110 protein-coding genes and 1 tRNA gene (2 of these 111 cut by a window edge) are annotated in these 115,343 nt (G+C 35.0%); 94 read left to right on the forward strand and 17 right to left on the reverse strand.

All coding sequences use genetic code 11. From position 1 onward, the window contains the following. On the reverse strand, positions 1 to 365 hold the 5' end (the start) of the coding sequence (locus tag G508_RS0115760; RefSeq protein ID WP_026706210.1) for a hypothetical protein. Its footprint begins 1,036 nt before the window's first position; only the first 365 of its 1,401 coding nucleotides appear in the window; the start codon lies at positions 363 to 365; the stop codon falls past the left edge of the window. A 142-nt stretch (positions 366 to 507) separates the two neighbouring features. On the opposite strand from G508_RS0115760, the gene idi reads away from it, so the two are divergent. From idi to G508_RS0115790, 5 genes are all read left to right on the forward strand, one after another. Further along, positions 508 to 1,035, forward strand: coding sequence for an isopentenyl-diphosphate Delta-isomerase (gene idi, locus G508_RS0115765; protein ID WP_026706211.1), 528 nt, complete (start codon positions 508 to 510; stop codon positions 1,033 to 1,035). A 36-nt stretch (positions 1,036 to 1,071) separates the two neighbouring features. Beyond that, positions 1,072 to 1,482 (forward strand): 6-pyruvoyl trahydropterin synthase family protein, encoded by a 411-nt coding sequence (locus tag G508_RS0115770; protein WP_026706212.1) that lies wholly within the window; start codon positions 1,072 to 1,074, stop codon positions 1,480 to 1,482. 234 nt (positions 1,483 to 1,716) lie between these two features. Next, the gene (locus G508_RS0115780; RefSeq protein ID WP_026706213.1) at positions 1,717 to 2,685 is read left to right on the forward strand and encodes a type I phosphomannose isomerase catalytic subunit; all 969 of its coding nucleotides are present in this window, start codon (positions 1,717 to 1,719) and stop codon (positions 2,683 to 2,685) included. 57 nt (positions 2,686 to 2,742) lie between these two features. Continuing rightward, on the forward strand, positions 2,743 to 3,009 hold the full coding sequence (locus G508_RS0115785) for a hypothetical protein (RefSeq protein WP_026706214.1): 267 nt from the start codon (positions 2,743 to 2,745) through the stop codon (positions 3,007 to 3,009). A 79-nt stretch (positions 3,010 to 3,088) separates the two neighbouring features. After that, positions 3,089 to 3,162: transfer RNA gene (locus G508_RS0115790), tRNA-Thr, on the forward strand. A gap of 155 nt (positions 3,163 to 3,317) precedes the next feature. On the opposite strand, the gene G508_RS0115795 is transcribed toward G508_RS0115790, so the two are convergent. The 3 genes from G508_RS0115795 to G508_RS0115810 all read right to left on the reverse strand — a co-directional run bounded on the left by G508_RS0115795 (position 3,318) and on the right by G508_RS0115810 (position 8,535). Further along, positions 3,318 to 4,031, reverse strand: a complete 714-nt coding sequence (locus G508_RS0115795; protein ID WP_026706215.1) for a DUF4369 domain-containing protein — start codon at positions 4,029 to 4,031, stop codon at positions 3,318 to 3,320. Between the two features lie 222 nt (positions 4,032 to 4,253). Continuing rightward, entirely contained in the window at positions 4,254 to 6,059 is a 1,806-nt protein-coding gene (locus tag G508_RS0115800; protein ID WP_157486068.1) for a M61 family metallopeptidase, read from the reverse strand. Between the two features lie 403 nt (positions 6,060 to 6,462). Next, complete coding sequence (locus G508_RS0115810; RefSeq protein ID WP_035695019.1) at positions 6,463 to 8,535, reverse strand: TonB-dependent receptor; 2,073 nt, start codon at positions 8,533 to 8,535, stop codon at positions 6,463 to 6,465. A gap of 333 nt (positions 8,536 to 8,868) precedes the next feature. Here G508_RS0115810 and hpt point away from each other — a divergent pair, with 333 nt between their 5' ends. The 6 genes from hpt (at position 8,869) to G508_RS0115840 (ending at position 15,357) form a co-directional block, all read left to right on the forward strand. Continuing rightward, positions 8,869 to 9,399: a hypoxanthine phosphoribosyltransferase gene (hpt, locus tag G508_RS0115815; RefSeq protein WP_035695021.1), complete on the forward strand. Its 531-nt coding sequence runs from the start codon at positions 8,869 to 8,871 to the stop codon at positions 9,397 to 9,399. 49 nt (positions 9,400 to 9,448) lie between these two features. Then, on the forward strand, positions 9,449 to 10,021 hold the full coding sequence (locus G508_RS0115820) for an adenylate kinase (RefSeq protein WP_026706220.1): 573 nt from the start codon (positions 9,449 to 9,451) through the stop codon (positions 10,019 to 10,021). A 38-nt stretch (positions 10,022 to 10,059) separates the two neighbouring features. After that, the gene (locus G508_RS0115825; RefSeq protein ID WP_084626006.1) at positions 10,060 to 11,334 is read left to right on the forward strand and encodes a hemolysin family protein; all 1,275 of its coding nucleotides are present in this window, start codon (positions 10,060 to 10,062) and stop codon (positions 11,332 to 11,334) included. A 143-nt stretch (positions 11,335 to 11,477) separates the two neighbouring features. Next, positions 11,478 to 12,491 carry a GTPase ObgE gene (obgE, locus tag G508_RS0115830; RefSeq protein ID WP_026706222.1) on the forward strand — a complete coding sequence of 338 codons (1,014 nt, stop codon included), beginning with the start codon at positions 11,478 to 11,480 and terminating at the stop codon, positions 12,489 to 12,491. Between the two features lies 1 nt (position 12,492). Then, positions 12,493 to 12,861 (forward strand): hypothetical protein, encoded by a 369-nt coding sequence (locus tag G508_RS0115835; protein WP_157486070.1) that lies wholly within the window; start codon positions 12,493 to 12,495, stop codon positions 12,859 to 12,861. A gap of 345 nt (positions 12,862 to 13,206) precedes the next feature. Further along, complete coding sequence (locus G508_RS0115840) at positions 13,207 to 15,357, forward strand: S46 family peptidase (protein WP_026706224.1); 2,151 nt, start codon at positions 13,207 to 13,209, stop codon at positions 15,355 to 15,357. A 57-nt stretch (positions 15,358 to 15,414) separates the two neighbouring features. Here the strand turns inward: G508_RS0115840 and G508_RS19670 are convergent, their stop codons facing one another. Further along, positions 15,415 to 21,984: an alpha-2-macroglobulin family protein gene (locus G508_RS19670; RefSeq protein WP_169628046.1), complete on the reverse strand. Its 6,570-nt coding sequence runs from the start codon at positions 21,982 to 21,984 to the stop codon at positions 15,415 to 15,417. 121 nt (positions 21,985 to 22,105) lie between these two features. Here G508_RS19670 and G508_RS0115850 point away from each other — a divergent pair, with 121 nt between their 5' ends. Next, positions 22,106 to 22,789: a tetratricopeptide repeat protein gene (locus G508_RS0115850; RefSeq protein ID WP_026706226.1), complete on the forward strand. Its 684-nt coding sequence runs from the start codon at positions 22,106 to 22,108 to the stop codon at positions 22,787 to 22,789. A 69-nt stretch (positions 22,790 to 22,858) separates the two neighbouring features. Continuing rightward, positions 22,859 to 24,217: a UDP-N-acetylmuramate--L-alanine ligase gene (locus G508_RS0115855; RefSeq protein WP_026706227.1), complete on the forward strand. Its 1,359-nt coding sequence runs from the start codon at positions 22,859 to 22,861 to the stop codon at positions 24,215 to 24,217. A 139-nt stretch (positions 24,218 to 24,356) separates the two neighbouring features. On the opposite strand, the gene G508_RS0115860 is transcribed toward G508_RS0115855, so the two are convergent. Then, positions 24,357 to 24,938 (reverse strand): DUF1287 domain-containing protein, encoded by a 582-nt coding sequence (locus tag G508_RS0115860; RefSeq protein WP_026706228.1) that lies wholly within the window; start codon positions 24,936 to 24,938, stop codon positions 24,357 to 24,359. A 90-nt stretch (positions 24,939 to 25,028) separates the two neighbouring features. On the opposite strand from G508_RS0115860, the gene radC reads away from it, so the two are divergent. The 6 genes from radC (at position 25,029) to G508_RS0115890 (ending at position 29,850) form a co-directional block, all read left to right on the forward strand. After that, positions 25,029 to 25,721, forward strand: coding sequence for a RadC family protein (radC, locus tag G508_RS0115865; RefSeq protein ID WP_026706229.1), 693 nt, complete (start codon positions 25,029 to 25,031; stop codon positions 25,719 to 25,721). Between the two features lie 81 nt (positions 25,722 to 25,802). Continuing rightward, complete coding sequence (locus G508_RS0115870; protein ID WP_026706230.1) at positions 25,803 to 26,429, forward strand: ABC transporter ATP-binding protein; 627 nt, start codon at positions 25,803 to 25,805, stop codon at positions 26,427 to 26,429. Next, on the forward strand, positions 26,426 to 27,766 hold the full coding sequence (locus G508_RS0115875) for an ABC transporter permease (RefSeq protein ID WP_051197707.1): 1,341 nt from the start codon (positions 26,426 to 26,428) through the stop codon (positions 27,764 to 27,766). Before G508_RS0115870 ends, G508_RS0115875 begins: the two co-directional genes overlap by 4 nt. Continuing rightward, a complete protein-coding gene (locus tag G508_RS19195; RefSeq protein ID WP_245569885.1) occupies positions 27,759 to 28,307 on the forward strand; it encodes a hypothetical protein in 549 nt (182 codons plus the stop codon). Before G508_RS0115875 ends, G508_RS19195 begins: the two co-directional genes overlap by 8 nt. Before the next feature lie 2 nt (positions 28,308 to 28,309). Next, on the forward strand, positions 28,310 to 28,996 hold the full coding sequence (locus tag G508_RS0115885; RefSeq protein ID WP_026706232.1) for a YjjG family noncanonical pyrimidine nucleotidase: 687 nt from the start codon (positions 28,310 to 28,312) through the stop codon (positions 28,994 to 28,996). A 119-nt stretch (positions 28,997 to 29,115) separates the two neighbouring features. After that, positions 29,116 to 29,850 carry a hypothetical protein gene (locus G508_RS0115890; protein WP_026706233.1) on the forward strand — a complete coding sequence of 245 codons (735 nt, stop codon included), beginning with the start codon at positions 29,116 to 29,118 and terminating at the stop codon, positions 29,848 to 29,850. A 7-nt stretch (positions 29,851 to 29,857) separates the two neighbouring features. Here the strand turns inward: G508_RS0115890 and G508_RS0115895 are convergent, their stop codons facing one another. After that, positions 29,858 to 31,135, reverse strand: coding sequence for a replication-associated recombination protein A (locus tag G508_RS0115895; protein ID WP_026706234.1), 1,278 nt, complete (start codon positions 31,133 to 31,135; stop codon positions 29,858 to 29,860). Between the two features lie 192 nt (positions 31,136 to 31,327). Here G508_RS0115895 and G508_RS0115900 point away from each other — a divergent pair, with 192 nt between their 5' ends. Next, positions 31,328 to 32,125 carry a rhomboid family intramembrane serine protease gene (locus tag G508_RS0115900; protein ID WP_026706235.1) on the forward strand — a complete coding sequence of 266 codons (798 nt, stop codon included), beginning with the start codon at positions 31,328 to 31,330 and terminating at the stop codon, positions 32,123 to 32,125. A 142-nt stretch (positions 32,126 to 32,267) separates the two neighbouring features. On the opposite strand, the gene rlmB is transcribed toward G508_RS0115900, so the two are convergent. Further along, positions 32,268 to 33,002 carry a 23S rRNA (guanosine(2251)-2'-O)-methyltransferase RlmB gene (gene rlmB / locus G508_RS0115905; protein ID WP_026706236.1) on the reverse strand — a complete coding sequence of 245 codons (735 nt, stop codon included), beginning with the start codon at positions 33,000 to 33,002 and terminating at the stop codon, positions 32,268 to 32,270. 28 nt (positions 33,003 to 33,030) lie between these two features. Continuing rightward, entirely contained in the window at positions 33,031 to 34,719 is a 1,689-nt protein-coding gene (locus G508_RS0115910; protein ID WP_051197709.1) for a BamA/TamA family outer membrane protein, read from the reverse strand. Positions 34,720 to 35,004: 285 nt separating this feature from the next. Between G508_RS0115910 and rpsL the strand changes: the two genes are divergently transcribed. The 33 genes from rpsL to carA all read left to right on the forward strand — a co-directional run bounded on the left by rpsL (position 35,005) and on the right by carA (position 53,872). Beyond that, on the forward strand, positions 35,005 to 35,388 hold the full coding sequence (gene rpsL / locus G508_RS0115915) for a 30S ribosomal protein S12 (RefSeq protein ID WP_007136570.1): 384 nt from the start codon (positions 35,005 to 35,007) through the stop codon (positions 35,386 to 35,388). Positions 35,389 to 35,460: 72 nt separating this feature from the next. Further along, positions 35,461 to 35,937, forward strand: coding sequence for a 30S ribosomal protein S7 (gene rpsG, locus G508_RS0115920; protein ID WP_026706238.1), 477 nt, complete (start codon positions 35,461 to 35,463; stop codon positions 35,935 to 35,937). Between the two features lie 10 nt (positions 35,938 to 35,947). Further along, complete coding sequence (fusA, locus tag G508_RS0115925) at positions 35,948 to 38,104, forward strand: elongation factor G (RefSeq protein WP_026706239.1); 2,157 nt, start codon at positions 35,948 to 35,950, stop codon at positions 38,102 to 38,104. An 11-nt stretch (positions 38,105 to 38,115) separates the two neighbouring features. Next, complete coding sequence (gene rpsJ / locus G508_RS0115930) at positions 38,116 to 38,421, forward strand: 30S ribosomal protein S10 (protein ID WP_011963470.1); 306 nt, start codon at positions 38,116 to 38,118, stop codon at positions 38,419 to 38,421. 201 nt (positions 38,422 to 38,622) lie between these two features. Then, on the forward strand, positions 38,623 to 39,240 hold the full coding sequence (gene rplC / locus G508_RS0115935) for a 50S ribosomal protein L3 (RefSeq protein ID WP_026706240.1): 618 nt from the start codon (positions 38,623 to 38,625) through the stop codon (positions 39,238 to 39,240). Beyond that, complete coding sequence (rplD, locus tag G508_RS0115940) at positions 39,240 to 39,869, forward strand: 50S ribosomal protein L4 (RefSeq protein WP_026706241.1); 630 nt, start codon at positions 39,240 to 39,242, stop codon at positions 39,867 to 39,869. Before rplC ends, rplD begins: the two co-directional genes overlap by 1 nt. A 7-nt stretch (positions 39,870 to 39,876) precedes the next feature. Then, positions 39,877 to 40,167 (forward strand): 50S ribosomal protein L23, encoded by a 291-nt coding sequence (gene rplW / locus G508_RS0115945; RefSeq protein WP_026706242.1) that lies wholly within the window; start codon positions 39,877 to 39,879, stop codon positions 40,165 to 40,167. Between the two features lie 17 nt (positions 40,168 to 40,184). Then, positions 40,185 to 41,009, forward strand: coding sequence for a 50S ribosomal protein L2 (gene rplB / locus G508_RS0115950; protein WP_026706243.1), 825 nt, complete (start codon positions 40,185 to 40,187; stop codon positions 41,007 to 41,009). Positions 41,010 to 41,015: 6 nt separating this feature from the next. Continuing rightward, positions 41,016 to 41,294: a 30S ribosomal protein S19 gene (rpsS, locus tag G508_RS0115955; RefSeq protein ID WP_014085019.1), complete on the forward strand. Its 279-nt coding sequence runs from the start codon at positions 41,016 to 41,018 to the stop codon at positions 41,292 to 41,294. Positions 41,295 to 41,300: 6 nt separating this feature from the next. Continuing rightward, a complete protein-coding gene (rplV, locus tag G508_RS0115960) occupies positions 41,301 to 41,714 on the forward strand; it encodes a 50S ribosomal protein L22 (protein WP_026706244.1) in 414 nt (137 codons plus the stop codon). Between the two features lies 1 nt (position 41,715). Continuing rightward, the gene (rpsC, locus tag G508_RS0115965; RefSeq protein WP_026706245.1) at positions 41,716 to 42,480 is read left to right on the forward strand and encodes a 30S ribosomal protein S3; all 765 of its coding nucleotides are present in this window, start codon (positions 41,716 to 41,718) and stop codon (positions 42,478 to 42,480) included. 19 nt (positions 42,481 to 42,499) lie between these two features. Further along, positions 42,500 to 42,925 (forward strand): 50S ribosomal protein L16, encoded by a 426-nt coding sequence (gene rplP / locus G508_RS0115970; RefSeq protein WP_007803637.1) that lies wholly within the window; start codon positions 42,500 to 42,502, stop codon positions 42,923 to 42,925. Positions 42,926 to 42,936: 11 nt separating this feature from the next. Then, positions 42,937 to 43,128, forward strand: coding sequence for a 50S ribosomal protein L29 (gene rpmC, locus G508_RS0115975; protein WP_026706246.1), 192 nt, complete (start codon positions 42,937 to 42,939; stop codon positions 43,126 to 43,128). A gap of 17 nt (positions 43,129 to 43,145) precedes the next feature. Next, positions 43,146 to 43,406 (forward strand): 30S ribosomal protein S17, encoded by a 261-nt coding sequence (gene rpsQ / locus G508_RS0115980; protein WP_026706247.1) that lies wholly within the window; start codon positions 43,146 to 43,148, stop codon positions 43,404 to 43,406. A 2-nt stretch (positions 43,407 to 43,408) separates the two neighbouring features. Continuing rightward, entirely contained in the window at positions 43,409 to 43,777 is a 369-nt protein-coding gene (rplN, locus tag G508_RS0115985; protein ID WP_007803649.1) for a 50S ribosomal protein L14, read from the forward strand. Positions 43,778 to 43,788: 11 nt separating this feature from the next. Beyond that, positions 43,789 to 44,103 (forward strand): 50S ribosomal protein L24, encoded by a 315-nt coding sequence (gene rplX, locus G508_RS0115990; RefSeq protein WP_026706248.1) that lies wholly within the window; start codon positions 43,789 to 43,791, stop codon positions 44,101 to 44,103. Positions 44,104 to 44,105: 2 nt separating this feature from the next. After that, the gene (gene rplE, locus G508_RS0115995) at positions 44,106 to 44,657 is read left to right on the forward strand and encodes a 50S ribosomal protein L5 (RefSeq protein ID WP_026706249.1); all 552 of its coding nucleotides are present in this window, start codon (positions 44,106 to 44,108) and stop codon (positions 44,655 to 44,657) included. Between the two features lie 3 nt (positions 44,658 to 44,660). Further along, a complete protein-coding gene (gene rpsN, locus G508_RS0116000) occupies positions 44,661 to 44,930 on the forward strand; it encodes a 30S ribosomal protein S14 (protein ID WP_026706250.1) in 270 nt (89 codons plus the stop codon). Between the two features lie 158 nt (positions 44,931 to 45,088). Next, a complete protein-coding gene (gene rpsH / locus G508_RS0116005; RefSeq protein ID WP_026706251.1) occupies positions 45,089 to 45,487 on the forward strand; it encodes a 30S ribosomal protein S8 in 399 nt (132 codons plus the stop codon). Between the two features lie 14 nt (positions 45,488 to 45,501). Further along, positions 45,502 to 46,044, forward strand: coding sequence for a 50S ribosomal protein L6 (rplF, locus tag G508_RS0116010; protein WP_026706252.1), 543 nt, complete (start codon positions 45,502 to 45,504; stop codon positions 46,042 to 46,044). 14 nt (positions 46,045 to 46,058) lie between these two features. Then, complete coding sequence (rplR, locus tag G508_RS0116015; protein ID WP_026706253.1) at positions 46,059 to 46,409, forward strand: 50S ribosomal protein L18; 351 nt, start codon at positions 46,059 to 46,061, stop codon at positions 46,407 to 46,409. 3 nt (positions 46,410 to 46,412) lie between these two features. Further along, entirely contained in the window at positions 46,413 to 46,937 is a 525-nt protein-coding gene (gene rpsE, locus G508_RS0116020) for a 30S ribosomal protein S5 (protein WP_157486071.1), read from the forward strand. A 12-nt stretch (positions 46,938 to 46,949) separates the two neighbouring features. Further along, on the forward strand, positions 46,950 to 47,132 hold the full coding sequence (gene rpmD, locus G508_RS0116025) for a 50S ribosomal protein L30 (RefSeq protein ID WP_026706255.1): 183 nt from the start codon (positions 46,950 to 46,952) through the stop codon (positions 47,130 to 47,132). A 12-nt stretch (positions 47,133 to 47,144) separates the two neighbouring features. Next, the gene (gene rplO, locus G508_RS0116030) at positions 47,145 to 47,597 is read left to right on the forward strand and encodes a 50S ribosomal protein L15 (RefSeq protein WP_026706256.1); all 453 of its coding nucleotides are present in this window, start codon (positions 47,145 to 47,147) and stop codon (positions 47,595 to 47,597) included. A 13-nt stretch (positions 47,598 to 47,610) separates the two neighbouring features. Beyond that, the gene (gene secY / locus G508_RS0116035; RefSeq protein ID WP_026706257.1) at positions 47,611 to 48,960 is read left to right on the forward strand and encodes a preprotein translocase subunit SecY; all 1,350 of its coding nucleotides are present in this window, start codon (positions 47,611 to 47,613) and stop codon (positions 48,958 to 48,960) included. A gap of 3 nt (positions 48,961 to 48,963) precedes the next feature. Further along, positions 48,964 to 49,179 carry a translation initiation factor IF-1 gene (gene infA, locus G508_RS0116040; protein ID WP_007136545.1) on the forward strand — a complete coding sequence of 72 codons (216 nt, stop codon included), beginning with the start codon at positions 48,964 to 48,966 and terminating at the stop codon, positions 49,177 to 49,179. 5 nt (positions 49,180 to 49,184) lie between these two features. Beyond that, positions 49,185 to 49,301 carry a type B 50S ribosomal protein L36 gene (gene ykgO, locus G508_RS19885; RefSeq protein WP_073370549.1) on the forward strand — a complete coding sequence of 39 codons (117 nt, stop codon included), beginning with the start codon at positions 49,185 to 49,187 and terminating at the stop codon, positions 49,299 to 49,301. A gap of 2 nt (positions 49,302 to 49,303) precedes the next feature. Further along, on the forward strand, positions 49,304 to 49,678 hold the full coding sequence (gene rpsM, locus G508_RS0116045) for a 30S ribosomal protein S13 (RefSeq protein ID WP_026706258.1): 375 nt from the start codon (positions 49,304 to 49,306) through the stop codon (positions 49,676 to 49,678). A gap of 8 nt (positions 49,679 to 49,686) precedes the next feature. Then, the gene (gene rpsK / locus G508_RS0116050) at positions 49,687 to 50,070 is read left to right on the forward strand and encodes a 30S ribosomal protein S11 (protein ID WP_026706259.1); all 384 of its coding nucleotides are present in this window, start codon (positions 49,687 to 49,689) and stop codon (positions 50,068 to 50,070) included. 125 nt (positions 50,071 to 50,195) lie between these two features. Continuing rightward, positions 50,196 to 50,801, forward strand: a complete 606-nt coding sequence (gene rpsD / locus G508_RS0116055; protein ID WP_026706260.1) for a 30S ribosomal protein S4 — start codon at positions 50,196 to 50,198, stop codon at positions 50,799 to 50,801. Positions 50,802 to 50,821: 20 nt separating this feature from the next. Then, positions 50,822 to 51,814 carry a DNA-directed RNA polymerase subunit alpha gene (locus G508_RS0116060; protein WP_026706261.1) on the forward strand — a complete coding sequence of 331 codons (993 nt, stop codon included), beginning with the start codon at positions 50,822 to 50,824 and terminating at the stop codon, positions 51,812 to 51,814. Positions 51,815 to 51,876: 62 nt separating this feature from the next. Further along, on the forward strand, positions 51,877 to 52,383 hold the full coding sequence (rplQ, locus tag G508_RS0116065) for a 50S ribosomal protein L17 (RefSeq protein ID WP_026706262.1): 507 nt from the start codon (positions 51,877 to 51,879) through the stop codon (positions 52,381 to 52,383). Positions 52,384 to 52,771: 388 nt separating this feature from the next. Next, on the forward strand, positions 52,772 to 53,872 hold the full coding sequence (gene carA, locus G508_RS0116075) for a glutamine-hydrolyzing carbamoyl-phosphate synthase small subunit (RefSeq protein ID WP_026706264.1): 1,101 nt from the start codon (positions 52,772 to 52,774) through the stop codon (positions 53,870 to 53,872). Between the two features lie 225 nt (positions 53,873 to 54,097). Here carA and G508_RS0116080 read toward each other — a convergent pair whose 3' ends face one another. Beyond that, a complete protein-coding gene (locus G508_RS0116080; RefSeq protein WP_026706265.1) occupies positions 54,098 to 55,453 on the reverse strand; it encodes a M28 family metallopeptidase in 1,356 nt (451 codons plus the stop codon). 413 nt (positions 55,454 to 55,866) lie between these two features. Here G508_RS0116080 and eno point away from each other — a divergent pair, with 413 nt between their 5' ends. Continuing rightward, positions 55,867 to 57,162: a phosphopyruvate hydratase gene (eno, locus tag G508_RS0116085; RefSeq protein ID WP_026706266.1), complete on the forward strand. Its 1,296-nt coding sequence runs from the start codon at positions 55,867 to 55,869 to the stop codon at positions 57,160 to 57,162. Positions 57,163 to 57,214: 52 nt separating this feature from the next. On the opposite strand, the gene G508_RS0116090 is transcribed toward eno, so the two are convergent. Further along, on the reverse strand, positions 57,215 to 57,706 hold the full coding sequence (locus tag G508_RS0116090) for a GNAT family N-acetyltransferase (RefSeq protein ID WP_026706267.1): 492 nt from the start codon (positions 57,704 to 57,706) through the stop codon (positions 57,215 to 57,217). Positions 57,707 to 57,804: 98 nt separating this feature from the next. Then, positions 57,805 to 59,409 carry a peptide-N-glycosidase F-related protein gene (locus G508_RS20325; protein WP_211223397.1) on the reverse strand — a complete coding sequence of 535 codons (1,605 nt, stop codon included), beginning with the start codon at positions 59,407 to 59,409 and terminating at the stop codon, positions 57,805 to 57,807. Positions 59,410 to 59,628: 219 nt separating this feature from the next. On the opposite strand from G508_RS20325, the gene G508_RS0116100 reads away from it, so the two are divergent. From G508_RS0116100 to ctlX, 7 genes are all read left to right on the forward strand, one after another. Continuing rightward, positions 59,629 to 61,602 carry a tetratricopeptide repeat-containing sensor histidine kinase gene (locus G508_RS0116100; RefSeq protein WP_026706268.1) on the forward strand — a complete coding sequence of 658 codons (1,974 nt, stop codon included), beginning with the start codon at positions 59,629 to 59,631 and terminating at the stop codon, positions 61,600 to 61,602. 54 nt (positions 61,603 to 61,656) lie between these two features. Next, positions 61,657 to 62,418, forward strand: coding sequence for a LytR/AlgR family response regulator transcription factor (locus tag G508_RS0116105; RefSeq protein WP_026706269.1), 762 nt, complete (start codon positions 61,657 to 61,659; stop codon positions 62,416 to 62,418). A gap of 108 nt (positions 62,419 to 62,526) precedes the next feature. Further along, a complete protein-coding gene (locus G508_RS19205; RefSeq protein WP_051197711.1) occupies positions 62,527 to 65,211 on the forward strand; it encodes a T9SS type A sorting domain-containing protein in 2,685 nt (894 codons plus the stop codon). Positions 65,212 to 65,410: 199 nt separating this feature from the next. After that, complete coding sequence (locus G508_RS0116115; protein WP_026706270.1) at positions 65,411 to 66,694, forward strand: citrate synthase; 1,284 nt, start codon at positions 65,411 to 65,413, stop codon at positions 66,692 to 66,694. Between the two features lie 126 nt (positions 66,695 to 66,820). Further along, positions 66,821 to 69,049 (forward strand): C25 family cysteine peptidase, encoded by a 2,229-nt coding sequence (locus tag G508_RS0116120; protein WP_084626009.1) that lies wholly within the window; start codon positions 66,821 to 66,823, stop codon positions 69,047 to 69,049. 162 nt (positions 69,050 to 69,211) lie between these two features. Next, the gene (locus G508_RS0116125) at positions 69,212 to 70,126 is read left to right on the forward strand and encodes a dimethylarginine dimethylaminohydrolase family protein (protein ID WP_026706272.1); all 915 of its coding nucleotides are present in this window, start codon (positions 69,212 to 69,214) and stop codon (positions 70,124 to 70,126) included. 68 nt (positions 70,127 to 70,194) lie between these two features. Continuing rightward, positions 70,195 to 71,130 carry a citrulline utilization hydrolase CtlX gene (ctlX, locus tag G508_RS0116130; protein ID WP_026706273.1) on the forward strand — a complete coding sequence of 312 codons (936 nt, stop codon included), beginning with the start codon at positions 70,195 to 70,197 and terminating at the stop codon, positions 71,128 to 71,130. Positions 71,131 to 71,221: 91 nt separating this feature from the next. On the opposite strand, the gene G508_RS0116135 is transcribed toward ctlX, so the two are convergent. Continuing rightward, positions 71,222 to 72,118: a DUF6607 family protein gene (locus G508_RS0116135; protein ID WP_026706274.1), complete on the reverse strand. Its 897-nt coding sequence runs from the start codon at positions 72,116 to 72,118 to the stop codon at positions 71,222 to 71,224. Between the two features lie 108 nt (positions 72,119 to 72,226). Here G508_RS0116135 and G508_RS0116140 point away from each other — a divergent pair, with 108 nt between their 5' ends. Further along, the gene (locus G508_RS0116140; protein ID WP_026706275.1) at positions 72,227 to 74,371 is read left to right on the forward strand and encodes a TonB-dependent receptor plug domain-containing protein; all 2,145 of its coding nucleotides are present in this window, start codon (positions 72,227 to 72,229) and stop codon (positions 74,369 to 74,371) included. Between the two features lie 6 nt (positions 74,372 to 74,377). Continuing rightward, entirely contained in the window at positions 74,378 to 75,790 is a 1,413-nt protein-coding gene (locus G508_RS0116145; RefSeq protein ID WP_026706276.1) for an HmuY family protein, read from the forward strand. Positions 75,791 to 75,892: 102 nt separating this feature from the next. Here the strand turns inward: G508_RS0116145 and G508_RS0116150 are convergent, their stop codons facing one another. Next, a complete protein-coding gene (locus tag G508_RS0116150) occupies positions 75,893 to 76,525 on the reverse strand; it encodes a MarC family NAAT transporter (protein WP_026706277.1) in 633 nt (210 codons plus the stop codon). Between the two features lie 123 nt (positions 76,526 to 76,648). Here G508_RS0116150 and G508_RS0116155 point away from each other — a divergent pair, with 123 nt between their 5' ends. Both G508_RS0116155 and G508_RS0116160 read left to right on the forward strand, forming a co-directional pair. Beyond that, positions 76,649 to 77,767 carry a carboxypeptidase-like regulatory domain-containing protein gene (locus G508_RS0116155; RefSeq protein WP_026706278.1) on the forward strand — a complete coding sequence of 373 codons (1,119 nt, stop codon included), beginning with the start codon at positions 76,649 to 76,651 and terminating at the stop codon, positions 77,765 to 77,767. A gap of 42 nt (positions 77,768 to 77,809) precedes the next feature. Continuing rightward, positions 77,810 to 78,175 carry a CoA-binding protein gene (locus G508_RS0116160; protein ID WP_026706279.1) on the forward strand — a complete coding sequence of 122 codons (366 nt, stop codon included), beginning with the start codon at positions 77,810 to 77,812 and terminating at the stop codon, positions 78,173 to 78,175. Between the two features lie 153 nt (positions 78,176 to 78,328). Here G508_RS0116160 and G508_RS0116165 read toward each other — a convergent pair whose 3' ends face one another. Next, entirely contained in the window at positions 78,329 to 79,831 is a 1,503-nt protein-coding gene (locus G508_RS0116165; protein WP_026706280.1) for a sodium:solute symporter, read from the reverse strand. Between the two features lie 174 nt (positions 79,832 to 80,005). Here G508_RS0116165 and recR point away from each other — a divergent pair, with 174 nt between their 5' ends. The 29 genes from recR (at position 80,006) to G508_RS0116310 (ending at position 113,746) form a co-directional block, all read left to right on the forward strand. After that, positions 80,006 to 80,626: a recombination mediator RecR gene (gene recR / locus G508_RS0116170; RefSeq protein WP_026706281.1), complete on the forward strand. Its 621-nt coding sequence runs from the start codon at positions 80,006 to 80,008 to the stop codon at positions 80,624 to 80,626. 72 nt (positions 80,627 to 80,698) lie between these two features. Beyond that, positions 80,699 to 81,499 (forward strand): polysaccharide biosynthesis/export family protein, encoded by an 801-nt coding sequence (locus tag G508_RS0116175; protein WP_026706282.1) that lies wholly within the window; start codon positions 80,699 to 80,701, stop codon positions 81,497 to 81,499. Between the two features lie 9 nt (positions 81,500 to 81,508). Next, on the forward strand, positions 81,509 to 83,965 hold the full coding sequence (locus tag G508_RS0116180) for a polysaccharide biosynthesis tyrosine autokinase (protein WP_026706283.1): 2,457 nt from the start codon (positions 81,509 to 81,511) through the stop codon (positions 83,963 to 83,965). A gap of 177 nt (positions 83,966 to 84,142) precedes the next feature. Then, positions 84,143 to 85,540: a UDP-glucose 6-dehydrogenase gene (locus G508_RS0116185; protein WP_026706284.1), complete on the forward strand. Its 1,398-nt coding sequence runs from the start codon at positions 84,143 to 84,145 to the stop codon at positions 85,538 to 85,540. 6 nt (positions 85,541 to 85,546) lie between these two features. Then, complete coding sequence (rfbB, locus tag G508_RS0116190) at positions 85,547 to 86,602, forward strand: dTDP-glucose 4,6-dehydratase (protein ID WP_026706285.1); 1,056 nt, start codon at positions 85,547 to 85,549, stop codon at positions 86,600 to 86,602. Further along, entirely contained in the window at positions 86,603 to 87,067 is a 465-nt protein-coding gene (locus G508_RS0116195) for a UpxY family transcription antiterminator (protein ID WP_026706286.1), read from the forward strand. 500 nt (positions 87,068 to 87,567) lie between these two features. Beyond that, complete coding sequence (locus tag G508_RS0116200; RefSeq protein ID WP_026706287.1) at positions 87,568 to 88,578, forward strand: NAD-dependent epimerase/dehydratase family protein; 1,011 nt, start codon at positions 87,568 to 87,570, stop codon at positions 88,576 to 88,578. Positions 88,579 to 88,606: 28 nt separating this feature from the next. Continuing rightward, positions 88,607 to 89,566 (forward strand): SDR family oxidoreductase, encoded by a 960-nt coding sequence (locus G508_RS0116205; RefSeq protein ID WP_281170242.1) that lies wholly within the window; start codon positions 88,607 to 88,609, stop codon positions 89,564 to 89,566. A 40-nt stretch (positions 89,567 to 89,606) separates the two neighbouring features. Beyond that, entirely contained in the window at positions 89,607 to 90,884 is a 1,278-nt protein-coding gene (locus G508_RS0116210; protein ID WP_026706289.1) for a nucleotide sugar dehydrogenase, read from the forward strand. A gap of 43 nt (positions 90,885 to 90,927) precedes the next feature. Beyond that, positions 90,928 to 92,055: a non-hydrolyzing UDP-N-acetylglucosamine 2-epimerase gene (wecB, locus tag G508_RS0116215; protein ID WP_026706290.1), complete on the forward strand. Its 1,128-nt coding sequence runs from the start codon at positions 90,928 to 90,930 to the stop codon at positions 92,053 to 92,055. A gap of 11 nt (positions 92,056 to 92,066) precedes the next feature. Further along, entirely contained in the window at positions 92,067 to 93,287 is a 1,221-nt protein-coding gene (wecC, locus tag G508_RS0116220) for a UDP-N-acetyl-D-mannosamine dehydrogenase (RefSeq protein WP_026706291.1), read from the forward strand. A 17-nt stretch (positions 93,288 to 93,304) separates the two neighbouring features. Next, positions 93,305 to 94,756, forward strand: a complete 1,452-nt coding sequence (locus G508_RS0116225) for a lipopolysaccharide biosynthesis protein (RefSeq protein ID WP_026706292.1) — start codon at positions 93,305 to 93,307, stop codon at positions 94,754 to 94,756. 35 nt (positions 94,757 to 94,791) lie between these two features. Further along, positions 94,792 to 95,856 carry a polysaccharide pyruvyl transferase family protein gene (locus tag G508_RS0116230; protein WP_035695027.1) on the forward strand — a complete coding sequence of 355 codons (1,065 nt, stop codon included), beginning with the start codon at positions 94,792 to 94,794 and terminating at the stop codon, positions 95,854 to 95,856. Further along, positions 95,857 to 96,996 carry a hypothetical protein gene (locus G508_RS0116235; protein WP_026706294.1) on the forward strand — a complete coding sequence of 380 codons (1,140 nt, stop codon included), beginning with the start codon at positions 95,857 to 95,859 and terminating at the stop codon, positions 96,994 to 96,996. Continuing rightward, complete coding sequence (locus tag G508_RS0116240) at positions 96,997 to 98,115, forward strand: glycosyltransferase (protein WP_026706295.1); 1,119 nt, start codon at positions 96,997 to 96,999, stop codon at positions 98,113 to 98,115. Between the two features lie 47 nt (positions 98,116 to 98,162). Continuing rightward, complete coding sequence (locus tag G508_RS0116245; RefSeq protein ID WP_026706296.1) at positions 98,163 to 99,299, forward strand: glycosyltransferase family protein; 1,137 nt, start codon at positions 98,163 to 98,165, stop codon at positions 99,297 to 99,299. A gap of 2 nt (positions 99,300 to 99,301) precedes the next feature. Beyond that, entirely contained in the window at positions 99,302 to 100,531 is a 1,230-nt protein-coding gene (locus G508_RS0116250; protein WP_026706297.1) for a glycosyltransferase family 4 protein, read from the forward strand. A 62-nt stretch (positions 100,532 to 100,593) separates the two neighbouring features. Then, positions 100,594 to 101,409 carry an HpcH/HpaI aldolase/citrate lyase family protein gene (locus tag G508_RS0116255; RefSeq protein WP_026706298.1) on the forward strand — a complete coding sequence of 272 codons (816 nt, stop codon included), beginning with the start codon at positions 100,594 to 100,596 and terminating at the stop codon, positions 101,407 to 101,409. A 2-nt stretch (positions 101,410 to 101,411) separates the two neighbouring features. Continuing rightward, the gene (locus G508_RS0116260; protein WP_026706299.1) at positions 101,412 to 101,870 is read left to right on the forward strand and encodes a MaoC family dehydratase; all 459 of its coding nucleotides are present in this window, start codon (positions 101,412 to 101,414) and stop codon (positions 101,868 to 101,870) included. Positions 101,871 to 101,872: 2 nt separating this feature from the next. Continuing rightward, positions 101,873 to 102,763: an HpcH/HpaI aldolase/citrate lyase family protein gene (locus tag G508_RS0116265; RefSeq protein WP_026706300.1), complete on the forward strand. Its 891-nt coding sequence runs from the start codon at positions 101,873 to 101,875 to the stop codon at positions 102,761 to 102,763. 5 nt (positions 102,764 to 102,768) lie between these two features. Continuing rightward, positions 102,769 to 103,437: an LbetaH domain-containing protein gene (locus G508_RS0116270; protein WP_169628048.1), complete on the forward strand. Its 669-nt coding sequence runs from the start codon at positions 102,769 to 102,771 to the stop codon at positions 103,435 to 103,437. A 3-nt stretch (positions 103,438 to 103,440) separates the two neighbouring features. Further along, complete coding sequence (locus G508_RS19210) at positions 103,441 to 104,109, forward strand: sugar transferase (RefSeq protein ID WP_084626010.1); 669 nt, start codon at positions 103,441 to 103,443, stop codon at positions 104,107 to 104,109. Then, entirely contained in the window at positions 104,099 to 105,262 is a 1,164-nt protein-coding gene (locus G508_RS0116280) for a pyridoxal phosphate-dependent aminotransferase (protein WP_026706302.1), read from the forward strand. The genes G508_RS19210 and G508_RS0116280 overlap by 11 nt, the downstream gene beginning before the upstream one ends. Next, complete coding sequence (locus G508_RS19675) at positions 105,259 to 106,263, forward strand: 2-hydroxyacid dehydrogenase (RefSeq protein WP_026706303.1); 1,005 nt, start codon at positions 105,259 to 105,261, stop codon at positions 106,261 to 106,263. The genes G508_RS0116280 and G508_RS19675 overlap by 4 nt, the downstream gene beginning before the upstream one ends. A 2-nt stretch (positions 106,264 to 106,265) precedes the next feature. After that, positions 106,266 to 107,279, forward strand: a complete 1,014-nt coding sequence (locus G508_RS0116290) for an ATP-grasp domain-containing protein (protein WP_035695029.1) — start codon at positions 106,266 to 106,268, stop codon at positions 107,277 to 107,279. A 10-nt stretch (positions 107,280 to 107,289) separates the two neighbouring features. Beyond that, a complete protein-coding gene (locus G508_RS0116295; protein WP_084626011.1) occupies positions 107,290 to 108,429 on the forward strand; it encodes a DegT/DnrJ/EryC1/StrS family aminotransferase in 1,140 nt (379 codons plus the stop codon). Between the two features lie 106 nt (positions 108,430 to 108,535). Beyond that, positions 108,536 to 110,506 (forward strand): polysaccharide biosynthesis protein, encoded by a 1,971-nt coding sequence (locus G508_RS0116300; RefSeq protein WP_026706306.1) that lies wholly within the window; start codon positions 108,536 to 108,538, stop codon positions 110,504 to 110,506. A gap of 65 nt (positions 110,507 to 110,571) precedes the next feature. Continuing rightward, the gene (locus G508_RS0116305) at positions 110,572 to 111,357 is read left to right on the forward strand and encodes a polysaccharide biosynthesis/export family protein (RefSeq protein ID WP_026706307.1); all 786 of its coding nucleotides are present in this window, start codon (positions 110,572 to 110,574) and stop codon (positions 111,355 to 111,357) included. Position 111,358: 1 nt separating this feature from the next. Further along, positions 111,359 to 113,746, forward strand: coding sequence for a GumC family protein (locus G508_RS0116310; protein ID WP_026706308.1), 2,388 nt, complete (start codon positions 111,359 to 111,361; stop codon positions 113,744 to 113,746). 99 nt (positions 113,747 to 113,845) lie between these two features. Here G508_RS0116310 and G508_RS0116315 read toward each other — a convergent pair whose 3' ends face one another. Together G508_RS0116315 and G508_RS0116320 are read right to left on the reverse strand one after the other, a co-directional pair. Next, positions 113,846 to 114,589, reverse strand: a complete 744-nt coding sequence (locus tag G508_RS0116315; protein ID WP_026706309.1) for a tyrosine-protein phosphatase — start codon at positions 114,587 to 114,589, stop codon at positions 113,846 to 113,848. 27 nt (positions 114,590 to 114,616) lie between these two features. Next, positions 114,617 to 115,343, reverse strand: partial view of a peptide chain release factor 3 gene (locus G508_RS0116320; protein WP_026706310.1) — the 3' portion only. It continues 863 nt past the right edge of the window; 727 of the gene's 1,590 nt are visible here — the last part of the coding sequence; its start codon lies off the right edge, out of view — the gene reads right to left on this strand; its stop codon occupies positions 114,617 to 114,619.

The following is a 115,343-nucleotide window of genomic DNA, read 5'->3' on the forward strand; positions in this document are numbered from 1 at the left end:
TTTATCCGTCGTTGGACGATTTCAAATATTTTTTGGCGATCTGCCTCTGAACAAATTGCCGATTTACCAGGTATAATATCAGATCGAATTATTCTTACCCCACTTGTCTGTGCCTTTTCAATCAAATCAGGCAAGTTGTTGACATGTTCAAAAGCCCAAATTTTCCATTTTACAATCAAATAGGAACGAACGAGCATAAAAATTATAAGAAAAAAGGAGACTCCTACGAAAACCCAATGGAAGACAACATTTAGTTGAATCACTATGAACATGCTGAGTCCCCAGCCAAAAATCATAATCACAGCTGCAATTTTGATCTTCTTTTGAATTGAAGCCAAGGCTTTCGAAACGGTAATGATTTGCATAAAAAAGATTGAGGCGTAAAAGTAAACATTTGCCACTTATATTTTTAATTAATTCAAAACTCGTTAAACTTTTGTAAAAACAAAAAAGCACTAAATAAAACGCAAGATTTTACTACCTTTGAGCGAGTTATACCATCTCTAAATGACCGAAGAAAAAGTAATATTAGTTAACGAAAATGACCAGCAAATTGGTCTTATGCCAAAACTTGAAGCACATGAGAAAGCCGTTTTACACCGTGCCTTTTCGGTTTTTATCCTAAACGAAAAAAACGAAATCATGTTGCAGCAAAGGGCTTCACAGAAATACCATTCGCCTCTTTTGTGGACCAACACTTGTTGTAGCCATCAACGCGAAGGCGAAACCAATGTGCAAGCGGGAACACGTCGACTCTTCGAAGAAATGGGTTTTACAACTGAGCTAAAGGAGCTTTTTCACTTTATTTACAAAGCACCATTTGATAACGGCTTGACTGAACATGAACTCGATCACGTCATGATTGGCTATTACAATGAAGCACCCAAAATCAACCCCGAAGAGGTCGAAAGCTGGAAATGGATGTGCATCGAAGACGTAAAAAACGATATGCAACACCATCCAGAGCTCTATACCGTGTGGTTCAAAATAATTTTTGACGAATTTTATCACTATTTAGAAGACCATAAATTATAAAATTCCAAATCTCAAATTCCAAATCCTATATCAAAAATGAAAGTCACCATCTCCAGAAAAGCCCATTTCAATGCCGCTCATAGATTGTATAGAAAAGACTGGTCGTTCGAGAAAAACGATTCGGTATTTGGAAAATGCAACAGCCCCAATTTTCATGGACACAACTACGATCTAACTGTGAGTGTCACAGGAGCAATCGACCCCGAAACCGGTTATGTCATGGATATAAAAGAATTGAGCGACCTCATTTATCAAGAAGTAGAAGTGCCATTCGACCATAAAAACTTGAACTTGGACGTTCCTGAATTCGAAAACTTAAACCCAACTGCAGAGAACATTGTGGTGGTTATCTGGAATAAACTCCGACAAAAAATTAATCCCGATTTTGACCTCGAAGTTGTGCTCTATGAAACACCTAGAAATTTTGTCACTTATCGTGGAGAATAATTAGAAGCAAATCGCTTGGGCATTTTTGGAATCTTTGTTCCCGCCATCCTCCCAAATCTTTTTGTTTTTAAAGAAAAAACAAAAAGGATTTTCCTTCATGTCGGGGCTATTAGACAAACCATTCTCACTTTTGAATCTTTTGAGATAAAAATGAGAATTAGTGTAAACAATTGACAAAATAGTGTAATGGAAAATACCATAAAATAACCAACTTTGAAGAAAATATAAACCATTATGACTTCAGCACTTTATCCATTGCAATTTCATCCAATTTTAAAAGAAAGAATTTGGGGAGGCAAAAAACTCAAAACAGTTTTACATAAAGAAATCACTTCAACCATAACAGGCGAAAGTTGGGAACTATCCACTGTCGAAGGCGATGTTAGCATTATAGCAAACGGAACCTTTCAAGGAAATTCCTTGCAAGAGCTAATCAATAACCGTCCAGAAGATATTCTTGGAACAAAAGTATACAAAAGGTTTGGCAGGCAATTTCCGCTACTCTTTAAATTCATTGATGCAAGAGAAGATCTTTCCATTCAAGTGCATCCAAATGATGATTTAGCCAAGGAACGCCACAACTCTTTCGGAAAAACCGAAATGTGGTATGTAATGCAAGCCGACGAAGGTGCCAGAATTATTGTGGGTTTTAAAGAAGAGTCCAATCAAGAAGCCTATCTCGAAAATCTAAAAAACAAGAGCTTGCTTTCGATCTTAGATCAGGTTACGGCAAAAGAAGGCGATGTCTTCTTTCTAGAAACCGGAACAGTTCATGCCATTGGAGCAGGAATCCTCTTGGCCGAAATCCAGCAAACTTCTGATATCACGTATAGAATTTACGACTTTGATCGCGTAGATGCAACAGGAAATACGAGAGAACTTCATGTTGATTTGGCCTTGGATGCCATCAATTATGAGGTAGTGGAAACTCAGAAAAAATATAAAAAAGAAAAAAACATCTTCAATGATGTAGTTGATTGTCCGTATTTTACAACCACTATGCTTCCGTTGCAAGGTACTCTAGAAATCAATAAAACTTCGGAATCTTTCACGGTCTATATGTGTGTGGAGGGCTATTTTGAAATTGAATATGATAATCAAAAATATCAGTATAAAAAAGGAGATACGATTTTGCTTCCAGCGGCTTTATATGCATTCAAAATCAGCGGAAATGCTTCAATTTTAGAAATTTACATTTCATAGTGGGTTATCTGAAGATTATGTGTACTTTTGCAATCGCAAATTAAAATTAGAAATAAAATGGCAAACATTAAGAATTTAAAGAAAGACATCAACTACGTTTTAGGAGATATTATTGAGGCAGTTTACTTATATGAACTTACAACGACAGGAAAACCAAGTCCAGAAACTAACGCTTTGATCGATGAAGCGATTACTGCATTTGATGTTTTGATTGCTAAAGTGAATGCAAAAAATGTTGAAAACAAAAAAGCACACTTCAAACAAATCAACGTAGAATTAGAACAAGCTGCAAATCAATTGGTTGCTAAAATCAACGAATTGTAGTCAAAAAAAACAATAAAAAAGTGCAGATTTTTTTTGGAAAATTAAAATTCAGTCTTATATTTGCACTCGTATTGAAGTCGCCAGCGTAGCTCAGTTGGCTAGAGCAGCTGATTTGTAATCAGCAGGTCGTGGGTTCGAGTCCCTCCGCCGGCTCAATAAGAAAACCATCACAGTAATGTGGTGGTTTTTTGGTTTTGTACATTTCTTGAATTGATAATGTTTTACAGTTTAAGTATTAAATATAAAATAAGAGCATAAAAAAAACATCCGCCGAGGCGGATGTTTTTGATTTTTGTATTTATGACTTTTTACTTTTCCGATTTCTTTATGTCGGCGATATATTCGTTTAAAAGCTTTCCGTATTTTGATTTTGCAATTTTTGCTGGAAGAGCATTGTTGATGGTGTCTAGGTATTTGATATTTGCATTGCTAATTTCTGATAGGGCAATATAGGGTGCTATATCATGGTTTTTGTTCGTAATGGCAAAGTTAATGGCATAGAGGTATCTTCTTTTTAAATTGCCTTCGATTTTCTTGTCGATGCTGTCTAGATCTGATATACGGTTGAAACGTACTGCATCGAATCGTTCTTTTGAAAGTTCGAGATTTTTAGTAGTGAATCTTGAATTGATTTTCTTGAAATCTTCGTAGAGCTTATGGTTTTCGGAACCTGTTATTTTTGCGTCAGCAAAGAAGTGTTTTAGGCTAGTTTCGATATTGATGTTTCCTGGTTCGGCAAAGACTGGAAGGTTATTGTCGACTGAATTGGTAACACCACGGTCGATGAACAGATAGAGCATTTCTGGGGATTCCAAATCTAAATGGGACTCGAAAGTAGATTCGCCATCGATGATAATCGAATCGATCACCACTAGATTGGTATCGACAATTTTTTGGATGTAGAGTTTTCCTTCTTGAAATCCTTTGATGTTTCCGGTGATGTGGAGGTTTTTATCGGATTCTTTCTTGCTACAGCTGATGATTAGGAATATTGAGAATAGGGCAACGACGGCGTTTTTCATTATAAATAGTTTTTGTTTTTTAATGTGGGGCAAAATAATGAAAAAATCCCCAATTTAGATTTTAAATTGGGGATTAATATGATTTCTTTTTTTTCCGGTTCAGGTTTATGGAGGGCTTTCTAGCCCTGATGGTTGCAACTATCCTTTTGTTCCGGGGTTCGGAACAAAAGATAGTGCATCCAGCAGGAATATGGATTTATTCTCTGCCAAATGATTCGCTCCTTATCCTTTTAGCCAAGCTTCTTTTAACTTGTTTTTGGTTGCATCTGATGCTTGGAATCCTTCGGTTTCGTCCATTGGGATTTTTGCGTTTCCTTTTAGGGTTAGCTCTTGACCGTCGCGTTTCATTTTAAAGGTTAGTGGGTCGCCTTCCTTGATGGCCATGCTCATCATGATCAGATCGTTGACGTTATCGAGGTTGTATTTTACGTCGTTGATGGCGAGTAGAACGTCGCCTCCTTTGATGCCGATGGTGTTCATGAAATCGTTCAATTCGGCTCCTGGGATGATTAGTAATTCCTTTGTTGAAGGGTCGAGAACTGTGATAACGGGTGCTTGATTGTGGACAAAAATATTCCCTGGAACTTGCATTGTGGTTTTTGTAACGCCCATTTTTGCAAAGTATTTTTCGTATGGAATTGGAGTTGGTCCTGCAACATACGTGTTTAGGAATTCGCCCACTTCTGGGTAGGTGAGCTGTGTTATTTTTGCAAAAAGATCTTTGTCGTCAAATGCTTTTTGAGTTCCATATTCGTTGGAAAGTTTTTGCATCAGGTCGAGAATTCCTCTTTCGCCATTGCTTTTTTCTCTGATTGTGATGTCGATGCACATTGCGATTAATGCTCCTTTTTCGTAAACGTTTAGGTATTGGTCCTTGTAGGGCTTTTTCAAGACTTCGGCACTCATTTTTGTGAAGGGCATCGTGTCGTCCATTTGCAGTGAATTGGCAATTTTCCCGTTCATTCTTTGGTAGAATTGTTCTTCGGTGATGAGGCCTTGATTGACTTGGAACAGATTTGCAAAATATTCTGTCACTCCTTCATACATCCATAAGTGTTGTGACATCTTTGGTGTGTTGTAGTCGAAGTTTTGGATTTCTTTTGAGTGGATCGTAAGCGGTGTTACGATGTGAAAAAATTCGTGGGAAACGACATCTTTTAGTTGTTCTGCCAGTTGTTCTTTTGGCATCATTTCCGGCATGACTACGGTTGTAGAAGTTGGGTGTTCCAAAGCTCCAAAGCCATTTGCATCGGCACGGTTCATGTCTGACAGGTATAGCAATACTGCATATTTTTTAGTTGAATTGAATTTGCCCAAGAAATTTTTTTGAGCGGTCATCATGGTTTTCATCTCTGGGGTGATGCTTTCGGCCGTTATAAGTCCGTTTGGAGAATAGACCGCGATGATGATTTCCATTCCGTCTACTGTAAATGTGGTGTAGTCTGGTTTAGAATACATGATAGGATTCTCTACCAATTCGGCATAACGGGAGGTGTTGAACGTGTCTTTTGTGTCGCTGGCGTCCTTATCGACCATTGCCGTAGCTCCCCAAAGTGTTGCTGGGTGTGCAATATTCACTTTGTAGGGAAACTCGATCATGTCTGAAAAATAGCCTACGAAAGCATGGGTGTTGATCATGAAGTTTTTGCCTTCCTCGATATTGGTTCCGGCTGGTGAAAAGATGTCGTGGGTGTCTTCGATATCATAAGTATCGTTTACATAATAGGTAATCTTGCTGAGCTTTTTTGCATTGCTGATTTTCCATGAGTTGTCCTCTAGTTTTGCAACAGTCAAGGCTGTTCCTTTGGCATCATAGGCTTTTAAGTTTTCTATGAATTTGCCATAATCGTCTTCAGAATAGGTGCCTGGGATGATCTTTGGAACGTGATAGGTGACTTCGTTACTGCTGATTTTTGGTGGGGTAACGGTGACCATGACTTGATCGTCTTTTACTACATTCAAGTCGATATCTACTTGTATTTGCTTGTCTTTTGATTGTGCCGTAGCATTGAAGTTTAAAAATGACATTGTTATTGCCAAAAAGTAAAAACTTTTGAGATTCTGAACTCTTAATTTCATCTTTTTTAGATTTGATTTGAATGTAAGACTGTGGTTTAACAAAATTGTTACATGTTGCAAAGAAAGTTAATTTAAAAAAGGGTGGGAGTTATAGAGTTGTTAATTTAAAACAAGTTTTTTATCTACATTTGAGATTAAAATGCGATATGCAAATTGTTTCCCTTCTACTTATCATAATAATTGTATTGTATGGTATCAAAGAATTGAAAAATTCTAATAAGTTGCCAAATGATAGTGCATATAATATGTATCAAAATTCTAGATATTATCGTCTATTGATAATGGTGATTGTAGTTGTATGTGGATTAATTATATTCTTGTTTCGTTGTTTTTTGAATAATAAGTGTTAATATTAAAACACGTATTCAAATGAAACATTCCCATAATAATTGACAGGAAGCCCTGGGTAATAATATCTTGGAGTGGCATTTCCAAAAGCGGTAGCATTGACCAAAACCATCGAGGCATATTTTTCGTTGGCGATGTTGTTGATTCCAAAAGCAATTTTAGAGGTAAATCCTTTAAATACTTCAAAATTATAACCTGCTTTTAGATTGATGATCTCATAGCTGTCGCTGTAAACAGAATTAGCATCGTTTAGTGGAATCTCATCCACAAATTGATAGTCGGCAGAAAGGTAGAGGCCAAATTTTGTATTGAAGCTTATTCCGGCATTTGCTTTATTTGACGGAACTCCAGTGAGTTCATTTCCTGAGAAATCATTGTCAATAAATTCTTTGAACTCATATTTTCCAATCGATGCTGCAACAAACGGATTCAGTGTCAGGAAATGGTTTATTCTAAGGGTATAGTCTGCTGAAAATTCTATTCCTTGATGGAGTGTTTTGCCAGCATTTATGCCAACATATTGGTCGTCGCCAATTCTTTGAGCAACTAGTAAATCGTTGATTTGCATAGAATAGATTGAAAATTCTGTGTATAAATTCTTGTTTAGCAGATAGAACTTCCCGCCGATTTCAAAATTATAGCCACTTTCGGGCTTGATGTTAGAATTGATGGTGCCGTTTGCTGTCAAGGTTTCTTCGACGCTTGGAAGCGAAAAACCTCGGCTTGCCGAAATATAAAGTGTTTTTAAAGAACTTGGTTTGTATAAAAACGAAAGTTGAGGCGACCAAATGGCGCCATAGCTATAACTTTCGGTAAAAGCATCTTCTATTGGAAACGTTGAGTCTAATTCAAATTGGGTCTTGTTGACATTCAATCCCGTTTGGAATTCGAATTGATTGGAAAAGGCAAAACGTAGTTGTGCAAAAGCATTGTAGAAATTGCGTTTCTGGTAGTTTTGCGTGAGTTGATTGCCTTGCAAACTGCCTAAATCATTATTTTCTTCATAAAGGTTTTCGAATGTTTTTCCGGTATAATCATCCCGAAAATATTCTGCTCCAAAATTGAAATTGCTTTTAATTGTTCCGATAGCAAAACTTCCTGTAAAGGCTGTTCTAGCACCATAAGCAAAATTATATTGTCGCAACACATCAAAAGGACGAGGTTCGTTATTGTCCTTGTAATTGATGAAAACCGAAGAGGCATTTTTTAAGTTTTTGCTGATTTCAAACTCATACGAAAGTCCTCCCAAAACCGATTTGTATTGCTTGAAGCCTTTTGAGTCAACCCAAGTGGGGGCTCCGGCTTGCGGATTATTGTCAAACATTTCCTTGTTGATAGAGCTCGGAATAAACGCTTTTAGATAGGTATGATTAAAGAAATAACTGAACTTGCTTTTTTCCTTTCGGAACAATTCGCCGGCAAGTGTGATTCCTTCTCGATTGTAGGAGCTGTTTTCCCGCCAACCGTCGGTTTTTAGATGGTGATAACTGATATTGAGACTCGAAGTGTTAGTGTTTAATCCGTAATTCAAGGTGTTTTTTACCAATCCGAACGAGCCGTGAACGGTACTGATTGAAGCTGTGTTTTGATGCAGATTGTTTTTCGGGGTAATCAAAATGGCACCACCCAAACCTGCTCCATAAATGCTGGAAAGTGGCCCTTTGATGATTTCCACTTGGCTGATGTTTTCCAGATCGATGTCTTCGATGGTGGTTTCGCTATTGCCGGAAGTTAGTGGAATGTTGCCGTAGAAAGCTCGGATTTTGTTGGTTCCGTAAGGTGTTCTCGCTCCAATTCCACGAATGGAAATTCTGTTGGTCGTCACGTTTGCCGATTGCATATAAACACCAGGAATTCGGTTTAAGGCAACGGAAATATCGGTGTTGTTATTGGCTTGCAGTTCCTTTTCGGAGAGAATCCCTATTGAAGCTGGAGCATTGAGCAAACTGTCGTTGATATGGAAATTGCTTATTGTTACTTCCTTGAGGATCTCACCTTTGAAAATGGTATCAGATTGAGAAAATGATTTTAAAGAGAAAGAGAAGAGGATTATTAATAGAAAATAATTCTTTTTCATTGAACGCGGTTTTATGAACACAGATTTCACAGATTATCACAGATTCGCCACCTCCAAAAATCTGTGATAATCTGTGAAATCTGTGTTAGAATTTTTATTTATTTGCTCTGATTTGCCAAATTGTGTTTCCGCTTTCGTTATAGCTTGTGGGGATTTAGAGGTTTGTTCTTTTTCAAGTTTGAAATTACGGCTTTTATTTTTTTCTACCTCTTTAATTTATTGAATATTAGAAATTTTTTAACATTAATAAAATTATAATAAATGTGAAATTAATTATAAAATAGCTGTTGGGGTTTTTAGTATATTTGCACCTTATACTTAAAACGATTTATTGTGATACAAATCCACGACAAGCACTTCGTTCCGTTTATATCGGCAGAAGAAATTGATTTTGCATTGGTGAACATGGCAAAACAAATGGATGATGATTTTTTTGATGAAATTCCAGTATTCATAGGTGTTTTGAACGGTTCTTTTATGGTTTTGGCCGATTTGATGAAGCATTACAGAGGCATGTGTGAAGTTAGTTTTGTGAAAATGGCTTCGTATGAGGGAACTCAAACGACAAATTCTGTAAATGAATTGATTGGTTTGAACCAAGATTTGACGGGAAGAACAGTCGTAATCGTAGAAGATATTGTGGATACAGGCAACACAATAGAAGTTTTGAAAGATATTTTGAAGGCTCAAAATGTGAAGCATTTCAAGATTGCAACCTTGTTCTTCAAGCCTGAAGCTTATAAAAAAGACATCAAGCTGGATTATGTAGGAATCAGAATTCCGAACAAATTTATCGTTGGTTATGGATTGGATTATGATGGACTAGGAAGAAATTTATCTGATGTTTACCAACTTGCGGAATAGTAATTAGAATAACAACAACACAAATAACAACAACAACTTTTTAGAAAAAATGATTAACATAGTTTTATTCGGGAAACCTGGAGCTGGAAAAGGAACACAAGCAGAATTTTTAAAAGGAAAATACAATTTAGTGCACCTTTCTACAGGAGATATTTTCAGGTTTAACATCAAAAACGATACAGATTTAGGAAAATTGGCAAAAACCTTTATGGATAAAGGAGATTTGGTTCCAGATGAAGTAACTATTAAAATGTTGGAAAGTGAAGTAGATAAAAACCCAGCAGCAAAAGGATTTTTATTTGATGGTTTTCCTAGAACAATTGCACAAGCTGAAGCATTAGATGCTTTTTTGAGTTCTAAGCAACAAGAAATTACAGCCACAATTGCTTTGGAAGCCGATGATGAAATTTTGGTAAAGCGATTGTTAGAAAGAGGAAAAACTTCTGGTAGAATTGATGACCAAGATGAGGAAAAAATCAGAAACCGTTACCAAGAATACAACGAAAAGACAGCTCCTTTGATGGATTATTACAAAGGACAAAATAAATTCTATCCTGTAAACGGAATAGGTTCAATCGAAGAAATTACAGAAAGATTGAGCAATGTGATTGAAAAATTATAATTCAGCACAAACACTAGTACTAACGAACACTCCATACATTGGAAATACTTATAATTCTTTTCTTGATCATTCTAAACGGCGTTTTCTCGATGTCGGAGATTGCACTGATTTCTGCCCGAAAGAACCGTTTGGAGAATGCTGCAAAAAAAGGAAATGCAAGTGCGAAAGCTGCATTGGAATTAGCCAATTCGCCAAATAAATTTTTATCGACCGTTCAGATCGGAATTACGTTAATCGGAATTCTGACGGGTATTTTTTCTGGAGATAAAATTACTACTGATGTTCAAGTTTTTGTAGAAGGATTTGCATCTTTAAAACCTTATGCAGATTCAATCGCAGTGGGAATTGTTGTGGTAATTCTTACTTTTTTCTCCCTTGTTTTAGGAGAGTTATTGCCTAAACGAATCGGTTTGAACCATCCAGAAGCCATTGCAAAAGCAGTAGCTCTACCAATGAAGGTGATCTCAATTATTACTGCTCCTTTTATTTGGTTGCTAACGATTTCTACGGAGTTTTTATTGAAAGTATTAATGATCAAGCCATCTGCCGAAGGAAAAGTAACCGAGGAAGAAATTAAGGCCATCATTAAGGAAGGAACCGAAGGTGGAGAAGTTCAGGAAATTGAACAGGACATTGTGGAACGTGTTTTTCATATTGGGGATAGGAAAGTAAATTCGCTGATGACGCACAGAAAATCAGTTGTTTTTCTTCCGCTAAATTCTGATAAAAATCAGGTTAGAGATATGATGTTGAAGGAATTGCATTCGATTTATCCAGTTTATGGCGATAATTATGATGATATTGTTGGGGTTGTAAATCTTAAAAATATTTTCGCCAATATCGAAAAAGACAATTTCAATCTGAACGAGATAATGACCGATGCTCCATTTATTATGGAACAAACCACGGCTTACAAAGCGTTAGAGAATTTCAAGAAAAGCGGTATTCATTATGCTTTTGTGTCAGATGAATATGGTGTTTTTCAGGGTGTTATAACATTGAATGATATTTTGGAAGCGTTGGTTGGAGATGCTTCAGATTTTTATAAAGAAGATTTTCAACTTGTGGAAAGGGAAGACGGAACATGGCTTGTGGACGGACATTATTCGTTGCACGATTTCCTTACCTATTTTGAATTAGACGAGCTCATTAATGATTATGAAGTAACAACCGTTAGTGGTTTGATCATGACTGAACTATCCTATATCCCAAAACAGGGAGAAAAACTAATATGGAACCATTTTGAACTCGAAGTTATCGATATGGATGGTGTAAAGATTGACAAAGTAATGGTGAAATCATTGCAGAAATAAATAGTTATTATTCACAGTTGTAAAACTGAGATGAAAACTGAAAACTAAAAAAATGACATAAGATTTGAAATTAAAAGGAGGACAGCCAGTGGCTGTCAGGTATTTTTAATCAGAGTTGTTTTGAAAAAGCAAAAATAGAAAAGATGACAGAGGGGAACTTCGTAGATTACGTTAAGATATATGTTTCATCCGGAAAAGGAGGGAAAGGTTCAACGCATTTGCATAGAGAGAAATTTATTGAAAAAGGTGGTCCAGATGGTGGAGATGGTGGTCGTGGTGGTCACGTTTATTTGGTTGGAAACAAAAGTTTGTGGACGTTATTTCACTTGAAATTCGCCCGACATATCAAAGCTGGTCACGGTGGTGATGGTGGTGGCGATAGAAGTACAGGTCACGACGGAGAAGATAAATTTATCGAAGTGCCATTGGGGACTGTGGTTCGCGACAAGGAAACGAATGAAATTTTATTTGAAATTACCGAACACGGCGAGAAAAGAATTGTAGCTCAAGGTGGGAAAGGTGGTTTGGGGAACTGGCATTTTAGAAGTTCGACGAACCAAACACCAAGATATGCACAACCTGGAATGCCTTCTATTGAGATGGATATGATTTTGGAATTGAAAGTCTTGGCAGATGTTGGTTTGGTTGGTTTCCCAAACGCTGGAAAATCTACTTTGCTGTCGGTTCTAACTTCTGCAAAACCAAAAATTGCCGATTATCCGTTTACAACCTTGAAACCGAATTTAGGAATTGTGGCCTATCGTGATTATCAATCGTTTGTGATTGCCGATATTCCTGGAATTATTGAAGGTGCTGCCGAAGGAAAAGGTCTTGGACATTATTTCTTGCGTCACATCGAAAGAAATTCAACTTTGTTGTTTTTAGTTCCTGTTGATACTCCGGATATTAAGGCAGAATATGATATCTTGGTAAACGAATTGACAAAATATAATCCTGAAATGCTCGATAAGGAGCGAATGCTGGTGATTTCAAAATGTGACATGCTCGATGACGAGTTGAAAGCTGAATTGAAAACACAGTTGGATAAGGATTTTAAGGATATTCCGTATATGTTTATCTCCTCGGTTGCCCAGCAAGGGTTGACGGAATTGAAAGATAAATTATGGAAAATGTTGAATGAAGAAAACAACCAATAATATGAAAAAGCTAATCGTATTGTTTTTATTGTTTGCTGGTTTAGCAGGACATTCTCAAAATGTCTCAGATTCTACCTATTTTAAAATTGCACCTTCAAAATACGATTGGAGCAAGCTTGATATTTCGGATATTACTTTTTCGATTGACATGAAGCAGTTCAAAGATGTTTCGGTGGTTTCATTTTATGATTTGAACAGTATTTTCAAATATGATTACATCCAAAATCAAGGATTTTATACTTCTCAAAGAGTAACAGCAAATCCTGGAGGAAGTTATTTGGCAGTTGATAGGGATTTTTATTATCCAAGCAGTGCCGAATCATTGGCTGGTGCTTTTGTGACCGGTTTGTTTAATACTATATTCAAGTAAATTTTTTTTTAAGATTTATACTAAAACCATCCAATCGGGTGGTTTTTTTGTGCTTTTTAGGAAGGGTTTTCTTTTGGAAATAAATCTTGATTATAGCAAGAACCGCGATAGGGATTGAAGTGGCATCCTTTTCCCTCTTTCTTTAAGAGGGAAAAGATAGAACGGACAGCCTGGCCATTCGCCCAAATGCTGCATATTCTAAAAGAAACGTTAAATGTCAACTATAACGTTTTAGTTTGTATGTTTTTATAGGAATCGGGTTCTCAAAAAGAGGTATATTAGCACCCTTAAAAAAATAGGCTTTAATTTTTTAAAGCCTGTCGATTAACTAACTAATTTATAAAAATGAAGAAAATTATTTTATTCCTTACCCTTTCGTTAGTGGCTCTTCCAGCCAGTATGAAGGCAAATGAGGGAATGTGGTTCCTGATGTTTATTGAAAGATTGAACCATAGGGATATGGAAAAAATGGGACTGCAACTAACTGCAGAAGAAATTTATAGTATTAACAACCACAGTTTGAAGGATGCAATTGTTCAATTTAATGGTGGTTGTACGGCTGAAATCGTGTCGAAAGATGGTTTGGTTTTAACGAATCACCACTGTGGATATGATGCTATCGCTGAACTTTCTACTGAAGAAAAAAATTATTTAAAGAATGGTTTTTGGGCAGCTGACAGAAAAGCTGAGATGAAGCCAAAATCATTGTATGTTCGTTTCTTTGTTCGTATGGATGATGTTTCGAAAAGAATTTTGGGTGTTGTGAACGACCAGATGACGGAGTTGGAACGCGAAAAAGCAATCAATCAAGAGATTGCAAAAATTCAGAAAGAGAATGATGAAGGCGGAAAATATACTGTTTCTGTTCGTCCGTTTTTTCAAGGAAATGAGTACTACTATTTCGTGTACCAAGATTATAAAGACGTTCGATTGGTAGGTACTCCTCCTGAAAGTGTTGGAAAATTTGGTGGTGACACGGATAACTGGGAGTGGCCACGTCATACAGGGGATTTCTCGATGTTTAGAGTCTATGCCGATGCGAGCGGAAATCCTGCTGAATATTCTACTGATAATGTGCCGTTGAAACCAAAACACCATTTGCCCGTTAGCTTGAAAGGTGTGAAGGAAAATGATTTTGCTATGATTCTGGGTTATCCTGGAAGAACCAACCGCTGGATGCCAGCTGGCGGAATAGATCAGAACGTGAAGTATGCTTATCCTGCATGGGTTGAAGGAGCAAAAACAGGTATGGATGTGATGAAAAAGTATATGGACAAGGACGAAAAAGTAAACTTGATGTATGCTTCAAAATATGCTTCGACAGCGAATTACTGGAAAAACCGTCAAGGAATGATCGATGCTTTGTCGAAATTTGGAACTGCAAAAACGAAGGCTGCACAAGAAGCTAAGTTTGAAAAATGGGCCAATAAAAAAGCTAACAAGGCAAAATATGGTAACGTAGTTTCGACTATCAACAACTATTATAACACTACAAATGTAAAATCAGGACATGATAGCTATTTGCAACAATTGATGAGAACGGCAACTTTAGGGATGCTTCCAGCTAACTTAGGAACCGGATTACTGGCTTATCAAAAGGAAAATGACGCTAAGAAAGCCGAAATGCTTCCTAGAATCGAAGCTGCATTAGATGCTTATTATGGAGAATTTTATGCTCCTTTGGAAAAAGACGTTTTGATTGCCCAACTGAATTTATACAGCTCGAAAGGTGCTGCTTTTGGTTTGCCTACTTACATTGCACAATTGAAAAAAGCAAACAATGGTGACTTTACAAATGACATCAATGAGGCTTTCGCCAAAAGTATCTTTGCTTCGAGAGCGGCAGTTGAGGCTTTCATGAAAGACCCAAAACCTGAACTAATCACGAATGATCCTTTGTACTTGATTTCTACTGATCTGCAAACGAAAATGAGAGCCAAATCAGACGAACTTGCCAAGATGGAAAACGATTTTGGTAGATCATACCGTTTGATGGTGGAAGGTTTACGTGAGTCTAAATTGAATGCGATCGAATATCCAGATGCAAATTCAACTCTTCGTTTGACATACGGAAAAGTTAGAGCTTTGCCAGCTGATAAACGTAACGATGCTAAGATTAACAACTATACCACAATGGATGGAATGGTGAAAAAATATGTTCCAGGTGACGACGAATTTGACATGCCAAAGAAAATTGTGCAAATGAACGAAGCTAGAGATTATGGTCAATATGCAGATCCTGCAGGTTATATGCCTGTTAACTTCTTGACTGATAACGATATCACAGGAGGGAACTCAGGTTCGCCAGTATTGAACGGAAAAGGAGAATTGATCGGTTTGGCATTTGATGGAAATATCGAAGCAATGGCGGGAGATGTAATCTTCGATCCAAATTTGCAAAGAACCATCAACGTTGATATTCGTTATGTGCTTTGGATCATCGATAAATTTTCGGGTGCAAAACATATTATTGATGAAATGACGATCATCAAATAAAAGGTACTGTTATTAATTCAAGAAAAACCGTTTCAAGTGATTGAAACGGTTTTTTTATTAGTTTACTTTCACTTGGATTGCTTTAGAATGCACACTAAATTCTGGAGCATACATGCTTTGAAGCGTAGATATTCCGTCGTTGAAGTGTCCCACATTGTTGACCCTCACATCATATTCTAGCACATAAATTCCTTTTTTAATTTCGTCAAAAAAGAAATGAGTTGCAGCATCTTTCGTGCTTCTGTAATAGCTAAGACGGTCATGCCATTCATATTTCGAAATCACATCAACTGGCTCAAAACAGGAGGCTCGAAGATCTTTTAGATGGACAAATTGCAAATCAGTTTCAGTAGTTACAATCAATCGGATGGTAATGAGATCGCCCGTTTTCAGGGTTTCTTCGGCTACTTCCACCAATTCATTTCCTTGAGTGGTTTTGATTTTTTTGTATAGATTTTTTGTAACCGATAAGGCAGCCGTACTGTCGGTTTTGATGTTTTCTAGATCTTCAAAATACTGCCAATACACACCACCATAACCTGGAACTTCGGATTTGTTTTGTATCGAAATTGTTCCCATATCATTGGTAATTTCATCGGCTTTCCAGTTCATTTTGATATAACCAGTATTTGCTTCTTTCTCTTTTGAGGATAGCTTCTTGGTCAATACTTTTTCATCACCCATTTTAAAAACCGTGTTGTCTTTGATACTGGTCCAATCATTTCCTTGGAGGAGCAAAGCATAAACGGCTTCGGTGGTTGCTTTTGTGGTAGGCCAATGGTTGGCCTGTTTGTTTTTGAGCAGCCAGGCTTTCATTTCATTTGCATAGGTCTTGTCTTTTTCTATTTCTGTAAACGCCTCAATTAGCAAAGCTTGGGTTTCAATAGCCGAATTGTACCAATAATAACCATTGGTATTTTCAATCCAATACATGCCATAATCATCGTTTCGTGCGGAAGTTTCCTTTAGATGATTGATGATTTTTTTAGCAAAATCTTGATCCCCAAAACGGTGCATTGTCAAGGCTAAAAGTGCTTTTTTATAAAGTGAATAATGTATCCAATTGGCCTTGAATTCTACCTTTTGAATAGTGATAATCGAATCAATTTTGGTGGAAACTGGCATTTTTTCTTCGTAAAAACTTCGAGCATAGAGGTAATGCAAATTTGAATAAGCATAATAATCGATTTGATGGTTTTTTATCGTATTGTTTTGGATGAATTTTTGATCTAAATAAGGGATCGCCTTGGCTGTGATGGTCTCCAGTTGTGAAGTTTTTTCGGGAAACATTTTGTTCAAATGACCAAGACCTGCCACAATATGTTGGGTGATGTACACATTCTCGTTTCCGCCGTCAAACCATGAAAATCCGCCCGTCGGCATTTGTTTTTCGGTTATTTTTTTGAAAGTAGTTTCCATCGATTCTTTCATCGTGTTCAAGTCCATCAACAATGCCAAACGCTTGTTTTTCAGTTCGTCATTTTCGACGTCAAGCAACCATGGCGTTTCACTCAACACGATGGATTTTAGCTCTTCATTCAGATTTAATTTTGAAGTAGAAGCTGGATTGTTTTTCCAACTTTCGAATAAAGCCGCTACTTTTGGACTGCTATTGAGCAATTCCGTAGCGATAAAATTGGCATAATATCGTGAGAAAGTTTGTTCTGCACATTCATGTTCATATTCCATCAAATAGGGCAGGGATTGCAAAGCAAACCAAACAGGATTTGAAGTATATTCTAACGTAAATTGATGATTTTTAAGGGTTTTAGATGTGTTGTTTTTCAGATTCTCAAATACAAATTCTTTCTTCGTGTTACCTTTCATCCAAATCGGAATACTTTCGGTAATCAAAACTTTGTTGGATAAAACCGGCAAAATGTTTTCTTCTCCATCACTAAAGTTACCAGATTTGGCTACGATTTTATACTGCAAGCCTTGTAAACCTTCGGGAATGGTTATCGTCCAGTTTACCGCCACACTTTCCTTTGGCTTGCAAACGAAGTTTCGGGTGTTTTGGGTGTTGATTGAAATGCTGTCAATCGGTTGCATGTTGGTGGCGTCATAAAGCAGTAACATTGCGATTCCAGCTTTGGTTTCATTGGTCATGTTTACCACTTTTGCCGAAATGTTTAGGGTATCTTTTTCTCGAACAAATCGTGGCATATTGGTTTGTACCATCACGTCTTTTTGCGAAATCACATCGGTTTGAAAATAGCCCGATTCTGCTTTCTTGTTATGACCATACAAACGCAATTTCCATCTTGTTAACGATTCTGGATTGGTAAATTGGAATGAAAAATGTCCGTTAACATCGGTTTTTAAATGGGGGTAAAAGAATGCGGTTTCGTTGAAGTTGGTTCTAGTTTTTACTTGTGCGAGTTCTTTTAGGGTGTTTTTTGTGGTGATAATAACAACGCCATTTGATCCTCGAGAGCCATATAAAGATACAGCTGATTTGTCTATTAATACCGATAGCGATTCAATATCACTTTGATTTATATCCATAAGTTCGCCTTCAAAAGGAACACCGTCAATAATAAATAAGGGTTTGTTCTTGTCGGAAACGGAAGAAGTGCCTCGTATTTGAATGGTTGGATTATTACCGGGCTGTCCTCCAGCAGTAGTCATGCTAACTCCTGATACAGTTCCTATTAGCATTTTTAATGGAGATTGATTTTGTTGGATTGCTAAGTCGTCTGCACTAATAACACCTATAGCACCCGTAACAGATTCCCTTCTTTGAGTTCCATAAGCAACCACAATCACTTCTGAAAGACCCATAGCATAATCTTCTTCCAACACAATTTCATATTTTTTATTTTTAGTAACTGGCATTTCAACCGTCTTCATTCCTATGTATGAAAATTGCAAGACTTCCCCTTTTGCTACTTCAAGTTCAAAACGACCATCAAAGTCGGTTTGAGTCCCTCGTGTTGTTCCTAAAACTGAAACGGTAACTCCCGGTAGTGGCAAGTCGCTTTCGATAACAGTTCCAGAAACCAATTTTGAATTTTGAGGAATTTCAGTTTTGGGTTTTATTTTGTCTAAATATTTTTTGCGTAAATATTCATTTTTTGGATTGTTGAAATCAAATCCAAACCAACTAATTTCTGGATTATAAGTGGGTGTTGGAAAAAAGATGCTTGGCATTTCAAAATTGGAAATGCGTTTAAAACTGTTTGATTCGATGTTAAGATTCGGAAAATTGGGTTGGTTGTACCGTTCATAAAAATCAATATCGGACCAATTTCGTTGTGCAAACTCATCAAGTGAACTGTCATACATACTGGCCAAAATTTCGGCTTCGAGTTTAGGATTGGTGATCTTAAACGACCAATTTTCTAAACTTCCAGGTTCGATTTTATTGCGTAAACTGATGACTTCAAAATTTAGTTTTTCTTGTAAGAGCTCTTTTTTTATGGTGTGAGTTCTCACTTCGGTTTTGTTTTCCCAAACGGTAGCAAAATGAAAATACAAGTTGTTTTGATAGTCTTTTTTCTTTAAGAGTTTAAAAAGGGTTTTACCATTTTGAAGTTGCTGAACTTGTTCGCTTTCAACATATTTTTCATCTTCATAAAAACGTGAAGTGACATACAAGTCTGGAATTGCCGATTGAATCAAGATTTCAAAATGGGTTGAATTTGGTTTAGAAACATCTGTAAAAATGAACAATTCTTCATTGCCGTTTGGTTGTTGAACTGAATTTAGGGTAATATAATTTTCAACTGTAATTTGATTGTTGTTGCTATCGGTAGCGGTTGTGGTAATTTTATATCGACCCTTTTCGCTATTTTTCAAGAAATCTAAACTCACGTTTTGACTTTCTTTAGTGTCGAATGCAATTGTTTTTACAGGTATTATTTGTTCCTCATTATCGGTTGCATCATAGGGTTCATAGGGAAATTGTTGCTCGAATTCGGCACGCGAAATGGTTTGAATTTCTGGAAATTGAAATAATCGGTTTTTTAGAAACTTTTTCTTCTCAATTTTTTCAATTTTAATTTCACCCGAAGCATTTATGGAATATCCGTTTAAAGTAGTTGCTTGAATCGAAAGTTTATTTTCGTTTTCTACAAAAAGTTCGGGAAGTACATTCACTTCGAGCGACATAGTTTCTTTACCAACGTTCACGTTTTGTTTAGCCGTTCGGGTTTCCCCATTGGTGTCGGTCACACTAACATCAATCGTAAAATTAAAAAGTTTGATGCCTTGTGACTTTTTATCTTCGTTTTCGCCCTCTTCCTCTTCCAAATAATTGTCCTCAAAATCTTCATCTGTCGCCGAAAAACTAATGGTGAAGTTCCCGTTTTCATCGGTAAAGATTTCTTCCATAATATAGTTTGTATCGTCATCATACCCGCCATTTATTCCTCGAACATATTTTGATATAGAATAAGAAACTTTTGCATTTATCAAATTATTTCCTGCCAAAGCCTTAGCATTTCCTCGAATTTTGATCGAATCGCCAATGGTGTAATTTTCCTTGATTTGATCAAATTTTACTTCAAATGTAGGACGCTTGTATTCTTCAACTTGAAACGTAAACTTTTCATCACTATAATTGATTCGGTCCCAAAAACGGTGTTCTTCTTCTTTTTTGTCATAATAGTTGCTGTCGTTTTCATAATCATCTCCTTCATCAACCGTCAAAGTAAACTGTCCTGTCAAGGTGTTTTTTGGCAAATCAAACTCACCCGAAAACGATCCGAATTCATTGGTTTGAACATCAAATTCGTTCAATACCGATGCATTCACATCTTCGATCGTGACATGAACGGTCACAAATGGAACCACGCTTTTTTCTTTGTCGAGCTTCTTAACCAGAATACCTTTGTAGAACACTTTTTGTCCAGGACGGTAAATCGCGCGGTCGAAATACACCATCGCTTTGGCTTCGTAGTTTTCATAATCAAGCTTCTCTTCATCACTGTCGTAACGAAAAGCCCTATCATAATAGGATCGAAGCGTGTCGTTGCCTTTCGACACAATAATAAAGTTGTCATATCTTTTATTTTCTAGACGTTCCCTGATCTTGAACGAAGCTTTTCCAACTGTATTGGTTTGTGTTTTTTCCTGATCGTTTTTGATTTCAGCATTCGCTATCGGTTGTCCAGTTTTTCTATTCAGGACTTGAAACGTGTTGAATTTTGCATCTCGGTCGGTAACCACACTAAAGTTTGAAACCGTTATTTGGTCATACGTAAAAGCATTATTTTCCGGGTCATTTGGTGTTTCTATAAATATCAAATAATTCCCGATATCCATTTTCTTCAATAAGATTTCTGTCGAATATTCAAAATGATCACCTTTTTCCGGTAATTTTTGAGTGTATGTTTTTACAGGAATATTTTTTATTTTAAAATCTAAAAACAGCGAATCTTTGTTGATGTTTCTTCGACTTTCGTCGTAATAGTTATAGGTGTTGTCGAACCACTCATTGTATTTTACAGGAAGTTTATAATAACTGATGGTAACCGAATCAACATTTCGAAAATGCACCAAAGCTCGCGTGTTTTCATTTGGATATAACAGCTTTTGAAAGTTGATGCTAAGTGTTTTTTTCAAAATATTGTTTTTAACGACTTCGGATTCATACAAAGCATTCGGATTGATTTTTATCGTTAAAATAGTATCAATCAAAGCCAAAGCTTTTTGATGATAATTGATTTTTGACTTCTTTGTAGCTTCTTGCATATAAACTTCTGCTCGATCGGCTCGAAGCTGCTGTTTCAAAAATAGTGAAGCAGTTTTGAGTTCTAAAGCTTGGATGCTTTCTTGGTATAAATCTTCATCTTCATAAATAGAATGTATGTCTTGAAGTCGTTCATAATAAGCCCAATCTGCCTTTTCAGGATTTTTTTCTAGATAGTATCGTTCATTATTTTGAAGCAATTTCAAATATTTTTTTAAGTTTTCATCTGTCAGTTTTTCAATTTTTAGTTGGTCGAAAACTTTTGAATCTTGGTAAAATATTTGATAAAGAGCTTTGCTGTCGGGATTGTTTCTGTAGTTCCAAGACGCTATTTTTGATTTGTAAAATTTTAAATTTTTATCAATCAAAAAATCATAAAGGGAGAAGTTTTTACCATCAGTATAAGCGGGAATTTCAAAAATTTCTTTGTAGGTTGTGATAGGAGTTTCGCGTAAAAGCGTTTCGTTTTTCATTACTTCTTCAAACGCTTTTTCTATGTTTTCATCAAAATCTTTCGCTGTCCAGGTTAGAAAATCATTGCTTTTTTGGTTTTTTAAATCTGTTCTTTTATTGATAATATACCTATGACTTGATTGATACTTTTCAAGAATATCAGCATAGAGGTAATTCAAAATTGCTTTCGAAACAGGTTTTGCCTCCTTAATCTCGTTTTTGAGATTGTTGATGATGGTGGTTTGAGCTTTCTCGTCAAAAACCTGCTCAAACTTCGAGAGGTAGAAAAAGCACTTGATGATTTGTGGTTCATCCTTTTTTTTCTTGGCCTTTTTATAAATCGATTGCACTTCTTCTTGAGCCGATTTTATTTGCCCATCAAGCTCAAATTGATAGACAGTCTTCCAATTTTTATCAAAATCTTGGGCATAGAAGATAGTCGAAAATAACAACAGCGCGAGTAAGTATATTTTTTTCATAAAAAGGATATTTCTTTTATAGAGTATAGATTTGATAAAAAGGTTGGAACACTTGTCAAACATTTTCTAAAAATAAATCTTTTCTCTCAGCATTTTCCTATTTTTGAATCAAATTAAGGCTATGCAATTTATAAAGATTTTTATTTTACTGTTTTCAATTCAAATGGTGGCTTCCGATTTTGAAAAGGCCGAAAAACTTTTCAAGCAGGAAAAATATTCGCAGGCCGAACTGCTTTTTGAAAAACACCTTTCTTCACATCCGAATCATACCAAGACCTTAGAATATTTGGGCGATATAGCCGGACATGAAAAAAAATGGGATAAGGCAATTTTGTATTATGAGAAAATAAAAAATCAATTCCCTAGAAATGCCGACTATCAATATAAATATGGTGGTGCAATGGGAATGAAAGCTAAAGATGCTAATAAATTCAAGGCTTTAGGAATGATTGATGACATCGAGAATGCTTTTTTGATGGCTGCAAAACTGGATCCGAAGCATGTTGATTCCCGTTGGGCATTGGTTGAATTGTACTTGCAATTGCCTGCAATTGTTGGCGGAAGCGAAAAAAAAGCTACAAAATATGCCGAAGAGCTACAAAAGATTTCTCCCGTTGATGGTTATCTCGCAAAAGGAAAAATTGCGGAATACTTTAAACGTTATACTCTAGCCGAGAAAAATTATACACAAGCCCACGAAATTGGAAATTCAAAAACCACTTTTCAAAGGTTATATGATTTATATTTGAACAAGCAAAAAAACGCGACTAAAGCAAAGAAATTAAAAGAACAATTTGACAAATAGGTTAAAAGTTTTTGAGATTAACAAGCATTGATTATACCTCATAAACTTCTAAACTCATAAACAACAAAGATGAGAACACATTTTATAGCCATCGGCGGAAGTGCGATGCACAATCTAGCATTAGCATTACACAATAAAGGATACAAAGTTACAGGAAGCGACGATGCTATTTTCGAACCCTCCAGAACACGATTAGAAAAAAAAGGAATTCTACCGGAAGAAATGGGATGGTTTCCAGAAAAAATAACGTCCGATATTGAAGCTGTAATTCTCGGAATGCATGCCAAAGCTGATAATCCTGAACTTTTGAAAGCTCAGGAATTAGGACTAAAAATTTATTCTTATCCTCAATTTCTATACGAACAATCAAAGAATAAAACCCGTGTTGTTATTGGTGGTTCTCATGGAAAAACTACGATCACTTCGATGATTTTGCACGTGATGCATTATCATAATATCAATGTGGATTATATGGTTGGAGCTCAACTAGAAGGTTTTGACACGATGGTGCATCTCACAGAAGAAAACGATTTTATGGTGCTTGAAGGCGATGAATATTTGTCTTCGCCAATAGACAGACGCCCAAAGTTTCACTTATACCAAGCCAATATCGCCTTGATATCAGGAATCGCTTGGGACCATATCAATGTTTTTCCAACCTATGAAAACTATGTAGAGCAGTTTGAAATTTTTATTCAGAAGATCACAAATGGCGGAATATTAGTGTATAATGAAAACGATCCAGAAGTCAAGAGAGTAGCTGAAGCTGCTACAAATCCGATTAGAAAACTTTCCTATTCAACTCCAGCCTATAAAGTTGAAAACGGAACCACGTTGCTTGAAACCCCAGATGGTGACATGCCAATCGAAGTTTTTGGAGCACACAATCTCAATAATCTTGCAGGAGCAAAATGGATTTGCCAAAATATGGGTGTCGATGAAGCCGATTTCTACGAAGCCATTGCAAGTTTCAAAGGAGCATCAAAGCGTCTCGAAAAAATTGCTTCAAATGCAAATAACGTTGCCTATAAAGATTTTGCACATTCGCCAAGCAAAGTTTCGGCTACGACCAAAGCTGTAAAACAACAGTATCCAGATAAGAAACTCATAGCTTGTCTAGAACTTCATACCTACAGCTCGCTAAATGCTGAATTTCTAAAAGAATATGAAGGAGCTCTTGATGCTGCAGATGTTGCCGTGGTTTTTTATTCGCCAGATGCAGTAAAAATCAAGCAACTCGAAGAAGTAACTTATGAGCAAATCGCACAATCTTTTAATCGTAAAGATTTGGTTATCTATACCAATCCAGATGCTTTCAAAGAATTTTTATACCATTTGAAATTTGATACCGAGAAAATTGCCCTGCTTTTAATGAGTTCTGGGAACTATGGAGGGTTGAATTTCGATGAAGTTAAAAATCTTATTTAGGAGCGAAACACTAGGCATTTGTTCAATCCATGTTCCCGCTGGAGCCACTCGCTTTGCAACAGCTCTTACGGCAGTTGCAAGAGCTCAAACAATGGCACCATCGGGGCTATTGGAAAACCTATTTGCATTTTTGGGAACTTTAGGGTTTTTCAAAACGATAATGACCCGTGATCTCATATCGAAATAAACAATCCTCCAAGACTTGTCCACTACCAACGTTGTGAACAATAAGATTTCTTTTTCCATCAACAGATTTTCGATTTGTTGCAATGCCAATATGTGGCAATTTACCACCAATCATCCATGTTACCAAATCGCCCGTTTTATAATCCGAAGCCTTCTTGGAAACTCCTAAGCTTTTCCCTTTTCGCGTAAAATAGACTTGCAAATTAGGAACCCTTCGATGATCGATATTGGTGTCAGGTCTTTTTAGACCCCATGTTTTAGGATACAATGAAAAGTTTTTTTTCATGTCAAGATGCACTTCCTTTTGAAGGTCTATTCCAAGTTTCCGATAAGCCCGAATCACAACATCGGTACAAACTCCTCTGTCTTTTGGCACATCGACATTTGGGTAAGGAATCGAAACATATTTTGGATCATAAACAACCTTGTCTTTCGTTAAAGAAATCGCAGCTTCAGAAAGTTTTTCAGCAAAACTTTTTTCCAAAACAAATGAAGAAAAACCAACAAAAAGAAAGAAGATATAAAAGGATTTCATATTTTAGTATTTGATATTCAAACGAAGAAAGTTTGGTTTAAGTATCAACGTGTTATAAAAACCATTTCAATAACTAAATGCCATAAAATCATGGAAGACAATACTCCTTTTTCAATAAAATATTGGGCAGAAGACGATAAACCTCGTGAAAAACTAATGCTCAAAGGCAAAAGCGTTCTCAGTGATGCCGAGTTAATTGCAATACTCATAGGTTCTGGAAGTCGAAGCGAAAGTGCTGTTGATTTAAGCAAACGTATTTTAGCAAGTGTCGAAAACCTTAATGCTTTAGGGAAATTATCCTTGCAGCAACTCACAACTTTCAAAGGAATTGGCGAAGCTAAAGCCATTACCATAATAGCAGCAATGGAACTGGGAAGAAGACGTGGTTCTGAAGAAACGGTAGAACTTACAAAAATTACTTCAAGTAGGGTCGTTTTCAATATCATGCAACCTATAATTGGAGAACTTCCACATGAGGAATTTTGGGTTTTATACCTTAATAATTCCAACAAAGTAATCTATAAATCGCAACTTAGCAAAGGCGGAATTACAGGTACAGTTGTCGATGTAAGGATCATCTTCAAAGCCGCTTTTGAGCACAATGCAACAGCATTAATTTTGGTGCACAATCATCCTTCGGGAGTGCTTCAAGCAAGTGATGCCGACAAGCAAATTACTCAAAAACTAAAAGAAGCGGGTAAAAACTTAGATATAAGTGTTTTAGATCATATCATTATTACAGAAAAAAGCTATTATAGTTTTCGTGACAATAGCATTTTTTAAAATCGTTTAACCCAATTTTAAGGAATTATTTTTTTCAGTTTTACTATCTTGCAGCTTTTACTGATAAAATAGAAATTCAGCATGATCACTACAAAGAATTTAAAGTTCAACTATAATTCAACTATAGGATTTGACTTTCCAGATTTAAATTGCAATCCCGCCGAAGTACTCTTGATAACTGGAGGTTCTGGAAAAGGAAAGACTACACTTTTGCATTTGCTAGGAGGTTTGTTACGACCTGTTTCGGGCAAAATTAATATTGATAGTGTGAATCTGGATACGTTATCAGAAAAAAAATTGGATCACTTTCGCGGAAAAAATATTGGTTTGGTTTTGCAACAATCGCATTTTATATCGTCTTTAAATGTTCTCGAAAATGTAGAACTCGCTTCCTGGTTATCTGATAAAAAAAAGAAATCCGAAAAGGCCCAAAATTTATTGGAACAACTCGATTTGAAAGACCAACTATATAAATTGCCTTCACAATTGAGTATTGGACAACAGCAAAGGGTTTCAATTGCAAGAGCTTTGATCAATGAACCAAAACTCTTATTGGCAGACGAACCAACGTCTAGTTTAGATGATGAAAATGCAATAATAGTAGCCAATCTCCTTTCGGATTTATCAAAAAAGTACAATGCAGCATTGGTTATTGTTACCCACGACCAAAGATTAAAAGAGCGTTTCACCAATATAATTTCATTATGATTCTAAAAATAGCCTGGAAAAATATTTGGTTTAAACCTTTAAATACCATTTTGAGTGTCATTTTGTTAACGGCAAGTGTGGCGATAATTTCACTTTTAATTTTATTGCAGGAACAATTCGAAAAGCAATTTTCAAGCAATATTGATGGAGTAGATTTAGTAATAGGTGCTAAAGGAAGCCCGTTGCAACTAATACTTTCGTCTGTTTATCAAGTGGATGCTCCAACAGGAAATATAAGTTATGAAGAGGCTAAAACTTGGATGAAACACCCTTTTGTCAAAACGGCAATTCCGTTAGCATTTGGCGACAATTATCGGGGATTTAAAATAGTTGGAACAACTCCAGATTATCTCGAAAAATTTGGAGCAAAAGTCGAAACAGGAAAAATATTCAGTAAAGATTTTGAAGTTGTTATTGGAAGTGAAATTGCTAAAAAGTTAAACATTAAAATAGGTGACAAATTTTTTGGATCACATGGAGATGCAGAACAGGGAGAAGTACACGAAGAATTTGCATATATCGTTTCAGGAATTGCAAGTCCAACGGGAAAAGTGATTGATAATTTGATTTTATCTAATATTCCAAGTGTTTGGGCGATGCATGATAGTCATGACCATGAAGCCCATACCGAAAATCCTGCACATGGAGAGGAAGGACATGTTCATGAAGAAGGAGAAGAGCATCATCATGATCATGAAGAAGCTCTAGTTGAAAATCCGCCACATGGTGAAGAAGGTCATGTTCATGAAGAAGGCGAAGAACTTCATCACGACGAAATTAGCGAAGAAGGAAAAGAAATCACAGCGGTTTTGATCAAGTTCAAAAACAAGATGGGATTTGTTTTATGGCCTAGACTCATTGCCCAAAATACTGATATGCAAGCTGCATCTCCAGCTGTCGAAATCAACAGATTGTTCTCTTTGTTTGGAATTGGTTTACAAGCTTTGCAGTATTTGGCCTATGGAATTATGTTGATTTCGGGTATCAGTATTTTTATCGCTTTGTATAACACTTTGAAGGAAAGAAAATACGAATTTGCCTTGATGAGGGTTAGTGGAGCGAGTAGATTGCAGCTTTTAGGACTCGTGCTTTTCGAAAGCCTTTTGCTTTGCATCACAGGATTTATTCTTGGTACAATTCTTGGTAGAATAGGGCTGTGGCTGATTTCTTCCACAACCGAACAGGATTATAAAATGGCTTTCGATCCTTTTGCTTTTGCATTAGAAAAAGAAGGAGTTTTATTTATAGTAACTATCTTTGTAGGTATAATTGCGGCATTAATTCCCGCAATCAAGGCCTACAGATTAAACATTTCAAAAACTTTAGCAAATGCGTAAAATATATTTTATAGGTTTTTTATTGGTAGTATTAATTGCCGTTGAAAAAGCAATTATTTCAAATAAAAAAGTAATTCCAAATTCAAAAAAGCCGGTTGAGAGACTCGAAACTGCTTCGTTTTTCCCAACACATTTTGGCAACGAACAAGTTTATATGCCAACAGCAATTGACACGTTAAACTGGAAACTTTTAGGCATGATTAAATTCGTGAAAAAGCCAGACAAGGAATATGGCGAAGTGATGTATCCGGTTATCAGTCCGTTGTTGAAACAAAAAAACAAGAAGAGGATTGCCATGACGGGTTTTATCGTTCCGATTGACAATGTTTCTTTTGCCTTGAGCAAAAATGTATTTGCATCTTGCTTTTTTTGCGGAGCTGCAGGACCCGAAACTATCATGGGAATCAAATTTAGAGGAGCAACTCCGAAGCTAAAAACCGACCAATATGTTACACTTGAAGGAAATTTCAGGGTAAATGAAACCGATGTAGAGGATTGGATTTACCATATCGAAGATGCAGTAATCGTTAAAGGAAAATAATTTTGGAAGCAAAAATTTCAGACGTTTTTTTTGATTTGGACCATACTTTGTGGGATTTTGAAAAAAATTCTGCTTTGGCATTTAAAACGGTTTTGTCCAAACACAAGATAGAAGTTGATATTGACCAGTTCGTTTCACATTATGTTCCAATCAATATCAAATATTGGGAACTTTATAGAAATGACGAAATTACCCAAACCCAATTGCGATACGGTAGGTTAAAGGACACTTTCGACTTGCTTTCGTATGAAATCGATGATGAGAAAATCTTTTTTCTCTCAGATGAATACATTCATTATTTGCCACAATTTAACCATCTTTTTGAAGGGACAATTGAGATTTTAGAATATCTGAAACCCAAATATAATCTTCATATTATTACCAATGGATTTCATGAAATTCAAAGTAATAAATTAAAAAACTCTAATATTGGTGGTTATTTTCAAACGATCACCAATTCAGAATCGGCTGGAGTGAAAAAGCCAAATCCTATGATTTTTGAATATGCAATAACTTCGGCTAAAGCCAAAAAAGAAACTTCCATAATGATTGGCGATTGTATCGAAGCCGATGTAAAAGGAGCTTTAAATTTTGGTTTGGATGCCATTTTGTTCAATGAATGCAATGCCGAAGTACCTGAAAATATTAAGCACATCAACACTTTATTAGCATTAAAAAATTATTTATAATTTGAAATGAGCATGACCTAAAATTGGTCGCAAAAACCAATCAAGATATGCGACACGAGCTTACGAATTGGCGAAGCAATTACATATGACCAATAAAAAAAAACAATAAATATTTACATATGAAAAAATATATCCTTCTTCTTTCGGTTTTATTGAGTTTTTCAAGTTTTGCACAAAATGTGAATGATTATCCTTACTTGATTGTTCCAACAAAATTTGATTTCCAAAAAAAGGAAAACGATTACCGCTTAAATACCTTAACAAAATTCAATTTAGAAAATCTTGGATTTAAAGCTTTCTACTCCAATGATAATGCAAATATTAATTTTAATGAAAGATGCAGTTATCTAAAAGTTGATGTGAAAGAGCCAGGAGGTGGTTTTTTGATTACTAAATTAGAAATAACTTTTACCGATTGTAATAATAATGTGATATTTACGTCACAGGTTGGAAAAAGCAAAAGTAAAGATCGAAAAGATGCCTACACTGAAGCTCTGAATGAAGCATTTGAATCTGTTAAAGATTTGAATTATAAATATAACGGCAACAAACCCGCTGTAGTTACAGAAACAAAAACAGCTCCAGTTGCTACAGCACAGCCAGTTGAAGTAACGAAGCAAGAAGTGATTGTAAACCCAAACCAACTTTTTGCACAACCCATAACAAACGGTTTTCAGTTGATTGATACTACTCCAAAAGTTATTCTAAAAATGTTTAAAACTTCGCAAGCTGATTATTACACTGCTGTTTCGGACGCCAAAAACGGTGTGGTTTTCAAGAAAAATAACGAATGGTTTTTTGAATATTATAAAGATGATAAATTGATTTCAGAGAAATTAGATATTAAGTTTTAATCTCAAATCAGTATCCATATTTATCTTTCCAGCGATTCTTCAAGAACTCCCGTGTTCCATTTTCCCTTGAATTATTTCCAGGAACATAAATTGGCGTGTTAGAAATGGCATCCGGTAAAAATTCCTGTTCGGCAAAATTGTTCTGGTAGTCGTGTGAATATTTATACTCTTCGCCATAACCCAATTCCTTCATCAATTTTGTTGGGGCATTTCTCAAATGAATCGGAACCGGCAAGTCGCCTGTTTGTTTCACAATTTGTTGGGCGGTTCCAATAGCCAAATAGGAAGAATTGCTTTTAGGAGAAGTCGCCAAATAGACAGCACATTGGCTCAGAATAATCCTACTTTCGGGATAACCGATTGTGGAAACCGCTTGAAAAGTATTGTTTGCCATTACAAAAGCTGTCGGGTTTGCATTTCCGATATCTTCACTTGATAGTATCAGCATTCGTCTGGCAATGAATTTCACATCTTCGCCACCTTCAATCATTCTGGCCAACCAATACACCGCTCCATTAGGGTCGCTTCCTCGAATCGATTTTATAAATGCTGAAACAATATCATAATGCTGTTCGCCAGTTTTGTCATATAAAACGGTGTTTTGTTGAACCAATTGCAAAACCAAATCATTCGTAATGATAATTTCTTCAAGATTAGAAGCATTGACAACTAGCTCAAAAATATTCAGTAATTTTCGTCCATCGCCACCTGAAAGTCGTAACAAAGCCTCGGTTTCCTTGAGTTGGATATTTTTTTCTTTCAGATAAACATCTGTTTTCATCGCTCGTTCAAGCAAGGCTTCCAAATCCTGTTTCGAAAATGCATTCAAGATGTAAACCTGACAACGCGACAGTAAAGCAGGAATTACTTCAAAACTCGGATTTTCAGTCGTGGCACCTATCAAGGTAATCCATCCTTTTTCAACTGCTGCTAAAAGTGAATCCTGTTGTGATTTGCTGAAACGATGAATCTCATCAATAAACAAAATTGGGTTTTTGGTTGTGAAAATTCCGCCACTTTGCTTGGCTTTTTCAATCACGTCACGAATATCTTTCACGCCCGAATTGATAGCACTCAAAATATAAAAAGGCCGTTTTGATTCCTGTGCTATGATTTGAGCCAAAGTGGTTTTCCCAGTTCCAGGAGGTCCCCAAAAAATTAAAGAAGGAATAATTCCTTTTGATATTTGATGAGTCAACGAGCCATTTGGGCCAACCAAATGCGACTGACTAACATAATCTTCTAATTGCTGAGGACGAATTCTTTCTGCTAAAGGTGCTTCCATGGTTGTAAAATTACTCAAATATTTTTTTTAGAAATAATGTATGTTGTGAAAATAAATGTAAAATTAGGGTTGACTGTTTTAATGGAATTTACGCTAATTTTTGTGAACTTCTGCCAAAATTGCATTAAAAAATTTTTGGTTACATTCTTGATTTGAAATCCTATATCGCAATTCTTAAATCCTAAATTCCCAATGAACGATAACCATTTTAAGTTTTCACTTTCCGTTTTTGTATTGCCGCTTTTATTGGTGTTGTCACTTTGGGTTATCTTTTGGTTTGAAATTACCTATAAGGTCAATTTGACGGAATATGGAATTTATCCCAGGACTTTTACGGGTTTAAGAGGAATTGTCTTCAGTCCGTTTTTGCATGGAAGTATGGAACATTTGTATAATAATTCGATTCCGATTTTCTTACTGGTTGCTGCTTTGCGGTATTTTTACCGCGAACATTTTTTTAAGATAATGGGATATGGAATATTGCTTTCGGGATTGTTGACTTGGATTATCGCTCGCGAATCCTATCACATCGGAATCAGCGGATTGATTTATGTTCTGGTAAGTTTTATATTCTTTAAAGGAATCAGGACGAAATATTACCGATTAGTAGCGCTTTCGCTTCTGATTGTAATGTTGTATGGAAGTTTGATTTGGTATGTTTTTCCTGACGTTGAAGACGGGATTTCATGGGAAGGGCATTTGGCTGGTTTGATAACAGGTTTTGTTTTCGCAGTGATTTTCAAAACACCAGAATACCAAAAAATGATCAAATATGAATGGGAGAAACCTGATTTTGACCCAACAGGAGATAAATTTTTAGAACGTTTTGATGAAAATGGAAACTTTGTAAATCCGCCAAAACCCGAACCGGAACTTGAAATTGATCCTGAAATTTCTTCAACTTCGAATTTCAGGATAACCTATCATTTTGTTGAAAGCAAAAATGTTCAGGATAAGGGAAATCCCGAAGATAAAAAGGATGCCTTTTGATTGTTTTTTTAGCCCTGATGGAGTCATTGTCTGAGCTCTTGCAACTGCCGTAAGAGCTGTTGCAAAGCGAGTGGCTCCAGCAGGAATATGGATTCCAAATACAAACCAAGCGATTCGCTCCTGAGAAAGAAATCTAAAATTATTATTGTCTTTGTCGCACCGTTTCATAAAGAAAAGCGCCACAGGCCACGGAAACATTCAGAGATCCGATGGTTCCGAACATTGGAAGCTTCGCTTTCTCATCTACAATTTTAAGTACAGAAGGATTGATTCCTCTATCTTCCGATCCCATGATGATCGCTAAAGGTTCGTTGAGCGATAAATCATAGATATTTTCGTCGGTTTTTTCGGTTGCCGCAATTGTCTTGATTCCAGAACCTTGAAGGAAGAAAATAGCATCCTTGATGTGTTCAACTTTACAAATAGGCACGTTGAAAACGGCTCCTGCAGAAGTTTTTACTGTATCACCATTAACGGGTGCTGAACCTGCTTTTTGAACGATAATTCCGTTAACTCCGGTACATTCGGCAGTCCGGATAATGGCTCCAAAGTTTCGTGCATCCGAAATTTGATCGAGGATTAAAAATAGGGGAGTTTTTCCGCTTTCGAGTACTTTTTCTACCAAATCTTCCAACTTTTGAAAGGCAATTGGAGCGATTGTGGCAACGGCACCTTGGTGATTATTTGGTGTTAATCTATTTAGTTTTTCGATTGGAACATAGGAGAAATTGACGTTGTTGCGTTTCATGACTTTCATCAAATCCTTCATCAATTCGCCTTGTGCGTCTTTTTGAAGAAATACTTTGTCAACCTCTTTTCCAGCCTGAATTGCTTCGATAATGGCTCTAATCCCAAATATTTGATGCTCTTTTTCCATGGTGCAAATGTAATAAAAAATCTGCCAATCAAAAGGTGGTCTTGAAACTGATGTGAACAATTGAATTAGAGAGCTTTATGGTTTGGCCTTTCGTGCTTCCATTAGCATACACCAAATTCAAAAGTCCGTTTTTTGTGAGTAGTCCAAATCCGAAACCAATTCCGAGTAGCCTGTCGTTAATGTCCGAAGTTTTGTCTTGGTAATAACCGTAATCAATTATAGAATGCACATAAATGTTTGGGGCCAAAACATAGCGGTATTCCGTCAGGATAGAAGTCAATAAGTTTCCCTGAAGACTATTTTCGTTGAAACCCCGAATCGAGTTGATGCCTCCAAAGCGATACAATTCATTGATGATGTAATTTTCGCTTTGCAAATAAAAATTCTGACTCTTGAGGTTGAAGCTGTTCTTTTCGTTCAGATAAACATTGTGTTTGATATTGAAATCAAAAAAAGATTGGCTGTTAGATTCCAGTTTCGAACTCCTTTTTCCCAAACCGGCTTTCAAGCTGATTCTGGTTTTCTCTGGAAATAAAAAATCATCTACTTTGAAATCCAAAAATTCAAAGGTGCTCGTTACAAAAGAATTTTCAAAATCGCTGATGCTGAAATTATTGGTATTTTGAATATCGCTTGATTCAGTTGATTGATAACCAACATAAAGACGGGTGTTGTAATTAAAGTAATACCCTAGGTCAATTGCGGTTTTTGTGTTTTGAAAAGTACTGTCTTGTTTGAAAATATTCAAATTCGCCTTCAAACCAAACGGACTCTTGAAAATATAAGGCAATTCAATACCAACATTAAAAGTACGTTGTTCGTTTCCATCGCTTTTCCAATATAGCGTAAATTCCTCGCCAACGTTTAAAGAATTCACTAAAAGCAAATCCAAATAACCATTAAAATTGACTTTATCTTCGTCGTCATTCGTAAAACCGATGTAGCCGTCAAATTTGTTTGGCTTCGATTTTTCCAAATACACATATACTTTGGTGGTGTCTTTTGTAAACAAAATTTCAGGATAACGCGTCTGGTTTACAAATCGGAATTTATTGAAATCATCATACACTTTCTTCAAATTTTCCTGATTGAACGTCTTGTTGCGGTACAAACGCTTGATATTTTTTTTATGACCTTCTGGGAATTTCTCATAACCGTTAATCACAATGTCGTTCAACTGCCGTTGATTGCCAGTTTCCAAAAATAATTCGGCAAATAAAGTATTTTTTTCTTTCCTAAAATTAATCAGTTTCAATCGTGCCAAAGAAAAACCTTTTCGTTCCAATTGGTTCAAGGTCGCATTCAGGAAGCTTTCGGTTTCTTCAAAACGAATCTTCAAGGTGTCATTTTTATTGTCAAAGTAACTCGAAAATTCACTACCTATATGTATATGTATAAATTCAGTTTTTTTTCCAACTAGAAAATTGAAGTTAAATGTTGTGTCGTTGATCTTTTTAGTCTCTAGAATTTCATTTTCAATAAAACCAAGCTTAGTAAGTCTGTCCGAAACCAAATTTCCCTCGTCAATTACTGATTTTGCATTTTCGTGTTCTTTTTTATAGCTCAGAGAATCTATGGTTTTTTTTGCCTTTTCATTTTCTGCATCAATTGTCAAACGCAAATTCTGTCCGAAAGAATTCAGGTAAAAAAAGGTAAAAATAAAAAGCAGAATTTTTTTCAAACTGTTCGAATTATCAGGAGCGAAGGGCTCGGGCATTTTTGGAAACCATTTTCCCGCTTTCCACTACTATCTTTTTGTTCTGAACCCCAGAACAAAAAGGATAGTAGCTCCAATCGGGGCTAGAGGATAAATTATTTGCCCTCTTTAAACCATTGTAAAAATAACGCAAAAAACCATTTTCTATTCTATAAAAATGAAATGAATATTAATCTATTTGAAAATTAATGTATTATGATTTGTTTCAATAAAAATAATTACTACATTTGCAACCCCGTAAAAAGCGGGAAATTTAAAAAACATAAGAAATTTTTAGTATTAATTATGCCAACAATTCAACAATTAGTAAGAACTGGAAGAACTCAGATAACTAAGAAGAGTAAATCGGTTGCTTTAGATTCTTGTCCTCAAAGAAGAGGGGTTTGTACGCGTGTTTACACTACAACACCAAAAAAACCAAACTCTGCAATGCGTAAAGTAGCGCGTGTACGTTTGACAAATGGTAACGAAGTAAATGCTTACATCCCTGGAGAAGGACACAATCTACAAGAGCACTCGATAGTATTAGTTAGGGGTGGAAGGGTAAAAGATTTACCAGGAGTTAGATACCACATCGTTCGTGGAGCACTTGATACATCAGGTGTTGCAGGAAGAACGCAAAGAAGATCTAAGTATGGTGCTAAACGCCCAAAAGAAGCAAAAAAGTAATCTTAAACACGTTATGAGTTAAAAGCTACACGTTTTACGATGGGCTTTAACAACTAACAAAAAAACGAAGAAATGAGAAAAAGACAGGCCAAGAAAAGACCTCTTTTGCCAGATCCAAGGTTTAATGACCAATTGGTAACACGTTTTGTGAACAACTTAATGTGGGATGGTAAAAAATCAACAGCTTTCAAAGTATTCTATGATGCAATGGATATCGTAGAAGCTAAAAAGCAAGACGCTGAGAAATCGTCAGTAGAAATCTGGAAAGATGCTTTGACAAACGTTATGCCTCACGTAGAAGTACGTAGCCGTAGAGTTGGTGGAGCTACATTCCAAATTCCAATGCAAATCAGACCAGATCGTAAGATCTCTATGGCAATGAAGTGGATGATACTTTATGCTCGTAGAAGAAACGAGAAATCTATGGCTCAAAAACTAGCTTCTGAAGTTTTAGCTGCTGCTAAAGAAGAAGGTGCTGCTGTTAAAAAGAGAATGGATACTCACAAAATGGCTGAAGCAAACAAAGCATTCTCACACTTTAGATTTTAATACATAGGAAATGGCTAGAGATCTAAAATATACAAGAAATATTGGAATTGCAGCTCACATTGATGCTGGTAAAACAACAACAACGGAGCGTATCCTTTTTTATACAGGAAAATCACATAAAATAGGTGAGGTGCACGATGGTGCTGCAACTATGGACTGGATGGCACAAGAGCAAGAAAGAGGTATTACCATTACATCTGCTGCTACAACTTGTGAGTGGAATTTTCCAACTGAACAAGGTAAAGCCTTGCCAGAAACATTAGCTTATCACTTTAATATTATCGATACTCCTGGACACGTGGATTTTACTGTAGAGGTAAACCGTTCATTAAGAGTATTAGATGGTTTGGTTTTCTTGTTTAGTGCTGTTGATGGTGTTGAACCTCAATCAGAAACAAACTGGAGACTTGCTGATCAATATAGAGTTCCACGTATGGGATTCGTTAACAAGATGGACCGTCAGGGTTCTAACTTCCTGAACGTTTGTCAGCAGGTTAGAGATATGCTAAAATCAAACGCAGTTGCAATCACTTTGCCAATTGGTGAGGAAAATGATTTCAAAGGTGTTGTGGATTTGGTGAAAAACCAAGCTATCGTTTGGCATGATGCAACTCAAGGAGCTACTTTCGATATTATCGAAATTCCAGCTGATATGGTGGATGAAGTAAAAGAGTACAGAGATATCCTTATTGAGGCAGTTGCTGATTATGATGAAAACTTGCTTGACAAGTACATGGAAGATCCGGATTCTATCACAGAAGAGGAAATCAATGTTGCTTTGAGAGCTGCTACAATCGATATGGCGATCATCCCTATGATTGCTGGTTCTTCTTTCAAAAACAAAGGAGTTCAATTCATGTTAGATGCTGTATGTAAATACTTGCCATCTCCATTGGATAAAGAAGGTATCGAAGGAATTCACCCTGATGATGCTGAATTGTTAGAAGAAGATCAAGCTAAAATCCTACGTCGTCCTGATGTAAAAGAGCCTTTCGCGGCTCTTGCATTTAAGATTGCAACTGACCCATTCGTAGGTCGTTTGGCTTTCTTCCGTGCATATTCAGGTCGTTTGGATGCGGGTTCTTATATCTTGAATACACGTTCTGGGAACAAAGAAAGAATTTCTCGTATCTACCAAATGCATGCTAATAAGCAAAATCCAATCGAATATATCGAAGCAGGTGATATTGGAGCAGCAGTTGGATTTAAAGATATCAAGACTGGAGATACAATGTGTGATGAAAAACACCCAATTATTCTTGAGTCAATGAAATTCCCTGCACCGGTAATTGGTATCGCTATTGAGCCTAAGACAAAAGCTGACGTAGATAAAATGGGTATGGCTTTGGCTAAATTAGCTGAAGAGGATCCAACGTTTACAGTTAGAACTGACGAGGCTTCTGGGCAAACCATTATCTCGGGTATGGGTGAGCTTCACTTGGATATCCTTGTAGATCGTATGAAACGTGAATTTAAAGTTGAAGTAAACCAAGGTGAGCCTCAAGTTGAATATAAAGAAGCGTTTACAAAATCTGCAACACATAGAGAAACTTATAAAAAACAATCAGGTGGACGTGGTAAATTCGGTGATATCGTATTTAGATTAGAGCCAGCTGATGAAGTTGACGGTAAAGTTCCAGTTGGATTGCAGTTCGTAAATGAGGTTAAAGGTGGTAATGTTCCTAAAGAATATATTCCATCTGTAGAAAAAGGTTTCAGAGAAGCTATGAAAACGGGTCCTTTAGCAGGTTATCAAGTAGATAGTTTGAAAGTAACTTTATTGGATGGGTCTTTCCACCCGGTGGATTCAGATGCGCTTTCTTTTGAATTAGCGGCAAGAATGGGTTATAGAGAAGTAGCTAAAGCTGCTGGAGCTGTAATTCTTGAGCCAATCATGAAAATGGAAGTAATCACACCAGAAGAAAACATGGGAGATATCGTTGGTGATATCAACCGTCGTAGAGGTCAGGTGAATGATATGGGGGACAGAAATGGTGCTAAAACAATTAAAGCTGATGTGCCTTTGTCTGAAATGTTTGGATATGTAACTACATTGAGAACATTGTCATCAGGTAGAGCAACTTCAACAATGGAATTTTCACACTATACTGAAACGCCTTCTAATATATCTGAAGCGGTAATCAAAAAAGCAAAAGGTAACGCTTAATTCTAAAGAAAATGAGTCAAAAAATCAGAATAAAACTAAAATCTTACGATCACATGTTGGTGGACAAGTCTGCTGAAAAGATTGTAAAAACCGTAAAAAGTACGGGTGCAGTAGTAACTGGTCCAATTCCGTTACCAACTCACAAAAAACTTTTCACTGTATTACGTTCTCCACACGTTAACAAAAAAGCGAGAGAACAATTTGAAGTAATGTCATACAAGAGATTGATTGATATTTACTCTTCATCTTCAAAAACTATTGATGCTCTAATGAAATTAGAGTTGCCAAGTGGTGTTGAAGTTGAAATCAAAGTATAATTATATTTTGAACTTTATAGAGGCGAAACATAGGTTTTACTTATGTTTCGCTTTTTTATTTTTTCTTTTTTTGGTCTTGAAATAAGATTTTCAAAAAAAGAAGCATAACGTATTGTTAATCAAAAAAAAAAACGATACATTTGCAACCTTTTTGGGGCGAAAATTACCCAAAAGTAATTGTTTAATTAATAAATGTTTAATATGTCTGGGTTAATCGGAAGAAAAATTGGCATGACTAGTATCTTTGACGAGAATGGAAAAAATATTCCATGTACTGTTATTGAGGCTGGGCCATGTGTTGTTACCCAAGTCAGAACCAAAGGTGTTGACGGGTACGAAGCGTTGCAACTTGGTTTCGATGACAAAACTGAGAAACATTCCACTCAAGCGGCCGTAGGTCACTTTAAAAAGGCTGGAACTGTAGCGAAGAAAAAAGTCGTTGAATTTCAAGAATTTGCAACTGAACAAAAATTAGGTGACATCATCGATGTTTCCATTTTTGAAGAAGGAGAATTTGTAGATGTACAAGGTGTCTCAAAAGGTAAAGGTTTTCAAGGGGTTGTAAAACGTCACGGTTTTGGTGGTGTTGGACAGGCAACTCACGGTCAACACAACCGTTTAAGAGCGCCAGGTTCTGTAGGAGCTTCTTCTTATCCATCTAGAGTATTCAAAGGAATGCGTATGGCTGGAAGAATGGGAGGAGATAATGTGAAAGTACAAAATCTTAGAGTTTTAAAAGTAGTTGCTGATAAGAATCTACTTGTGATCAAAGGATGTGTTCCTGGGCATAAAAACTCTTATGTAATCATTCAGAAGTAATGGAAGTAAAAGTTTTAAATTTCAACGGAAAAGAAACTGGCAGAACGATCACTCTTTCTGATTCAGTATTCGCAATCGAGCCAAACAATCACGCAGTATATCTTGATGTAAAGCAGTACCTTGCCAATCAAAGACAAGGAACGCATAAAGCTAAAGAAAGAGCTGAAGTTGCTGGATCAACTCGTAAGATTAAAAAGCAAAAAGGTACTGGTACAGCTCGTGCTGGTAGCGCAAAGAACCCTTTGTTTAAAGGTGGAGGTACAGTATTCGGTCCAAGACCAAGAAGTTATTCATTCAAATTGAATAAAAGCTTGAAAAGATTGGCAAGAAAATCAGCTTTCTCTATCAAAGCAAAAGAGTCAAATATAATCGTTTTAGAAGACTTCAATTTTGAAACTCCAAACACTAAAAATTTCATTAACGTTTTGAAAGCTTTAGGGTTAGAGAATAAAAAATCATTATTTGTGTTGGGTGAATCGAATAAAAATGTATATTTGTCGTCACGCAATTTAAAAGCTTCTAACGTTGTAAGTAGCTCAGAATTAAGTACTTATGCCATTCTTAACGCTAATAATTTAGTGCTTTTGGAAGGTTCTTTAGAAGGAATTGAAGAAAATTTAAGCAAATAATAGGAATATGAGCATCATAATTAAACCTATAGTAACTGAAAAAGTAACCAAAGAAAGTGAAGTTTCTAACCGTTTCGGTTTCGTTGTAGATAAAAAAGCAAACAAAGTGCAAATTAAGAAAGCAGTTGAGGCTACTTACGGAGTAACGGTTACTGCTGTTAATACAATGAATGTGAGACCCGACAGAACTACAAAATACACTAAAAGTGGTTTGATCAGTGGAAAGTCTAATGCTTTCAAGAAAGCAATGGTACAAGTACAAGAAGGAGAAACAATAGATTTTTACAATAATATCTAATAAATTTAGGCAGCATTATGTCAGTTAGAAAATTAAAACCTATTACCCCAGGTCAGCGATTTAGAGTTGTGAATGGTTATGACGCCATTACAACTGATAAGCCGGAACGCTCTTTGATAGCACCGATAAAAAACTCTGGAGGTAGAAATAGTCAAGGAAAGATGACCATGCGTTATACGGGTGGTGGTCACAAGCAGAGATATCGTATCATCGATTTCAAAAGAACTAAAGATGGAATTCCAGCTTCAGTGAAATCGATTGAATATGATCCAAATCGTACTGCATTTATCGCTTTGTTAGCTTATGCTGATGGAGAGAAAACGTATGTTATTGCTCAAAACGGATTGCAAGTAGGTCAGAAATTAGTTTCTGGTGCTGATGCTCAACCGGAAATTGGTAATACACTTCCATTAAGCAAGATTCCTTTAGGAACTGTTATCTCTTGTATTGAGTTACGTCCAGGTCAAGGAGCTGTAATTGCTCGTTCTGCTGGAACTTTCGCTCAATTAATGGCAAGAGATGGAAAATATGCTACAATCAAAATGCCTTCAGGTGAAACAAGATTAATCTTGCTTACTTGTTCAGCAACAATTGGAGCAGTATCTAATTCTGATCATCAATTGGTCGTATCTGGAAAAGCAGGTAGAACAAGATGGTTAGGTAGAAGACCTAGAACAAGACCAGTTGCAATGAACCCTGTCGATCACCCAATGGGTGGTGGTGAAGGTCGTTCATCAGGAGGACACCCTCGTTCAAGAAACGGAGTTCCTGCTAAAGGTTATAGAACTCGTTCTAAGAAAAACCCGAGTAATAAGTATATCGTAGAACGTAGAAAGAAATAATAAGATATGGCACGTTCATTAAAAAAAGGACCTTTTGTACATTATAAATTAGATAAGAAAGTTCAAGAAAATATTGAAAAAGGTAATAAAGGAGTTGTAAAGACATGGTCTAGAGCTTCAATGATTACTCCAGATTTTGTTGGACAGACTATCGCAGTTCATAACGGTCGTCAGTTTGTACCAGTTTACGTAACAGAAAACATGGTAGGTCACAAATTAGGAGAATTTTCACCAACAAGATCTTTTAGAGGTCACGCTGGAGCAAAAAATAAAGGTAAAAAATAAGAAGCAATGGGAGTTCGTAAAAGAGAAAGAGCTGAAGGCATCAAAGAAGCTAACAAGCAGATTGCCTTCGCAAAATTGAATAACTGCCCTACTTCACCTAGAAAAATGCGCTTAGTAGCAGATCTAGTAAGAGGTCAGAAAGTGGAAAGAGCTTTGAATATATTAAGATTCAGCTCTAAAGAAGCTTCAAGAAAGTTAGAAAAACTTTTGTTATCTGCAATCAACAATTGGGAACAGAAAAATGCAGAAGGTAACGTAGCTGAAGCAGGCTTAATCGTTAAAGAGATCAGAGTAGATGGTGGAATGATGTTGAAAAGACTTCGTCCAGCTCCACAAGGTCGTGCACACAGAATTAGAAAACGTTCTAACCACGTGACAATCGTGTTGGGACAATTAGATAACACACAAGCAAATAATTAAGATGGGACAAAAGACAAATCCAATTGGAAACAGACTTGGTATCATCAGAGGATGGGATTCAAACTGGTATGGTGGAAATGATTACGGTGATAAACTTGCCGAAGATTATAAAATCAGAAAGTATATCCATGCTCGTTTATCAAAAGCTAGTGTATCAAAAGTAATCATCGAGAGAACTTTGAAACTTGTAACCGTTACTATCACTACTGCTAGACCTGGTATCATTATCGGAAAAGGTGGTCAAGAGGTAGACAAGTTAAAAGAAGAACTTAAGAAAATTACTGACAAAGAGGTTCAAATTAACATCTTTGAAATTAAAAGACCTGAGTTAGATGCTTTTTTAGTTGCAACAAGTATCTGTCGTCAAATTGAAAGCCGTATTTCTTACAGAAGAGCTATTAAAATGGCTATCGCTGCATCTATGAGAATGAATGCAGAAGGAATTAAAGTTTTGATTTCTGGTCGTTTGAATGGGGCTGAAATGGCACGTTCAGAAGGTTTCAAAGAAGGTAGAATTCCTCTATCAACTTTCAGAGCTGATATTGATTATGCTTTGGCAGAAGCTCATACTACTTATGGTAGAATGGGAATCAAAGTGTGGATCATGAAAGGTGAAGTTTACGGAAAGAGAGATCTTTCTCCACTTGTTGGAATGGATAAAAAACAATCTGGTACTGGCGGTGGTAAAGGTGGTGATGCTCCAAGAGGAGATCGTAAGCCTTTCAATAAAGACAGAAAACCAGGCGGAGACCGTAAAAGAAAGTAAACTTTTAAACTAAAGAAAAATGTTACAGCCTAAAAGAACAAAATACCGTAAGGTACAAAAAGGTAAAATGAAAGGTAACTCTCAAAGAGGGCACGAACTTTCAAATGGAATGTTTGGAATTAAATCTGTACATGAAGATGGAATGTTCTTAACTTCTCGTCAAATCGAAGCAGCTCGTATTGCGGCTACTCGTTTTATGAAGAGAGAGGGACAATTATGGATTAAAATATTTCCGGACAAACCTATCACAAAGAAGCCTCTTGAAGTACGTATGGGTAAAGGTAAAGGTGCAGTTGAATATTGGGCTGCCGTTGTTAAACCTGGAAGAATTATGTTTGAAGTTGGAGGAGTACCTTTGTCAGTTGCAAAAGAGGCATTACGTCTTGCGGCTCAAAAGCTTCCAGTGAAAACTAAATTCGTCGTTGCTAGAGATTTCGAAGCATAATCTATATTATTATGAAACAATCAGAAATAAAGAATCTTTCTGTAACTGAATTACAGGAAAAGCTAAGCCAATCTAAAAAAGCGTATGCTGATTTGAAAATGGCTCACGCTATTTCTCCAATTGAAAATCCGCTTCAAATTAGAGGTGCTAGACGTACTGTTGCAAGATTAGCAACTGAACTAACTAAAAGAGAGTTGCAATAATTGTATTCTACTGAAAGATGGAAGAAAAAAGAAATTTAAGAAAAGAAAGAATTGGTGTGGTTACTTCAAACAAAATGGATAAATCTATTGTTGTTGCTCAAGTAACTAAAGTAAAACACCCATTATACGGTAAGTTCGTGTTGAAAACAAAGAAATTTGTTGCACATGACGAAACAAACGACTGTAACATTGGAGATACTGTGAGAATTAGCGAAACGCGTCCTTTGAGTAAATCAAAATGTTGGAGATTAGTTGAAATCTTAGAAAGAGCTAAATAATTATGGTACAACAGGAATCAAGACTAAAAGTAGCAGATAACACGGGAGCAAAAGAAGTTTTAACTATCCGTGTTTTAGGAGGTACCAAAAGAAGGTATGCCTCTGTTGGTGACAAGATTGTAGTATCTATTAAAGATGCAACTCCAAACGGGAACGTGAAAAAAGGAGCTGTTTCAACTGCAGTTGTGGTACGTACCAAAAAAGAAGTGAGAAGAGCTGATGGTTCTTATATCCGTTTCGATGACAATGCATGTGTTCTTTTGAACGCTGCAGGAGAAATGAGAGGAACTCGTGTTTTTGGTCCGGTAGCAAGAGAACTTCGTGAAAAACAATTCATGAAAATTGTATCATTAGCACCAGAAGTGCTTTAATTATTTGCAAGATGATAAAGCTAAAAATAAAAACAGGAGATATCGTTAGAGTTATTGCTGGAGACCATAAAGGTGCTGAAGGTAAAGTTGTAAAGGTAGATCGTGAGAAGAACAAAGCGATTGTTGAAGGTGTAAACATGGTTTCGAAACATACAAAACCAAGTGCAAAAAGCCCTCAAGGAGGAATCGTTAAGAAAGAGGCTCCAATACAAATTTCTAACATTGCTCTTATAGATCCTAAAACAAAGGAAACTACAAGAACAGGAGTTAGAGTAGAAGGAGATAAGAAAGTAAGATTTTCAAAAAAATCTAATCAAGTACTATAGTGATGGCATATACACCTAGACTAAAAGATGAATATAAGAACAGAGTTATCTCTGCTCTTAAAGAAGAGTTCGGTTACAAAAACGTAATGCAAGTTCCTAAACTTGAAAAAATCGTTTTGAGCCGTGGAGTTGGTGCAGCAGTATCTGACAAAAAATTAATTGACTATGCAGTTGATGAATTAACTAAGATTACTGGACAAAAAGCAGTTTCTACAATCTCTAAGAAAGACGTTGCGTCATTCAAATTGAGAAAAGGAATGCCAATTGGAGCAAAAGTTACTTTACGTGGAGAAAGAATGTATGAGTTTTTAGATAGGCTTATTACTTCTGCTTTGCCGCGTGTTAGAGATTTCGGTGGTATCAAAGCTACTGGTTTCGACGGAAGAGGTAACTACAACTTAGGAGTTTTAGAGCAAATTATCTTCCCTGAAATCGACATTGATAAAGTGAACAAGATTTCTGGAATGGATATTACCTTTGTTACTACTGCACAAACAGATAAGGAAGCAAAGTCATTATTGGCTGAATTAGGATTACCTTTTAAAAAGAATTAAGACATGGCTAAAGAATCAATGAAAGCCCGTGAGGTGAAAAGAGAAAAAACGGTAGCGAAATATGCTGAGAAAAGAAAAGCTTTGAAAGAAGCTGGAGATTTCGAAGGTTTGCAAAAATTACCGAAAAATGCTTCACCAGTTCGTATGCACAATCGTTGCAAATTAACAGGAAGACCAAGAGGATATATGCGTCAATTCGGTATTTCTCGTGTAACTTTCCGTGAAATGGCCAATAATGGATTAATTCCAGGAGTTAAAAAAGCAAGTTGGTAAAATTTATTTATCAATTTTGATATTTCAACAGATAGTTGTATGTTTGCCGGATTTTTGTCGGCAACGTACAATTATCTGTTAATTAATTTGTAGAGTTTAATGGTTTCAGGTTCTGCTGGAGAGTCCGGTACGAATACCAAAACCGCAATTTCAATTATATGTACACAGATCCTATTGCGGATTATTTGACAAGGGTGAGAAACGCTGTGGCTGCAAACCACAAAGTCGTTGAAATTCCTGCATCTAATCTAAAAAAAGAGATTACCAAGATCTTATTTGATCAAGGGTATATCTTGAGCTACAAGTTTGAGGACAACGCCGTTCAGGGTTCAATCAAAATTGCTTTGAAGTATGATAAAGATACTAAAGAGCCAGTAATCAAAGATATCCAAAGAATTAGTAAACCAGGTTTACGTAAGTATGCAGGTGCTTCTAAATTGCCAAGAATCCTTAACGGATTAGGTATTGCAATTGTTTCTACATCAAAAGGTTTGATGACAGGAAAACAAGCCAAACAACTTAATGTTGGTGGTGAAGTAATTTGTTACGTATACTAATAAAAAGCTAAGAGATGTCAAGAATAGGTAAAAATCCCGTTACAATTCCTGCTGGAGTGACTGTTTCAGTTGCCGAAGGAGTAATTACGGTAAAAGGAAAATTAGGTCAACTAACACAGGAATATTCAGATGTTACTGTGAACGTTGAAGGTGATCAGGTTCAAGTTGAAAGATCATCTGATCATAAAGACCAGAGAGCAAAACACGGATTATACAGATCTTTAATCAATAATATGATTGTGGGTGTATCTGAAGGTTTTACTAAAGAATTGGAACTAGTTGGAGTAGGTTACAGAGCTTCTAATCAAGGGCAAAAACTTGATTTGGCTTTAGGATTTTCTCACAACATCGTTTTGGAAGTTGCTGATGAAGTAAAATTGGAAACAATTTCTGAAAAAGGTAAGAATCCAATCGTGAAATTAACTTCTTTTGATAAGCAATTGTTAGGAGCTGTAGCTGCGAAAATCAGAGGTTTCCGCAAACCAGAACCTTACAAAGGAAAAGGTGTTAAATTCGTAGGTGAAGTATTAAGAAGAAAAGCAGGTAAATCCGCTTAATAAAATATAAGATTATGTCATTAACAAAATCTGATAGAAGACAGAGAATCAAATTCAGAATTAGAAAGATTGTTAGCGGTACTGCTGCTAAGCCAAGACTTTCTGTATTCAGAAGCAATAAAGAAATCTACGCACAACTTATTGATGATGTGAACGGAGTAACTTTATTGGCTGCATCTTCAAGAGAAAAAGAAGTAGGTAAAGGTACAAACGTAGAAGTTGCATCTTCAGTTGGAAAACTAGTTGCAGAAAAAGCGTTAAAAGCTGGGATCGAAACAGTAACTTTCGATAGAGGAGGATACTTATATCACGGTCGTATTCAATCATTAGCAGAAGGCGCGAGAGCAGCTGGACTTAAATTCTAATATATTATGTCTAAATACAAAAATGTAGAATTAGTGAAACCAAGTGGTCTTGAATTGAAAGATCGTCTGGTAAGTGTGAATCGTGTTACTAAAGTTACAAAGGGTGGTAGAGCTTTCGGTTTTTCTGCTATTGTAGTGGTTGGAGACGAGAACGGTGTTGTAGGACATGGTTTAGGGAAATCTAAAGACGTTTCTGAAGCAATTGCGAAAGCAGTAGAAGATGCTAAGAAAAATCTAGTAAAGATTCCTTTGAATGGACAATCAGTTCCTCACGAACAAAAAGGTAAATTTGGTGGTGCACGTGTATTCTTAATCCCTGCATCTCATGGTACAGGAGTTATTGCTGGTGGAGCTGTTCGTTCGGTTCTTGAATCAGTGGGTATTCACGATGTATTATCAAAATCTCAAGGATCATCAAATCCTCACAACGTAGTTAAAGCAACTTTTGATGCTTTGCTTCAAATGAGAAGCGCTCATACTGTTGCAAGACAAAGAGGAGTTTCTTTAGAAAAAGTTTTTAAAGGTTAATTCAAGGAAATTATGGCTAAGTTATTAGTAAAACAAGTTAGAAGTAAAATCAACTGTCCTCTTACACAAAAGAGAGGTTTGGAAGCTTTAGGACTTCGTAAAATGGGCCAAGTTGTAGAGCATGATTCAAATCCTGCAATCCTTGGAATGATAAACAAAGTTAAACACTTAGTTTCTGTTGAAGAAGCTAAATAACAAATTATAGTTATGAATTTAAGTAACTTACAACCTGCTGAAGGTTCTACACACAATCAAAATAAAAGATTAGGTAGAGGAGAAGGTTCTGGTAAAGGTGGTACTTCTGCAAGAGGTCACAAAGGAGCAAAATCTCGTTCTGGTTATTCTAAAAAGATTGGTTTTGAGGGTGGACAAATGCCGCTTCAAAGACGTGTGCCTAAGTTTGGTTTCACGAACATCAATCGTAAAAACTACGAAGGTGTTAATCTTGATACGCTTCAATTACTTGTTGATAACGGAGTAATTACAGATACTGTAGATATGTCAGTTTTTGTAACTAACCGTTTGGCTACCAAAAATGAAATCGTTAAGATTTTAGGTAGAGGTGAATTGAAAGCAAAATTAAAGGTAACTGCTCACAAATTTACTGCTACTGCAAAAGCTGCTATCGAAGCTGCTGGAGGAGAAGCTGTAACATTATAATTTTTCTAGTAAGATGAAGAAATTTATTGAATCATTTATTAATGTTTGGAAAATTGAAGAACTGAAAAACAGAATCCTAATTACTTTAGGTTTGTTATTAGTTTATCGTTTTGGAGCTCAAGTAACTCTTCCAGGTATTGATGCGACACAATTAGCAAATTTGGCTGGGCAAACAGAAAACGGAATTGGTTCAATTCTAGACATGTTTACTGGTGGTGCTTTTTCTCAGGCATCAGTTTTTGCCTTGGGAATTATGCCTTATATTTCTGCATCTATTGTTGTTCAGCTTATGGGAATTGCGGTTCCTTATCTGCAAAAACTTCAAAAAGACGGAGAAAGTGGTAGAAAAAAAATCAATCAGATTACACGTTGGTTAACAATTGGTATTACTTTAGTTCAAGCTCCAGGTTACATTTATAACCTTTACAGAACTATTCCAAATGCTATCATTGCTTCAACAAACCCTGAATTGATTTCTCAATTTTCATTCTTATTTTCTTCTGTTACGATATTAGTTACAGGAACAATCTTTGCAATGTGGTTGGGTGAAAAAATTACTGATAAAGGTATCGGAAATGGTATTTCATTATTGATCATGGTTGGTATCTTGGCAAGACTTCCTCAAGCGTTTATACAAGAATTTACTTCTACAATTACCAATAATGGTGGTGGACCGATGTTGCTTGTTCTTGAGATAATCATTTGGTTACTTGTTATTATAGCCTGTATCTTATTGGTTATGGCAGTAAGAAGAATTCCAGTTCAATATGCAAGAAGAACAGTTTCTGGTGAGTTTGAACAAGACGGTAACAGACAGTGGATTCCATTAAAGCTTAATGCATCGGGTGTAATGCCAATCATTTTTGCACAAGCGATTATGTTTATCCCGGCTGCTGTTGCAGGATTGTCAGATTCAGAAACTTCTCAATCTGTGGCAGGAGCTTTCAGTAATATGTTCGGATTTTGGTATAACTTAGTGTTTGCAACTTTAATTATAGTCTTTACTTATTTTTATACAGCAATCACAGTTCCTACCAATAAAATGGCAGACGACTTGAAAAGAAGCGGTGGATTTATTCCAGGTATCAGACCAGGAGTAGAAACATCTGACTTTTTAGACAAAGTGATGTCTTTAATTACTTTCCCAGGATCTTTATTCCTTGCTTTAATCGCTGTGTTCCCAGCAATTCTTGTAAGTGTTATGAATGTTCAGCAGTCTTGGGCAATGTTTTTTGGTGGTACATCATTGATTATTATGGTTGGAGTTGCTATAGATACAATACAGCAAATCAATTCGTACTTGTTGAACAAACACTATGACGGATTGATGAAAAGTGGTAAAAACAGAAAAGCAGTAGCTTAATTTATGGCTAAACAATCAGCAATAGAACAAGACGGATCAATCATTGAAGCATTGTCAAATGCAATGTTCCGTGTAGAATTAGAGAATGGACATATTGTAATCGCACACATTTCTGGAAAGATGCGTATGCACTACATCAAGTTATTACCAGGTGATAAAGTCAAACTGGAAATGAGCCCTTATGATTTGTCAAAAGCAAGAATTACTTATAGATATTAAAGGATATGAAAGTTAGAGCTTCAGTAAAAAAGAGAAGTGCCGAGTGCAAGATTGTACGTAGAAAAGGCAGATTATATGTGATCAACAAAAAGAATCCTAGATTTAAACAAAGACAAGGATAATTATGGCAAGAATAGCAGGGGTAGACATCCCGAAAAACAAAAGAGGAGTTATCGCTTTAACTTATATCTTCGGAATAGGAAGAAGTAGAGCTATTGAGATTTTAGAAAAAGCTCAGGTAAGCCAAGATAAAAAAGTTCAAGATTGGAATGACGACGAAATCGGAGGAATTCGTGAAGCCGTATCATTCTTTAAAATTGAAGGTGAACTACGTTCAGAAGTTTCATTGAACATCAAACGTTTAATGGATATAGGATGTTATAGAGGAATCCGTCACAGATCTGGTCTTCCATTGAGAGGACAAAGAACTAAGAACAACTCTAGAACTAGAAAAGGTAAAAGAAAAACTGTTGCTAACAAGAAAAAAGCAACTAAATAATAAGTAGTATGGCTAAAGCAAGTGTAAAAAAGCGTAAAGTTATCGTTGAATCAACAGGTGAAGCTCATATTAGTGCTACTTTTAACAACATCATCATTTCTTTGACAAACAAAAAAGGTGAAGTTATTTCTTGGTCTTCTGCAGGTAAAATGGGTTTCAGAGGTTCTAAAAAGAACACTCCGTATGCAGCTCAAATGGCAGCCGAAGATTGTAGTAAAGTGGCTTTAGAGGCTGGATTGAAAAAAGTGAAAGTGTATGTAAAAGGACCAGGAAACGGACGTGAGTCTGCAATTCGTTCTCTACATAACGGTGGAATCGAAGTTACAGAAATCATTGACGTAACTCCAATGCCTCACAATGGATGTCGTCCTCCTAAAAGACGTAGAGTTTAATTTTTGTTTGTTCACCAAACATCAATAAACATAAATAAGTAAATAGTATAATCAAAAGGTAGAACTAAGATTATCGGAGGATATGACCTGAATTCATAATCTCTACCTTAATTTAATTTTAAGAAATGGCAAGATATACTGGTCCTAGTACAAGAATCGCTCGTAAATTCGGTGAAGCGATCTTCGGAGATGATAAATCTTTCGAAAGAAGAAACTACCCTCCTGGACAACACGGGATGGCAAAAAAAAGAGGTAAAAAATCTGAATATGCTGTCCAGTTGATGGAAAAGCAAAAAGCTAAATATTCTTACGGAATTTTAGAAAAACAATTCAGAAACCTTTTTGAAAAAGCATCTGCTTCAAAAGGAGTTACAGGTGAAATCTTATTACAATTATGTGAAGCAAGACTTGACAACGTAGTATTCAGAATGGGAATTGCTCCATCTAGAAGAGGTGCTCGTCAAATCGTATCTCACAGACACGTTACCGTTAATGGAGAAATCGTAAACATTCCTTCATACCACCTAAAACCAGGTGACGTTGTTGCTGTTCGTGAAAAATCTAAATCTTTAGAAGCTATCGAACGTTCTTTATCAAATTCTAGTCATGTTTACGAGTGGATTACTTGGAATAACGATACCAAACAAGGTACTTTTGTTTCTGTTCCTGCAAGATTGCAAATTCCAGAAAACATTAAAGAACAATTAATCGTCGAATTGTACAACAAATAATAATTGACTTAGTCGAAATTATGGCAATATTTAATTTTCAGAAGCCCGATAAAGTTATCATGATCGATTCAACCGATTTTGAAGGTAAATTTGAATTTAGACCTTTAGAACCTGGTTACGGATTGACCGTTGGTAATGCACTTAGAAGAGTTTTGCTATCTGCTTTAGAAGGATATGCAATAACATCTGTTAGAATTGAAGGTGTAGACCACGAATTTTCTACTATCTCAGGAGTTGTTGAAGACGTTACAGAAATTATTCTTAATCTTAAGCAAGTACGTTTCAAACGTCAGATTGAAGATATAGATAATGAATCAGTTACAATATCTGTATCTGGTAAAGACCAACTTACTGCTGGAGATTTTCAAAAGTTTATATCAGGTTTCCAAGTACTAAATCCAGAACTAGTTATCTGTAATTTAGACAGCAAAGTAAACCTTAATATAGAACTTACTATCGAAAAAGGTAGAGGTTACGTTCCTGCAGAGGAAAACAAAAAACAAAATGCAGCGATAGGAACAATTTTTACTGACTCAATCTTTACTCCGGTAAAGAATGTGAAGTATGCAATTGAAAACTTCCGTGTAGAGCAAAAAACAGATTACGAAAAATTAGTTTTTGAAATCAAAACGGATGGTTCAATCAATCCAAAAGATGCACTTACTGAAGCAGCAAAAGTTCTAATCCACCATTTCATGTTGTTTTCTGACGAGAGAATTACACTTGAGGCTGACGAAATCGCACAAACTGAATCATACGATGAGGAATCATTGCACATGAGACAATTGCTTAAAACTAAGCTTGTTGACATGGATCTTTCAGTTAGAGCATTAAACTGCTTGAAAGCGGCTGAAGTTGATACACTTGGAGATCTAGTATCTTTCAATAAAAATGACCTGATGAAATTCCGTAATTTCGGTAAAAAATCTTTAACTGAACTTGATGAACTTGTTGCAGTGAAGAATCTAACCTTCGGAATGGATTTGGCAAAATACAAATTAGATAAAGAATAAAGCACTTCATATTTTGCTCTCCAAAGCGGATTGAAGCAAGATGAAGTCAAAAAACAAACGTCATGAGACACGGAAAAAAATTCAATCACTTAAGCAGACAGAAAGGGCATAGAGCCGCAATGTTGTCTAATATGGCTTGTTCTCTAATCGAGCACAAACGTATCAACACTACTGTTGCTAAAGCAAAAGCACTTAAACAATTTGTTGAGCCGCTTATAACAAAATCAAAAGAAGATACAACTCACAACCGTCGTATCGTTTTCTCTTACCTACGTAGCAAATATGCCGTAACTGACTTGTTCAGAGATGTAGCAGCAAAAGTGGGAGATCGTCCAGGTGGTTATACACGTATCATCAAAGTTGGAAATCGTTTGGGAGATAATGCTGATATGGCAATGATCGAACTAGTAGATTTCAACGAACTATACAACGGTGGTAAAAAAGAAGTTAAGAAAGCAAAAAGCCGTCGTGGTGGTAAAGCAAAGAAAGATGCTGTTGAAGCAACTCCTGAAGCTAAAGCACCAGAAGCTCCAGCTACTGAAACTGAAAACACTGAGTCAGCTGAATAATGAAATTCACTATTCAATAAAAATCAAGGATAAACTTTTAGTAGTTTGTCCTTTTTTTTTGTTCAGAAGCGAAACGTTTGGGCATTTTTGGACCCCATGTTCCTGCTGGAGCCACTCGCTTTAAAACTGTTGGTCACAGTTTTAAGAGCTCAAACAATGGCACCATCAGGGCTAAGTGAAAATCTTTCCGCATTTTGGAAACTTTCGGGACAATCTTTGGCGACAAAAAGGATTTGTAAATTAAAGAGAAAAAGAAATTTTCAAATGCCCAGAAATTGAGTTAAATTTGCACACCGTAACTGCAACTACACAAACAACAACTATTATTTAACATGAAACGACGCATAGCGGAGTTCCATGAGACTTATAAAAACAATAACTACGACGAATGAAATATACAACACGACAAAAGGCCATTCTTTTACTAAGTGACGGAACCATCTTTCATGGAAAATCAATCGGAATCAGCGGCACAACCTTTGGTGAAGTTTGCTTTAATACGGGAATGACAGGTTATCAGGAAATCTTTACCGATCCCTCTTATTTCGGTCAGATTATGGTTGCTACAAATCCACACATTGGAAACTATGGTGTGAATGAAAAGGAAGTTGAATCAGATTCGATCAAGATTTCAGGATTGGTTTGCAAGAACTTCAGCTTCAACTATTCGAGACCAGATGCTTCTGAAAGCTTGGAAGACTATTTCAAGAAGCAAAATCTTATTTGTATCTCAGATGTCGACACAAGAGCTTTGGTGAGCTACATCCGTGACAACGGAGCCATGAATGCCGTAATCTCTACTGATGGAAAATCCATAGAAGAATTAAAAGCTTTGTTGGCAGATGTTCCAGATATGAAAGGTCTTGAATTGGCTTCAAAAGTTTCCACAAAAGCACCTTATTTCTACGGAGATGAAAATGCAAAATATAAAATATCAGCACTCGATTTAGGCATCAAGGAAAATATCCTTCGCAACTTCGCCAAGAGAGATTGCTACATCAAGGTTTTTCCTTTTGATTCAACTTATAGCGATTTGGCAGAATTCAATCCGGACGGATTTTTCCTTTCCAACGGTCCTGGTGATCCAGAACCATTAGAGGGAGCCATCCAAGTGGCAAAAGAAATATTGGCCAACGAAAAACCTTTATTCGGGATTTGTTTAGGACACCAAGTAATTGGATTAGCAAATGGAATTTCGACTTTCAAGATGTTCAACGGTCATAGAGGGATCAACCATCCAGTTATGAATACTATTTCTGGAAAAGGAGAGATCACTTCTCAAAACCACGGTTTTGCTGTAAACAGAGAAGAATTGGAAAAACATCCAGATTTCGAAATCACACACCTTCACATCAACGACGGTACGGTTGCCGGGATGCGAATGAAAAACAAGAATTGTTTTTCGGTACAATACCATCCAGAAGCAAGTCCTGGGCCACACGATTCAAGCTATTTGTTTGATGAGTTTATCGAAAGAATACAACGCTAAAAAAATAGTGAAACCTGCAAGTCGATGATTTGCAGGTTTTTTTATTTAAAAATTATAATTTTTGATTTCTTTATTTAGACCTGTAAGTCATAAATAACTGATGATTGATTGTTTTGTCAAGACGAAATCATTTAGCTGTAATTGTTGCAAGAAAAACGGATACGAACATTTTATTAGGTAAGTGAACCAAGGATTGATAGTGTTCATCCTAAAAATGGGGCCAGATTATTTTCTCCTAAAAGTAGTCCTAATGATGTCGTTAGGAAAAACCACCACGCTTTCATGGCCTGATTTGGAAACAGAGGCTACACCAAAATAATAATTGTCAATTACAATACCTTTTAATTCAAAATTATCCACATCTCCAACAAAACGGCTGAACTCCCATTGTGGAGAAGTAGTAAGCCGCCAATAGATCTTATATCCGCTGATTGCTGTGTCCTCAGATTTGTCCCATCTCAGCTTTGTGTTAGGCTCTACAATTCCTCCTATTTTTACGTTTTTAGGTTCGGGTGGTGCCCAAGCCAGAGAAGCTAAACTAATTGCATTTACAGCAGTTAACTTATTTGCGTAATCAAAATTAACACCTTCGATTACATCACCATATTTAATTCCATTTTCAGTTCTCAAATCTTGGTGTTGGCGGTTGTAATTTTCATGAGCTTCCATGATTCTAACTCCTGCAAAACCGAGGTCATTAAAGGGACGATGGTGGCCACCTCTACCAAAACGGTCGAGTCGATACACCATCATAGGATTCATTTCTGGCATATAGGTTAGGGTTGTTTTATGGATATAGCGAGCGAGTTGTCTGGAAATTCCATCTACTTCTCCTCCATAAAAACGCCTATTCGATTTTTCTTTTTCGGTTTCTGTAATTGGAGTGGGTTCCGAGAAAATGCGAAAGGTTCGGTTGTCGATGACGCCATCGACACCTTCAATATTTCCGATCATGTCGTTGTTGAGGACTCCAATAATGTCCCAATTATTTTTTTTGGCAAACTCCGCAAAGCCTTTTCCTCCAAACAAACCTTGTTCTTCGCCTGACAAACCCAGATAGACAATGTTGTAGTCAAATTTATATTTTGATAACACTCGGGCGGCTTCAATTGTTCCTGCCATTCCCGAGGCATTGTCGTTAGCTCCGGGAGCATCTTTCTGGAAATCGATCGGGTCTGAATTTCGGGAATCGATATCCCCTGTCATAATCACATAACGGTTGGAGTTTTTTGTGCCTTTTTGTAGGGCAACAACATTTACAATCCAAGTGTCTTTTGGAACACGTTCGCCATCGTTGGTGGTTACAAAATCTTTTTGATAAAAAACATCCAGGCAGGAATTGCAATCTTTTGAAATTTTTTCAAACTCGGTTTTAATCCAGCGTCTTGCGGCACCAATTCCTCTTTTTGTTGAAACGGTATCGCTGAATGTATTCCTTGTGCCAAAGTTGGCCAAGGTTTTAATATCGTTTTCGATTCTTTGTGTTGAAATGTCTTCTATAATAGCGTAAATCCGTTCGTCGGTTTGAGAAAATAGGAGGGTAGTTGAAAGTAATAGGAAAAGTATAAGAGTGGCTCTCATGTTTTTATTTCAAATTTAATGAAAATCAGGTGGTTTTTTGGTTTTTTTGAGTTTGATTTTGTAAAACAATACCTAACAGGTTTTGTCCCGAAGCTTCGGGACTGTTAGGATATGACGAAAGATTGGGACAAGCGATTCCAGAACTCAATTCATTTTCCCTCTAACCCCGATGCTGGAATTGTTTGAGCTCTTAAAACTGTGACCAACAGTTTTAAAGCTCCCGAAGCCTCGGGACTACAGCGGGAATATGGTTTGCCAAAAAGCCCAAGCGATTCGTTTCTAACTATTTTGCTGATAAACAATCTACTAAATCGTTTGAGTTGATAAGATTCATAATTTTAGGTAAATGATTTCTAAACTTATAATATATTTGTAGATATAAATGTGTAATTCATAATTTAAAATACGAAAAAATGAGCATCATTATTAAAATTCACGCTAGACAAATTTTTGATTCAAGAGGAAATCCTACGATTGAAGTAGACGTTATTACTGAAAATGGTGTGCTTGGAAGAGCGGCTGTTCCTTCTGGAGCTTCTACTGGAGAGCATGAGGCAGTAGAGTTACGTGACGGTGGAAAGGCCTACCTTGGAAAAGGGGTTTTGAAAGCGGTTGAAAACGTTAACTTGAGAATTGCCGAGGAATTGGTTGGGACTTCTGTGTTTGAGCAAAACCTGATTGATCAGACGATGATTGAATTAGACGGAACTCACAACAAATCAAATCTTGGAGCTAACGCGATTTTAGGGGTTTCGCTTGCGGTTGCAAAAGCGGCAGCGGCTGAACTTGGTTTGCCATTATACAGATACGTAGGTGGAGTTTCGGGCAACACATTGCCGGTTCCTATGATGAACATCATCAATGGTGGTTCGCACTCGGATGCTCCAATTGCTTTCCAAGAGTTTATGATTATGCCGGTTAAGGCGAAATCATTCTCACACGCGATGCAAATGGGTACTGAGATTTTTCACAGTTTGAAGAAAGAATTGCATGACAGAAATTTGAGTACGGCTGTTGGAGACGAAGGTGGTTTTGCACCAAACTTGGCTGGTGGAACTGAGGATGCTTTGGATTCTATCAAAAAGGCAGTTGAAAAGGCTGGTTATAAATTTGGCGATGAAGTGATGATCGCTCTTGACTGTGCTGCTTCGGAATTTTATGTAAACGGTAACTACGATTACAAGAAATTTGAAGGAGATGGTGGAAAAATCAGAAGTTCGAAAGAGCAAGCTGAGTATTTGGCTGAATTGACTCAGAAATACCCAATAATCTCGATTGAAGACGGTATGTATGAGGACGATTGGGACGGATGGAAATACCTTACGACTTTAATTGGTGATAAAGTACAATTGGTTGGTGATGATTTATTCGTGACGAATGTAGAGCGTTTGAAAACTGGAATCGACAAAGGAATTGCAAATTCTATCTTGGTGAAAGTAAACCAGATTGGTACTTTGACTGAAACGATTGCAGCGGTAAATATGGCTCACAATGCTGGATATACTTCTGTAATGTCGCACCGTTCTGGAGAAACTGAAGATAACACGATTGCTGATTTGGCTGTAGCGTTAAACTGTGGTCAAATCAAAACTGGTTCGGCTTCACGTTCAGATCGTATGGCAAAATACAACCAGTTGTTGCGTATTGAAGAGGAATTGGGAAGCACGGCTTACTTTCCTGGACAAAATGCTTTTAAGATTAAGAAATAATACCTTTGAGGTTTAGATAGAAACGCCTGGATGAAAGTCTAGGCGTTTTGTTTTATAGGATATTTTTCTGAAAGGCATCCCTAGGAGTTCCATCGCTTACATAGATAATCCCACAATATTCAAAACCTATTTTCTTTAAAAAGTTTTGCATCGGTAAATTCTCATGATGGGTATCTACTCGAATATTATTTATTTTTTCAAAAGCAAATTCAAATGCTTTTTGGGCAATTCCTCTTACTTTCCGGCCCGAAGCCAATCGGTGGATTACGCCATAAGGTTTATCATTGAGCCAATTTCCTTCGATTTTACTATAATTTGGATCGGGATTATCGCCAATCATGAGGCAAAAGTAGCCTACTATTTCTTGTTCATTTACGCAAATATAGCCATGACCGTTGTGAATGTCTTCAAGAATTATTTCGCTTGACGGATAACCGTTGCTCCATTGTGTTAGGTTTCCGTTTTCACGCATGATGGTTCTTGCCTGGTCAATTATGTTCAAAATTTGATCGACATCTTTTGGTGTAGCTAATTGTATTTGCATTAGTATCATTTTAGAATTCAAAAATAATAGTTTTCAAATAAAAAAACCGCCTCAAATTATGATATTGAGACGGTTTTCCTTTTTTATAATTTACTAAATTAAAGATCTCCTTGAATATAAACTGAAACCGGAATATAACCCTGATCGTCTACAAACTCAGCATCTGGAACTTCAATCTTGAAGGTATGACTTCCTTGATTGACATTGTCTAGTTCATAAACTCTAATCGGAATAATGTCTCCAGGACACCAATTGCTAAAAGATTGCCATTGTGCAAGTGATCTCGGATTAGGACCATAAATTCCGTTTGGTTGTGTGTTATACATCCTGAAAGGCTCACACGATTTTCCTCCTGGAACATACATGTCGGTCAAGCTTCCGTCGAAGTAAATGAAATGTTCTCTTCTATTGTATTCTTCACCACCAGCATTTGCTCCATGATTTGAAGTGATTACATACAGCTTGGCATTTGTGATACTTGATGGTACATTGAAGGTATAAGTTCTAACAGTTTCTCCTAAAATATCGGTTCCTGAAGTGTCATAATTTTTCAACTCTTTGTAGGTTACAATCGGAACCACAAGTTGGTTGGTATGTTCATAGGTTTCATCGGTAGAAATAAATTTTAAAGTTCCTTCAAAAACATCATTTCTTCCTGAACATCCGGCAACTTGCTCGTTTGCAGCATAAGGAACACCGAAAACATTTAATTCAATCCAAAAATCATACATATCATTTATAGCTGGATCATTAAATAACAAGGCTAAATTATCGGTTTCAAAAAGATAATCTACTTGTGTTGGAGAAATGTTTTTGTTCATAAAAGGGGTTATGAATCGGCCTACTTCTAGACGTTTGGCAACATTATCTTCTGAGAAAGCCTCTCCTTTATTGACCATGTTTACAAAAACACCACCAATCCTGTCGTAGTTGTCGCATAAAGCTCCAATCGTAACTTGCAGTTTCAACTTGTTGCTCAAAGAAGCGATATGTGTTGGTGTTAGTTTGGTTACATACGAAGCATTGCTTTTACGGATCATTCCAGGTTGAACTGGTTCGTTTACGGTTGCTGCATACCCGTCATAAAATACAACCTCGTTAAAAATGGTAACTTCGGTCATAACTGCGGTAACTGTTAATGTTACTTCTGGTGAAGTCAAGAGCTGACCGTCATTGTCAAAAGTTGCTTTTGCAGTATAAGTTCCAGTAGCGGTTGGTGTAAAAACATTTGAATCGAGTGGAGTATCGTTCACGAAATAAGTCACTCCTGTAGTCAATTGTGCTTGGTTACTCGCTACAACACTCAAGGTGAATGATTCTCCAATTTCAATAATCTCTGGAGTTGCATTCAAGGTGATTCCAGTAATTGGAATAGCAGTGGCGGTAATAATTAGTGTGTTACTAACGATTGTTTCATCGCCAGAAAGGTATTTGGCAACAACCGTGTATTCACCAGCTTCGGTTGGCGAAAAAGTATTCGAAGGAATTTCGACATCATCAACGAAAAAAGTTGCCGTTGAAGTTACATCCTCATTTGTGTTTGCTAAAAGCGTGAAAGTAGTCATGTCGCCAACCTGAACAGTAGTTGCTGTAGCAGATAATACAACTGAGCTAATTCCAGCTTCGTCTTCGTCCTTACTGCAGGAAAGCAGGACCATGAATGCGGCAATAAAAGTAAAAAATCGTGTAGAAGTTATCTTCATAGTTTATAAGTAATTAGTTAAAGGTTTGACAAATCTATATAAAAATTATGGCCTAGGCAAAATATTCTAACGCTTTGAAGTTGAATAACACAAATCATTTAATTTGGGTTTTTAAATTTAAAATCAAATTCTCGTTGAAAACCATCAAATTCTAAATGACTAATTCTTTATGGAAAGTAAATGCTATTTTTGTTTGGCAATCTGCAGTTATTTTTCATTATGAGAAAAAGTACCCTTGTTTTTTTATTCCTTTTCGGATTTTTATCAGTTGTGGGTCAAGCCCAAAAGACAACTGTCGATAGTTTGAAAGCCGTATTGTTATCTGCTAAAAATGATATCGATAGAGCTCAACTACTCAATGCTATAGCCGTTGAATATCAATCATCCGACCCAAAACTGGTTTTGGAATATGCCAATAAAGCCCTAGGATTATCCAAGAAGATTAAGTATAAACTTGCCGAAGGAACTTCTTACCTGAACATCGGTAACGGAAATATCATCCTAGGGAATTATCCCGAAGCAAACCGAAATTTCAGTAATGCCCAAGCTATTTTTGAAAAGGAACTCGAAAGCAATTCATCTGAAAACAAGGAAGAAATCAAGAATGGTTTGGCAAGGGCTTATGGAAGTATCGGCATTGTTTTTTCTGAACAAAGTAGTTATGCCAAGGCTTTGCAGTATCATTTGAAAGCGGTGAAAATTTATGAAGAAAGTAATAATTGGGCAAAATGTGCAAGAGTTTACAATAATATAGGTATTGTTTACAAAGCCCAAGGCGAAGATTTCAAGGCGTTGGATTATTACATCAAATGCTTGAAAATTCAGGAAAAAATCAAGGATGAAACAGTTGGTATCACGACAACCAATATTGGAAATATTTATTTAGAACAAAAAAATTACGCGAAAGCGATCGAATATTATACCAAGGCGAAATCACTTTTTGAAAAATACCCTAATGAAATAGGTATAGGAGAGTTGTATAATAATTTGGGGCTATACTACAAGCAAACTGGAAATCTAGACGAGGCTTTGGTAAATTACAACAAAGCCTTGACGATTTTTGATCGTGTCGGGAATAAATTTGGAGCATCAGATTCTTATTATTATCTGGGAGAAATTTTCGTTGAGCAGCAAAAGTTTGAACAAGCTTTGGTTGCCACAAATAGATCATTGGCTTTGGCAAAAGAGCTCAATGTGCTGGAACAAGTCAAGAATACTGAACAACGGCTAAGTGAAATTTATGAAAAACTCAATCGTCCAGCAGAAGCATTACTGCATTATAAATTATTTACTATTGCGAAAGATAGCGTCAGTAATAATGAAAGCATCAGAAATAGTGTTAAGGCCGAAATGAATTTTGAATTCGATAAAAAGGAAGCGCTTCAAAAAAAGGAACAGGAGAAACGGGAACTCATTTATAATGAGCAATCGAAACGTCATCAGCAACAAATTGGTTTTATTATCCTTTTTATACTTTTGGTTTTTGGGATTGTATTCTTGTTCTATAACCGTTTGCAATTAAAGAAGACACTGACCTTGCAGAAGGAATTAGCCGAGTATGAACAAAAAGCCTTGCATTTGCAGATGAATCCCCATTTTGTATTCAACTGTTTGGGATCAATTTCGAGTTTTATAGTACAAAACGGAACAGATTCAGCAATAAAATACCTTTCGAAGTTTTCTAAATTGATGCGATTGACGCTAGAATACTCAAAAGAATCCCTTATTCCCGTTGATAAGGAAATAGAAAGCCTTCAAAATTATCTTGAATTGGAACAACTTCGGTTCAATAAAAAATTTGAATTTAATATTACAAAAAGCAGCGAACTCGAAGACGATATGGCTTTGCCTCCATTGTTATTGCAGCCTTTTGTTGAAAACGCGATCATTCATGGTTTGATCCCGAAAACTGGAAAAGGCTATATTGATATTGATTTTTCTATCGAAGAACAAAGCTTGGTATGTAAAATTATTGACAACGGAATTGGGTTTAATAAATCGAAAGAGCTGAAGGAAAATTTGGTTTCGGTTCACAAGTCGATGGCATTGGATATTACGCGAAAGCGATTGGAAATGATGGAAGCCATTACAACAAAAACTTCTCATGTAGAAATTGAAGAACGAGTGGCTCCAAATGGGGAAATCATGGGAACGATTGTGGTGTTGAAATTGCCAATTCAGTATTTGAAGTGATTAAAAAAATTAAAAGGTTTAAGGATTAAAAGATCTCCAACAGATAAATATAATATGATTACAGCTTTATTAATAGACGACGACGAAAATTTACGCAATGGGATGAAAGGACTTCTGTCTCGTTATGCTCCAGAAATTCAAATTTTAGGTGAAGCCGATTCGGTAATGACGGGTGTGGAAGCCATTGATACATTAAAACCACAGGTTGTTTTTTTGGACATTCAACTAGGTGATGGAACTGGATTTGACATTTTAGAACAACTGGCATTGAAGAATGGAAAATCTACTTCGCATATTGTTTTTATTACGGCTCACGAACAGTATGCTATAAAAGCATTCCGATTTAGTGCTTTGGATTTTTTGCTAAAGCCTGTTGATCCGGAGGAATTACAAAAAGTGGTCGAAAAAATAAAGAATGTGCTGAAGCAAAATGATGGTTATGCACATATTGATTTGTTGCTGGAAAATATCCGAAAAAAAGTAGATAACTTTAAACGAATTGCTCTTTCAACATCTGATGGTATTCATCTTTTTGAAATTAGCGATATAATTCGATGTGAGAGTGAAGATAATTATACGAAGTTTTACATCAAGAACAGCAAGCCAATCATGATCTCAAAAACCTTAAAAGAATATGAAGAAATGCTAACCGAACATGGTTTTGAACGGATTCATCAATCGCATTTGATTAATCTTTCTTATCTAAAATCGTATATCAAGAAAGATGGCGGTTATGTCGTGATGGCCGATAATTCAAACCTCCCGATTTCGCAGCGAAAAAAGGAACGATTGCAGGAACTCTTGAAAACGATCTAATTAAATTCTAATTCAAAACCTGCTAATACTCATTGACAAAAGAATATTAGAAAAAGACAGATTACCTTTATAAAAACATTTTTTTAGCAATTATCAAATACCCTAAATATGAAAAAATTACTACTCTTAATGCTCTTGATTTCCAGTAGCATTTATGCCCAAATCGACATCAATCAGCCGAGTTTTTTGATTGCTTGTGATAGCGATAATAATGGTACAGAAACACTTGATTTAACTGTAAAGATTCCAGAAATTCTAGGAACTTTATCGGAAACAGAATATGCTGTTACTTTCTATTTAACACTGTCTGGAGCTGAACTTGATGATAACAGTGTCAAGATTAATAATCCAACAAGTTTCGAAAGAGCAGTAGGTTCTCAAACATTGTATGTTAGGGTAGAAGAAATAGCCGATCCAATTAATTTTGCAGTAACCGAGCTTGTTGTAGGTACGGGTTCTTTGCCAAACTTTAGCATTCAGGATGTTACTATATGTCAAGGGTTTAGTACAGTGTTGAATTCAGGTTTAGAAGATGATTTTTACACTTTTCAGTGGTTCTTGAATACTACTATCATTCCAGGTGCTACTGGAAATAGTTTGACTGCTTCACAAGCTGGAACTTACACATTAGTGGTAACTTTTTCTCAATCGGGATGTAGTTTTGAAGATAGTGCAGTGGTAACAGTCTTACCAATGCCAACTGCTGAGATTACGGGATATACTTTAGCAGATCAAACGGCAACTATTTCAGTTACAGGGACGCCTTCCGCTATTGTTTCCTATATCATCTATAGCGATTTGACACAAGGTACCTTTGTATTGGATAGTTCTGGAAATGCTACTATAACAATTTCAAATTATACACCAAGTTCACTTTTTTGGTTATTGAATATTACAACTGATCAATGTACAGCCTATTTGGATAATGCTGTTGCCTTAATAGAAAATCCATCAGGGATAGTGAATATTCCTGATGCCAATTTTAAAGCCGAATTAATAGACTCAGGAGTTGATAATAATAATGACGGTGAAATTCAATATGCTGAAGCAGCTTTGGAATATGAAATGTTGCAACTGCAATCTTCCAATATCGTTAATTTAACAGGTCTAGAAGCCTTTGTAAACATCGGAGGTTTAGACTGTTCTGATAATCAAATTGCAACTGTTAGTTTTGATGGGTTACTGAACTTAGGAATCATTTATGCAAGTAACAATTTATTTACCACCATTGATTTGAGCGGAAATCCAAATATTTGTCTTGTAGATTTTAGCAATAATCCGCAATTGTTTGCTGTTTATATGAAAAATGGTATGGAAGTTTGTAGCGAAACGCATGTATTTAACAATAATCCCAATTTAGAATTTTTCTGTACGGACGAAGCAGAAATAGCTTCGATGGTAGCTTATTTTGAACAAAATGAAATGGACGTCGTGGTAACATCGTATTGCGATTTTACACCAGGTGGAATTTACAACACCATCACAGGTTCAATTCTTTATGATTTTGATAATAATGGCTGTGATGATAATGATGCTCAGCCTTTTATTAAAATGAACATCACCGACGGAACAGAACAAGGTGCTAGTTTTGCAGATTCCGAAGGAAACTACAACTTTTATACCCAAGAAGGAAATTTCACAGTAACTCCACAACTCGAAAATCCGTCACTTTTTACAGTTTCTCCAGCAAATGCAATCGTGAATTTTCCAATCAGTGATAATTCGGTTTCCACCAATAATTTTTGTATCACAGCAAATGGTGTTGTCGAAAATGCCGAAATTGTTATTGCACCAGTAACTCCAGCTCGACCAGGTTTTGATGCTGAGTACGTTATTGTCTATAAAAACACAGGTAATCAAATGCTTTCAGGTCAAGTGTATTTTTATTATGAAGATACTGTTTTGGATTTGGTTAGTACAAGCGTGCCAACGGCTGCTGAGGCTACAGGGTTTTTGACATGGAATTATACCGATTTGCAGCCCTTTGAATCCAGAAGCATTTATGTGACTCTGAATGTTAATGGTCCGATGGAAACTCCAGCAGTAAATATTGGAGACGAATTGATTTTTAATGTCGGAACAAATCCAATCAATTTAAATGAGATTATATTTTCTTATTTCCAAACTGTTGTAGGTTCTTTTGATCCAAACGATATCATTTGCCTTCAAGGCGATAATGCTGCACCATCCGAAATTGGAAATTACCTTCACTACATCGTAAATTTTGAAAACACAGGAACCGCACCAGCCGAAAATGTAGTAGTAAAAATTGATATTGATGCAACTAAATATGATGTTTCGAGTATGCAAATTTTAGACGGTTCACATCCGCTTGAAGCAAAAGTAAGTACAGATAATATCGCTGAATTTATTTTTAAGGGAATTAATTTAGATACAAACGGACACGGAAATATTTTGCTAAAAATGAAAACTAAATCAACACTAGATGTTGGCGATACAGTTACCAAAAAAGCCAATATTTATTTTGATTATAATTTTCCAATCCTAACCAATGATGCCAACACTACTTTCCAAGATCTTTCGGTTGGAGATTATTTAAAAGATGAATCGATAAGAATATATCCAAATCCGGCTCAAAACCTAGTAAACATTGAAGCCGATTCAACCCTCCATTCGGTTGAAGTATATGATGTTCAAGGTAGATTGTTGATGACACATTTGTCCAGCGAAATCAAGACAATGCTTGATATCTCTGACAAAGCAAATGGTGTCTATTTCTTCAAAATAAAATCAGAAAAAGGAATTAAAGTTGAGAAAATAATCAAAAAGTAAGTTTTAGTTAATCAATGTTTTTGTTTGGATAACCCACGGAGCCATAACCGTGGGTTTTTTAATTTTTTGTGGTGTATATCAAATTTGCATTATTTATAGAATAATTAACGATATCATTGCACTATTCATTTTTTAATTCAATTGCAATTCCTTAAGTTTGTTAAATTATTATTTCAAAGATAAATTATACCAAACAATTATGTCAAAAACAGCAATATTAGAAATTGATGGCAAAAAATACGAGTTTCCTGTTATCGAAGGAAGCGAAGGAGAAGTTGCTATCGATATTAACAAACTACGTGATTTAACAGGGATTATTACAATGGATCCAGGATATAAAAATTCAGGATCTTGTAAAAGTGACATCACATTTTTGGATGGAGAAGAAGGAATCTTGCGTTATAGAGGTTATTCTATCGAGGATTTAGCGGATAAAGCTGATTTTCTTGAGGTTTCCTATTTAGTGATTTTTGGAGAATTGCCAACCAAAAAGCAATTGGAGCAATTTGAAAATGATATCAGAAAATATACTTTGGTAAACGAAGAAATGAAAAACATCATTGATGGTTTTCCTAAAACAGCTCACCCAATGGGCGTTTTATCTTCCCTGACAAGTGCCTTGACAGCTTTCAACCCAAAGGTGGTGAATGTTGATAATGAAAAAGAAATGTATGAGGCAGTTTGCAAAACCATGGGTAAATTCCTAGTTTTAGCAACTTGGACGTTTAGAAAAAGCTCTGGTTATCCTTTGAATTATTATGATAATACAAAAGGATATGTAGAAAATTTCATGCGTTTGATGTTCGAATTGCCAACAGGACCTTATACCATCAATCCAGTTGTAGTTTCTGCTTTAGATAAATTGTTTATCCTTCATGCAGATCACGAGCAAAACTGTTCTACCTCAACTGTAAGAATGGTTGGTTCATCTCAATCAGGTTTATTTGCTTCTATTTCTGCTGGAGTTTCTGCACTTTGGGGACCACTTCACGGAGGTGCTAATCAAGCTGTTTTGGAAATGCTTGAAGCGATCCAGAAAGACGGTGGAGATGCTGATAAATATATGGCGAAAGCTAAAGATAAAGACGATCCTTTCCGTTTGATGGGCTTCGGACATAGAGTTTACAAGAACTTTGATCCAAGAGCAAGAATCATCAAAAAGGCTGCTGATGAGGTTCTAGCAACTTTAGGCGTGAATGATCCAGTTTTGGCTATCGCTAAAAAATTAGAAGAATCTGCCTTGAATGATGAATATTTCAAATCAAGAAATCTATATCCAAACGTGGATTTCTATTCAGGAATCATTTACCGTGCATTAGGAATTCCAACCGATATGTTTACTGTAATGTTTGCCATCGGACGTTTGCCAGGATGGATTGCACAATGGAAAGAAATGCGTGTGAATAAAGAACCAATTGGAAGACCAAGACAAATTTATACAGGTCACGCTTTGAGAGAATTTAAAACAATGGATCAACGATAATTTTTAAATTTTATAGATGAAAGCTCCACTGAAAAGTGGAGCTTTTTTTGTTTTATACTTTTTTTAGCGCTTTGTCGAAGTATTGATTTTTTTAGTACATTCGTATAAAATAAAATCAGTAACCCTATGAAGATAAATTACTTATCGTTTTTATTGTTAATAGTGAGTTGGAACAGTTTTTCTCAAGATTTGAGAATGTTGTCATCTCATCCAGAAAAGTTGATAATCCAAAATTCAACACCTCAATATACCTCTGTAAAGAAGTCCTACAATGGCATTCCATATGAAAATTTTAGTGCTGTGGCAAAAGCCAAAATGATGCAAACAACAGCGCCAGAATTACCCGTTTTTTCTGAATCGCTGATTGTTCCAAATACAGGAGATGTTTCAATTGAAGTTACATTTGATGGATTTCAGGATTTTCAAGACATCAATATTTTGCCTTCAAAAGGAAGTTTGAAACGAAATGTTAATCCAGAAGAGGTTCCTTATGTTTTTGGAGCTACTTATGAAGTGAATGATTTTTTTCCAAAAAAACTGGCAGATATTTCAGGTCCGTATATTTTTAGAGATGCAAGAGGTGTTACAGTAATTTTTTATCCTTATCAATACAATCCAGTTACAAAGGTTTTGCGAGTGTATCAAAACCTCAAAGTAACAGTTACAACTGATAAAACCAAAGCGGGTCACAACGAGAAACCTTCAAGAACAACAAGTAATAGCACTTTTCAATCGCTTTATACTTCGCATTTTCTAAACGCTGAAATATCTTCAAATTCAGTTACCGAGCCAGGAGAAATGCTGATTGTTTCAAAAAGTTCCTACAATACTTCAATTCAACCATTGGTTACTTGGAAAAATCAAAGTGGTATCAAAACTACTGTTCTAACGCTTGCAAATGGAGCTACGACAACTTCCATTAAAAATAGCATCAGTAGCTTTTATACGGATAATCCAAATTTGACGTATGTTTTGCTAGTTGGCGATCATCAAGATTTGCCTGCTTATAGCTACGGAATTACAGGTGCCGATGAGCAACTTTGGAGTGATTCCTACTATGGACAACTTGAAGGAGACGATTATTATCCAGAATTGATGATTGGAAGACTTTCTGGAAATACCACCGAAGTACAAAAAATCGTAACCAAGATTATGGGATATGAAAAAAATCCTTTGACTGGAGATTGGATGACAAAAGCTGGTGGAATTGGTTCAAATGAAGGATATGGTTATGGTGATGATGGGGAGGCCGATTGGCAACATCTGCGAAACATTGGAACACAATTAACAGGTTTTGGATATACCAATATCTACGAATTTTATGATGATTCTCAAGGTGGAAATGATGCCGAGTTTAGTCCAGATGCTACCATGATTTCAGCAGCTATAAATGATGGAATTGGCTTGCTAAACTATACAGGCCATGGTGCTTTGGATATTATGTCTACAGGATCTTACACCAATACGGATGTTAATAGTCTGACAAATGAGGGTAGTTTTCCTTTCGTAGTTTCGGTAGCTTGTAACAACGGAACTTTTGTGGGAGGAACTTCTTTATGCGAGGCATTTTTGAAGTCAAATCATAATTCAAATCCAACAGGAGCTATTGCAAGTTGTGGTTCTTCTATCTTAATGGCTTGGGCAGAACCAATGCAAACACAGGATCAAATGACTGAACTTATAATCGATAGCAATTCGGCTGGTGCAACTTCTCTGGGAGAATTGTTTTATGGAGGTCAAGTGAGTATGCTGGAAACTTATTCAAATAGCGGAACAGCTCAAGAAGTAATGCAAACATGGGTATTTTTTGGTGATCCATCAGTTACTTTTAGAAGTGCCGTTCCAACAGTAATTACCGCGACTCATCCAGCTCAAGTTTCAAATCAAGGTGTCGATCTAGTAATAAATTCTAATACTGATGGTGCAAAAATCACTGTTTCTCAAAACAATGAAATCTTGGCAACTGGAGTTATAACAGGTGGTACTGCAACGGTTCAAATTCCTGCCCTTGCATCAATGGATAATTTGATGGTAACCTTGACCAAAAAAGAAACGACGCCTTATCAAGGAATTGTCACGGTTTCAAGCGAATTATCAAATGAAGATTTTCAAAGTCAATTCTTGGTTTATCCAAATCCAGCTTCAAATTATGTAACAATTAGCAACAAAGGAAATAACTTTACTACAGCTTCAATAAGTATTATTGATATAAATGGTCGAGTTTTATCTACGGAAAGCAATGTAAATTTGAGTGGTTCTCATCAAGTTTCATTCCATTCATTGGCTGCGGGAGTTTACTTTTTGTCGATAAAAGATGGAAATCATAACAATATTCAAAAAATTGTGGTGCAATAGTTTTGCAATATTTCAAAACAAAGGCTTTACCGTTTGGTAAAGCTTTTTTTATTTAATCGATAATTTTATTACTATTCAGGTAAGAAAACTTCAATAATCAAGTCCCTTTTTTTATATTTGTCCCCAATACGTCAGCAAAATGACGTCGAAAAGCCAAAAGCTATGTTACACTTAAATGTAAAAAACGAAACCTCAAGATTAAGAGCCGTTGTTCTCGGTTCGGCAGTGAATAATGGACCAACTCCAACAGCGGACGAAGCGTATGATCCAAAATCTTTAGAACATATTTTAGCAGGGACTTATCCGGTTGAAAAAGATATGGTTGAAGAAATGGAAGCTTTCAATAAAGTGTTTGAAAAATATGAAGTAAAAGTTTTCCGTCCCGAAATGATTGAAAACTACAATCAGATTTTTTCTAGAGACATCGGATTTGTAATCGATGATATTTTTGTAAAAGCCAATATCCTTCCTGATCGCGAAAGGGAATTGGATGCCATCCAATATATTATCGATCAGATTGATCCTAAAAAAGTAGTTCGTCCCCCAGAAGAAGTGCATATTGAAGGTGGCGATGTGATGCTGTGGAACGATTATATTTTCATCGGAACCTATAAAGGAAGCGATTATAAAGATTATATCACAGCTCGAACCAACGGGCAAGGTGTGGAATACATTCGAAATTTATTTCCAAATAAAATTGTAAAGGAATTCGATTTGGTAAAATCAAAAATCGAAGCAAGAGATAATGCTTTGCACTTGGATTGTTGCTTTCAACCTGTCGGAACTGATAAAGGAATCATCTACAAAAGCGGTTTTCGTGAAGAGGCGGATTACATGTATTTGGTGAAACTCTTCGGAAAGGAAAATCTTTTTCACATCACACGCGACGAGATGTATCATATGAATTCCAATGTGTTTTCAATTGCTCCAGATGTAGTGGTTTCAGAAAAGAATTTTACAAGATTAAACAATTGGCTGAGAGAAAAAGGATTTACTGTTGAGGAAATCCCGTATGCCGAAATTTCAAAACAAGAAGGACTTTTGAGATGCTCGACGTTGCCTTTAATCAGGGATTAAATAATTGTTTAAAGTTTAAGGTTTCAAGTTGTAAAACCTTAAACTTTAAACTTTAAACAAAAAATAAAATGAAACAAACCACAAATTCAATATTGATGATTCGTCCTGTAGCTTTCAGGATGAACGAGCAAACAGCTGTAAATAATTATTATCAAAAAGTGCTTGACGGACTTTTACCAGCGACTGTAAATGCAAAAGCACAACAAGAATTTGATACTTTCGTAGAAAAGCTACGCAATGTTGGCGTTGATGTAACAGTTGTTGATGATACTCTGGATCCTGACACACCAGATTCTATTTTTCCGAACAATTGGATTTCATTTCACGAAAATGCAGATGTGGCTTTATATCCGATGTTCGCTGAAAACCGGAGAAAAGAACGCCGTGAGGAAATCTTGGATTTACTTGAAGAAAAAGGATTCCAAATTGATAATATTGTAGATTATACCGAAGCAGAAACGGATGGTTTTTTCTTAGAAGGAACTGGAAGTTTGCTTTTGGATCGTGCCAATAAAAAAGCATATTGTGCTTTATCACCAAGAGCCGATGAAGAATTATTTATCGAGTTTTGTGAAGATTTCGATTTAGCTCCCGTAATTTTTGAAGCCTTTCAAACGGTTGGTGGTGAACGAAAACTCATTTATCATACCAATGTTATGATGTGTTTGGGCGAAACTTTTGCAGTTATTTGTGCAGATTGTATCGACGACAAGAAAGAAAGAAAAATGGTTCTGGATAATCTGAAAGAAGATGGAAAAGAAATCATCTTGATTACAGAAGACCAGGTGAATAATTTTGCAGGAAATATGCTTGAAGTTCGTGGTGCAAATGATAAACGCTATTTGGTCATGAGTGCTGCAGCTCATCAAAGCTTAACGCCAAAACAAATTGAGCAATTAGAAAAACATGCTGAAATTTTGAGCTCAAGCCTAGATACAATTGAAGCTTGTGGAGGTGGAAGTGCAAGATGCATGATGGCAGAAATTTTTCTTCCGAAAAATTAAATCCAAAATACTATAAATCAAAAAAATTAAATCCCAAATTCCAAGCTTTATAAGAGTGGGATTTGGGATTTTTCTATTGGAGTTTATAATTTTATTTTCTTACAAAGCTGTCAATTATTTTATCTGTTTCAGCTTTTGTAGCAGTTGGCTCTAAGGCAAATAAATAAGAAAAAAGTGTTTTTCTATCCACTTTCGCCTCAAGGCTCAGATCTTTATTTCGGTCAAAAACTGTTTGCCATTTTGCACGAACATTTTTCCACATTGCAGCATTTTCTTTCCAGAATTTCTGACCTGCAGCACATTTAGAATCTTCTACTTTTTTGTAATAGTCCGTTCCTTTTTCTTTTGCAATTATAATATCTTTGCCATCATCATCTCTCTGGATTTTTTCATTATCCTGATCATGAGTCCACCCTTGCTTGGTAACTTCATGCACGTTAGTTCTTTTTAAAACATTATAATCTTCCCTGATTGTATGTTCTCTTCTTGGTAGTGGAGCATCCGTGATGTTTTCCCAGTAATGTCTTCCGTCAACGTGAACCCATGTTGCTGTTCCTTCATATCTCGGACTATCATCAACTTGATACACTCTTTGTGTCCATTGTCCTTTTACAGCCTCTTTTGGTAGTGTTTGAAACTTCCAGGTATTGTCTTTATAAAACTGATATAGTTTAGTGTTTTCAAACTCCCAATCCTGTCTCCAGTGCTTGATAATCATCGTGTCGCTCACAATCAAAAGGTGTTGCATTACAATTTTATTCGGTTGGTCTTCTACCAATTCAACCCATTCCAATGCCTTTTCGTGTTTTGTTTTTGAAGGCTTGTAATTTTCGTCTTTCGTATAGTTGAAAGTCTCGGCAAAATTAAATTCTACTTCATAACAGCCACACATGGCTTTGATGGCTTTGATGTCTTCTTTTTTCTTGTCTTGAGCATTTCCGCTCAATGATAAAAGAGCAATAGCGGATACAGCAATCAGGTTTTTCATTTTATTGATGTTTAAAAATTTCTGATGCAAAAATATTAAATTTATTTAGAATAAGTAAAAATAACCTATATATTTGCAAAATAAATTTATTAAGACTTAATCTAAATAATGAAAACCAAGTTACCCCTTTTTACATTGTTTTTTTGTTCTTTGTCTGTGTTTGGTCAAGAATTGGAAAAAGATTCTGTTGTGAATAATTTGTCGGAAGTTGTAATTACGGGACAGTTTGAGCCACAATCTTTAAAAAAATCTGTACACAACGTGAGAGTTATTACTAAAGAAGATATAAAACAACTAGCTGCTAATAATTTAGGAGATGTTTTAAATCAGTACTTAAATATTTCAATTAGAACAAGCGGTAGTGATGGTCGTTCAACGGTTTCTATGTTTGGTCTTGACTCACAATATTTTAAAATTTTAGTTGATAATGTTCCGTTGGTAAGTGATACAGGTTTAGGGGGCAACATTGACTTGACCCAAGTAAACCTAGACGACATTGAACAAATTGAAATTATAGAAGGTTCGATGGGAGTTACCCACGGAGCAAATGCTGTTACCGGAATTCTCAATATTATTACGAAGAAGAAATCGGCTTATAAATGGGAGATATCAGCAACTGCACAAGAGGAAACAGTCTCGGACGAGTTTGCTTTTTTTAACAAGGGAAGACATATCCAATCTGCCAAAATTTCTCGCAATATAGGTGAAAATCTTTTTGTAACTGTTGGTGGAAATAGAAACGATTTTGCAGGCTTTTTCGATACCAGGCAAGGTAAAGATTACATTCAAAACGACGGATCAAGAGGATACAGTTGGCTTCCAAAAGAACAATTAACAGGGAATGCATTTATAGGTTATACAAAAGCTGACTATAGGGTTTTCTATAAATTTGATTATTTTAAAGAGAACGTAGATTTCTACAATGCCGTAGTAGTGCCACAGGATAATTATCCCTTTCCTGATACGCATTATGCAAATGACAGAAGGTATATTTCTAACAGATTTTACCATCATTTAAATTCCTACGGAAAGATATTTTCAAAACTCAAGTATAATATTTCGCTTTCTCATCAGAAGCAATCACGTGATGTTGAGAAGTTTAATTATCTGATGGAAAGCAAACAAGAAACGGCTAACGATAGACAAGTGTATCAATCTAAAGAAGTATTATATTCTACAGGAACCTTGAGTGATTTTTTTAATAGCAAAAAAGTAGATTTACAATTGGGCTATGAAATCGTAAATGAAAAAGGTTTCTATGATGCAACTGCAGGAACTTTTAAAGATGATCAACAGCAAACCAAGGATGTCAGAAAACGCCTGGAAAATTATGATTTTTTTAGTGCTGCGGAAATAAATGTTACGGATAAATTTTCGCTTCGACCTGGATTTCGTTTTTCTTTTCAATCAAAATTTGATAATCAATATGCAACGTCTCTTGGATTACGTTATTTATTTAGCAAAGGAATTGAAACGAGAGTTTCACTTGGAAAATCCTACAGAGCTCCAAATTTTGATGAACTTTATACCTACTTTGTAGATTCAAACCATGATCTTCAAGGCAATGAGAATTTGATTCCAGAAACAAGTACATCGTATGAGGTTAGTTTTAAAAAATCTACATTTTTCACTTCTGGGCTTCAACTTTCAAATACGTTAGCTGTTACTTTTTTAGATGTTGATGATAGAATCAGTATGGTTTTAGAGCAAGTTACTCCTACTCAACAGTACAAATATTTAAATATCGATAAATATAAAATGTGGAATGTTTCTTCAACCCATCAACTTGCTCACAAAAACTGGAATGCAAAAGTTGGTTTGGCACTGGTAGGAATTTCTCAAAAAATTGATTTAGCTGCATTAAATGTTACTTCAGATGATAAGTTTCTCTATGCTTTGCAGATGAATTCTAATGTTTCGTATAAAATCTCAAAGAGGAATACCTTGATTTCAGTTTATTATAAATATAATGGAAAGCAACAACAGTTTGTTTCTTCATCTGATAACAATGGAAATGCTGAATTTGCACTTTCAGAGCTTGAAGCTTATGGATGGATGGATGCGTCAATTAGAAAATCATTTTTCAAGAATCAATTTGAAGTTACCGTTGGAGCTAGAAACGTTTTAGATATTCAAAGCGTTCAACTCACACAAGCAGGCTCAACAGGCGTTCATGCTGCAGGATCTGATATCCTTTTAGGATATGGACGTTCTTATTTTCTTAAACTCTCGTATAACCTTAATTTTAATTAATATATCATGAAAAAAAATCTCTTTTTTATTCTATTCGCTTCTTTGCTAGCTTTCACGGCATGTAATGACGATGATAGTACAACAAGTACTCCAATTTCTATTGCATTTTCTGTTCCGTCATTAAATTTGACTGATGACACAACAGCGGTTCAACTTTTATTTTCTGAGCCAACTCCATCTGCTGGATTTGTAACGCTTACTTATAATGCAACTGCTGTAACTTATGGAACAGATTTTACAACTGTTCCTGCTGTTGAAGACAATAAAATTGTTGTTCCTTTTGAAGCGAATGTTACTTCAACTTCTTTCGCTTTCAATAAATTAATTAATGCGATCGAAGGACAAGTGAAAAATGTAGTTTTTACTATTTCTGAAGTTTCTTTTGATACTACTGTTGAAGGAAATACTACAATTCAGTTAAACTTTAATGAAACAGCTTCATTAGGTGCCGCTTTGGCTGCGGAAGTTGGAGGTGCCACACAACCGAACCAAGTTTATATCGATTTGAGTAGTGGAGCAATGACAACCGCACCAAGAGTTTCTTGGGATTTAGGTTTTTATTCAGGGTCTGAATTTAGAGTTGCATTAAACGGTTCGGTTAAAATGTCTGCAAAGCAACTTCAAACTACTAATATAGATTTAGTTCAAGAAGAAGATTTGACAATGATTATTGCTCAAGGCCAAGGTGTTGCTAACCAAATTGATAACCCGTCTGGAGAAATTACTGGCGAAACTGGTACTGCTATTGCTGAAATCTCTGAAAATGATACAGACAATAAAGTATATTTGATCAACATGGGAAGTAACCCTGCAACTACGGCTCCAGCAGTTGGGTCTGAAGGTTCTGCATCTGGTTCATCAAGAGGGTGGAAAAAAGTAAGAATTTTGAAAAGTGGAAATGATTATAAAGTTCTTTATGCTGATATAAATGCTACAACCCACCAAGAAATTACAATTACTAAAAATAATGCATTCAACTTTACATTCTTAAGTTTTGCAAATGGTATTGTAAATGTTGAACCACAAAAAACACAGTGGGATATCAATTTTACAACTTTTACAAATTTGTTAGGAGGAACGACTCCTTATTATTTTCCAGATTTCGTTGTAAATAATGTAAAAGGTGGAGCCAAAACATATCAGGTTTTAACAGCAGATTTTACTTATGATAATTTCACGAAGGCAAATGTAGTTGAAGCAAACTTCAATAATGATCAAAGAAATATTGGTTCTAGCTGGAGAAGTACTTCTGTAACAGGAGGTGATGGAGTACCTGTATCTCAATTTGTATTAAAAACGGATCGTTTCTATGTGATTAAAGATCCAGCAGGAAACATTTACAAATTGAAATTTACAGGTGGAGCAAGTGAATCAGGAGAAAGAGGATATCCAACTTTCCAATATTCATTATTACAATAAATTTTAAAATGCCACGATCAAAACCTATTAAAAGCAGTTTTTTTGTTTGAATTATTTATAGTTTAGTTAGTGAGAAGCCTTCGCCCCCCAGCGAAGGTTTTTTTATGACATTAAATTCCCTTTGATGATTGAGACAATCGCACTCACGATATATTGGATACCAATTGCGATTACAATAAAACCAACAATTCTAGAAATTGCCACAATCCCGGAAGCGCCAAGGATTTTAGACAAATAATGAGCACTTCTTAGAATGATAAAAATAGAAAAGGCAACAGCCAAAATAGCCAAACTTGCTATGATAATTTCATGTGTTTCCTGATGGTCTTGGTAAAAGGCAATCAAAAGCGAAATCGAACCTGGACCGGCCAACATCGGAATTGCCAATGGTGTCAAGGCAATATCGTTACGGTTTTGAACATCGTTTTCTACTTTTTTATTGATACCGCGTGTCTTTTTGAATTTACCCGTCAATAAAGAAAATCCCGAACTCACGATAATCAAACCACCGGCAATTCGCAAAGCTTCAATGCTTATTCCGAAAAAATCCAGAACATATTGCCCTACAAAAAAAGAAATAATCAAGATGATAAAAACATCAATCGCCGTCCATAATGAAATTCTCGAACGTTCCTTTTTATCGTCATGTTGCGTCAATCCAACAAAAATTGGCACCGTTCCAATGGGATTCAAAACAGAAAAAAGCGCGGCAAAGATGTAAATAAATAATTCCATAGTTTTTTTGCAAAATTAGGGTTTCAGCGTTTGGGTATTCGTAAAGTTATGAATAAATAATTATTACCCTACTGGAAAATATTTTTTTTTAAAAACCCTATATTTGTCGAAAGCCATAACCTGATGAAAAAAAGCTACAAAAAGTTCCTGTTGTTTTTAATTCTTTTATCCAATATTACAGTACAATCTCAACTTATAGAAGGTACTATTTTGGATAGTAAAACCAAGGAAACGCTTCCCGGTGCTACTGTCTATCTTGACGGAACGACCATCTCGACCATCACCGATACCAATGGATATTTTAAAATAAATACCAAGGGTAATAATGCAACTTTGGTAGTGAGTTTTATAGGATATTCGACTTATAGGCTTGATAATCCGTTACAGTATGTCAATAAAAAACTCAAAGTGATGTTGGTTGAAGAATCCATAAGTTTGGATGAGGTTGTCGTTGGAAAAGGGCCTTTCAGCCGAAAACAAATGATGAAGGTTTTCAGGGAACAATTTCTGGGTGAATCAAAGGCAGGAAGATCTTGCAAAATCTTGAACGAAGATGATATTGTGTTGTATTATGATGTTTCCACTAACACTCTGAATGCTTCGGCACGAAATCCACTGAAAATCATCAATAAGCATCTAGATTATGAAGTCAATTTTGATTTGGAGGAACTCATTGTACAATACAATTATAAAAGCTTAGACAAGTTCAACCAAAGCCGAAGCTATTTCTCGGGTACAACCTTTTATAAGGATATGTCAAAAAACAATCGGGCCGATAAAAAGCGTCGTGAAACCTTTTATGGTTCGGCTACACATTTTGCCCTTACAGTGGCAAATGAAGCATGGGAAAAAGAAGACATCAGGCTTTTTGTTGAGGGTTGGCCAGTGAATCCAAAGGACTATTTCAAAGTGAAAGACACGCTTGGAGTCAAGCAAGTAACCCTGATAAAAGAGCCACAAAAGGAAGTCAAAGACTTTACTTTGGATAAAAGTCCTTCCAATAACGTCACCTTTACAGATAAAGGAAAAACAAAATTAGTGAAGGTAAATTTTAATATTCTCTATAAAAAGGAGCATCAGTCGATAGTTGAATTTGTCGACAAAGTAATATATGTAGATGAAAACGGCAACTATTCTCCCATCTATGGCATCCTTTATGGCGGTTACATCGGGACTCTAAAAGCAGGCAATATGTTACCCATAGATTATTATCAAGTTATTAAAGAAATGCAAAAGGGATAAAAACTTCCGTCAGGAAACAGTAATTTTACAAAAAAAATCAACATGAAAAATAAGAAAACCCTGGTGCTCGGTGCTTCCGAAAATCCATCACGATATTCCAATATGGCCATCAAGAAACTTTTGGCAAACGACCAATCTGTTGTAGCAATCGGTCAAAAAGAAGCCGAAGTAGAAGGTGTGAAAATCCAAACCAAGCAAATACCTTTCACGAATATCAACACCGTGACGCTATACCTCAATCCGCAACGTCAAAGGGATTATTACAATTATATAGTAGGGCTGCAACCCAAACGTGTCATCTTCAATCCAGGAACCGAAAATCCAGAATTCTATCAATTATTGAAGCTCAACAACATTCAAGTCGAAATCGCTTGTACACTCGTTTTGCTATCGATGAAACAGTACTAAAAAATCTTTTTTATAGTTTGGAGCGAATCGCTCGGGCTTTTTTGGAAACCATTTTCCCGCTTTCCACTACTATCTTTTTGTTCCGAACCCCGGAACAAAAAGTATAGTAGCTCCAATCGGGGCTATTTAAAAATCCATTTTTTCTCCAGAAACTTAAAACCTCGTTTGCTGAGTCGCTTTCTTGCTAATCAATAGCAATCCGATAAAAGTCAATCCGCCATTCAAGATAATCAGCTCCTCTGCAAATTCATAATTTCCAAACAGTTCCTTTGAATATAAACTGATGATGAAGGTTATGGCTGGTGCCAAAATGCAAATAATGGGAACTAATCTGTCCTTTACAGTTTTGGTTTTCATAAACAATCCAAAAGCATACAATCCCAAAAGTGGTCCATAAGTATAAGCTGCAATCTTAAAAATCAAGCTCACCACCGAGTCGCTATTCACCAGATAAATTACTAAAATAACCAAAAACATCAACCCCGAAAACCCGATGTGAACCCAATGTCTTGTTCTCACCATATTGGGATTCGAAGCATTTTCGACCTTGTCCATACCCAGAAAATCGACACAGAAAGAAGTGGTCAAAGCCGTCAAAGCCGAATCAGTTGTGGCAAATGTTGCAGCCGTTAATCCTAAAAGAAAAACAATTGCAGGAATCAACGTCAGATGATTGAAGGCAATTTCGGGAAACAGCAAATCGGTTCTTGGTTTTCCCGTAAAACTATCCAACGGCACCGAGATTCCATTTCTTTCGGCATACATATAGAGTAGGGCACCCACACTCAAAAAGAAAATATTGATGATCACGAAAATTCCTGTAAAGGTGAACATGTTTTTTTGGGCTTCGCCAATATTCTTACAGCTCAAATTCTTCTGCATTAAATCCTGATCCAGTCCTACCATGGCGATAGTAACGAAAATTCCTCCCAAGATTTGTTTTACTACAAAGTTGCTTTTCAGCCAATCTTCATAAAAGAAAATCTTCGAATAATTGCTGTTTTTTACAGCTTCAAAAGCTTGCGGAATGCTATAATCCAAGCTGTCACAAATAAAATAAATCGTGAAGATCACCGATGAAACCAAGAAGATGGTTTGCAAAGTGTCGGTTATAATGATGGTTTTGAGACCTCCGCGATAAGTATAAGTAAAAATTAGGGCCAAAGAGCCAAAAACGGTAATCCAAAATGGAACGCCAAAAGCATCAAAAACATACCGTTGCAAGACAATCACGACCAAATATAATCGCGCTGCAGAACCAATCGTTCGGCTGATTAAAAAAATCGAAGCAGCCGTTTTATAGGAAACCGTACCCAAGCGTTGCTCGATATAACCATAGATAGAGGTGAGGTTCATCCTGTAATAAAGCGGCAACAATACTTTTGCGATCAATAGAAAACCTATTGCATTTCCCAATACAAACTGAAAATACTTAAACTGCACATCAGGAGAACCCACTTGTCCTGGAACCGAAATAAACGTAACACCTGATAATGCCGTTCCAATCATCCCGAAGGCAACAAGATACCATTTTGAGTTTTTGTTGGCCTTGAAAAAAGCATCGTTTCCACTGTCTTTTTTGCTGACAAAATGTGAAATGAGGAAAAGTACTCCGAAATAAATTATGATTAAAAGTAAAATAGCAGTTGGTGTCATTCGTTACATTTATTTGAAGCCAAAATAGAAAAAAAAAATAGATAATCAGATAATTTTGTGTTTTGTAAATAGAAAATCTAATTATCTGCTGAATCGATTTCTAAATACTTTCGAGTTTTTAAAATTATCTAATTATCTAATTGCCCCATTTTCTAATTCATTACTTTTGCAAATATGGAATTTTCATCAAAACTATTAGAAAAAGCAGTCAATGAGATGTCGCAATTGCCGGGAATTGGCAAGAGAACAGCTTTGCGATTGGTGTTGCATTTATTAAAACAGCCAAAGGAACAAACTTCATTCTTGTCGCAATCACTCCTCAATATGCGAGAGGATATAAAATTCTGTGAAAGCTGCCATAATATTTCGGATGTAGAAATTTGCGAAATATGCTCGAATAAAAACCGCGACCATCAGCTAATATGTGTGGTCGAAGATATTCGGGACGTGATGGCGATAGAAAACACGGGACAGTTTAAAGGTATCTACCATGTTTTGGGAGGAAAAATTTCGCCCATTGATGGTGTTGGTCCAAGCCAATTAAAAATTACATCGTTGGTAGAAAAAATCAAAAGCGGGAAAGTTAGGGAATTGATTTTTGCACTTAGTTCTACAATGGAAGGCGATACGACAAACTTTTACATCTACAAGCAAATTCAGGATTGCGAGATAATCACATCAACCATTGCTAGAGGAATTTCTGTGGGGGATGAGTTGGAATATGCAGATGAGGTTACTTTAGGAAGGAGTATTTTGCATCGCGTTCCATTTGAAAACTCTTTCAAGAGCAATTAAATAATTTTATAACACAGATGGATTTTTTTATTCTAAATGAAAAACTATATTTGTTTGCTAAAAAAGATTGAAATGAATCGAAATGCGGTATTTTTTTTATTATTTGTAGGACTCTTTTTTACTTCTTGTGTCCCAACAAAGGATTTGATTTATTTGCAAAATAAAGACAAATCGGATGTTCAAAACAACATAAATCCCATAGTTACTAAGCCTTATCGTTTGCAAATCAACGATATCTTGAACATCACTATCAAAGCTATTGATTCAAAATTAGTGAGTATGTTTAGTCCGACGCCTAGCGACAATACCAATCAAACTCAGGGGCTAAGTGAACAAGGACTTTACTTTAATGGATTTACCGTGGATGATCATGGGAATATAAGAATTCCGGTTATTGGTGAAGTAAATGTTATTGGTTATACCTTGGACGAAGTTAGAATCAAGATAGAGAAAGAATTGCTGGAAAATTATTTTAATAAAGAGGCTAATATTTTTGTAAACGTTAAATTATCTGGATTGAGGTTCACTGTAAATGGTGAAATCAATTCTCCAGGATCTAAACTCCTCTTTCAAGAAAAAGTTAATGTGCTTGAAGCGATTGCCAATGCTGGTGATATTACTGTTACTGGCGACAGGAAAAATGTAACCATCATCAGGCAATATCCACATGGAACCGAAATGCACGATATCGATCTGACCGATGTAAAAGTCATGCAATCTCCGTATTATTATTTGCAACCAAATGACTATATTTACGTAAAACCATTGAAACAAAAGTCATGGGGGACCGGAAAAACAGGTATAGAATCATTGGGAACCATCATAGCACTGCTTAGTTTGGCTACTACGACCTTTTTATTACTCAGAAATTAAGAAAAGAAAATGCTCGATACGAAAGATTTTTCATTTTTTGAAAGCCAAAATAATTTTGATTTTAAAGGCTTTTTGTTCAAAGTACTGAGCTACTGGAAGTGGTTTTTGTTAAGTTGGACCATTGCTTTTACAATCGCCTATCAGGTTAATATTCGAAAAGAAAAGATTTTTGGAATGTCTAATATGATTTCTGTAAAGGAAGAACGAAATCCTTTTTCGACTTCAAATACCAGCTTGGTTTTTAACTGGGGCGGAACTTCAGATCAGGTTCAGACTATTTCTACCATGCTAAAGTCAAGATCACACAATGAAATCGTTGTCGATAAATTGCAATTTTATATCAATTATCTCAAGCAAAGTGAGTATAATATTGTAGACGCATATGGAGAAGTTCCCTTTCATGTCAAGATCAATAAGCAAAGAGGTCAATTGTCTGCTAATTTGATTAGTATAAAATTTATTAGCGAATCGGTTTATGAAATCAGCATTCCTTTTGAAAGGGAAACTGTAAATTTGATTCATTATATAGATAACAGTACCACCACCACATCGGTTCAAACGGGAACTTTTACCAAGCAGTTTAGCATAGGTCAAGAAGTTGATTTGCCTTTTTTGAATTGGACTTTAGAAATTAATGAAAATCCAGGATTTTACAAAGGGAAAGAATATTTTGTTAGTTTCGGGGACTTTAATGGCACAGTTTCTCGCTACCAAGGCATTCGAGTAGAAGCCAGTTCTCCTGGAAGTTCAATTTTAACACTTTCGCTTCAAGGTACTAATAAAGCCAGATTAGTTAAGTATCTCAATGAAACGGTTGAGGTGCTTAGAATCAGTCAACTTGCAGCCAAAAATCAATTTGCTACAAACACGATTGCTTTCATTGATAGCACCATGCGAAACATGGAAAGACAATTGAAAGACAATGGTGATGAACTGAAAAATTTTAGAAAAGACAAAAACATTTTTGAAATCGAACAAGGAGGTTTAAAATTTTCTGATCAGCTTTTAGACTATAATGTTCAAAGAGATGGAATAGCAAGAAAGATAGCCTATTATAATTCGTTGAAGTCCTATTTGAATAAAAGTGTGGATTTCTCTAAATTGCCAGCACCAACCGTTGCTGGAATTGAAGATCCAAATATCGTAGTTAATGTTTCCAAAATCATTGAACTTTCTACCCGAAGAGCCGAACTGAAATATGCTGTAAAAAGCGAAAAATTGTTTCAAGAGTTTGACAATGAGATGGATGCTGTCAAGCAAGTGCTTTTAGAAAATATAGCTTCTGCAAAATCTTCGTTGCAGTATGACCTCAATATGATTGATGCCAATATTAATGAAGCACAGAGTACCTTGAAAAAATTGCCAGAAGAGCAACAGGAACTGATTAAAATCAAGCTTAAATATGACTTAAATAACAATATTTATAATGATTTTCTAGCAAAAAGAACAGAAGCTGATATTGTAAAAGCAGCAAACGTGTCAGATATAAAATTCATTGATCCGGCTAAAGATGTTGGAGGCGGATTGGTAGGGCCAAAAACGGGAGTTAATTATGTGTTAGCACTTTTTCTTGGTTTCTTAATTCCTTTAATTGTTGCTTTTGCAAATTTCTTTATTAATGATTCTATCCAAAATACTGATGATATCAGCAAGCTCACGACTTTGCCTCTAATTGGAGTTATAGGGAAAAAACAAAATGCAAATAATCTTTCTGTATATGAGAAACCAAAATCAGCCTTAGCTGAAGCCTTCAGGGCGGTTCGGTCATCATTGCAATTTCTTTACAAAAAACAAAAATTGGAAGGTGCAAAAACGTTGATGTTAACATCTTCTGTTAGTGGTGAAGGAAAAACGTTCTGTTCTATAAACATCGCTACAGTTTTTGCCATGAGCGAAAAGAAAACCATCATATTAGGTCTGGATTTGAGAAAGCCAAAAATCTTTGATGATTTTAAGATTACAAACGAAATTGGTGCAGTAAATTACTTGATTGGTCAAAAAACCGTAGATGAAGTTATTCAAAGCACACATATTCCATTTTTAGATGTTATTACTTCGGGGCCGGTTCCTCCCAATCCTTCGGAACTTATCATGAGCGATGCCATGAAAGAATTATTGGACGAGCTTAAAACCAAGTATGATTATATTATTCTCGATACACCACCTGTTGGTCTAGTTTCCGATGCTTTGGAATTAGTTCACCATGCCGATGTTATTCTCTATATCGTAAGGCAAAATTTTACTAAAAAAGGAATGATTACCTTGCTCAATAGTAGGGTGAAAAGGGGAGAATTAAATAATGTGAGTATGATTTTGAATGGTTTTGAAAACAAATCGAAGTATGGTTATGGATACGGCTATGGCTATGGCTACGGAAACTATGCATCAGGCTATCATGAAGAAGATGAAAAAGGAGGGAATTTTATTAAAAAAATAATCAAAAAGAAACCTAGAAAAGAAGAGTAGATTTTGAAGTAATTGTACTTTTAGAGAAAAAAGCGAGGAGGTTCGAGGAGTATTCGTATGGTTTGAAAAATTTATAACCTTAATAGGATTATAAATTCTATCTTTGCCGATGATTTGAAATTTAAGGAAATAGAGATTAAAAACATATTTTATAAGTTTTTTAAATTAAATTAATAAATGAAAATAACTAATATTTGCTGTATAGGGGCTGGTTATGTAGGTGGCCCGACCATGGCAATCATAGCTCAAAAATGTCCACATATTAAGGTAACGGTAGTTGATTTGAATGCGGAAAGAATAGCCTTGTGGAATGACAAAGATGTCAATAATATTCCCATATACGAGCCAGGTTTGAGTGATATTGTTGCAGAGGCAAGAGGTAGAAATTTGTTTTTTTCAACCGATGTTGAAAGCGCTATAGATGAAGCTCAGATGATTTTTATTTCTGTTAATACTCCAACCAAGACCTACGGTCTTGGAAAAGGAATGGCAGCTGATTTGAAATATATAGAGCTTTGTGCACGTCAAATTGCAGCTGTAGCAAAAGGTAATAAAATAGTTGTAGAGAAATCTACACTTCCTGTTAGAACTGCCGAAGCAATCAAAAATATTCTTGACAATACAGGAAACGGTGTTCAGTTTCAAATACTTTCAAATCCAGAATTTCTTGCCGAAGGAACCGCTGTAACGGATTTATTGAATCCTGATCGTGTTTTAATTGGTGGCGATATTACTCCAGAAGGGGCCGAAGCTATAGCTGCTTTGGTTGAAATTTATGCAAACTGGGTTCCAAAAGAGCAAATCCTGACGACTAATTTATGGTCATCAGAGTTATCAAAATTAACTGCAAATGCATTTCTAGCACAGAGAGTTTCTTCTATAAATGCTATGTCAGAACTATGTGAAAAAACAGGTGCTGATGTTAGCGAAGTAGCAAGAGCCATTGGAATGGACAGTAGAATAGGTTCGAAGTTTCTCAAGGCTTCAGTTGGTTTTGGTGGATCGTGTTTTCAAAAAGACATTCTTAATCTGGTATATATTGCCAAATCATATGGTCTTGATGAAGTTGCTGATTATTGGGAACAGGTGATTATCATGAATGACCATCAAAAAAGAAGATTTGCTAGCAATATCATTTCTACATTATATAATACAGTTTCAGGAAAAAAAATTGCTTTTTTAGGATGGGCATTTAAAAAGGATACCAATGATACAAGAGAATCAGCAGCAATATATGTTGCAGATTATCTGTTGAACGAGCAAGCCAATATTGCTGTATTTGATCCCCAAGTGAAAGAAGTTAAAATCCTTAATGATTTGGATTATTTAGGATCACGATCTTCAGATTTGAATCAACGAGGGATTAGTGTTCATGAAGATCCGTATGAAACCTGTAAAGGAGCTCATGCGATCGCCATCCTTACCGAGTGGGATGAATTCAAGGAATATGACTGGCAAAAAGTTTATGACAGTATGCAAAAACCAGCATTTGTTTTTGATGGAAGAAATATTTTGGATGCAAAAAAAATGGCAAGTTTAGGTTTTATATTTCAATCTGTCGGAAGTTCAAATTAAGAAGAAATGAAAAAAATACTTATAACAGGAGGTGCAGGATTTATAGGGTCGCATGTTGTGAGGCATTTTTTAAATAAATATCCCAATTACCATATTTTCAACTTAGATGCATTGACGTATGCAGGGAATTTAGAAAATCTGTCGGATGTAGAGCATCTTGCCAATTATACTTTTCTCAAAGGAGATATTACGGATGAGCATTATATCAATGCTCTTTTTTCAGAATATCAGTTTGAAAAGGTAATTCACCTAGCTGCAGAATCGCATGTAGATCGATCCATTGAAAATCCGCTGGCTTTTGTAAAAACAAATGTCATCGGGACACTTCATTTGCTCAACGCTTTTAAAAATTTATGGAAGGACAACTGGAATGATACATTATTTTATCACATCAGTACGGATGAGGTATATGGAACTCTGGGAGCCGAAGGTTTGTTTACAGAAACCACTTCCTATGACCCAAATTCACCCTATTCGGCTTCGAAAGCAAGTTCAGATCATTTTGTAAGGGCCTATGGTGAAACATATGGGATGCCATTTATCATAACAAATTGTTCAAATAATTATGGACCCAACCAGTTTCCAGAGAAATTGATTCCACTTTTTATTCACAATATCATCAATAACAAATCATTGCCAGTTTATGGTGATGGAAAATATACACGTGATTGGCTTTTTGTAGAAGATCATGCCAAAGCAATTGATTTGGTTTTTCATGAAGCAAAAGTCAAAAAAACCTATAATATCGGAGGATTTAATGAATGGCAAAACATTGAGTTGATCCATTTGTTATGCAAAATAATGGATAAGAAATTAAACCGAGCTGAAGGTACTTCGGCAGGTTTGATTACGTATGTAAAAGACAGGCCAGGTCATGATTTACGTTACGCGATTGATGCCTCTAAAATTAATGCTGAACTCAATTGGGAACCATCTGTAACCTTCGAGCAAGGATTGGAAAAAACAATCGATTGGTATTTGGAAAATCAAGGATGGTTACAGCATATTATTTCTGGAGAATACGCAAATTATTATGATCGTTCAGCCCTTAAAACGAAATAGATGCCTTGGTATGTTTTGTATACAAACCCTAAATCTGAAAAAAAAGTTGCTGAACAGCTCACCAAGATAGGTATTGAAGCCTATTGTCCATTGATTATAAAAATACAACAATGGTCGGATAGAAAGAAAAAAGTTGAAGTTCCCTTGTTTTCTTCTTATATATTTGTCAATATTGAAGAGCATAAAAGGGACACCGTTTTCGCAATTAGAGGTGTTGTTCGGTATTTATTTTGGTTAGGAAAACCGGGAATAGTTCTGGATGAAGAGATTTTGGAAATACAAAAAATGTTGCTTCAAAGTCCAATGGATGTAGAGGTTAGCCATCTTCAGCCAGGAAGTACTTTGAAAATTACAGAAGGTCCTTTCAAGGACCACTCTGGAATTGTCGAAGAAATAAGCAAAAATACAATTCGATTGATGTTACAATCCATCGGTGTTGTTTTAACAATAAAGCATTCAGTATAGTTAAATATTATATTACATGATTTTCATCATTCCAGATTTAGTGTGGGTGATGTTGCGAAGCGTTGGAATAAATCGAAGAAATTAACTTATGAAAATTGTAATTATATTCTGTGTTTTGATTTTTTCATGCTGAACGTGTGAAGATTTTAGAGGAAGAGAGAGAAAGCATTGCGCTTTCCTAGTTCTTGGTTCACAAATAGATCAAATTCTTTGATATAGAAAAAATAGTTCTATTTAACGATAATTGAGCAGTATGCTATATGAAAAAAAGGTAGGTTTGGAGATGGAATTATCACTTACACAACAAAATTATACATCGATCCCCTAACATTCATAAGATGTGAATGCAAGAATAAAAGTTTTATGGATATAAGAATGTGATGAAAGATAAACATCATTTCATTTTAACAGAAGAGATTATAGCTTTTTACAATAGTACTTTTCGTAAAGAAGTTAAAGAAAAGTAATTATAAAAAATGTTTAGTAAAACTAAAATATAAATGAAAATACTTGTAACAGGAGCAGCAGGTTTTATAGGTTATCACTTATGTGAACGATTATTGGGTTTAAACCATGAAGTTATTGGACTGGATAACATTAATGATTATTACGATGTCAATCTTAAATATTCAAGACTTGAAAATTTAGGAATTTCACGCAGTATTATTGAACATAAAAAAATTATAAGCAGTAGCAAGTATAGTGATCATTTTAGATTTATAAAACTAGATATTAAAGATAAAGATGATTTAGATATAGTTTTTGAGAATCACGGATTTGATATGGTTTGTAACCTTGCTGCACAGGCTGGGGTAAGGTATAGTTTAGAAAATCCTTCTGCCTATATTGAGAGCAATGTGGTTGGCTTTTTAAATATCCTAGAAGCATGTAGGAATTATAAAATTGACAAACTTGTTTATGCAAGTAGTTCTAGTGTTTATGGGTTAAATGAAAAAATTCCATTTTCAGTATCAGATAATGTAGATAATCCAATCAGTTTATATGCTGCAACTAAAAAGAGTAATGAATTGATGGCTCATACTTATAGCCATTTGTTTGGTATAAAAACCACAGGGTTGCGTTTTTTTACTGTTTATGGGCCTTGGGGAAGACCCGATATGGCGATGTTTTTATTTACTGAGGCTATCCTTAATGACAAACCAATAAACGTTTTCAATAATGGAGCACTTTATAGGGATTTTACGTATATCGATGATATTGTTGAAGGTGTTGTATCCTGTCTTTTAAAAGAAACAGATGATAAAACATTATATAGATTATATAATATTGGAAATAGTAAACCAGTTCGCTTATTAGATTTTATTTCAGAAATAGAAAAAAGAACTAATAAAACAGCGGTTAAAAATTTTTTACCAATGCAAGCTGGAGATGTAGAGAAAACTTGGGCAGATGTTACAAGTCTGAAGAATGATTTTGGTTATGAGCCGAAAACTAATATAGAAAAGGGTGTAGAAAATTTTATTAATTGGTATAAAGAATATTATAATTAGTACAATAAAGCAAATAATAGATAAAAAAATTTTGGTTACAGGAGGGGCTGGTTTTATTGGCTCAAATCTTTGTGAACATTTATTGGAACATGATAATAAGGTAATATGTCTTGATAATTTTTCAACTGGACGAACACAAAATATCCAACATTTATTTGGAAATCCAAATTTCAAGCTTATTGTTGGTGATATAAGGAATTTGGCAGATTGTCATAAGGCCGCTGCTGGGGTAGATTACATACTCCATGAGGCAGCATTAGGATCTGTTCCACGTTCTATTAATGATCCCATAATGAGTAATGATGTAAATGTATCAGGTTTTTTAAATATGCTGGTTGCCGCAAGAGATGCTAAAGTTAAAAAGTTTGTCTACGCAGCAAGTTCTTCAACATATGGTGATTCAGAAACCTTGCCTAAGGAAGAAGAAACCATTGGTAGACCTTTGTCTCCTTATGCAGTTACCAAATATATAAACGAATTATATGCGGATATTTTTTACAGAACCTATGGATTAAATACTATAGGATTACGTTATTTTAATGTGTTTGGAAGAAAACAGGACACTAATGGAGCGTATGCGGCTGTGATTCCTAAATTCGTAATGAAATTGATGCAACATGAGAGTCCTCTTATTAATGGAGATGGAAGTTATTCTCGTGATTTTACATATATTGATAATGTAATTCAAATGAATGTCTTAGCTATATTAACGGAGAATCCAGAAGCAGTCAATACAGTCTACAATACTGCATGTGGTGATAGGACAACTCTAAAGGAATTGGTGAACTATTTGAAATTTTTTTTATCGAAATATGATTCCAAAATTGCAAATGTACAATTAGTTTATGGACCGAATAGGATAGGAGATATACCACATTCTTTAGCAAATATTGATAAAGCTAAATTGTTATTAGGCTATGACCCACAATTCTCAGTACAACAAGGTTTAAGTGAAGCTGTAAAATGGTATTGGGAAAATTTAAAATAGGATATAAAAAAGTTATTATAATATTGTTAGGTTGTTGGGTATGAATATAAAAATTGCAGTTATAGGTTTGGGATATGTCGGGCTTCCTCTAGCACGATTATTTGCAACAAAATATCCAGTAGTGGGGTATGATATTAATCAAAAAAGAATTGCAGAATTATCTTCAGGTAGAGACAGGACTTTAGAGGTTTCTGATGATATTTTAAATAAGGTATTAGTTGATAATCTTGATAGCCATCAAAGTGGATTGTTGTGTTCTTCAAATCTTGAGGATATAGCGAATTGTAATTATTATGTGGTTACTGTCCCTACACCTGTTGATAAAAACAATAGGCCGGATTTAGTTCCACTTTATAAATCTAGTGAGGCGGTTGGTAAGGTGTTGAAAAAGGGAGACATTGTTATTTATGAATCGACAGTATATCCTGGGGCTACAGAAGAAGAGTGTGTGCCTGTTTTGGAAAGGGTTTCAGGTTTAAAATTTAATGTCGATTTTTTTGCAGGATATTCGCCTGAACGTATCAATCCTGGGGATAAAGAGCATACAGTAGAAAGTATATTGAAAGTAACAGCTGGCTCAACACCAGAAATTGGTCTTAAGGTAGATGATTTATATAAGTCTGTTATTACCGCTGGTACTTATTTAGCTCCGACAATTAAAGTAGCTGAGGCCGCCAAGGTAATTGAAAACTCTCAAAGAGATATTAATATTGCTTTTGTAAATGAATTGGCTAAAATTTTTAATTTACTAAATATTGATACACATGCAGTTTTAGAAGCAGCTAGTACTAAGTGGAATTTTTTACCGTTTAAACCTGGTTTGGTTGGTGGGCACTGTATTGGAGTTGACCCTTATTATCTAGCACAAAAAGCTCAAGAAGTTGGGTATCATCCTGAGATAATTTTAGCGGGGAGAAAGTTAAATGATTCGATGGCATCCTATGTAGCTTCACAAATTGTAAAGTTGATGATTAGAAACAATATAAAAGTCAACGGAGCAAAAGTTCTGAACTTGGGAATAACCTTTAAAGAAAACTGTCCAGATGTTAGAAATACGAAAGCTGTAGATCTAGTAAAGGCATTGCAAGAGTATAGCTTAAAGGTTACAATTTACGATCCTTTGGCTAGTATTGATGAGTTGCAGCATGAATATTCACTTGAAAGTGTAGTAGAATTGCCGAATGAAAAATTTGACCTGATTGTTTTAACTGTTGCTCATTCTGAATTCCTGAATTTGGATTTATATCAGTATTTGAACCCAGGGGGAGTAATCTATGATGTAAAAGGAATTTTAAAGGAATTTAATTTGAGATTGTAAATAATTGTAAAAAATATTCAAAATAAAATCGTAACAAGTAATAATGAAAACAAAACACTTAATCATATTTGGTACTCGACCTGAAGCAATTAAAATGGCTCCATTAGTAAAAGAATTTTTTAAACATAAAGAATTTGAAACTAAAGTTTGTGTAACAGCCCAACATAGAGAAATGTTAGATCAAGTTTTAGAGTTTTTTGAGATCATTCCTGACTATGATTTGAATTTGATGAAACCCAATCAAAATCTATACACATTGACTGCTGATATCATCACAGAATTGAAACCAATTTTAGAAGATTTTCAGCCAGATTTTGTGTATGTGCATGGTGATACTTCTACAACAATGGCAGCTAGTATTGCAGGATTTTATTCAGGTGCTAAAATATGCCATGTAGAAGCAGGTCTAAGAACGCACAATAAGCGATCCCCGTTTCCAGAAGAAATTAATAGACAAGTTACAGGTCGTATTGCGGACTATCATTTTGCTCCCACAGAACAATCTAAACTTAATTTATTGGCAGAAAATATAAATACAGCCGATATTTTAGTGACTGGAAATACGGTAATTGATGCTTTATTAGATAGTTCAGAACGAGTAAAGCAAATAGAGAACATTGAAATCGAGAATCTTAAAGAGATAGTCGATTTTTCAAAGAGAATCATTTTGGTTACAGGGCATCGTCGTGAAAATCATGGGCAAGGATTTATTAATATTTGTCAGGCTTTGAAAGAAGTTGCTGTAGCTCATCCTGATGTACAAATTATATATCCAGTCCATTTGAATCCAAATGTTAAAATACCTGTCTATGAAATTTTATCAGGAATTGAAAATATTAAATTGATTGATCCTCTCGCATATCCTGCATTTGTATGGTTGATGACACATTCTTTTATGATTGTTACAGATTCTGGAGGTGTGCAGGAAGAAGCTCCAAGTTTAGGAAAACCTGTATTAGTGATGCGTGATACTACCGAGCGACCGGAAGCCGTAGAGGCAGGTACTGTAATTTTAGTTGGAACTGATAAGGATAAAATAGTATTTGAAGCAAATAGTTTATTAAATGACACACATCGTTATCAATCCATGAGTGAATTACATAATCCGTATGGTGATGGCAAGGCATGTAACAGAATAGCAGAATTTATCAAGGAAAAAAATAAAAAATAAAAAAAAGTAGAATGAAAGCAAAAGTAGTAACTATTGGTTTAGGATATATTGGATTACCAACTTCAGCATTGATTGCGAATAATAAAATTTCCGTACACGGTGTTGATATTTCACAGCATGTTGTAGATACCATTAATGCTGGAAAAATTCATATTGTTGAACCTGATTTGGATCAAGCAGTAGCAAAAGCAGTAAAGGAGGGATACTTGAAGGCAGATGTAAAACCCGTTGTAGCTGATACCTATTTAGTAGTAGTTCCAACCCCTTTTAAAGGCAATCATGAGCCTGATATTTCTTATGTAAAAGCTGCTACAACTGCTATATTACCTTTGTTGAAAGAAGGTGATTTGTATATTATTGAATCTACTTCTCCCATAGGAACTACAGAAAAGATGATGGATTATATTTTTTCAGTGCGTCCAGAATTAGAGCATAAGATTTATTTGGCTTATTGTCCAGAGCGAGTATTACCGGGTAATGTGATGTATGAATTGGTACATAATGACCGAGTTATTGGTGGTGTTAATGAGGCTTCTACTCAAAAAGCACTAGCATTTTATAGTCAATTTGTAGAAGGTGAATTACATCCAACAAATGCTCGTACAGCAGAAATGTGTAAACTAACTGAGAATGCATCGAGAGATTCACAAATAGCTTTTGCTAACGAATTGTCGTTGATATGCGACAAAGCTGATATTAATGTTTGGAAGCTTATAGATTTAGCAAATAAACATCCTCGTGTAAATATTTTGCAACCCGGATGTGGAGTAGGAGGACATTGCATCGCAGTTGATCCTTATTTCATTACTGCTGATTTTCCTATGGAGTCTCGTATGATTGCCCAAGCACGTGAAACAAATAATTACAAATCTTTTTGGTGTGCCGAAAAAGTAAAGAATGCTCGATTAGAATTTGAATTGAAACATGGACTTCAGCCTTCTATTGCTATTATGGGATTAGCATTTAAACCAAATATAGATGATTTACGTGAATCACCGGCCATCCATATTGCAGAGCGCGTTTTGCAAGACTCAGGTGATGCTGATATGTATATTGTTGAACCAAACGTGCATGAGCATAAAGTATTTAAATTGACAGATTATAAAGAAGCTATTCAAAAAGCAGATATTGTTGTCCTATTGGTTGCACATGATCAGTTTAAGGATATTCAGTTTAGAGAGGGGCAAATTGTCTTAGATTTTTGCGGCGTTAATAATAAGCATCTTAAGTAAGATCTTTATCTAAAATTATGACAGAAAAACTCACAAAGAAAACGTTTAATGGCTTTTTTTGGTTAACTTTAATGAAGCTATTAAGAGCTCTCTTTCAATTGGTTGTGCTAGCAGTTTTATCAAGACTCTTATCTCCAGTTGATTTTGGATTGATGAGTATAGTCTTTATCATGCTCAATTTTGCCGATATATTTAATGATATTGGGCTAGGACCTGCAATAACACAAAAAGAAAATATCGATGATACCGATATTGCCACAAGTTTTACATCATCAATCTTCTTGGGGATTTTTGTTTTTATATTTTTACAATTGACGGCTTCATTTATTGCTGATTTTTTTAATAATCAAGAAGTTATACCTGTTTTAAAATCAATCTCTTTTGTTCTTTTTCTTACTAGTATTTCAACAACTGCGAAAGGATTATTATACAGGAAACTAGATTTTAAAAAACTTACAATTGTTACCTTGTTTTCATACATTATAGGTTATGGTTGTGTTTCTATCTTTTTAGCCTTAAAAGGTTTTGGAGTATGGGCATTAGTTTGGGGAGTGCTATGTCAAAATATAATTTTAACATTTTTGCTTTTTTACTATGTAAAAGAATCATTTAAGTTAGGTTGGAATAAAGCATCTTTCAAAGGATTATTTGGATTTGGTTCTGGTTATACCCTTGGAAGAATTTTTACTTTCATAGCGAATCAAGGTGATAAAATCATAATTGGTAGATTCATGGATGTAGCAACTCTGGGTTTATACGAAAGGAGTTTTCAAGTTGTACGTTACACAGCTGGTCTAATGGGGGAAATAATAGATAAAGTACTCTTTTCGCCTATTGCAAGAAAACAGAATGACCTTAATACCATAAGCCGGGTTTTTTTAGATATCACTTATGTCTTATCAATCATTCTATTTCCTTTGAGTGTCTATATGTCGCAAAATGCAAAGTATATAGTGATATTGGTTTTAGGAGAAAAGTGGTCGTCATCTATACCCATTGTAGTTGCAATGTCGCTAACACTTTTCTTTTGGGTTACAACAAAGCTTAGTAATACTATAGCAAAATCTCTTGGAGCAGTTTATGAAAGAGCATTAAGAAACTTTATTTATGCATTAATGGTGCTTTTGTCAGCCTATATAGGTGTTCAATATAATATTATAATTGTGGCCTACCTAGTTTCAATTGTACTAATTATAAATTATGTATTCTCTTATATTCAGATAAAAAAACTTACAAAATTAAAACATTTGGATTTTATTGAAAATCATATTTTGGGATTAATAGTAGCTTTAATAGGTTTTTTAATTACTTACTGGTTAAAAAGACTAACGGATGATTTTTATAACAACACCTACATTAATTTAGCAGCTTCAGGTGTGATTTATTCGATTGTGGTTTTCATCGCGGTATATAAGTTTGACTATAAAGGAGTCTTTCTAACATATTTAAATAGAATAAGAAGCAAATAACAAATAAAACAGAAAAATAATAAAAATAGTAAAAAATGAAAATAGGGGTACATGGTTCATATTACGGTAGAAATTTTGGAGATACACTAATCTTGGCAATAATAGTAAATTGGGTAAGAGAGTATAATCCCCAAGCAGAAATATTCTTGCCTTTTGTAACATCCGAACAAGAGGCCATCGAAATTTTAGGACATAAGAATCCAGAATTCGAACTTACTGATCTGGATGGATTAATATTTGGTCCAGGAGGATATTTTGGTGAACCTTCGGGCGGATTTATAAAAAAAATAAGATGGTCATTACGAAATTATGACAGACATATAAAATGGAATAAAACCCTTTACAAGAACAAATTACCCTATATTATTGTTGGTGTTGGTGTAGGGCCTCTTAGTTTTCCTTTTATTAGAAAGGGTGTAGTTAAACTATTTGGAAGTTCAAAGGATATAGCAGTTAGAGATAAATACTCACGACAATATTTAATTGATTGGGGGATTCCGCAAGATAAAATCAACCAAACAAGTGATGTAGCATTATCACTAGTGCCAAACCCGGATATCAAAACAGTTAAAAATAAGGTAGCTTTGCATTTTCCAGCTCCTCTAACTGACAATGAACAGCAAGTAAAAAGCTTTATAGATTTTATTAAGGCTATAAGTGAGCAATATGATGTACATTTTTTTGAAGATATAAATGGGCAGTTTTCTCGCAGTAAAAACCCTCAAAATTTGAAAAATCTGCTAGATTCTCAAGGGCTAAAATTGCCTGTTGTAGAATATAAAGATCCCAATACCTTAATAAGTGAACTCCAGTCTTTTGATAAGGTTATAACCTCTAAACTACATGTAGGAATTGTAGGTTACTCATTAGGAAAAAGAGTTTTATCTATTCCTGCACACCCAAAAACTATCCGATTTTATGAGCAAATTGACAGATCAGAATTTTGTATACCATTTCAAAATGTTACTACAGATTTGTTGCTGAAACAATTTGAAAAGTTGGACACTGTTTCAAATTTTGAAAACATCCAATTTGAAAATTCAAATTTAAATAAGAAGATAGTTATGTCTTTTTTAGAGTCCTTACCGAAAAAGAGCTAAATGAGCCAAGCAGCGTTAAATAGAGACCGATTATCTTGTATAGTTTTATTAGCCTCTGTGGTATTATACTTTTCACAAGAAATAATTTTACCTTTTGCAGCAGTTGGGCAAATTTTATTGGTCGTTATTTATGGAATTTCTTTTTTGTATTTGATTAAAATGATCTTATCGAAAGAGAAATTTCATAAAATAATGAAAATTTGGGTTGTTTTTTTGATAATGAATTTATTTGGATATTTATTTTCCAGCAATTATTCAGAATTTGAGATTTTAAAAGCTGTTCTTTTAAATTTTTTGCCTTTTTTTCCCTTTTATTATTTTGCCAAAAAGAATATTTTAACCACTAAGTATATAGTAGGAGTTTTTTTTGTCCTTTTACCTATTTTTATACTTAAATTTCAAAGATCTGTACAAACTTTGAAACTTGAAAAATTTAACGATGATTATGTTGACAATACGGTCTATTTTTTTATAGGACTTCTTCCTTTCGTTTTTTTTATAAAGAATAAGATAGTAGCATTTTTAAGTTTGATGGCGATATGGTTTTTTATGGTTCAAAGCTCAAAACGAGGTGCGATATTGGCAGGAATTATAGCTATTATTTTATATTTTATACATAATTTATATACTGCTGATTCAAAAACGAAATTCCGTACTTATATTATGTCATTTTTGTTGATTGTAGGAGTTTCACTTTTCGGTTATAGAATATATATGGAAAATGAATTCCTGATAACCAGAATGAATGACATGTTAGAAGGAGACACTACCGGGAGGGATTCTATTGCTTCAAATGCATTCCAAGCTTGGTATCAATCCGATAATATCTTTACCACTTTATTTGGACTTGGCTATAACTCTATTAAATCAATAACAGGGCATGTTTCGCATAACGATTGGGTAGATATGTTAACAAGCTATGGCATATTTGGATTATTTCTTTATTCATTAATTTATTTTATTTTTATGAAAGAGATTATGAAAAAGGATTGGATGGTTGACAAAAAAATAATTTTAATTCTATTTTTTTTTATAGCATTTATTACTTCAATGACTTCCAGGTGGTATTGGTCTAATTTTGCTTATACTCAAATGATAATTTTACCTTATATATTAGCTACTAAAAATAAACGGAATTAGATGAAAATATTAGTTGTTGCCAATACCTATCCTTCATTACAAAAACCAAATTATGGTGCTTTTGTATATAACTTAGTACAAGAGTTTGCCAAAGAGCATGAAGTTATAGTTATTACACCGTTTAAAGTAAATGATTTATTTAAAAAGAAGCATTCGACTTACGGTCATGAAAAGAGCAAGTTGTATAGGCCTATGTATCTTTCTTTAGGAAATTTCAGAGTAGGTAAATTAAATTTGGGCAGGATTAGTTCTAAATTTAGCAAGTTAGCATTCGAAAGAAGTTTAAAAAAAATAAAAGATGTCGACGTTGTGTATGCACACTTTTTAGTCAACGGCGTTAAAGTTCTTGACTTTGTAGAGAAAAATAAATTGCCACTCGTTATTGCCTCTGGCGAATCCTACTATAATACTATAGGAGCGAAAATTAAACTAAGTTTACCAAGGTTAAAAGAGCAAGTATCTCAATTTATATGTGTTTCAAATAATAATGAAGAAGGATTAAAAGAATTAGGTTTTTCTTCTGAAAAAATGACACTAATTCCCAATGCAGTCGACTATGATGTTTTTAAACCTATAGACAAGAATGTAGCGAAAAGGAAGCTCGGGCTTCATCCCGAAGATTTTGTGATTGGTTTTATTGGCCATTTCATCCATAGGAAAGGTCCAAATAGAATTATACAGGCAGTTAAGAATTTGAATGATGCTCATGTAAAAGTTGTTTGTGTGGGCAGTGGTGAAAAGTTAGATGATAATAATTTTACTTTAACATTGCCTCCTATGCCAAATGGTCAACTTAATGAAGTTTATAATGCTTTTGATGTTTTTGTTTTACCAACTCTTAGTGAAGGCCATTGCAACGTAATTGAAGAAGCTAAAGCTTGTGGAGTTCCAATAATCAGTTCAAAAGGAACATCTGTTGAAAATCAAATTAATGAACAAACTGGTTTATTGGTTGATCCTTTGAATATTTCAGAAATAGAAAAGGCAATTTTGAAACTGTATAAGGACAAAGAAGTTAGAGAAGGGATGGTGGACAATTTGCTAAACCTAAGAGGTTCCAATTCCTTAAAAGTAAGGGCAGAGAAAATTTTAACAATTTTAAAATCCTCAACAAAATAATAATTAAAAATGAAACTGAATTGAGATTGTTTTTTTAAAATTTAATTATGAAAAGAATTATACATGTCATAAAATCACCTTCCTTTAATAGCGACGGAAGACTTCAAAAATGGATTAAATCATTGTCGGAAAATAGATTTGAAAACACTGTTCATATCGTTGAAGATTCTAATACTAATCAGCAAACAGAAACTGTTGGTGGAGCTAATGTTAATAGAAAAAACCTTTTTTTTAGAAGTATTTTTCCGCAGCGTAAAGGTTATTTTTTTAAGGTGCCAGAGTATTTCTTTAAGACAGTTAGCTTTTTAAATAAACAGAAATTTGAATATTTAATATTTCATGATGTTCAGCAATATTTAAACATAACCTATTATTTATTTTTCCACAGAAAAAGAAACTTTAAAATTATATGGGATTTACACGAGTTGCCCCATGGAATTATGCTAAACAATGTTATTTTAAAAAAGCATCTAAGGTATATTATTAGAAATGTAGATCTAGTTGTTTATACCAGCAATGAGAGAAGAAACTATATCTTAAATAAATTAGGAGAAAATCCCGAAAAAAAATTTTCTATTTTAAACAACTATCCTGATAAAAACTTTATAATTTCTCCAAAGCAGGAGCTAGAAGTGCCTCATTTTGGAAACAATAATCCATACTTTTTATGGTTAGGAGCTGCAATAAATGGAAGGAATTTTAAAGCGTTCTTTAATGCATATAAAACCTATTCTGAAGAATTTAATCTTGTGATTCTGGGTAAAGTCGAAAATGTATTCAAAAAAGAAATAGATGAATTATCAGACCAAGGAAAGTTATTTAATGCATTTGTAAAACAGTCCGAGATTATAAAATATATTGATAATTGTTATTTGTCTGTAGTGTTATATAATTCTCGAACAACAAATAATTTTTTATGTGAACCTAACAGGCTCTATCAGTTGGTGTGTAGAAATATTCCCGTCATAGTTGGAAATAATCCCACTATGGCGAATTTAATAAACAAATATAAGATAGGGAATGTTCTGGAAGATGATGGAGTGGATGAAGAAGGAATAAAAAATGCTATTGATGCTATTATACAAAATTATAGCGTCTATAAAGAGATCTCAAAAAAAAACAATTACGAAGCAATATTTTCATGGGAAAATCAAATTGAAAATATTATACGACAAATCAAATAAAGATGAAAATCCTCCTTATCCACCAATATTATAAAGATGAAGATGTTACAGGCGGAGCTCGCTTTAATGAAATGACAAGAGTCTGGAAAGAAAAAGGGCACGATATAACAGTCATTTCAGGAAATTTAATATCATCCGGTAAAAAAGAAGAATATAAAGGTAAATTTGTAACTAGAAAAGAAATAAACGGAATAGAAATTTGGAAATGTCATGTCTCTGAAAGTTATAACGTTAACTTTTTAGGAAGATTATGGGCCTATTTTTCATTTGTTTTTTCAGGAACCTATGCTGGTCTGTTTAAAGTAAAAGGTAATTTTGATGTAATAGTCGTTACAAGCCCGCCTCTTTTTGTAGGAATCACAGCTTACATAATGTCTTTATTTAAAAGAGTTCCTCTTGTCTTTGAAGTGAGGGATTTATGGCCAGAATCCGCCATTGATACAGGCGTGTTGAAGAATAAAAGCATTATAAAATTTGCATATTGGTTTGAAAAATTCATCTACAAGAAAGCTACTAGGATTAATGTTTTAACCCCAGCATTTTTTAAAATTTTAAGAGATGAAAAAAAGGTTCCTGAAAGTAAGTTAATGATGATTCCCAATGCAGCTGATTTTGCTATTTCTGAAGAAATATTAAATTCTACTGATCGAAAACAACTAAGACAAGAAAAAGGCTGGGATGATAAATTTGTAATTACCTATGTTGGAGCTCATGGAGTAGCAAATGGATTATCCCAAGTTATAGAAACTGCAAGGATGCTTAAAAACACTAATGTTTTATTTGTATTAGTGGGTACTGGAATGGAAAAAATAAAGTTAAAAAAACAGGTTGAAGAAGATAATATTACTAATGTATTATTTTTTGACCCTGTTCCTAAAAAGGAAATTTTTAAATTTATTATAGCTTCTGATATGGGTACATCTGTTTTACTAAAGAACGATACTTTTAAAACAGTATATTCAAATAAAACATTTGATTACATGTCCTGTAAAACACCTATCTTAATGGTCATTGATGGGGTTTCGAGAGAATTAGTTGAAGAAGCAGATGCAGGTATCTTTGTTGAACCCGAAAATCCGAAAGACTTTGAGGCTAAAATTAGGTATTATCTTCAAAATCCTGAATTGATACTAAGACAGGGAGAAAATGGCTATCGTTTTGCAAAAGAAAATTTTGATAGAGAAAAGCTAGCTGAAAAATATTTGGATGAAATTATGAAGCTAAAAAAATAAAAATATACTTTTAAGTCTGGAATAAGCTTTTAAAAAAGAATAAACCTTTAATAAATTAATTTTTGGATACTTATTTTTTCATACCTGGCACAAAACTTCATAAGATTAAAGCCATAGAAGAATTGAATGTTTCTTCTGTAATCATAGATCTTGAAGATGCTGTAAAAGAATCTAATCGTAGAGAAATAGTAGAAAGTTTAGTTGCAGATATAAGTTTAAAACAACATTATATTCGAATTCCGCTTTATAATTTTGAAGAACAGCTTGATTTTAGAACATTAGAAGAATTACTTCCAGCGGGTTTTAAAAAATTTGTTTTTCCTAAACTCAATTCCATACAAGATTTTGAAACTGCTTTAGAGATTTTTAAGAACAGTGACATACAAATTATTTTACTTGTCGAAACACCTTTATTCTTTATTCAAGTTCAAGAAGTAATAACAAAATACAAACACTATTTTTCTGGAATTGGAATCGGAAGTCATGATTTTATGTCAGTAGTGGGTGGAATTCATACACTACAAAATATTGAGTATATCAGACAACATATCTTATATTTGGCAAGAGCTTTTGAAATTAAAGCCATCGATATAGCTTCGATGGAGCTTCAAAACCAAGATTTATTTGAAAAAGAAATTATTGACGGTTTCCAAAAAGGATATGATGCCAAATTTTTTATTCATCCTTGGCAAATGCAAGTGTATGAAAGTATCAACTTTTATACAGAAAAAGAATATCATTGGGCTTTACGCATCCAAGAAGAGCTTCAACATGTTGGCAATCAAAACGAATTTAATCCAGTTGTTATAAACGGACAAATCATTGAACGCCCTCACCTGAATCGAATGAAAAAAATACTAAAATATTATAAACAATAAACATGAAAGCAAGTAACCTAGGAAATTATTACGAAGATTTTGAAAAGGGAATCGTTATAGAACACTCCCTATCCAAAACTATTTTTGAAAGCGATAACAATTTGTTTAGCTTGCTAACCATGAACCATCATCCAGTTCACCTCAATCTTGACCATGTAGCTCAACACCAGCATGGAAAAATTCTAGTAGTAGGGACATTGGTTTTTAGTTTAGTAGTTGGAATGACAGTTCCAGATATTAGCGGAAAAGCAATTGCAAATTTAGAATACGAATCAGTAAATCATTTAAATCCTGTTTTTATTAACGATACCATTTATGCTAAAACTACAATATTAGACAAATGGGAGTCAAAAAGTAAAAATGATCGAGGGATTGTATATGTAGAAACCATCGCCTATAATCAAAATCAACAAGCTGTATTAAGTTTTAAAAGAAAAGTATTAATACCTAAAAAAGCATAATTATGAGTGAGTATTTGATGAGAAGTTTAATGTTTGTTCCTGCTCATATAGATAAGCTGATGGACAGTTCTGTTAATGTTGAAGCAGATGTGCTTTTGTTTGATATTGAGGATTCTGTACAGCCCGTTTCGAACAAGCAAGTTGCAAGAGATAAAGTAGTAAAATATGTAAGTGAAGGTAAGTTTGAAGGAAGACAAATTTTTCCGAGAATAAATGATAGAGAAAGCGGACAATTACTAAAAGACGTTACACAATTAACTATTCCTGGAATTACAGGATTTATGTATCCAAAAGCGAAAAGAGGAGAAGATATCTACTTCTTTGATAAACTTTTGGAAACAATTGAATATGAAAAAGGAATTCCAGTAGGAACCTATAAGATTATTCCATTAATTGAAACTGCTTCGGCGGTAATGAATGTACAGGAAATCTGTACTGCTTCTAAACGTGTCATTGCAATTGCTTATGGATCTGAAGATTTTATTACTGATTTAGAAGGAATTCATGATGAAGAGCATGTGAGTTTATTTACACCAAGAGCTATGATTGCTATGGGAGCCAGAGCTCATAATATCATTCCAATAGATACCGTTCACGTTCGCGTTAAAGACTTAGAAGATTTAGAGAAAAACTTAGTCCTTTCTAGAAAATTAGGATTTGAAGGAATGTTGGTTTTAAATCCAATGGAATTGCCCTTAGTGCATCAGTATTATTCGCCATCGAATGAAGAAGTAGAGCATTCGAGAGAAATCCTTCGCTCAGATGAAGAGGCTAGAGAAAGCGGTGTTGGTGTTGCTATTATTAACGGCAAGTTTATTGGGCCCCCATTTGTTGCAAAAGCGAAAAAGATTTTGAAATTGCATGAATCGATTATTAATAAACAAAAAAAATGAATGATATGAAAAAAGTTTTAATCTATGGTGGTCCGGGCCCTGCTTCTGTAATTGGTCAAGCAATTGTCCATGCCAATACTTTAGGATATGCAGAATATGAATTTTGTGGTTTTGTTAATGACCAAGGAAAAGGAACTAAAATTGATGGATATCCTGTAGTTGGAAGCTTATCCGACACTCAAAAACTTATAGAAGAGGGGTATTATTTCATTTATACAATTTATAAAATTGGAGGGCAAGTTGAAAGAATACAATGGTTTAAAGACTTAAATATTCCTGAGGAGAGATTGGCTATATTTATTCATCCACAAGCATATGTGGCTCCAAATTCAAAATTAAGCCCAGGTTGTGTAGTAATGCCAGGTGCGAGTGTTTCTGGTAACACAACCATTGGAAAATGTACATTATTGATGAATGGTGCTGCTATTGGTCATGATAATGAAATTGGTCCATTTAATTTCTATACTGCAAAGAGTTGTTTGGGGTCATGGATAAAAACAGGTAAAGGGGTATGGGTTGGATTAAACTCGACTATTCGAGGAAGAACCGTTTTAGAAGATTACTCAGCTATTGGTGCTGGGGCTGTATTGACAAAGAATGTTGGAGAAAATGAAATTTGGGTTGGTAATCCTGCTAAATTTCACAAGCTAGTCACAGACGAAATAAAACTATAAAAAATGTATAAATATTTCTTTAAGAATATTATTGACTTTATAGGGAGTTTTGTTTTGCTTCTTGTTGTTAGTCCTTTGTTAATCGTAGTTACTATTGCATTATTTTTTGCTAATAATGGGAAGCCATTTTTTATTCAGGAACGTCCAGGTAAAAATGAAAAGATATTCAAGATAGTAAAATTTAAAACTATGAATGACAATAAAGATATTGATGGCAATCTACTTTCTGATAAAGAACGATTGACAAAAATTGGAAAATTTGTTAGAAAAACTAGCCTTGATGAGTTACCTCAGTTATTTAATATTGTAAAAGGAGATATGTCTTTTTTAGGCCCACGACCACTTTTAGTAAAATATCTTCCGTATTATAATGACTTTGAACGAAAAAGACATAACGTAAGGCCAGGCATAACAGGATTGGCTCAAGTTAATGGCAGAAATTTAATTCTATGGGAAGACAGAATACGATTAGATGTTGAATATGCCGAAAATCTAACCTTTTTGATGGATTTAAAAATTATAAAGAAAACCATTGTAAATGTTTTAAATAGTAAAGATGTAGCAGTTGTACCTTCTGAAATGGGTAGAGTTACATTAGATGTGAGAAGAGATCCAAAGAATAAGGGAATATATGATGATAACGGAATAAAAATAATAAAAGATGATAATTAATTCTAAAATACAAGAATCTCCAACTTTGAAATTTGCACAAGCTGCCAGAGATCGTTCTGAACAGGGTGAGAAAATCATTTCTTTAGGACTAGGGGAACCTGAATTTCAAGTGCCTATTGCAATTGTTGAAGCTACTAAAGAAATATTATCTTCAAAAAAATCAGGCTATTCTAATCCTATGGGCTTGCCAAATTTAAGAAAGCAAATTGCTCAAAAATTATTTGAAGAGAATAAAATAAATTGTGATGAAACAAATATTCTTGTAACAGCGGGTGCAAAGCAGGCTTTTCAAATTATCTGTTCAGTCTTGTTAAAACCAGAGGATGAGGTTATAATATTAAACCCTTCGTTTGTGAGTTTTATACCGCAGGTATTGATTGCAGAGCCAGAATGTAAAGTAATTAATATTGATGTTAGTAAAGTAGATTTTTCACTACCACTTCCTGAACTAGAAAAAGCTATTACACCAAAAACAAAACTTTTAATTGTAAATACACCAAATAATCCAGCAGGATATATGCTCTTAGAAGGAGAGTTAACACAGTTGTATAATTTAGCCGTTAAAAATAACTTTTTCATCTTATCGGATGAAATTTATGAAAAACTTCATTTCGGATCACGAAAACATTTTAGTATTGGGTCATTAGAAGAAATACCTACTAAAGTAATTACTATAAATGGTTATAGCAAATCTCATGCAATGACAGGCTGGAGATTAGGATATGCATGTTTTCCAAAAAGTTTATTTTCTGATTTGCAAAAAATTCAGATGCATACCAATACTAACACCTGTACTTTTATTCAAGAAGGTGTTGCCAAAGCTGCCGATGTTGATATGACCTATTTAGATGATTATAATTTAAAATTAAAACAAAGAATCAATTGGTACAAAGAAATGCTTGAAAGAAACAAAAAAGTTTCAGGAATAATCCCTCAAGGAGGTTTTTTCGCATTCTTAAATATTTCGGAATTAGGCATGGATTCAAATACATTTTGTAGCAGATTAATCAATGAGACAGGTGTGGCTACTACTCCTGGTATAGCTTTTGGAGAGAACTGGGATGATCATGTAAGAATTTCTTTTGCAACAGATGATACAAAAGTGATTGAAGGTCTAGAATTGATAGAACAATTTATAAAGAAAATATCATGAAAGTATTGTTAACAAAACCCTTTTTCGAAACAGATGTAGAATATATTAAAAGTAAACTGGATGAGAACATTCGTCTGATAATTCCTCAGTCATTTGATACTGAGGCTATCCAGGAAGAAGCCAAAGATGCTGATGTGTTACTAGGAGGAATGATTTCAGAAGCTATACTCCAAGAGGCAAAGAAATTAAAGTTTATTCAAATTCCTTGGACAGGGGTTGATAATTTAAATTTTGAATTATTAGCAAAGTATAATACAGTTGTATGTAACTCGCATTCAAACGCTACAATAGTAGCAGAACATGCGATAGCATTAATGTTAGATGCTGCAAAAAAAATTTCATATCACGATCGATTAATGCGAAAAGGGAATTGGAATAGGCCAGGTATAAACTTAGAAAACAAGTTAACTCCATTTTCAAAACCTATCAATAAATCTACAATTGCAATAGTTGGATATGGCTCGATAGGAAAAAAAATTCAACAATTTTTATCAGGATTTGAATGTAATTTTAAAATTTTTAATAGAGAATTAAAGCAAGATCTAAAGAAAGAATTAAAAATCAGTTATTTTTCTGTTGAGGACCTGGAAAATGAATTGCATGATGTAGATTTTGTATTTATTTCTGTGCCACTCACAGAAGTAACAAGAGGTTTTGTTGATAATACATTCTTTTCGGCTATGAATGAAAATGGGGTACTTATAAATATTTCTAGAGGAGAAGTTTTAAATGAAAATGATCTATATCAGTGTTTAAATGAAAATAAAATTGGATATGCAGCAATTGATACATGGTATAACTATCCAAGTAAAGATAATCCAATAGCTTTCCCATCACTAAAAAATAACTTTCAAGAATTAGATAACATTATTCTTTCTCCCCATAGAGCAGGTTATATCAACTCTGGTTTTCCTCATCTGGATGATGCAATAGAAAATTTAAACAGGCAAAATAGAGGTGAAGATTTAAAAAACATTATCTCTATTGATAAAAAATATTGAATATGAACATACTTTTTACATGTGCAGGCAGACGTAATTACCTTATCAACTACTTCAAGGAAGCACTAAATAAATCAGGAAAAGTCTTCGCATCAGATATGCAACTATCAGCTCCTGCAATGGTTGATGCAGATCAAGCATTTCTAGTTTCGTCAATATATGACCAAAATTATATAAACGAAATAGTTGAGATTATTAGAAACAACAACGTCTCAGCTGTTATTTCATTAAATGATTTAGAATTACCAATCTTATCTGAAAACAAGAAAGTTATAGAGGATGCTGGGGCTAAACTTATAGTGTCAAATATGGAAGTGATAGATGTTGCTTTTGATAAAGTTTTGACTGCTAATTTTTTAAATAAAATCGGACTGAATACTCCTAAGACCTTTACGAATTTAGAAGTTGTCCTCGAGATGATTGATCAAAATGAAATTAAATTCCCATTGGTAGTAAAACCAAGATGGGGTAGTGCATCAATTGGAATTGATTTTCCGAAAGACAAGGAAGAATTAGAACTGTCCTTTAAATTACAGCATAAACGTTTAAGGGAAACAATACTTTCGAATGTTAGCGAACAAGATATTGAGAATGCAATATTGATACAGGAGAAAATGAACGGAAATGAATTCGGGATGGATATCCTGAATGATTTTGAAGGCAACTATATTGGCTCATTCGTTAGACAAAAATTATCAATGAGAGCTGGTGAAACCGATAAGGCTATCTCTATAATTGATATGCGTTTTGAGATAATAGGTAAGCAAATATCAGAAAACCTAAAACACATAGGTAATTTAGATTGCGATATTTTTGTTGTTGATAACGATTTATATGTTTTGGAATTGAATCCGCGATTTGGAGGAGGATACCCATTTTCTCATGAAGCTGGAGTAAACACACCTGCAATTTATATCGATTTATTAAATGGAAGTAAGGATATTAAAAAACATATTAATTACCGAGCAGATAGAATGTTTTCAAAATGCGATAGGCTAATTGATGTTACCAAATAAATAAAACAAAATGAACAACTCAAAAATATGGCTTTCATCACCTCACATGGGTGGAACAGAACAAAAATTTGTAAACGAAGCTTTTGAAACCAATTGGGTAGCTCCTTTGGGGCCAAACGTGAATGGCTTTGAAGATGATTTAGAAAAATATTTAAATCAAGAAGCTTTTGTTGGAGCATTAAGTTCAGGAACAGCAGCAATACACTTAGGACTTATTCTTTTAGATGTAAAAGCGGGTGATGAGGTGATTTGTCAAAGTATGACTTTTTCGGCATCAGCAAACCCAATTATGTACCAAGGAGCAATGCCTGTTTTTGTAGATAGTGAGAAAGAAACTTGGAATATGTGTCCAGTTGCTCTAGAAGAGGCGATAGTAGACAGAATTTCAAGAGGTAAAAAGCCAAAGGCAATTATTGCGGTTCATCTTTACGGGATGCCATTTAAGGCTGAAAAAATTCGCAAGATAGCTAATGAGTATCAAATTCCAATTTTAGAGGATAGTGCGGAAGCATTAGGCAGTTCATATAAAGAACAAAAATGTGGCACTTTTGGTGATATTGGGATTTTATCATTCAATGGAAATAAAATTATAACAACTTCTGGTGGGGGTGCTATAGTTACAAAATCTAAAGAGTTAAAAGATAAAGCCGTTTTCCTTTCAACACAAGCTCGTGATAATGCTCCTCATTACCAACATAGTGAAGTAGGATATAATTATCGAATGAGTAATATTTGTGCCGGAATTGGTCGAGGGCAAATGGAAGTTCTTGATAAACATGTCGCTTTGAGACGAGAAATGCATGATTTTTACAGTAGTATTTTTTCAGAAATAGAGGGTGTAACTGTTTTTAAAGAGCCGAATGAAGATTACTATTCAAATCATTGGTTGAGTGCTATACTCGTAGATTCATCTAAAACCAAAAATGGTAAAACTAGAGAAGATTTACGTTTGTATTTGGAAGCATTAAATATAGAAAGCCGTCCTCTTTGGAAACCCATGCATTTACAACCTGTTTTTGAGCATTATCCTTACTATGGCTCAACTATATCAGCACAATTATTTGAAGATGGTTTATGTTTGCCATCAGGATCCAATCTGACTGATGATGACAGAGACCGACTTAAAGTAGCCTTTTATCAATTTTTTTAGTTGTTTCATGGCTATAACTCCACCTTTTATGACAAATGGAACTATAGATTTTGTTTTTAAAGTACATTTGCAAAATCTATTCTCTGTAAATAAATAGTAATCATCCATGCAGTCCAATAAAAAGATCAGTTTCTTTTCCTTGCTTTCAGCATCTTTCCAACGTTTTAAATCGGTTGGAAATGTCAGAAATCTAAGCTATCTACCAAGATGGGTTATTTTGGCTATCGATATGTCAGTAGTGGTTTTAGCAGCATTCCTTACTGTTGAAATGCTTAATGGCATGGGTCTTCATTATGTTAATCACCAGTTTTTACATATTGTAGCCCCTACTTATTTATTCCTTCATTTGTTTTTCTTTTGGCTTTTTAGGACCTATTCGGGTATTATCCGTCATTCAGGTTATATCGATGCTGTAAAGATATTTATAGCCTTGTTTTTTTCTTTACTCATACTTGTTATTATTAATCTTTCGTGTTATTTTCTTAACGGGCAAAAATTACTAATGAATACAGGATTGTTTATCAACTTTGTATTGTCTTTTTCAGGGTTGTTTATTTATAGAATTATTGTCAAGCAAACCTTTGAAACTTATTTTTCAGAAAGTAAAAGGGGGGATTTAATGCGAGCTTTAATTTATGGCTCTGATGCCAATGCGATATCTGTAGCGAATGCATTAAAATCTGAAAAGCCAACCCGTTTTAAAATCGTAGGATTTGTGGACAAGCAAAATCAAAATACATCCAAAAGGATTTTAGATTTGCCTATTTTAAATTTAAGAAAAAGAATTCCTGTCATTATGCGATCCGTTGAAGCAGAAGCTTTAATTATCGCTGACAAAAGTTTGACCAAAGATGAAAAGCTTGTTATTGTTGACGAATGCTTAGAGTTTAATTATAAAGTTTACACGGTTCCACTAATTTCGGATTGGGAAGATCGAAATGAGATTTCTAAAAAAGTAAAAAACTTTCAAATTCAGGATTTGTTGGAAAGAAAGCCAATCGTCTTGGATAATAAATTAATTTCGGGCCAACTCTATAATAAAACAGTTCTTATTACAGGAGCGGCAGGCTCTATTGGTAGTGAAATTGCACGACAAGTTATTGGATTTAATCCAAAAAAGGTAATCATGTTGGATCAGGCAGAAACGCCTCTTCATCACTTGAGCCTTGAGATGGGCAAGTTGTTGCAAAATAAAGTGAAAATTAAAACTGTGATTTCGGATATACGAAACCGAGATGCAGTTGAAGAAGTTTTTAAGAAGTTTCGACCAGAAGTAGTATTTCATGCTGCAGCATACAAACATGTACCCTTGATGGAAGAAAACCCTTCACAAGCTATTTTCGTAAATGTAATGGGCACTAAAAACGTTGCTGATTTATCTTGCAAATATAATGTAGATAGCTTTGTGATGGTTTCTACTGATAAAGCGGTTAATCCAAGTAATGTAATGGGGGCTAGCAAGCGAATAGCAGAGAAATACGTTCAATCGATCCATTATAAATTAAATAGAGAACAACAAAAATGTAAAACAAAATTTATCACAACGCGGTTCGGGAATGTTTTGGGGTCGAATGGTTCAGTAGTTCCTTTATTTACAGAGCAAATTGCAAATGGAGGCCCAGTGACAATCACGCATCCGGAGATTATTCGTTATTTTATGACAATCCCAGAGGCTTGCCAATTGGTTTTAGAAGCTGGTGCTATGGGTAACGGAGGAGAGATTTATATTTTTGACATGGGAAAACCCGTAAAGATTATTGATTTGGCTACCAAGATGATTCGCTTGGCAGGTTTTACACCAGAAAAAGAAATAAAGATTAAAATTGTGGGTTTACGACCTGGAGAGAAATTATATGAAGAATTATTAAATGATTCATCTAAGACATTACCTACCCATCATGAAAAAATTATGATTGCACAAGAAGAATATAATAATTTTGATGAATTATTCGATACTGTTGATGATCTGATAAATATTTCAAACACTTATTCAAACACACAAATAGTTGCCAAAATGAAACTCATAGTACCGGAGTTTATAAGTATGAATTCTGATTTTGTTACTCTTGATAAGTAAGACAATTCTCTAATAAAATAAATGTATCTTTGCATTTTTAAATTTTTCTATATAAATAAATTGTTATGATAAAACGTTTTTTGGTTATTGCTATGCTGAGCCTGATTTTTGTTTCTTGTGCTTCAAGAAGCAAAATGGCTTATTACCAAAATATAAAAGAGTTTAATGACTCTGAATCGACTACTACTTATAATCCGGTATTAAAGCAAGATGATTTATTGTTGATCTTGGTTTCATCACCCGTACCCGAAACGGCTAAAGATTTTAATTTAACTACTTTTGCCTTAACAGGAACTAAAGCTTCGGAATTCAATACTGATAATGCACAAGGTCAAGTTCGCTACCAAACTTATTTAATAGATAAAAACGGTAATATTCAATTTCCAATAATTGGTACACTTAAACTTGGAGGACTTACACGAGATGAAGCAGTAGAAACACTAAATACTGAATTGAAAAAATACATAATTGATCCTATAGTGAATCTAAGAATATTGAATTATAAAGTAACAGTACAGGGGGAAGTAACCCGGCCTGGTGTTTTTGATGTAGTAACTGAGAGAATTACCTTGCCTGAAGCAATTAGTAGGGCAGGAGATATGACTATATACGGGAGGCGTGAGAATGTTTTGATTATTCGAGAAATTGATGGCAAGAAAACCTCTAATTTTGTAGATATGACAAGTTCTGATTTTATAAATTCAGATTTTTATTATCTTTCCCAAAATGATTTGGTTTATGTAGAGCCAAACAAAACCCGAATGAATGCATCAGCAGTAGGACCTAATATTTCTGTAATTATTTCTTCTATATCACTTTTAATAACTGTTGTCGCTTTATTGACTAAATAATATGCAAAATAAGAACATACCTGTAATAGAAAATTTTGAAGAGGAAAACTCTTTCAATATAAAGGAGCAATTGGAGAAATATCTTGTGCATTTGAAATGGTTTGTTTTGAGTGTTTTTTTATTTTTAATTGCAGCTTTTTTGTATTTGCGTTATTCAACTTCTGAATACAGTATTAGTGCTACTGTACTCATAAAGGATGATAAAAAAGGAGGACTTTCCGAACTTTCATCTAGTTTTTCTGATTTAGGTGGAATGTTGGGAGGTGTTAAAAGCAATGTAGATAACGAAATAGAAATACTAAAGTCAAGGACCTTAGTTGAAAATACAGTTAAAGATTTAGAATTGAATATATCCTATTTTCAGGATGGTAGATTGAAATCTACTGAAGCGTATAAAAAATCACCTATTAAGGTAAATTTCTTTGAAAAATCCGAAGATTTCTACCAAAAAGACACAACATTTATTGTTGAGGTATTAACTCCTTTAAAATTTAATTTATTAGATTTTGAAAAGAATAAAATAGGTGAATTTGAGTTTGGAAAAGCAATAAATTCTAAATTAGGAAAAATGGTGGTGATTTATAAAGATAAGAACTCAAATTCTAATAAATTTACTACTGTTGAACTTTCTGCGTTAGAAAATGTAACCAATAAATACCGAACCAAGCTTCAGGTTAGTCCTATTAGCAAAATGACTAGTGTTTTAACGTTGTCTATCGTGGATCCAGTCAGGGAAATAGGAGTAGATTTTCTTAATACGCTTATTGAAAAATATAATAATGATGCGATTGAAGATAAGAATCAAGTAGCTAAAAACACGGAAAATTTTATTAATAAACGACTTGCAAGAATTATTCTAGAACTCGATACTGTTGAAGGCAATATTGAAACTTTTAAAAAAGTTAACCGTGTTACGGATATTGTGTCTGAAGCTGAGTTGTTTTTACTATCGTCAAAAGAGTATGAAAAAAGCTCTATTGAAACTGAAACCAAGCTTAATGTTGTAGAAGAAGTATTGAAATTAATTAGAAAAAGCACGAATGATGATATTATTCCTGCGAATATAGTTCCTGATGGAGGAGAAACTTCGAGACTTATACAGGAATATAATCAATTGGTATTGGACAAGCAACGTATTGCCAAAGGAGCTACTGCAGAAAATCCTTTAGTGATTAATCTTGAACAACAGTTAAAAGGATTGCGACAAAGCATAATTGAAAGCTTAAAGAATCTTGAATTGTCATTGAATATTACTCAGAATGATTTGAGAAGACAAGAAGGGATTTTAGGTGGAAAAATAGGAGAAATTCCTAGACAAGAAAGAGAAGGGAGGAATATAGGAAGAAAGCAACAAGTAAAAGAAGCTTTATATTTATATTTATTGCAAAAGCGTGAAGAAAATGCAATTGCATTAAATGTAACTGCACCCAATTCCAAAGTTATAGATGAAGCATATGCCTCGCCAATTCCAGTATCTCCAAAATCCAATATTATCTATCTTGCCGCTCTGTTTCTAGGTGTGTTAGTACCTTTTGGAATCATTTACATCTACGATCTTTTAGATACAAAAATTAAAAACAGGGGTGATGTTGAAGGAAAAATTGCCGTTCCATTCATAGGTGATGTTCCACGTTCAGAATCGCATGAGGAATTAATACAAGCCAATAGTCGCTCGAGTTCTGCAGAAGCAATGAGGATTATTAGGACAAACCTTGATTTTATTGTAAATCAGGTGCCAGATGGTGTAGCCAAAACCATCTTTATGACTTCTACTTTCCCAAAAGAGGGAAAGACCTTTATATCCGTGAATCTAGCTGGAACTTTTGCTTTATCAGGAAAACGTGTATTATTGATAGGTTTGGATATTAGAAATCCAAAATTGGATGAGTATATGAATCTGCCAAATAGAGGTGTAACTACTTATTTATCCTCTAAAAATGTAGATTTAAATGACTTTTTGATCAAGCAGGAAGGTTATGAACATTTTTATGTTTTGCCAGCGGGTATGATTCCGCCAAATCCTGCTGAATTATTGATGGGTGCCAAAGTTGAAACTATGTTTGATACCTTGAAACAGCAATTTGATTATATAGTTGTAGATACAGCTCCAGTAAGTTTAGTGACGGATACTTTATTGATTGCAAAACATGCTGATGCCTTTATTTATGTTGTTCGAGCTAATTTCTTAGACAAGCGAATGCTTCGAATTCCAGAAACTTTATATAGAGAAAAGAAATTGCCTAATATGTCTATTCTTTTGAATGATACTGATACCAAAAAAGGTTATGGTTATGGCTATGGTTATGGCTATGGTTACGGTTATGGTGTAGATGTTACTAAAGAACCTTGGTATAAGGAGTTATTTAATTCGATGAGAAAAAACTCTTAATCAATTATTGCTTTCTTCAAGAACAAAAAAATCGCAAATAAAAGCTTAGCTTTTATTTGCGATTTTTTTGTTTAGGCAATTTTAGTTTTGAATAAGAAATTATTTTAAAGTCGCAAAAAACTGGTTATTAGCAATTACTTCCTTAAGCGGATTAAGATCTTTCAAATCCACCTTGTGATGAAAAGCCTCAATATGTTTTTGATGGTGTACATCTGATCCAACATAGTCAATCATACCATTTTCTAATAGTTTTTTGGCAGTTAGGAAAACACTTTCTCCATAATAACCAACAATAGAAAGCATATTGAGTTGGAAGAGGCAACCCGCCTTTTTGAGCTTAGTATATTCACCAAAATTTTTGTGGTAAAAAAGATAACGCTCTGGATGAGCCAATACTGGTTTGTAACCTGCAACTTGTAGGTCAAAAAGGATATCATAAAGCTGTATTGGAGCGTTGATATATGACATTTCTACCAAAACATAGTTGTCTTTTAAACAAAGTAAATTTTCGTTCTGAAACAATTTTACAAAATGGTCATCCATTAAATATTCGGCTGCAGCCTTGAAAGGCAAGCTTATATTATTTTGCTGAAAAAGTGAAATTACTTCGTCCTCTTTAGCTGAAATTATAGCAGTATTGTTTTCCCACACATGCTGAATGATGTGTGGGGTTGTTATGAATTCTTTAATTCCAAAATCGGTCATAGCCGAAGTTAGTGCCAAAGTATCTTCAAAAGTCTTTGCCCCATCATCTATTCCAAACAATAAGTGGGAGTGAATATCAATATGGTTCTCCGGAATCAAATCCTTCAAAACCGTTTTATTTTTTTTAAAGAAAAACAATTTGTTGAGTGTTATTTGTTACTGCAATTATTCAAACTCAGACGTAAAGAACAGTTTTACATTCGGATATTTGCTTTGTGTCATTTGGATAGTGAAATCGGAATCGGCCAAGAAAACCAATTGTCCATATTTGTCATGTGCCAAAAATTTCTGCTTGATTCTTTTAAATTCCTTGAATTCATCACTTTTTGCATCGTTTGGTTTTACCCAACACGCTTTATGGACCGGGAAATTTTCATAGGTACATTTTGCACCATATTCATGCTCTAGTCGATACTGAATCACTTCATATTGCAAAGCCCCAACAGTTCCGATGACTTTTCTATTGTTCATTTCCAGGGTAAATAACTGAGCAACACCTTCATCCATCAACTGATCGATTCCTTTGTCGAGTTGTTTCGCTTTCAATGGATCGGCATTGTTGATATATCTAAAATGTTCAGGCGAAAAACTAGGAATTCCTTTAAAACTCATGACTTCTCCCTCTGTTAAAGTATCACCAATTTTAAAGTTTCCTGTATCATGCAAACCTACGATATCGCCAGGATAGGAAATATCCACTATCTCTTTCTTCTCTGCAAAAAAAGCATTTGGACTCGAAAATTTCATGTTTTTTCCTTGACGAACATGCAAATACGGTTTGTTTCGTTCAAAAGTTCCTGAAACGATCTTTAAAAAAGCAAGTCTGTCACGGTGTTTCGGATCCATATTGGCATGGATTTTAAAAACAAATCCAGATAGTTTTTCTTCTTTA

It is taken from the genome of Flavobacterium soli DSM 19725, assembly GCF_000422705.1.
Taxonomy (GTDB): domain Bacteria; phylum Bacteroidota; class Bacteroidia; order Flavobacteriales; family Flavobacteriaceae; genus Flavobacterium; species Flavobacterium soli.

What these genes read in the sequence shown, in the direction of transcription:
- idi (WP_026706211.1), top strand. Translation starts at nt 508, where the DNA reads ATGACCGAAGAAAAAGTAATATTAGTTAACGAAAATGACCAGCAAATT.
- G508_RS0115770 (WP_026706212.1), top strand. Translation starts at nt 1,072, where the DNA reads ATGAAAGTCACCATCTCCAGAAAAGCCCATTTCAATGCCGCTCATAGA.
- G508_RS0115780 (WP_026706213.1), top strand. Translation starts at nt 1,717, where the DNA reads ATGACTTCAGCACTTTATCCATTGCAATTTCATCCAATTTTAAAAGAA.
- G508_RS0115785 (WP_026706214.1), top strand. Translation starts at nt 2,743, where the DNA reads ATGGCAAACATTAAGAATTTAAAGAAAGACATCAACTACGTTTTAGGA.
- G508_RS0115795 (WP_026706215.1), bottom strand. Translation starts at nt 4,031, where the DNA reads ATGAAAAACGCCGTCGTTGCCCTATTCTCAATATTCCTAATCATCAGC.
- G508_RS0115800 (WP_157486068.1), bottom strand. Translation starts at nt 6,059, where the DNA reads ATGTCATTTTTAAACTTCAATGCTACGGCACAATCAAAAGACAAGCAA.
- G508_RS0115810 (WP_035695019.1), bottom strand. Translation starts at nt 8,535, where the DNA reads ATGAAAAAGAATTATTTTCTATTAATAATCCTCTTCTCTTTCTCTTTA.
- G508_RS0115820 (WP_026706220.1), top strand. Translation starts at nt 9,449, where the DNA reads ATGATTAACATAGTTTTATTCGGGAAACCTGGAGCTGGAAAAGGAACA.
- obgE (WP_026706222.1), top strand. Translation starts at nt 11,478, where the DNA reads ATGACAGAGGGGAACTTCGTAGATTACGTTAAGATATATGTTTCATCC.
- G508_RS0115835 (WP_157486070.1), top strand. Translation starts at nt 12,493, where the DNA reads ATGAAAAAGCTAATCGTATTGTTTTTATTGTTTGCTGGTTTAGCAGGA.
- G508_RS0115840 (WP_026706224.1), top strand. Translation starts at nt 13,207, where the DNA reads ATGAAGAAAATTATTTTATTCCTTACCCTTTCGTTAGTGGCTCTTCCA.
- G508_RS19670 (WP_169628046.1), bottom strand. Translation starts at nt 21,984, where the DNA reads ATGAAAAAAATATACTTACTCGCGCTGTTGTTATTTTCGACTATCTTC.
- G508_RS0115850 (WP_026706226.1), top strand. Translation starts at nt 22,106, where the DNA reads ATGCAATTTATAAAGATTTTTATTTTACTGTTTTCAATTCAAATGGTG.
- G508_RS0115855 (WP_026706227.1), top strand. Translation starts at nt 22,859, where the DNA reads ATGAGAACACATTTTATAGCCATCGGCGGAAGTGCGATGCACAATCTA.
- G508_RS0115860 (WP_026706228.1), bottom strand. Translation starts at nt 24,938, where the DNA reads ATGAAATCCTTTTATATCTTCTTTCTTTTTGTTGGTTTTTCTTCATTT.
- radC (WP_026706229.1), top strand. Translation starts at nt 25,029, where the DNA reads ATGGAAGACAATACTCCTTTTTCAATAAAATATTGGGCAGAAGACGAT.
- G508_RS0115870 (WP_026706230.1), top strand. Translation starts at nt 25,803, where the DNA reads ATGATCACTACAAAGAATTTAAAGTTCAACTATAATTCAACTATAGGA.
- G508_RS0115875 (WP_051197707.1), top strand. Translation starts at nt 26,426, where the DNA reads ATGATTCTAAAAATAGCCTGGAAAAATATTTGGTTTAAACCTTTAAAT.
- G508_RS19195 (WP_245569885.1), top strand. Translation starts at nt 27,759, where the DNA reads ATGCGTAAAATATATTTTATAGGTTTTTTATTGGTAGTATTAATTGCC.
- G508_RS0115890 (WP_026706233.1), top strand. Translation starts at nt 29,116, where the DNA reads ATGAAAAAATATATCCTTCTTCTTTCGGTTTTATTGAGTTTTTCAAGT.
- G508_RS0115895 (WP_026706234.1), bottom strand. Translation starts at nt 31,135, where the DNA reads ATGGAAGCACCTTTAGCAGAAAGAATTCGTCCTCAGCAATTAGAAGAT.
- G508_RS0115900 (WP_026706235.1), top strand. Translation starts at nt 31,328, where the DNA reads ATGAACGATAACCATTTTAAGTTTTCACTTTCCGTTTTTGTATTGCCG.
- rlmB (WP_026706236.1), bottom strand. Translation starts at nt 33,002, where the DNA reads ATGGAAAAAGAGCATCAAATATTTGGGATTAGAGCCATTATCGAAGCA.
- G508_RS0115910 (WP_051197709.1), bottom strand. Translation starts at nt 34,719, where the DNA reads ATGCCCGAGCCCTTCGCTCCTGATAATTCGAACAGTTTGAAAAAAATT.
- rpsL (WP_007136570.1), top strand. Translation starts at nt 35,005, where the DNA reads ATGCCAACAATTCAACAATTAGTAAGAACTGGAAGAACTCAGATAACT.
- rpsG (WP_026706238.1), top strand. Translation starts at nt 35,461, where the DNA reads ATGAGAAAAAGACAGGCCAAGAAAAGACCTCTTTTGCCAGATCCAAGG.
- fusA (WP_026706239.1), top strand. Translation starts at nt 35,948, where the DNA reads ATGGCTAGAGATCTAAAATATACAAGAAATATTGGAATTGCAGCTCAC.
- rpsJ (WP_011963470.1), top strand. Translation starts at nt 38,116, where the DNA reads ATGAGTCAAAAAATCAGAATAAAACTAAAATCTTACGATCACATGTTG.
- rplC (WP_026706240.1), top strand. Translation starts at nt 38,623, where the DNA reads ATGTCTGGGTTAATCGGAAGAAAAATTGGCATGACTAGTATCTTTGAC.
- rplD (WP_026706241.1), top strand. Translation starts at nt 39,240, where the DNA reads ATGGAAGTAAAAGTTTTAAATTTCAACGGAAAAGAAACTGGCAGAACG.
- rplW (WP_026706242.1), top strand. Translation starts at nt 39,877, where the DNA reads ATGAGCATCATAATTAAACCTATAGTAACTGAAAAAGTAACCAAAGAA.
- rplB (WP_026706243.1), top strand. Translation starts at nt 40,185, where the DNA reads ATGTCAGTTAGAAAATTAAAACCTATTACCCCAGGTCAGCGATTTAGA.
- rpsS (WP_014085019.1), top strand. Translation starts at nt 41,016, where the DNA reads ATGGCACGTTCATTAAAAAAAGGACCTTTTGTACATTATAAATTAGAT.
- rplV (WP_026706244.1), top strand. Translation starts at nt 41,301, where the DNA reads ATGGGAGTTCGTAAAAGAGAAAGAGCTGAAGGCATCAAAGAAGCTAAC.
- rpsC (WP_026706245.1), top strand. Translation starts at nt 41,716, where the DNA reads ATGGGACAAAAGACAAATCCAATTGGAAACAGACTTGGTATCATCAGA.
- rplP (WP_007803637.1), top strand. Translation starts at nt 42,500, where the DNA reads ATGTTACAGCCTAAAAGAACAAAATACCGTAAGGTACAAAAAGGTAAA.
- rpmC (WP_026706246.1), top strand. Translation starts at nt 42,937, where the DNA reads ATGAAACAATCAGAAATAAAGAATCTTTCTGTAACTGAATTACAGGAA.
- rpsQ (WP_026706247.1), top strand. Translation starts at nt 43,146, where the DNA reads ATGGAAGAAAAAAGAAATTTAAGAAAAGAAAGAATTGGTGTGGTTACT.
- rplN (WP_007803649.1), top strand. Translation starts at nt 43,409, where the DNA reads ATGGTACAACAGGAATCAAGACTAAAAGTAGCAGATAACACGGGAGCA.
- rplX (WP_026706248.1), top strand. Translation starts at nt 43,789, where the DNA reads ATGATAAAGCTAAAAATAAAAACAGGAGATATCGTTAGAGTTATTGCT.
- rplE (WP_026706249.1), top strand. Translation starts at nt 44,106, where the DNA reads ATGGCATATACACCTAGACTAAAAGATGAATATAAGAACAGAGTTATC.
- rpsN (WP_026706250.1), top strand. Translation starts at nt 44,661, where the DNA reads ATGGCTAAAGAATCAATGAAAGCCCGTGAGGTGAAAAGAGAAAAAACG.
- rpsH (WP_026706251.1), top strand. Translation starts at nt 45,089, where the DNA reads ATGTACACAGATCCTATTGCGGATTATTTGACAAGGGTGAGAAACGCT.
- rplF (WP_026706252.1), top strand. Translation starts at nt 45,502, where the DNA reads ATGTCAAGAATAGGTAAAAATCCCGTTACAATTCCTGCTGGAGTGACT.
- rplR (WP_026706253.1), top strand. Translation starts at nt 46,059, where the DNA reads ATGTCATTAACAAAATCTGATAGAAGACAGAGAATCAAATTCAGAATT.
- rpmD (WP_026706255.1), top strand. Translation starts at nt 46,950, where the DNA reads ATGGCTAAGTTATTAGTAAAACAAGTTAGAAGTAAAATCAACTGTCCT.
- rplO (WP_026706256.1), top strand. Translation starts at nt 47,145, where the DNA reads ATGAATTTAAGTAACTTACAACCTGCTGAAGGTTCTACACACAATCAA.
- secY (WP_026706257.1), top strand. Translation starts at nt 47,611, where the DNA reads ATGAAGAAATTTATTGAATCATTTATTAATGTTTGGAAAATTGAAGAA.
- infA (WP_007136545.1), top strand. Translation starts at nt 48,964, where the DNA reads ATGGCTAAACAATCAGCAATAGAACAAGACGGATCAATCATTGAAGCA.
- ykgO (WP_073370549.1), top strand. Translation starts at nt 49,185, where the DNA reads ATGAAAGTTAGAGCTTCAGTAAAAAAGAGAAGTGCCGAGTGCAAGATT.
- rpsM (WP_026706258.1), top strand. Translation starts at nt 49,304, where the DNA reads ATGGCAAGAATAGCAGGGGTAGACATCCCGAAAAACAAAAGAGGAGTT.
- rpsK (WP_026706259.1), top strand. Translation starts at nt 49,687, where the DNA reads ATGGCTAAAGCAAGTGTAAAAAAGCGTAAAGTTATCGTTGAATCAACA.
- rpsD (WP_026706260.1), top strand. Translation starts at nt 50,196, where the DNA reads ATGGCAAGATATACTGGTCCTAGTACAAGAATCGCTCGTAAATTCGGT.
- G508_RS0116060 (WP_026706261.1), top strand. Translation starts at nt 50,822, where the DNA reads ATGGCAATATTTAATTTTCAGAAGCCCGATAAAGTTATCATGATCGAT.
- rplQ (WP_026706262.1), top strand. Translation starts at nt 51,877, where the DNA reads ATGAGACACGGAAAAAAATTCAATCACTTAAGCAGACAGAAAGGGCAT.
- carA (WP_026706264.1), top strand. Translation starts at nt 52,772, where the DNA reads ATGAAATATACAACACGACAAAAGGCCATTCTTTTACTAAGTGACGGA.
- G508_RS0116080 (WP_026706265.1), bottom strand. Translation starts at nt 55,453, where the DNA reads ATGAGAGCCACTCTTATACTTTTCCTATTACTTTCAACTACCCTCCTA.
- eno (WP_026706266.1), top strand. Translation starts at nt 55,867, where the DNA reads ATGAGCATCATTATTAAAATTCACGCTAGACAAATTTTTGATTCAAGA.
- G508_RS0116090 (WP_026706267.1), bottom strand. Translation starts at nt 57,706, where the DNA reads ATGCAAATACAATTAGCTACACCAAAAGATGTCGATCAAATTTTGAAC.
- G508_RS20325 (WP_211223397.1), bottom strand. Translation starts at nt 59,409, where the DNA reads ATGAAGATAACTTCTACACGATTTTTTACTTTTATTGCCGCATTCATG.
- G508_RS0116100 (WP_026706268.1), top strand. Translation starts at nt 59,629, where the DNA reads ATGAGAAAAAGTACCCTTGTTTTTTTATTCCTTTTCGGATTTTTATCA.
- G508_RS0116105 (WP_026706269.1), top strand. Translation starts at nt 61,657, where the DNA reads ATGATTACAGCTTTATTAATAGACGACGACGAAAATTTACGCAATGGG.
- G508_RS19205 (WP_051197711.1), top strand. Translation starts at nt 62,527, where the DNA reads ATGAAAAAATTACTACTCTTAATGCTCTTGATTTCCAGTAGCATTTAT.
- G508_RS0116115 (WP_026706270.1), top strand. Translation starts at nt 65,411, where the DNA reads ATGTCAAAAACAGCAATATTAGAAATTGATGGCAAAAAATACGAGTTT.
- G508_RS0116120 (WP_084626009.1), top strand. Translation starts at nt 66,821, where the DNA reads ATGAAGATAAATTACTTATCGTTTTTATTGTTAATAGTGAGTTGGAAC.
- G508_RS0116125 (WP_026706272.1), top strand. Translation starts at nt 69,212, where the DNA reads ATGTTACACTTAAATGTAAAAAACGAAACCTCAAGATTAAGAGCCGTT.
- ctlX (WP_026706273.1), top strand. Translation starts at nt 70,195, where the DNA reads ATGAAACAAACCACAAATTCAATATTGATGATTCGTCCTGTAGCTTTC.
- G508_RS0116135 (WP_026706274.1), bottom strand. Translation starts at nt 72,118, where the DNA reads ATGAAAAACCTGATTGCTGTATCCGCTATTGCTCTTTTATCATTGAGC.
- G508_RS0116140 (WP_026706275.1), top strand. Translation starts at nt 72,227, where the DNA reads ATGAAAACCAAGTTACCCCTTTTTACATTGTTTTTTTGTTCTTTGTCT.
- G508_RS0116145 (WP_026706276.1), top strand. Translation starts at nt 74,378, where the DNA reads ATGAAAAAAAATCTCTTTTTTATTCTATTCGCTTCTTTGCTAGCTTTC.
- G508_RS0116150 (WP_026706277.1), bottom strand. Translation starts at nt 76,525, where the DNA reads ATGGAATTATTTATTTACATCTTTGCCGCGCTTTTTTCTGTTTTGAAT.
- G508_RS0116155 (WP_026706278.1), top strand. Translation starts at nt 76,649, where the DNA reads ATGAAAAAAAGCTACAAAAAGTTCCTGTTGTTTTTAATTCTTTTATCC.
- G508_RS0116160 (WP_026706279.1), top strand. Translation starts at nt 77,810, where the DNA reads ATGAAAAATAAGAAAACCCTGGTGCTCGGTGCTTCCGAAAATCCATCA.
- G508_RS0116165 (WP_026706280.1), bottom strand. Translation starts at nt 79,831, where the DNA reads ATGACACCAACTGCTATTTTACTTTTAATCATAATTTATTTCGGAGTA.
- recR (WP_026706281.1), top strand. Translation starts at nt 80,006, where the DNA reads ATGGAATTTTCATCAAAACTATTAGAAAAAGCAGTCAATGAGATGTCG.
- G508_RS0116175 (WP_026706282.1), top strand. Translation starts at nt 80,699, where the DNA reads ATGAATCGAAATGCGGTATTTTTTTTATTATTTGTAGGACTCTTTTTT.
- G508_RS0116180 (WP_026706283.1), top strand. Translation starts at nt 81,509, where the DNA reads ATGCTCGATACGAAAGATTTTTCATTTTTTGAAAGCCAAAATAATTTT.
- G508_RS0116185 (WP_026706284.1), top strand. Translation starts at nt 84,143, where the DNA reads ATGAAAATAACTAATATTTGCTGTATAGGGGCTGGTTATGTAGGTGGC.
- rfbB (WP_026706285.1), top strand. Translation starts at nt 85,547, where the DNA reads ATGAAAAAAATACTTATAACAGGAGGTGCAGGATTTATAGGGTCGCAT.
- G508_RS0116195 (WP_026706286.1), top strand. Translation starts at nt 86,603, where the DNA reads ATGCCTTGGTATGTTTTGTATACAAACCCTAAATCTGAAAAAAAAGTT.
- G508_RS0116200 (WP_026706287.1), top strand. Translation starts at nt 87,568, where the DNA reads ATGAAAATACTTGTAACAGGAGCAGCAGGTTTTATAGGTTATCACTTA.
- G508_RS0116210 (WP_026706289.1), top strand. Translation starts at nt 89,607, where the DNA reads ATGAATATAAAAATTGCAGTTATAGGTTTGGGATATGTCGGGCTTCCT.
- wecB (WP_026706290.1), top strand. Translation starts at nt 90,928, where the DNA reads ATGAAAACAAAACACTTAATCATATTTGGTACTCGACCTGAAGCAATT.
- wecC (WP_026706291.1), top strand. Translation starts at nt 92,067, where the DNA reads ATGAAAGCAAAAGTAGTAACTATTGGTTTAGGATATATTGGATTACCA.
- G508_RS0116225 (WP_026706292.1), top strand. Translation starts at nt 93,305, where the DNA reads ATGACAGAAAAACTCACAAAGAAAACGTTTAATGGCTTTTTTTGGTTA.
- G508_RS0116230 (WP_035695027.1), top strand. Translation starts at nt 94,792, where the DNA reads ATGAAAATAGGGGTACATGGTTCATATTACGGTAGAAATTTTGGAGAT.
- G508_RS0116235 (WP_026706294.1), top strand. Translation starts at nt 95,857, where the DNA reads ATGAGCCAAGCAGCGTTAAATAGAGACCGATTATCTTGTATAGTTTTA.
- G508_RS0116240 (WP_026706295.1), top strand. Translation starts at nt 96,997, where the DNA reads ATGAAAATATTAGTTGTTGCCAATACCTATCCTTCATTACAAAAACCA.
- G508_RS0116245 (WP_026706296.1), top strand. Translation starts at nt 98,163, where the DNA reads ATGAAAAGAATTATACATGTCATAAAATCACCTTCCTTTAATAGCGAC.
- G508_RS0116250 (WP_026706297.1), top strand. Translation starts at nt 99,302, where the DNA reads ATGAAAATCCTCCTTATCCACCAATATTATAAAGATGAAGATGTTACA.
- G508_RS0116260 (WP_026706299.1), top strand. Translation starts at nt 101,412, where the DNA reads ATGAAAGCAAGTAACCTAGGAAATTATTACGAAGATTTTGAAAAGGGA.
- G508_RS0116265 (WP_026706300.1), top strand. Translation starts at nt 101,873, where the DNA reads ATGAGTGAGTATTTGATGAGAAGTTTAATGTTTGTTCCTGCTCATATA.
- G508_RS0116270 (WP_169628048.1), top strand. Translation starts at nt 102,769, where the DNA reads ATGAAAAAAGTTTTAATCTATGGTGGTCCGGGCCCTGCTTCTGTAATT.
- G508_RS19210 (WP_084626010.1), top strand. Translation starts at nt 103,441, where the DNA reads ATGTATAAATATTTCTTTAAGAATATTATTGACTTTATAGGGAGTTTT.
- G508_RS0116280 (WP_026706302.1), top strand. Translation starts at nt 104,099, where the DNA reads ATGATAATTAATTCTAAAATACAAGAATCTCCAACTTTGAAATTTGCA.
- G508_RS19675 (WP_026706303.1), top strand. Translation starts at nt 105,259, where the DNA reads ATGAAAGTATTGTTAACAAAACCCTTTTTCGAAACAGATGTAGAATAT.
- G508_RS0116290 (WP_035695029.1), top strand. Translation starts at nt 106,266, where the DNA reads ATGAACATACTTTTTACATGTGCAGGCAGACGTAATTACCTTATCAAC.
- G508_RS0116295 (WP_084626011.1), top strand. Translation starts at nt 107,290, where the DNA reads ATGAACAACTCAAAAATATGGCTTTCATCACCTCACATGGGTGGAACA.
- G508_RS0116300 (WP_026706306.1), top strand. Translation starts at nt 108,536, where the DNA reads ATGCAGTCCAATAAAAAGATCAGTTTCTTTTCCTTGCTTTCAGCATCT.
- G508_RS0116305 (WP_026706307.1), top strand. Translation starts at nt 110,572, where the DNA reads ATGATAAAACGTTTTTTGGTTATTGCTATGCTGAGCCTGATTTTTGTT.
- G508_RS0116310 (WP_026706308.1), top strand. Translation starts at nt 111,359, where the DNA reads ATGCAAAATAAGAACATACCTGTAATAGAAAATTTTGAAGAGGAAAAC.